113 protein-coding genes (1 of these 113 cut by a window edge) are annotated in these 114,175 nt (G+C 66.2%); 81 read left to right on the top strand and 32 right to left on the bottom strand.

The window, feature by feature from the left end:
* The coding region (gene sdhA / locus VGR67_10680) for a succinate dehydrogenase flavoprotein subunit (GenBank protein HEV8336872.1) at positions 1-1,776 on the top strand (1,776 nt) is incomplete at its 5' end.
* Positions 1,777-1,787: 11 nt separating this feature from the next.
* On the top strand, positions 1,788-2,531 hold the full coding sequence (gene sdhB / locus VGR67_10685; protein ID HEV8336873.1) for a succinate dehydrogenase iron-sulfur subunit: 744 nt from the start codon (positions 1,788-1,790) through the stop codon (positions 2,529-2,531).
* A gap of 156 nt (positions 2,532-2,687) precedes the next feature.
* On the opposite strand, the gene VGR67_10690 is transcribed toward sdhB, so the two are convergent.
* Positions 2,688-3,470, bottom strand: coding sequence for a DUF6503 family protein (locus tag VGR67_10690; GenBank protein ID HEV8336874.1), 783 nt, complete (start codon positions 3,468-3,470; stop codon positions 2,688-2,690).
* 147 nt (positions 3,471-3,617) lie between these two features.
* On the opposite strand from VGR67_10690, the gene VGR67_10695 reads away from it, so the two are divergent.
* The 4 genes from VGR67_10695 to VGR67_10710 all read left to right on the top strand — a co-directional run bounded on the left by VGR67_10695 (position 3,618) and on the right by VGR67_10710 (position 5,409).
* On the top strand, positions 3,618-4,214 hold the full coding sequence (locus VGR67_10695; protein ID HEV8336875.1) for a YigZ family protein: 597 nt from the start codon (positions 3,618-3,620) through the stop codon (positions 4,212-4,214).
* Between the two features lie 47 nt (positions 4,215-4,261).
* The gene (locus VGR67_10700; GenBank protein HEV8336876.1) at positions 4,262-4,678 is read left to right on the top strand and encodes a YciI family protein; all 417 of its coding nucleotides are present in this window, start codon (positions 4,262-4,264) and stop codon (positions 4,676-4,678) included.
* A 70-nt stretch (positions 4,679-4,748) separates the two neighbouring features.
* The gene (locus tag VGR67_10705; GenBank protein HEV8336877.1) at positions 4,749-5,174 is read left to right on the top strand and encodes a polymer-forming cytoskeletal protein; all 426 of its coding nucleotides are present in this window, start codon (positions 4,749-4,751) and stop codon (positions 5,172-5,174) included.
* 7 nt (positions 5,175-5,181) lie between these two features.
* Positions 5,182-5,409 carry a hypothetical protein gene (locus tag VGR67_10710; GenBank protein HEV8336878.1) on the top strand — a complete coding sequence of 76 codons (228 nt, stop codon included), beginning with the start codon at positions 5,182-5,184 and terminating at the stop codon, positions 5,407-5,409.
* Here the strand turns inward: VGR67_10710 and VGR67_10715 are convergent.
* On the bottom strand, positions 5,369-6,598 hold the full coding sequence (locus VGR67_10715) for an NAD(P)/FAD-dependent oxidoreductase (protein ID HEV8336879.1): 1,230 nt from the start codon (positions 6,596-6,598) through the stop codon (positions 5,369-5,371). The genes VGR67_10710 and VGR67_10715 overlap by 41 nt on opposite strands.
* Before the next feature lie 118 nt (positions 6,599-6,716).
* On the opposite strand from VGR67_10715, the gene VGR67_10720 reads away from it, so the two are divergent.
* A complete protein-coding gene (locus tag VGR67_10720; GenBank protein HEV8336880.1) occupies positions 6,717-6,893 on the top strand; it encodes a hypothetical protein in 177 nt (58 codons plus the stop codon).
* A 16-nt stretch (positions 6,894-6,909) separates the two neighbouring features.
* On the opposite strand, the gene VGR67_10725 is transcribed toward VGR67_10720, so the two are convergent.
* Positions 6,910-9,090: a tetratricopeptide repeat protein gene (locus tag VGR67_10725; protein HEV8336881.1), complete on the bottom strand. Its 2,181-nt coding sequence runs from the start codon at positions 9,088-9,090 to the stop codon at positions 6,910-6,912.
* 160 nt (positions 9,091-9,250) lie between these two features.
* On the opposite strand from VGR67_10725, the gene VGR67_10730 reads away from it, so the two are divergent.
* The 5 genes from VGR67_10730 to VGR67_10750 all read left to right on the top strand — a co-directional run bounded on the left by VGR67_10730 (position 9,251) and on the right by VGR67_10750 (position 12,851).
* Positions 9,251-9,526, top strand: a complete 276-nt coding sequence (locus VGR67_10730) for a DUF2007 domain-containing protein (GenBank protein ID HEV8336882.1) — start codon at positions 9,251-9,253, stop codon at positions 9,524-9,526.
* Positions 9,519-10,532 (top strand): hypothetical protein, encoded by a 1,014-nt coding sequence (locus tag VGR67_10735; GenBank protein HEV8336883.1) that lies wholly within the window; start codon positions 9,519-9,521, stop codon positions 10,530-10,532. Before VGR67_10730 ends, VGR67_10735 begins: the two co-directional genes overlap by 8 nt.
* Before the next feature lie 81 nt (positions 10,533-10,613).
* Entirely contained in the window at positions 10,614-11,639 is a 1,026-nt protein-coding gene (locus VGR67_10740; protein ID HEV8336884.1) for a hypothetical protein, read from the top strand.
* Between the two features lie 34 nt (positions 11,640-11,673).
* Positions 11,674-12,252, top strand: coding sequence for a hypothetical protein (locus VGR67_10745; protein ID HEV8336885.1), 579 nt, complete (start codon positions 11,674-11,676; stop codon positions 12,250-12,252).
* A gap of 44 nt (positions 12,253-12,296) precedes the next feature.
* A complete protein-coding gene (locus tag VGR67_10750; protein ID HEV8336886.1) occupies positions 12,297-12,851 on the top strand; it encodes an AAA family ATPase in 555 nt (184 codons plus the stop codon).
* A gap of 6 nt (positions 12,852-12,857) precedes the next feature.
* Here the strand turns inward: VGR67_10750 and VGR67_10755 are convergent, their stop codons facing one another.
* Positions 12,858-13,532, bottom strand: a complete 675-nt coding sequence (locus VGR67_10755; protein HEV8336887.1) for a rhomboid family intramembrane serine protease — start codon at positions 13,530-13,532, stop codon at positions 12,858-12,860.
* Between the two features lie 127 nt (positions 13,533-13,659).
* Between VGR67_10755 and dxs the strand changes: the two genes are divergently transcribed.
* The 9 genes from dxs to VGR67_10800 all read left to right on the top strand — a co-directional run bounded on the left by dxs (position 13,660) and on the right by VGR67_10800 (position 22,273).
* Positions 13,660-15,627 (top strand): 1-deoxy-D-xylulose-5-phosphate synthase, encoded by a 1,968-nt coding sequence (gene dxs, locus VGR67_10760; protein ID HEV8336888.1) that lies wholly within the window; start codon positions 13,660-13,662, stop codon positions 15,625-15,627.
* A complete protein-coding gene (locus tag VGR67_10765; GenBank protein HEV8336889.1) occupies positions 15,624-17,129 on the top strand; it encodes a leucyl aminopeptidase in 1,506 nt (501 codons plus the stop codon). The genes dxs and VGR67_10765 overlap by 4 nt, the downstream gene beginning before the upstream one ends.
* A 4-nt stretch (positions 17,130-17,133) precedes the next feature.
* Positions 17,134-17,664: a MogA/MoaB family molybdenum cofactor biosynthesis protein gene (locus tag VGR67_10770; GenBank protein HEV8336890.1), complete on the top strand. Its 531-nt coding sequence runs from the start codon at positions 17,134-17,136 to the stop codon at positions 17,662-17,664.
* A 115-nt stretch (positions 17,665-17,779) separates the two neighbouring features.
* A complete protein-coding gene (locus tag VGR67_10775) occupies positions 17,780-19,408 on the top strand; it encodes an FAD-binding oxidoreductase (GenBank protein HEV8336891.1) in 1,629 nt (542 codons plus the stop codon).
* On the top strand, positions 19,408-19,947 hold the full coding sequence (locus VGR67_10780) for a gamma carbonic anhydrase family protein (GenBank protein ID HEV8336892.1): 540 nt from the start codon (positions 19,408-19,410) through the stop codon (positions 19,945-19,947). Before VGR67_10775 ends, VGR67_10780 begins: the two co-directional genes overlap by 1 nt.
* Positions 19,944-20,930 (top strand): bifunctional oligoribonuclease/PAP phosphatase NrnA, encoded by a 987-nt coding sequence (locus tag VGR67_10785; protein HEV8336893.1) that lies wholly within the window; start codon positions 19,944-19,946, stop codon positions 20,928-20,930. Before VGR67_10780 ends, VGR67_10785 begins: the two co-directional genes overlap by 4 nt.
* Positions 20,908-21,552, top strand: a complete 645-nt coding sequence (locus VGR67_10790) for an isoprenoid biosynthesis protein ElbB (protein ID HEV8336894.1) — start codon at positions 20,908-20,910, stop codon at positions 21,550-21,552. The genes VGR67_10785 and VGR67_10790 overlap by 23 nt, the downstream gene beginning before the upstream one ends.
* Positions 21,549-21,794, top strand: coding sequence for a MoaD/ThiS family protein (locus tag VGR67_10795; protein ID HEV8336895.1), 246 nt, complete (start codon positions 21,549-21,551; stop codon positions 21,792-21,794). Before VGR67_10790 ends, VGR67_10795 begins: the two co-directional genes overlap by 4 nt.
* A complete protein-coding gene (locus VGR67_10800; protein ID HEV8336896.1) occupies positions 21,791-22,273 on the top strand; it encodes a molybdenum cofactor biosynthesis protein MoaE in 483 nt (160 codons plus the stop codon). The genes VGR67_10795 and VGR67_10800 overlap by 4 nt, the downstream gene beginning before the upstream one ends.
* Before the next feature lie 17 nt (positions 22,274-22,290).
* Here VGR67_10800 and VGR67_10805 read toward each other — a convergent pair whose 3' ends face one another.
* From VGR67_10805 to VGR67_10815, 3 genes are all read right to left on the bottom strand, one after another.
* Positions 22,291-22,650 (bottom strand): hypothetical protein, encoded by a 360-nt coding sequence (locus VGR67_10805; GenBank protein ID HEV8336897.1) that lies wholly within the window; start codon positions 22,648-22,650, stop codon positions 22,291-22,293.
* Between the two features lie 1,028 nt (positions 22,651-23,678).
* Entirely contained in the window at positions 23,679-24,221 is a 543-nt protein-coding gene (locus tag VGR67_10810) for a hypothetical protein (protein HEV8336898.1), read from the bottom strand.
* A 13-nt stretch (positions 24,222-24,234) separates the two neighbouring features.
* Positions 24,235-25,344, bottom strand: coding sequence for a HigA family addiction module antitoxin (locus VGR67_10815; GenBank protein HEV8336899.1), 1,110 nt, complete (start codon positions 25,342-25,344; stop codon positions 24,235-24,237).
* Between the two features lie 149 nt (positions 25,345-25,493).
* Here VGR67_10815 and VGR67_10820 point away from each other — a divergent pair, with 149 nt between their 5' ends.
* The 10 genes from VGR67_10820 to VGR67_10865 all read left to right on the top strand — a co-directional run bounded on the left by VGR67_10820 (position 25,494) and on the right by VGR67_10865 (position 35,140).
* Complete coding sequence (locus tag VGR67_10820; protein ID HEV8336900.1) at positions 25,494-26,387, top strand: IS1 family transposase; 894 nt, start codon at positions 25,494-25,496, stop codon at positions 26,385-26,387.
* Between the two features lie 445 nt (positions 26,388-26,832).
* Positions 26,833-28,401: a ribonuclease Y gene (gene rny / locus VGR67_10825; protein ID HEV8336901.1), complete on the top strand. Its 1,569-nt coding sequence runs from the start codon at positions 26,833-26,835 to the stop codon at positions 28,399-28,401.
* 113 nt (positions 28,402-28,514) lie between these two features.
* Positions 28,515-29,648, top strand: a complete 1,134-nt coding sequence (mqnE, locus tag VGR67_10830; GenBank protein HEV8336902.1) for an aminofutalosine synthase MqnE — start codon at positions 28,515-28,517, stop codon at positions 29,646-29,648.
* A 77-nt stretch (positions 29,649-29,725) separates the two neighbouring features.
* Entirely contained in the window at positions 29,726-30,619 is an 894-nt protein-coding gene (locus tag VGR67_10835) for an aminotransferase class IV (protein ID HEV8336903.1), read from the top strand.
* A complete protein-coding gene (gene pabB, locus VGR67_10840) occupies positions 30,616-32,022 on the top strand; it encodes an aminodeoxychorismate synthase component I (GenBank protein HEV8336904.1) in 1,407 nt (468 codons plus the stop codon). Before VGR67_10835 ends, pabB begins: the two co-directional genes overlap by 4 nt.
* 17 nt (positions 32,023-32,039) lie before the next feature.
* Positions 32,040-32,810, top strand: a complete 771-nt coding sequence (locus VGR67_10845; GenBank protein ID HEV8336905.1) for a TIGR01458 family HAD-type hydrolase — start codon at positions 32,040-32,042, stop codon at positions 32,808-32,810.
* Positions 32,810-33,283, top strand: coding sequence for a hypothetical protein (locus tag VGR67_10850; protein ID HEV8336906.1), 474 nt, complete (start codon positions 32,810-32,812; stop codon positions 33,281-33,283). The genes VGR67_10845 and VGR67_10850 overlap by 1 nt, the downstream gene beginning before the upstream one ends.
* The gene (locus VGR67_10855) at positions 33,280-33,552 is read left to right on the top strand and encodes a hypothetical protein (GenBank protein HEV8336907.1); all 273 of its coding nucleotides are present in this window, start codon (positions 33,280-33,282) and stop codon (positions 33,550-33,552) included. The genes VGR67_10850 and VGR67_10855 overlap by 4 nt, the downstream gene beginning before the upstream one ends.
* Before the next feature lie 8 nt (positions 33,553-33,560).
* Positions 33,561-34,265 carry a hypothetical protein gene (locus VGR67_10860; protein ID HEV8336908.1) on the top strand — a complete coding sequence of 235 codons (705 nt, stop codon included), beginning with the start codon at positions 33,561-33,563 and terminating at the stop codon, positions 34,263-34,265.
* Complete coding sequence (locus VGR67_10865; GenBank protein HEV8336909.1) at positions 34,262-35,140, top strand: hypothetical protein; 879 nt, start codon at positions 34,262-34,264, stop codon at positions 35,138-35,140. The genes VGR67_10860 and VGR67_10865 overlap by 4 nt, the downstream gene beginning before the upstream one ends.
* 20 nt (positions 35,141-35,160) lie before the next feature.
* Here VGR67_10865 and VGR67_10870 read toward each other — a convergent pair whose 3' ends face one another.
* Positions 35,161-35,655, bottom strand: a complete 495-nt coding sequence (locus VGR67_10870) for a TlpA disulfide reductase family protein (protein ID HEV8336910.1) — start codon at positions 35,653-35,655, stop codon at positions 35,161-35,163.
* A gap of 58 nt (positions 35,656-35,713) precedes the next feature.
* Between VGR67_10870 and VGR67_10875 the strand changes: the two genes are divergently transcribed.
* Both VGR67_10875 and VGR67_10880 read left to right on the top strand, forming a co-directional pair.
* Complete coding sequence (locus VGR67_10875) at positions 35,714-36,637, top strand: DMT family transporter (GenBank protein ID HEV8336911.1); 924 nt, start codon at positions 35,714-35,716, stop codon at positions 36,635-36,637.
* A 4-nt stretch (positions 36,638-36,641) separates the two neighbouring features.
* Positions 36,642-37,682 carry a cytochrome c gene (locus VGR67_10880; protein ID HEV8336912.1) on the top strand — a complete coding sequence of 347 codons (1,041 nt, stop codon included), beginning with the start codon at positions 36,642-36,644 and terminating at the stop codon, positions 37,680-37,682.
* Here the strand turns inward: VGR67_10880 and VGR67_10885 are convergent.
* Positions 37,664-39,883, bottom strand: coding sequence for a DUF5916 domain-containing protein (locus tag VGR67_10885; protein HEV8336913.1), 2,220 nt, complete (start codon positions 39,881-39,883; stop codon positions 37,664-37,666). The two genes, VGR67_10880 and VGR67_10885, sit on opposite strands and share 19 nt — an antisense overlap.
* Before the next feature lie 96 nt (positions 39,884-39,979).
* Here VGR67_10885 and VGR67_10890 point away from each other — a divergent pair, with 96 nt between their 5' ends.
* Positions 39,980-40,219, top strand: coding sequence for a hypothetical protein (locus VGR67_10890; GenBank protein ID HEV8336914.1), 240 nt, complete (start codon positions 39,980-39,982; stop codon positions 40,217-40,219).
* Positions 40,209-41,201, top strand: a complete 993-nt coding sequence (nadA, locus tag VGR67_10895) for a quinolinate synthase NadA (protein HEV8336915.1) — start codon at positions 40,209-40,211, stop codon at positions 41,199-41,201. Before VGR67_10890 ends, nadA begins: the two co-directional genes overlap by 11 nt.
* Before the next feature lie 84 nt (positions 41,202-41,285).
* On the opposite strand, the gene VGR67_10900 is transcribed toward nadA, so the two are convergent.
* The 9 genes from VGR67_10900 to VGR67_10940 all read right to left on the bottom strand — a co-directional run bounded on the left by VGR67_10900 (position 41,286) and on the right by VGR67_10940 (position 49,703).
* Complete coding sequence (locus tag VGR67_10900) at positions 41,286-41,750, bottom strand: peroxiredoxin (GenBank protein HEV8336916.1); 465 nt, start codon at positions 41,748-41,750, stop codon at positions 41,286-41,288.
* 39 nt (positions 41,751-41,789) lie between these two features.
* On the bottom strand, positions 41,790-42,677 hold the full coding sequence (locus VGR67_10905; protein HEV8336917.1) for a hypothetical protein: 888 nt from the start codon (positions 42,675-42,677) through the stop codon (positions 41,790-41,792).
* Entirely contained in the window at positions 42,674-43,726 is a 1,053-nt protein-coding gene (gene queG, locus VGR67_10910) for a tRNA epoxyqueuosine(34) reductase QueG (GenBank protein HEV8336918.1), read from the bottom strand. Before queG ends, VGR67_10905 begins: the two co-directional genes overlap by 4 nt.
* Before the next feature lie 50 nt (positions 43,727-43,776).
* On the bottom strand, positions 43,777-44,346 hold the full coding sequence (locus VGR67_10915) for a 2'-5' RNA ligase family protein (protein ID HEV8336919.1): 570 nt from the start codon (positions 44,344-44,346) through the stop codon (positions 43,777-43,779).
* Positions 44,347-44,415: 69 nt separating this feature from the next.
* Complete coding sequence (locus VGR67_10920) at positions 44,416-44,997, bottom strand: nucleotidyltransferase family protein (GenBank protein HEV8336920.1); 582 nt, start codon at positions 44,995-44,997, stop codon at positions 44,416-44,418.
* The gene (locus VGR67_10925) at positions 44,994-46,034 is read right to left on the bottom strand and encodes an FAD binding domain-containing protein (protein HEV8336921.1); all 1,041 of its coding nucleotides are present in this window, start codon (positions 46,032-46,034) and stop codon (positions 44,994-44,996) included. The genes VGR67_10920 and VGR67_10925 overlap by 4 nt, the downstream gene beginning before the upstream one ends.
* On the bottom strand, positions 46,031-48,577 hold the full coding sequence (locus VGR67_10930; protein ID HEV8336922.1) for a molybdopterin cofactor-binding domain-containing protein: 2,547 nt from the start codon (positions 48,575-48,577) through the stop codon (positions 46,031-46,033). The genes VGR67_10925 and VGR67_10930 overlap by 4 nt, the downstream gene beginning before the upstream one ends.
* A complete protein-coding gene (locus tag VGR67_10935; protein HEV8336923.1) occupies positions 48,574-49,125 on the bottom strand; it encodes a (2Fe-2S)-binding protein in 552 nt (183 codons plus the stop codon). The genes VGR67_10930 and VGR67_10935 overlap by 4 nt, the downstream gene beginning before the upstream one ends.
* Entirely contained in the window at positions 49,122-49,703 is a 582-nt protein-coding gene (locus VGR67_10940) for a TetR/AcrR family transcriptional regulator (protein HEV8336924.1), read from the bottom strand. Before VGR67_10940 ends, VGR67_10935 begins: the two co-directional genes overlap by 4 nt.
* Before the next feature lie 191 nt (positions 49,704-49,894).
* On the opposite strand from VGR67_10940, the gene VGR67_10945 reads away from it, so the two are divergent.
* Genes VGR67_10945 through VGR67_10955 form a run of 3 tightly spaced genes read left to right on the top strand, consistent with a single transcriptional unit; the run spans position 49,895 to position 53,069 of the window.
* A complete protein-coding gene (locus tag VGR67_10945) occupies positions 49,895-50,854 on the top strand; it encodes a DUF6687 family protein (protein HEV8336925.1) in 960 nt (319 codons plus the stop codon).
* Positions 50,855-50,860: 6 nt separating this feature from the next.
* A complete protein-coding gene (locus VGR67_10950; protein HEV8336926.1) occupies positions 50,861-51,370 on the top strand; it encodes a hypothetical protein in 510 nt (169 codons plus the stop codon).
* 55 nt (positions 51,371-51,425) lie between these two features.
* Complete coding sequence (locus VGR67_10955; GenBank protein ID HEV8336927.1) at positions 51,426-53,069, top strand: S8 family serine peptidase; 1,644 nt, start codon at positions 51,426-51,428, stop codon at positions 53,067-53,069.
* On the opposite strand, the gene VGR67_10960 is transcribed toward VGR67_10955, so the two are convergent.
* From VGR67_10960 to VGR67_10970, 3 genes are read right to left on the bottom strand one after another with little or no spacing between them, the layout of a single operon-like run.
* The gene (locus VGR67_10960) at positions 53,043-54,248 is read right to left on the bottom strand and encodes an NAD(P)/FAD-dependent oxidoreductase (GenBank protein ID HEV8336928.1); all 1,206 of its coding nucleotides are present in this window, start codon (positions 54,246-54,248) and stop codon (positions 53,043-53,045) included. The genes VGR67_10955 and VGR67_10960 overlap by 27 nt on opposite strands.
* Positions 54,245-54,955, bottom strand: coding sequence for a methyltransferase domain-containing protein (locus tag VGR67_10965; GenBank protein ID HEV8336929.1), 711 nt, complete (start codon positions 54,953-54,955; stop codon positions 54,245-54,247). Before VGR67_10965 ends, VGR67_10960 begins: the two co-directional genes overlap by 4 nt.
* 8 nt (positions 54,956-54,963) lie before the next feature.
* Entirely contained in the window at positions 54,964-56,253 is a 1,290-nt protein-coding gene (locus VGR67_10970) for a beta-ketoacyl-[acyl-carrier-protein] synthase family protein (protein HEV8336930.1), read from the bottom strand.
* Between the two features lie 129 nt (positions 56,254-56,382).
* On the opposite strand from VGR67_10970, the gene VGR67_10975 reads away from it, so the two are divergent.
* Both VGR67_10975 and VGR67_10980 read left to right on the top strand, forming a co-directional pair.
* Positions 56,383-56,853 (top strand): CBS domain-containing protein, encoded by a 471-nt coding sequence (locus tag VGR67_10975; protein HEV8336931.1) that lies wholly within the window; start codon positions 56,383-56,385, stop codon positions 56,851-56,853.
* 174 nt (positions 56,854-57,027) lie between these two features.
* Entirely contained in the window at positions 57,028-57,747 is a 720-nt protein-coding gene (locus VGR67_10980) for a helix-turn-helix domain-containing protein (protein HEV8336932.1), read from the top strand.
* A gap of 33 nt (positions 57,748-57,780) precedes the next feature.
* On the opposite strand, the gene VGR67_10985 is transcribed toward VGR67_10980, so the two are convergent.
* A complete protein-coding gene (locus VGR67_10985; protein ID HEV8336933.1) occupies positions 57,781-58,041 on the bottom strand; it encodes a hypothetical protein in 261 nt (86 codons plus the stop codon).
* Positions 58,042-58,203: 162 nt separating this feature from the next.
* On the opposite strand from VGR67_10985, the gene VGR67_10990 reads away from it, so the two are divergent.
* The 4 genes from VGR67_10990 to VGR67_11005 all read left to right on the top strand — a co-directional run bounded on the left by VGR67_10990 (position 58,204) and on the right by VGR67_11005 (position 60,750).
* The gene (locus tag VGR67_10990; GenBank protein HEV8336934.1) at positions 58,204-59,007 is read left to right on the top strand and encodes a hypothetical protein; all 804 of its coding nucleotides are present in this window, start codon (positions 58,204-58,206) and stop codon (positions 59,005-59,007) included.
* A gap of 103 nt (positions 59,008-59,110) precedes the next feature.
* A complete protein-coding gene (locus VGR67_10995) occupies positions 59,111-59,920 on the top strand; it encodes a hypothetical protein (GenBank protein HEV8336935.1) in 810 nt (269 codons plus the stop codon).
* A 99-nt stretch (positions 59,921-60,019) separates the two neighbouring features.
* Entirely contained in the window at positions 60,020-60,457 is a 438-nt protein-coding gene (locus VGR67_11000) for a hypothetical protein (protein ID HEV8336936.1), read from the top strand.
* A complete protein-coding gene (locus tag VGR67_11005) occupies positions 60,454-60,750 on the top strand; it encodes a hypothetical protein (GenBank protein ID HEV8336937.1) in 297 nt (98 codons plus the stop codon). The genes VGR67_11000 and VGR67_11005 overlap by 4 nt, the downstream gene beginning before the upstream one ends.
* Here the strand turns inward: VGR67_11005 and VGR67_11010 are convergent.
* On the bottom strand, positions 60,747-63,101 hold the full coding sequence (locus VGR67_11010; protein HEV8336938.1) for a Smr/MutS family protein: 2,355 nt from the start codon (positions 63,099-63,101) through the stop codon (positions 60,747-60,749). The two genes, VGR67_11005 and VGR67_11010, sit on opposite strands and share 4 nt — an antisense overlap.
* A gap of 481 nt (positions 63,102-63,582) precedes the next feature.
* Here VGR67_11010 and VGR67_11015 point away from each other — a divergent pair, with 481 nt between their 5' ends.
* Positions 63,583-64,311: a hypothetical protein gene (locus tag VGR67_11015; GenBank protein ID HEV8336939.1), complete on the top strand. Its 729-nt coding sequence runs from the start codon at positions 63,583-63,585 to the stop codon at positions 64,309-64,311.
* 37 nt (positions 64,312-64,348) lie between these two features.
* Positions 64,349-66,514, top strand: coding sequence for a tetratricopeptide repeat protein (locus VGR67_11020; protein ID HEV8336940.1), 2,166 nt, complete (start codon positions 64,349-64,351; stop codon positions 66,512-66,514).
* A gap of 3 nt (positions 66,515-66,517) precedes the next feature.
* Here VGR67_11020 and VGR67_11025 read toward each other — a convergent pair whose 3' ends face one another.
* A complete protein-coding gene (locus VGR67_11025; GenBank protein ID HEV8336941.1) occupies positions 66,518-67,240 on the bottom strand; it encodes a thioredoxin domain-containing protein in 723 nt (240 codons plus the stop codon).
* 415 nt (positions 67,241-67,655) lie between these two features.
* Between VGR67_11025 and VGR67_11030 the strand changes: the two genes are divergently transcribed.
* Both VGR67_11030 and VGR67_11035 read left to right on the top strand, forming a co-directional pair.
* Entirely contained in the window at positions 67,656-68,228 is a 573-nt protein-coding gene (locus tag VGR67_11030) for a hypothetical protein (GenBank protein ID HEV8336942.1), read from the top strand.
* A 6-nt stretch (positions 68,229-68,234) separates the two neighbouring features.
* A complete protein-coding gene (locus tag VGR67_11035; GenBank protein ID HEV8336943.1) occupies positions 68,235-69,503 on the top strand; it encodes a DUF1015 domain-containing protein in 1,269 nt (422 codons plus the stop codon).
* On the opposite strand, the gene VGR67_11040 is transcribed toward VGR67_11035, so the two are convergent.
* A complete protein-coding gene (locus tag VGR67_11040; protein HEV8336944.1) occupies positions 69,498-70,679 on the bottom strand; it encodes a cysteine desulfurase family protein in 1,182 nt (393 codons plus the stop codon). The genes VGR67_11035 and VGR67_11040 overlap by 6 nt on opposite strands.
* A gap of 342 nt (positions 70,680-71,021) precedes the next feature.
* Here VGR67_11040 and VGR67_11045 point away from each other — a divergent pair, with 342 nt between their 5' ends.
* Both VGR67_11045 and VGR67_11050 read left to right on the top strand, forming a co-directional pair.
* Positions 71,022-71,555, top strand: a complete 534-nt coding sequence (locus tag VGR67_11045) for a hypothetical protein (protein HEV8336945.1) — start codon at positions 71,022-71,024, stop codon at positions 71,553-71,555.
* 3 nt (positions 71,556-71,558) lie between these two features.
* Positions 71,559-73,871: a MopE-related protein gene (locus VGR67_11050; protein HEV8336946.1), complete on the top strand. Its 2,313-nt coding sequence runs from the start codon at positions 71,559-71,561 to the stop codon at positions 73,869-73,871.
* A gap of 78 nt (positions 73,872-73,949) precedes the next feature.
* Here the strand turns inward: VGR67_11050 and VGR67_11055 are convergent, their stop codons facing one another.
* Together VGR67_11055 and VGR67_11060 are read right to left on the bottom strand one after the other, a co-directional pair.
* On the bottom strand, positions 73,950-74,426 hold the full coding sequence (locus VGR67_11055; protein ID HEV8336947.1) for a hypothetical protein: 477 nt from the start codon (positions 74,424-74,426) through the stop codon (positions 73,950-73,952).
* Between the two features lie 116 nt (positions 74,427-74,542).
* On the bottom strand, positions 74,543-76,462 hold the full coding sequence (locus VGR67_11060; protein ID HEV8336948.1) for a peptidyl-prolyl cis-trans isomerase: 1,920 nt from the start codon (positions 76,460-76,462) through the stop codon (positions 74,543-74,545).
* 260 nt (positions 76,463-76,722) lie between these two features.
* On the opposite strand from VGR67_11060, the gene VGR67_11065 reads away from it, so the two are divergent.
* The 9 genes from VGR67_11065 (at position 76,723) to VGR67_11105 (ending at position 89,230) form a co-directional block, all read left to right on the top strand.
* Positions 76,723-78,183: a FecR domain-containing protein gene (locus VGR67_11065; protein ID HEV8336949.1), complete on the top strand. Its 1,461-nt coding sequence runs from the start codon at positions 76,723-76,725 to the stop codon at positions 78,181-78,183.
* Complete coding sequence (locus VGR67_11070) at positions 78,183-79,601, top strand: sensor domain-containing diguanylate cyclase (protein ID HEV8336950.1); 1,419 nt, start codon at positions 78,183-78,185, stop codon at positions 79,599-79,601. Before VGR67_11065 ends, VGR67_11070 begins: the two co-directional genes overlap by 1 nt.
* Before the next feature lie 95 nt (positions 79,602-79,696).
* The gene (locus VGR67_11075; GenBank protein HEV8336951.1) at positions 79,697-80,743 is read left to right on the top strand and encodes a rod shape-determining protein; all 1,047 of its coding nucleotides are present in this window, start codon (positions 79,697-79,699) and stop codon (positions 80,741-80,743) included.
* A 51-nt stretch (positions 80,744-80,794) separates the two neighbouring features.
* Positions 80,795-81,640, top strand: a complete 846-nt coding sequence (gene mreC, locus VGR67_11080; protein ID HEV8336952.1) for a rod shape-determining protein MreC — start codon at positions 80,795-80,797, stop codon at positions 81,638-81,640.
* A complete protein-coding gene (mreD, locus tag VGR67_11085; protein HEV8336953.1) occupies positions 81,637-82,107 on the top strand; it encodes a rod shape-determining protein MreD in 471 nt (156 codons plus the stop codon). Before mreC ends, mreD begins: the two co-directional genes overlap by 4 nt.
* Before the next feature lie 3 nt (positions 82,108-82,110).
* Positions 82,111-83,994 (top strand): penicillin-binding protein 2, encoded by a 1,884-nt coding sequence (gene mrdA / locus VGR67_11090; GenBank protein HEV8336954.1) that lies wholly within the window; start codon positions 82,111-82,113, stop codon positions 83,992-83,994.
* A complete protein-coding gene (rodA, locus tag VGR67_11095) occupies positions 83,969-85,060 on the top strand; it encodes a rod shape-determining protein RodA (GenBank protein HEV8336955.1) in 1,092 nt (363 codons plus the stop codon). Before mrdA ends, rodA begins: the two co-directional genes overlap by 26 nt.
* 25 nt (positions 85,061-85,085) lie before the next feature.
* A complete protein-coding gene (locus VGR67_11100) occupies positions 85,086-87,701 on the top strand; it encodes a TIGR03960 family B12-binding radical SAM protein (protein ID HEV8336956.1) in 2,616 nt (871 codons plus the stop codon).
* Between the two features lie 32 nt (positions 87,702-87,733).
* On the top strand, positions 87,734-89,230 hold the full coding sequence (locus VGR67_11105) for an Rne/Rng family ribonuclease (GenBank protein ID HEV8336957.1): 1,497 nt from the start codon (positions 87,734-87,736) through the stop codon (positions 89,228-89,230).
* 182 nt (positions 89,231-89,412) lie between these two features.
* Here VGR67_11105 and VGR67_11110 read toward each other — a convergent pair whose 3' ends face one another.
* Positions 89,413-89,895 carry an acyl-CoA thioesterase gene (locus VGR67_11110; GenBank protein ID HEV8336958.1) on the bottom strand — a complete coding sequence of 161 codons (483 nt, stop codon included), beginning with the start codon at positions 89,893-89,895 and terminating at the stop codon, positions 89,413-89,415.
* A gap of 580 nt (positions 89,896-90,475) precedes the next feature.
* On the opposite strand from VGR67_11110, the gene VGR67_11115 reads away from it, so the two are divergent.
* From VGR67_11115 to VGR67_11135, 5 genes are all read left to right on the top strand, one after another.
* Positions 90,476-91,531: an FAD:protein FMN transferase gene (locus VGR67_11115; protein ID HEV8336959.1), complete on the top strand. Its 1,056-nt coding sequence runs from the start codon at positions 90,476-90,478 to the stop codon at positions 91,529-91,531.
* A complete protein-coding gene (locus VGR67_11120) occupies positions 91,515-92,933 on the top strand; it encodes a hypothetical protein (protein ID HEV8336960.1) in 1,419 nt (472 codons plus the stop codon). Before VGR67_11115 ends, VGR67_11120 begins: the two co-directional genes overlap by 17 nt.
* A 1-nt stretch (position 92,934) precedes the next feature.
* A complete protein-coding gene (locus VGR67_11125) occupies positions 92,935-93,486 on the top strand; it encodes an FMN-binding protein (protein HEV8336961.1) in 552 nt (183 codons plus the stop codon).
* Positions 93,483-93,992: a hypothetical protein gene (locus tag VGR67_11130; GenBank protein HEV8336962.1), complete on the top strand. Its 510-nt coding sequence runs from the start codon at positions 93,483-93,485 to the stop codon at positions 93,990-93,992. Before VGR67_11125 ends, VGR67_11130 begins: the two co-directional genes overlap by 4 nt.
* A 68-nt stretch (positions 93,993-94,060) precedes the next feature.
* A complete protein-coding gene (locus VGR67_11135) occupies positions 94,061-95,431 on the top strand; it encodes a tetratricopeptide repeat protein (GenBank protein HEV8336963.1) in 1,371 nt (456 codons plus the stop codon).
* A 72-nt stretch (positions 95,432-95,503) separates the two neighbouring features.
* Here VGR67_11135 and VGR67_11140 read toward each other — a convergent pair whose 3' ends face one another.
* Entirely contained in the window at positions 95,504-96,103 is a 600-nt protein-coding gene (locus tag VGR67_11140; protein HEV8336964.1) for an SIS domain-containing protein, read from the bottom strand.
* A 62-nt stretch (positions 96,104-96,165) separates the two neighbouring features.
* The gene (pgeF, locus tag VGR67_11145) at positions 96,166-96,903 is read right to left on the bottom strand and encodes a peptidoglycan editing factor PgeF (protein ID HEV8336965.1); all 738 of its coding nucleotides are present in this window, start codon (positions 96,901-96,903) and stop codon (positions 96,166-96,168) included.
* A 251-nt stretch (positions 96,904-97,154) separates the two neighbouring features.
* Between pgeF and yajC the strand changes: the two genes are divergently transcribed.
* The 5 genes from yajC (at position 97,155) to VGR67_11170 (ending at position 102,958) form a co-directional block, all read left to right on the top strand.
* Positions 97,155-97,469, top strand: coding sequence for a preprotein translocase subunit YajC (gene yajC, locus VGR67_11150; GenBank protein ID HEV8336966.1), 315 nt, complete (start codon positions 97,155-97,157; stop codon positions 97,467-97,469).
* Between the two features lie 4 nt (positions 97,470-97,473).
* Complete coding sequence (secD, locus tag VGR67_11155) at positions 97,474-99,063, top strand: protein translocase subunit SecD (protein HEV8336967.1); 1,590 nt, start codon at positions 97,474-97,476, stop codon at positions 99,061-99,063.
* A 25-nt stretch (positions 99,064-99,088) separates the two neighbouring features.
* Complete coding sequence (gene secF / locus VGR67_11160; protein HEV8336968.1) at positions 99,089-100,297, top strand: protein translocase subunit SecF; 1,209 nt, start codon at positions 99,089-99,091, stop codon at positions 100,295-100,297.
* A 112-nt stretch (positions 100,298-100,409) separates the two neighbouring features.
* Positions 100,410-102,554, top strand: coding sequence for a bifunctional (p)ppGpp synthetase/guanosine-3',5'-bis(diphosphate) 3'-pyrophosphohydrolase (locus VGR67_11165; protein ID HEV8336969.1), 2,145 nt, complete (start codon positions 100,410-100,412; stop codon positions 102,552-102,554).
* 17 nt (positions 102,555-102,571) lie between these two features.
* Positions 102,572-102,958, top strand: a complete 387-nt coding sequence (locus tag VGR67_11170) for a RidA family protein (protein ID HEV8336970.1) — start codon at positions 102,572-102,574, stop codon at positions 102,956-102,958.
* A 20-nt stretch (positions 102,959-102,978) separates the two neighbouring features.
* On the opposite strand, the gene rpmB is transcribed toward VGR67_11170, so the two are convergent.
* The gene (gene rpmB / locus VGR67_11175; GenBank protein ID HEV8336971.1) at positions 102,979-103,173 is read right to left on the bottom strand and encodes a 50S ribosomal protein L28; all 195 of its coding nucleotides are present in this window, start codon (positions 103,171-103,173) and stop codon (positions 102,979-102,981) included.
* A 333-nt stretch (positions 103,174-103,506) separates the two neighbouring features.
* Between rpmB and pilM the strand changes: the two genes are divergently transcribed.
* From pilM to VGR67_11235, 12 genes are all read left to right on the top strand, one after another.
* Positions 103,507-104,571: a type IV pilus assembly protein PilM gene (gene pilM / locus VGR67_11180; GenBank protein ID HEV8336972.1), complete on the top strand. Its 1,065-nt coding sequence runs from the start codon at positions 103,507-103,509 to the stop codon at positions 104,569-104,571.
* Entirely contained in the window at positions 104,568-105,164 is a 597-nt protein-coding gene (locus VGR67_11185; protein HEV8336973.1) for a PilN domain-containing protein, read from the top strand. The genes pilM and VGR67_11185 overlap by 4 nt, the downstream gene beginning before the upstream one ends.
* A gap of 22 nt (positions 105,165-105,186) precedes the next feature.
* Positions 105,187-105,768, top strand: a complete 582-nt coding sequence (gene pilO, locus VGR67_11190; GenBank protein HEV8336974.1) for a type 4a pilus biogenesis protein PilO — start codon at positions 105,187-105,189, stop codon at positions 105,766-105,768.
* Entirely contained in the window at positions 105,765-106,328 is a 564-nt protein-coding gene (locus tag VGR67_11195) for a hypothetical protein (GenBank protein ID HEV8336975.1), read from the top strand. The genes pilO and VGR67_11195 overlap by 4 nt, the downstream gene beginning before the upstream one ends.
* Positions 106,325-108,829, top strand: a complete 2,505-nt coding sequence (pilQ, locus tag VGR67_11200; GenBank protein HEV8336976.1) for a type IV pilus secretin PilQ — start codon at positions 106,325-106,327, stop codon at positions 108,827-108,829. The genes VGR67_11195 and pilQ overlap by 4 nt, the downstream gene beginning before the upstream one ends.
* Before the next feature lie 21 nt (positions 108,830-108,850).
* Positions 108,851-109,477 (top strand): thrombospondin type 3 repeat-containing protein, encoded by a 627-nt coding sequence (locus VGR67_11205; GenBank protein HEV8336977.1) that lies wholly within the window; start codon positions 108,851-108,853, stop codon positions 109,475-109,477.
* A 198-nt stretch (positions 109,478-109,675) separates the two neighbouring features.
* Complete coding sequence (locus tag VGR67_11210; GenBank protein ID HEV8336978.1) at positions 109,676-110,407, top strand: tetratricopeptide repeat protein; 732 nt, start codon at positions 109,676-109,678, stop codon at positions 110,405-110,407.
* Between the two features lies 1 nt (position 110,408).
* Entirely contained in the window at positions 110,409-110,762 is a 354-nt protein-coding gene (locus VGR67_11215; GenBank protein HEV8336979.1) for a roadblock/LC7 domain-containing protein, read from the top strand.
* Between the two features lie 103 nt (positions 110,763-110,865).
* Complete coding sequence (gene accB, locus VGR67_11220; protein ID HEV8336980.1) at positions 110,866-111,336, top strand: acetyl-CoA carboxylase biotin carboxyl carrier protein; 471 nt, start codon at positions 110,866-110,868, stop codon at positions 111,334-111,336.
* 3 nt (positions 111,337-111,339) lie between these two features.
* Positions 111,340-112,704, top strand: a complete 1,365-nt coding sequence (gene accC / locus VGR67_11225) for an acetyl-CoA carboxylase biotin carboxylase subunit (GenBank protein HEV8336981.1) — start codon at positions 111,340-111,342, stop codon at positions 112,702-112,704.
* An 11-nt stretch (positions 112,705-112,715) separates the two neighbouring features.
* A complete protein-coding gene (locus VGR67_11230; GenBank protein HEV8336982.1) occupies positions 112,716-113,243 on the top strand; it encodes a shikimate kinase in 528 nt (175 codons plus the stop codon).
* A gap of 10 nt (positions 113,244-113,253) precedes the next feature.
* Positions 113,254-113,994 carry a metallophosphoesterase family protein gene (locus VGR67_11235; GenBank protein ID HEV8336983.1) on the top strand — a complete coding sequence of 247 codons (741 nt, stop codon included), beginning with the start codon at positions 113,254-113,256 and terminating at the stop codon, positions 113,992-113,994.
* A 1-nt stretch (position 113,995) separates the two neighbouring features.
* Here the strand turns inward: VGR67_11235 and VGR67_11240 are convergent, their stop codons facing one another.
* Positions 113,996-114,175, bottom strand: the final stretch of a protein-coding gene (locus tag VGR67_11240; GenBank protein ID HEV8336984.1) for a hypothetical protein. The gene runs 954 nt beyond the window's last position; only the last 180 of its 1,134 coding nucleotides appear in the window; its start codon lies beyond the right edge, outside the window — the gene reads right to left on this strand; the stop codon is at positions 113,996-113,998.

Consider the following 114,175-nt stretch of genomic DNA (forward strand, 5'->3'; position numbering starts at 1 on the left):
GCCGGGCTGGCGGCCGCCATGAAGCTGGCCGAGCAGGGCGTGGACGTGGACCTGATGAGCCTGACGCCCGTCAAGCGATCGCACAGCGTCTGCGCCCAGGGGGGGATCAACAGCGTCAACGACCAGACCCGCCAGGCGGGCGACAGCGAGTGGCTGCATTTCGACGACACGGTCTACGGCGGCGACTTTCTCCAGCACCAGCCGCCGGTCAAGGAGATGTGCTCCTGGGGGCCGCGGATCATCGACCTGATGGACCGCCTGGGCGTGCCCTTCAACCGCACGGCCGAAGGTTTCCGCGACCAGCGCCGCTTCGGCGGCACGCTGTTCAAACGCACCGCCTTCGCCGGCGCCACCACCGGCCAGCAGCTCCTCTACGCGCTCGACGAGCAGGTCCGGCGCCACGAAGCCGAAGGGAAGGTCCGGAAGCACGAGCATTGGGAATATCTGGGGATGGTGAAGGATTCCGCCGGGGCCTGCCGCGGCATCGTCGCGGTGGACATGCGGTCGATGCAGGTGCGGGCCTTCCCGGGGGACGCTGTGATGCTCGCCACGGGGGGGCCGGGCCTGCTCTTCGGAAGAACCACCAACTCCATGATCAACACCGGTTCGGCGGCCGCCTCGGCCTACCTCGAGGGAGCCCGGTACGCCAACGGCGAGATGATCCAGGTCCATCCCACCGCGATTCCCGGCGAGGACAAGCTGCGGCTGATGTCGGAGTCGGCCCGCGGCGAGGGGGGGCGCATCTGGGTTCCGCGCGCCAAAGGGGACGCGCGCGAGCCGCGGCGGATCCCGGAGCCCGAGCGCTGGTATTTCCTCGAGGAGAAGTATCCCCGCTACGGGAACCTCGTGCCGCGCGACGTCGCCAGCCGCGAGATCTACGAGGTCTGCGTCGTCCAGGGGATGGGCCTCGAGGGCAAGACGATGGTCTACCTCGACCTCACGCACATCGATCGGGCCACGCTGAACCGGAAGCTGGGAGGGATCCTGGAGATCTACGAGAAGTTCACCGGCGTGGATCCTCGCGAGGAGCCGATGAAGATCTTCCCCGCCGTGCACTATTCCATGGGCGGGCTGTGGATCGACTACGAGTCGACGTCGAACGGATTCATCAACGAAGCCAGCCCGCGCAACCACCAGACGAACATCTCCGGCCTGTTCGCCAGCGGCGAGGTCGATTTCCAGTATCACGGCGCGAACCGGCTCGGGGCCAATTCTCTGCTCTCCTGTCTTTACGGCGGGAAGATCGGCGCCAAAGCCATGGTGGCGTACGCCTGCGGGCAGGCACGGCGCGATCCGCTGCCCTCGCCGGAGGCCCGCGCCGCCGTGCGCCGATGGGAGGAGCAGTTCCGGCGGCTCGCCTCGTCGGCGGGACCGGAGAATCCCCACGCCCTTCACAAGGAGCTGGGGGAGATGATGAACGAGCACGTCACGCTTGTCCGGTTCAACCCGGCGCTGCGCGCCGTCGAGGAGCGTCTCGCCGAGATGACGGAGCGTTACGGGCGTCTCGGGAATCTGGACGGATCGTCGTGGGCCAACGCGTCGCTGCTGTTCGCCAATCAGCTCGGGAACATGCTGGAGCTGGGAAAGGTCGTCACCCGCGGCGCCCTCCTGCGGGATGAAAGCCGCGGGGCCCACTTCAAGCCCGACTTTCCCCGGCGCAACGACGAAGCGTGGCTGAAGACGACGCTCGCCGAGCACAGCGCGGAAGGGCCGGTGATGAGCTTCGCCGACGTCGATGTCTCGCTCGTCAAACCGATCGCCCGCAAGTACGACTGACGGAGACCGGGATGCCATCCACGATCGAGCTGAAGATCAAGAGACAGGATTCTCCGCAGGGCCCCGCACGCTGGGAGGAGTTCTCCCTGCCTTACCGCGCCAACATGAACGTCATCAGCTGCCTGATGGAGATCCAGCGCCGGCCGGTGAACAAGGCGGGGAAAAAGACCGCCCCCGTGGTCTGGGAATGCAGCTGCCTCGAGGAGGTCTGCGGCGCCTGCACGATGCTGGTGAACGGCCGGGTCCGCCAGTCCTGCACGGCGCTGGTGGATCAGCTCGAGCAGCCGATCCGCCTGGCCCCGATGACGAAGTACCCGATCGTCCGTGACCTCGTGGTCAGCCGCCAGAAGATGTTCGACAGCCTGATCCGGGTGAAGGCCTGGGTGAGCCTCGACGGGACGCATTCGATGGGCCCCGGGCCGAAGATCCCGCCGGCGGTCCAGCAGGCCTCGTACCCGTTCGCCCAGTGCATGACGTGCGGTTGCTGCACCGAGGCCTGCCCGCAGTTCAACGAGCGCTCCGATTTCATCGGTCCCGCCGTCATCGGCCAGGTGCGCCTGTTCAATGCCCACACCGCGGGCAAGCTGAACGCCGAAGAGCGCCTGCACGCGCTGATGGGGCGCGGCGGGATCGCCGAGTGCGGCAACGCGCAGAATTGCGTCGAAGTCTGCCCGAAGAATATTCCGCTCACCGAGGCGATTGGGCGGGTGGGGCGCCAGGTGACGATGCAGATGCTTCGGGACCTGCTGGGCTAACCCGAATTATTCACAAAGCTCCTCCTGCGACCGCGGACCTGGCCGCCCTGACGGGCGGCCTCGGGCCGCGGACCTTGCGGGCTCCCGTGAGGGCAGCCATCTCCACGTTCTCGCTGCGGACCTTCATGAATAACTCGGGCTGGACGCGACACGCGGCTAGGCGGGCTCCTTGAACGCCGCCTCGTCGATCGTCTCCGAGACCGCCAGGTTGTCGATGCGAATCGCGAGATCCTCCCCGACCTTCCTCTTGAGCGGCGAAAGGGTGAGAGGCCCGAACTGCTTCCAACCCTCCCAGCTCCAGGCCTCCGCCGGGGGCTTCTCGTTCTCCAGGACGTATTCCCAGCGGCCCATCAGGTGCGTTCCGGGATCGATCCAGGCCCAGTATTGATCCCCCGGCGTCAGCCCGACGCCCGTATCGAACGTCACGTGGAGGATCTGCCATTTCTTCCCGGCGGGATCCGTCCTGTCCGCCTCCCGCTGCAGGTGAACTCCCGGATCGGTCATCTTCATCGGCATCAGGAACCAATAGGTGTCGTTGATGAAGCGCCCGTAGGCGTAGTCGACGAGCTTGGCCTCCTCGTCCGTCGCGGCCCGCTTCCCGTCCAGCCAGGCCTTTCCCTTCCGATCCTGAACGTTGAGGAGAATGATGAACGCCTTGCCTTCCTTGTTGCTCCCCTCCAGCCGGTACCGCCCCTGATCGCGATCCCACCAGTGACGATAGCGCGACAGGATCTTCCCCTCCTTCTCCACGGCGAAATCGAACCGCAGGAAATGGGCCGCCTCCCATCCCCGGCGCCCCCCCATGGCCTGAAACACCCGCTCGGCGAGCTCCGCGGCGGTTCCGCCCGCCGGCTCCGCGCCGGGGAGACCGGAGCTTCCGAGCGCGAGGAGGAGGATGGTTCCGGACAGTGCCTTTGTTGCGCCCTTCCACGCCTGCATGATCATGCGCCACCTCGGATGAAGGATCGGCTCGATAGATCGTGAACGTTAGCCGAAGGCGGAGGCGGGGTCAACGCCTTCGCCGGCCCCCGAGTCGACGTCCGGTTCCGCTTGTGGCGCCGATTCGGGGAAGTCTATACTGACGCCATGATCCGCACGCTTGGCGGGCGCGCCGCGGCTACCCTGAAGATCCGCGACTCCCGCTTCATCGCGTGCGCCATGCCGGTGGAAACGGAATCGGCGGCGCGCGCCAAGATCGCCGCGGTGACGCAGGAGCATCCCGGCGCGACCCATTGCTGCTACGCCTATCGCCTCCTCGACCGGGACGCTCTTATCGAGCGGTGCCACGACGCGGGGGAGCCGGCGGGGACCGCCGGCGCGCCCATCCTGACGGCGATCCAGGGGGCGGATCTCGCCAACGTGGCGGTGACGGTGGTGCGCTATTTCGGCGGCACCAAGCTCGGACTCGGCAATCTCTCCCGCGCCTATCGGAAGGCGGCCCGGGCGGCGCTGGAGGCGGGAAGCCCCGGGGTCCGGTCGATCCGCCGGCGTCTTGAAGTGAGCCTCCCCTTGACGGTCCTCGGAGAGGCGCGCTCGCTGCTGGCGCAGCTGGGAGGCGACGTCCTCTCGGAGAGCTACGCCGAGTCGGCGGAGCTGGTCCTGGCGATCGATGGAGCGCGCGAGGCGGAGCTGCGGCGCCGGCTCGACGATCTGAGCCGGGGGCGCGCGCTCTGGCGACCGTGAAGAAAGATCCTCCGGACGATCCAAATCTTCAGGAAGGAGTCCCCGGCGTGAAGACCCACCCCAAAACCTGGCGGCGCGCCGTCGTCGCGCTGCTCTTCGTCGCTCTTTTCTCTCCCGCTTCTTCGTTCTCCGGCGACGCCAAGCCTCCCGGCGCGAGCTCCTCCGAGGAGGACGGCGGAGTGTTCATCATTCGTCTGCGGCCCGCGGTCACCGGCCGGGAGGCCACGGAGCTCGAGAAGCTCAAGATCATCCAGCACTTCGAATACCTCAAAGGGCTCCTGGCCCAGGGAAAGCTGATTCTGGCCGGTCTGGCGACCGACGACTACGCCGGGGTGGTGATCCTCCGGGCGCGGGACCGGCTCGAGGCGGAGAAGATCATGGCCGGCGATCCGGCGATCGGAGCGAACGTCTTTCTCGCCGAGCTGCACCCGTTTCGCGTGGCGCTCCTGGCGGCGCCCCGGTGAGCGATGGCCGGAGGGCGCGCCAGCCGTCCATGACCCGCGTGCTATACTGCGCGCCGCGGAGGAGGCCACGATGCTGAAGCTCGAGCCGGGAAAGGAGAACGACGGCGGAACCGTCCGGAGAGCGGAAGGGGAGGAGGCGACGATCATCGGCCCCGAGATGGTGTTCGCGGGCGAGCTCGTTTCCGAGGAGAACATCCACCTGCGCGGCCGGGTCGAAGGGAACATCTCCACGTCGGGCTCCCTGTTCATCGAACCGACCGGGCACGTGAAGGGTGACATCACGGCGGAGAACGTGGTGGTGGAGGGAAGCGTCGAAGGCACCGTGATCGCCGCGCAGAAGTTCGAGCTTCGTCCTTCCGGACGCATCCAGGGCGACATCCGGGCCTCGGTCGTGGCGATCGCCGAGAACTCCTTCCTGCGCGGCCGGGTCCTCGCCACCGAGCGGGTTTCCACGCAGGCCACCCCGATGGCACGGCGGCGTCTCGAGCGCAAGTGAGTTACGGTTGAACCGCCGGGTCTGGGTCGTGCTCGGCCTGACGATCGGGCTCGGCGTCCTCTTCGTGGTCTTCACCGTCCGTCACCAGCCTCCCGCGGTCCCCAAAGACTTCGATCACCGGGCCGAGGACATCGAGCAATGTCTCAGCTGCCACGGCCGCGGCCGTCCCCACGCCCGTCCGAAGACCCATCCCCTCAACGACCGATGCTGGGAGTGCCACCGGCGGGCCCCGTGAGCGCGGAGCTGCCCGGAAGGATCCGGAGGTTGGGCGCCGGCGGCTCCACCCGGAGGCGTTGGAACGGCCGGGCGAGGAGGGCGGCGAGGGCGGAGGGGCCCCGCCGGGCCAGCCGGCGGGAGAGCAGGCGGTACGACTGACGGCCCGCGATCAGATCGGCGACGACCCCCTGGACCGCGCGGCTCGCGGAGCTCAGGAGGGTGAACGCCTCGAGGAAGCGCGCGGAGAAGAAAAGGTCCCGGTGCCGGGAGGCCCAGCTCAGCTCCTCCCCCCAGCTCTCCGCGCATCGCCGGGCGTAGAGCTCCGGACGGCCGAGACGGAGCGCGCCGGCCAGATGCTCCGCGGAAGCCAGGGCGTAGTGGATCCCTTCGCGGGTGATCGGATCGACGAAGCCGGCGGCGTCCCCCAGCAGGGCCCAGCCGCTTCCCTGGCAGGATGAAGCGAGGGAGACCCGGGGCGGGATCGAGGGGATTCTCGCGCCGTAGTTTTGCAGGCGTCGCAGCACGCCGGCGCCGTAGAGATCGCAGAGGAACCGGACCAGCGATTCCCGCAGCGCGCCGGGATCCTTCCCGGCGGGGCCGCAGATTCCCACGGCGAGATGATCGGTGCGCGGAAAGATCCAGAGATAACCGAGGAGACCGGGAAAGAACTTGAGGACGATCTCGTCGGAGCTGTAACCGTCCAGGAAGAAGCCGAGCCCGATCGTCTGATCCAGCGGAACGGTCTTGCCGAGAACCCTTCCCCGGACCACTCCGGACGCGCCGTCCGCTCCGACCAGGAAATCGAACGATTGCTTGCGGCCGGACGAGTCCCCCACCTGCCAGATCGAGCCGGAGCGCGACAGCGACGTGACGCGCGCGGCAACGAGCTCGACTCCCGACAAACAGGCCCGGTCCATGAAGCAGCCGTTCAGCTCCCGCCGGCTGTAGATGCGCAGCGGCTCGGCCAGAGGAACGCTCGCTTCCCGCCCCGAGGCCGAGAATATCCGGGCGCGCGGGCAGACACGCTGGGGAAGGGAAGGCGCGCGGAGGAAGGGGCAGGAATCGATCGCCCGCTCGGGGACGCCTCCCCCGCACGGCTTCTCCCAGACGGTCCGGGGCTCGTAGAGGACGACCCGGGCGCCGCCGCCGGCGAGGAGCTCCGCCGCCCGCGATCCCGCCGGCCCGCCTCCGACCACCGCCACTCTCACAAGCGCCTCCGCAGCTCGACGAAAAATCTACCCCACGGGCGCCGCCGAAGGCAAGGCGACCCCGTTGATCGCGGCGCGGCTTCCCGATAGAGTGGACCGCCTCCGCGGAGACCTCGGGATGCTCTACTATCTGGGAAAATTCCTCGAGCTGAACGGCATCCTGCTGCTGGGGGCCGGGCTGGCCTGGGGCTTGTTCCGCGACGACATGAAGGCTGAGATGTCGCTGCTGGGGGCGGGGGCGGCGATCTTCCTTGCCGGTTATCTCCTGGAGCAAAGGAAGGCGCGCGGCCGGTGATTGTCTCGGAGCGGAATCAGCGGCCTGGAGGTCCGCTTGGGCACTTCGAGGAGACTTCGGCCAGGGCCTTCTCGAGGGCGTCGCGGCGGCGGGGGTCCCTCTCCAAATCGCGCGCTCTCTCGAGCTTCGCCAGGGCGTCGCACGGACGTTGCATGCCGACGTAGGTGCGGGCCAGGTTGGTGAGCGCCGAGACGTCGTCCGGCAGAAAACTCAGCATGCCCTGATAGACCTGGACCGCGGCGTCATAGTCGCCCTGTTTCAGGTAGGCCCCTCCCAGCCGGGAGAGCGCTTCCGGCAGGTACGGATCGAGGTCGGCGGCGGCGGAGAAGGCGCTCACGGCTCCCGCCACCTTGCCGTGCGCTTCCATCAAGCTCCCGAGCTTCAGATAGCCCTGGACCGAATGGGGGTTCGTCGCCAAGGCCGTCCGGTAGGCCTGGGTCGCGCCCGCCACGTCGCCGAGCGAGCCGCGAGCGTCCCCCAAGGCGAGGTTCACCTCCTCGTCCGTCGGCCAGACGTTCCTCGCCCTCTCCACCGCCCCCAGGGCGTCGGTCAGCTTGCCCTGCGAGCGGTAGGCGGACCCCAGGGCCAGCAGGGCCGCGGCATCGTGGGGATTGAGATCGAGCGCGGCCCGCAGCTCCGGCTCGGCCAGGTCACCCCTCCCCGAAGCGAGCGCGCAGACTCCGTTCAGATACCGGGCGAGGTTCGAGGCGGGATCCATCCGGGAGGCGCGGCGCAACGCCGGGATGGCGCGCGCATAGTCGCGCTGAACGCAGGCCGCCTGCCCCGATTGGAGCGCGGCGCTGGAGGCCGCCAGCCGGTAGGTGTCCCATCCCGACAGGACGACGAGCGCGGTGCCGAGAAGGGCGGCGACGAAGCCCAGCGCCCGCCGCCTTCGGGGTTCCATTTGGAGGGCGAAGATCGGTCGCGCCGGATCGGAGGAGCTGCCGCGGGGCGCGGTCGCCAGCGCGGCGAGGAGCGTGGCGCTCCAGAGAAGCGGCGGCTCACGAAGCGGCGACGACAGCAGAGCGCACCCGGCCAGCGCGGCGAGGGAAGCGAGAGCCCCGGCGCGGGTCGCCCCCTCCTCCCGGTTCCTCCAGCCGGAGCCGAGCAGGCGGAGGGCCAGCCATATTAAAAGGAAGAGGCCGGGAGCCCCCAGCTCGGAACCGACCTCGAGGAATTCGTTTCCGGCCGATTGGGGCCAGCGGGAGGAGGTGAACGGAGAACGGGGCGTCAGGGCTCCGGCCTCCTGCGGAAAAACCCGGCGCCAGCTGCCCGCGCCGATCCCCAGAGGATGTCGAAGCATCATCTGCAGGGTGGCGCGCCACGTCTCGATCCGGAGGACCGGCCCCTGCAGCTCGGCGATTTTCAGGGACGGGGGAGACGACCAAAGCGAGAAGCCCCGCGTCCAGCTGACCGACAGGACGAGCAGGGCGGTGATTCCGGCGGCCGCGAGCCAGGACCGTCCTGGAACCCGAAAAGGCCGAGCCGATCCAGGGCTCCGCCGGAAAGTGGCCGCGGCGAGGACTCCCAGTCCGACGAGCGACCCCAGCCACGCCGCGGGCGTTCGCGCCAGAGCGACGAAAGCGGTCGCGACGGCCGCGCCGGCGATCCACCCCCGCGCGCCCCGGTCGGGCGCCGCCGCGAGACCGAGCAGCAGCGGCAGCATCGATCCGACGAAGATCGAGGCGACGGTGACGTCGCCCACCAGCGCTCCTCCCTGAGTCGGCGGCAGAAGCGTCATTCCCGGGCCCACCAGCAATTGCAGCGTTCCCATGGCCGCCGTGGCCACCGCCGCCAGTCCCAGGCACGAGCCGACGAGGCGGTCCTTCTTTTCCAGGACGGGAAGGGAAAGGAGCAGGACCAGACAAGCGAGAAAGGCGTCCCGGACCGCCGAGGAGGCTTCCGTCGCATTGGGGGCCTGGAACACGGAGAGCATGCCGATGAAGACGAGGAAGAAAACCGGGGCGGCGACGGCGCTCCTTCGCAGGACGATCCGGCTGGCGGACCAAGTGCCGGCGAGCCAGAAGCCCAGCACCGCAATCGCCGCCCAACGGAAGACGAGCTGCTTCGGAAGCTGAAAGGGATCGCCGAGCGAGCCGAGGAAGACGAAAGGAATCGCCAGCGACGTCGCCGCGAGGATCCAACGGAGAGCGTCGTGGAAACGTGGCTCGGAGGATAGGGCCAAGCGGGACGCCATCACCGGAAAGAGTCCTTGAACAGGAGGGAAGCGCGAAAAGGCGGAATCCTAGCACAGCCTCGGGAGGAGCATCAACACTGCGCGGTTTGACCCTCCGCCGGGCCGAGTCTAGAATCGGCCAGCCGGCGGGGAGCCGATTTCCCGCTTCGACGGGGGCGGCGTGGCGACCAAGATCATCTTCAGGACCTGGGACGATAGCGAAGCGGAGCTGATCCGCGGCCTCCTGGAGAGCTACGGAATCCCGTGCAGCGTGATCTCGGACATCACTCACGCGGTGGTGCCACTCACTGTGGACGGCTTGGGGGAGATCCGACTTTCGGTCCCCGAGGAGGCGGCCGAAGAGGCCGAAGGGATCCTCCGGGAGCACCAGAACGCCGGGCCGGTCTCCGTCCCCCGGGCGGAGAAGGCCTCTTGCGGCGGCGACGAGGATGAATGAGATCCTGGCCCGGGCGCCCACCCGGGTCGACCTGGCCGGCGGGACCCTCGATCTCTGGCCCATCTCCCTTCTGGAAGAAGGAGCCCGGACGGTCAACGCCGCCATCGATCTGGAGGCGTCCGCGCGCCTTGTGCCGCGCCGCGACTCCGCCATCCACCTCCAATCCCTCGATCAGGCGATCGCTGAGACTTATCCGAGCGTGACCGCGATGCGCCTCGACGGACGCCTCGGTTTCATGGCGCGCCTGGTGCGGGAGATTCCGCCGGGCGGCGGAATCGATCTGATCACCGACTGCGCGGCGCCGGCAGGCTCCGGCCTGGGAGGATCGTCGGCGCTGGGGATCGCCGCAGGCGCCGCCCTGGCGCGCTTCCGCGGGGAGGAAATCTCCGCGGGCGCGCTCCTCGATCTCGTCCAAGGGGTGGAGACTCAGGTCCTTCGCGTCCCCACGGGGGTCCAGGATTATCATCCCGCGCTGCGCGGCGGAGCTCTGGCGATTCATTACGGCGTTCGGGGGACCCGGGTCGAGGAGATCCCGGTCGACATCGATTGGCTCGGAGAGCGGATGGTCCTCTGTTTTTCCGGCGTGGCGCGATCCTCGGGCGTCAGCAACTGGGACATGCTGAAGCGCTACCTGGACGGCGAGCGAGCGGCGGTGGAGGGGATTCGGCGCGTCGCCGGCGCGACCCGGCGGATGGAGAAGGCGCTGGCGGCCGCCGACCTCGAGGAGGCGGCCGCGGCGCTGGCCGAGGAGTGGGAATCGAGAAAAACGCTTTCGGAGAAGGTGAGCAATCGCGAAATCGAGTCGCAGATGGCCGCGGCGAAGCGGGCCGGGGCGCTCTCGGGCAAGGTCTGCGGCGCGGGGGGCGGCGGGTGCATCGTTTTCTTGGCTCACCCTGAAAACCGTCGGCGGGTGGAGCAGGCCTTGGAGGAGCAGGGGGCGCGAGTCCTCGCGGCCCGTCCCCGGCGCGAGGGCCTCCGAATCGAGGTCATCCCGATTCCCCATTGAATCCACGGCGTTCTCGGCGTAAATTCAAGGTACGCATTGGAAACCGAGCATGATGAACGCCGAGCGGACGGCCGGGAACCGATGACGGGACCCTGGCGGCCCCTTGGCGCTCTGGTGCTTCTCGGCGGCCTGGCCATCGCCTTCGCCGAGAGGCCCGCGTCCTTCGCCTCCGGTGCGGGGGCGTTTCAGAAGGGGATGGTCCTCGGGATCTTCTCGAAGAGCGAGCCCGACTATTTCCGGCGGAGCCTCGACGAGCTGAGTTCCCTGGGTGTGGATTCGGTCTCTCTGATCGTGCCGAAAGTCCAAGAAGACGTGCGGTCGACCGGCTTCCATGACGACCCCTGGATTACTCCCGCCGATGAGAGCCTTCGACGAGCCGCCCGGGAAGCCCATCGCCGGGGGATGCGCGTCTTGCTGTTTCCGATCGTTTACGTCCGGGATCTCGAAGAGGGGGAGTGGCGGGGAACCCTGGCCCCGGCGAGCTGGGACGATTGGTTCGGCGCCTATGAGGAGATGATCCTCCACTACGCCCGCCTCGCGGCGGAAGAGCGGGTAGAGTATTTCAGCGTCGGCTCGGAGCTCTGCTCGACCGAGCACCTGACCGACCGGTGGCGGCGGGTCATCCGCAAAGTGCGGTCCGGCTATGCAGGGAAGATCACCTACTCGGCCAATTGGGATCACCTGGACGAGATCCGGTTTGGCGACCAGCTCGATTACCTCGGGATGAACGCCTATTTCGAGGTGGGAAAGGGGGGCCGGTCCGACGTGGGCTCGATGGTCTCCCGGTGGCAGGAGATTCAGAAGGGCATCCGGCACTGGCGGGCGCGCAACGGCAACAAGCCCCTGGTGATCACCGAGATTGGATATCCGAGCCGAGCCGGTGCCTCCGTCGATCCCTGGAACTATTTCGGCGACGGGGAGCCCGATCAGGAAATCCAGCGAAGATGTTACGAGGCCTTTGCCCGCGCCTGGAAAGGTGAGAGAATGCTCGACGGAGTCTATTTCTACATGTGGTGGGGGGAGGGGGGACCCCAGGATACCGATTACACCCCGCGCGGCAAGAGCGCGCAATCCGTCCTCAGAGGATGGTACCGAGGGGAAGAGTGAGCGGCCCTTCCGAGCGGCCGGGAGAGGATAGCTTATGAAGAAGCCATTGCGAACCGGACGGATCGGCGGAGGAATCTCGATTCTCGCGGCGCTGATCGCCGTCGCGGGTGCCGCCGGGGCGGCGCAGCTCGTGACCTTTACCCGGGGCCAGGCGATCGTGGTTCAAGGGGTCGAGAGGCGCGGCGCTTGGTACTATTTCACCCTTGATCACGGCGGAGAGATGGGAGTCCCGGTCAACCGCGTGGCACGTATCGAAGAATACGAAGCGCCTCCGGGGGCTCCGGCCGTCCCCGAGCCCGCGGCGGTCGCCTCGGCGCCTCCCGCGGCGAGCCCGGGAGTCGTTCCGGCGACGCCGCAGGGTGCCGCCGTCGCGGCCGAAGCGCTGTCCGCCGATGCGGCGAGCCGCCCCGATCCCGCCGCCGCGGCCGGCACGAACGTGGCGGCTCCCGGAACGGAGGACTGGCGGTATAAGGTCCGGATGAGCGGCGGCCCGATGAAGAAAGAATTGGGAATGGCGCCGAACGGTCCGGGCGGTCCCGGGGGACGGGGTCCCATGGGCGGACGAATGGGCCAGCGGCGCTTTCCTCCCCAGCCGCCCAATCCTCAAAACTGAGCCGCGCGCACCCTTCCGGAGCTCCGACGGAGATCGGAATACCGATGAGAATCTGCGTCGGTCTCACCGGCCCGAACGCTTCGGGAAAGGGCGAAGTCTCCTCCTATCTTGAAGGCCTGGGCTTCTCCGCCCATTCTCTGTCCGACGTCGTCCGCGAAGAGGCCACCCGCCAAGGTCTGGACCATTCCAGGGATTCGCTGATTCGGACCGGAAACTATCTCCGGGAGAGCTTCGGGCCCGGGATTCTAGCGCTTCGAATCATCCCGCTCCTCGAGGAGCGGAGTGTCGTCGATTCCATCCGGAATCCGGGAGAGATTGAAACGTTCCGGAAGGTCCCGGGATTCTTTCTCCTGGGCGTGGAGGCCCCGGTGGCGATGCGCTTCGAGAGGAGCCGGAGGCGGGCGCGCTCCGGGGACGGCCTCACGTTGGAGGAGTTTCGCCGCAAGGAGGCCCTGGAACAAGCCGAGTCCGGTCCCGGCCAGCAGCTCCGGACCTGCCTTTCCCTCGCCGACGAGATCCTCCAGAACGACGGGACGCTCGACGACCTCAGGCTCCTGGTGCAAGAAGTCCTCCGCAGGAGAGGCGCCCTTCCGGACTGACCGATCTCAGCCTGCCCGCCGCCTGTCTTGGCGCACGAAGAAGCCGATCAGGAGCATGCCGCAGAGGAAACCGCCGATGTGCGCGAAGAAGGCCACGCCACTCGATCCGGAGGCCGGAACCGACAGGATCTGCACGACGAACCACATTCCCAGGATGATCAGGGCGGGGATCGGGACGATTCGAACGAAGAAGAAAAGAATCACCAGCGTGCGGACGCGGGCCGTCGGGTAGAGCAGGGCATAGGCTCCCAGAATTCCGGCGATTGCGCCGGAGGCTCCGACGAGGGGAACTCGGGAGAGAGGCATGGCGGCAATCTGGAAGAAGGCGGCGGCGAGACCGCAGGCGAGATAAAAGACCACAAAGCGCAGAGGACCCATCGCGTCCTCGACGTTGTCCCCGAAGATCCATAGATAGAGCATGTTCCCGCCGACGTGCAGAAAGCCGCCATGGAGGAACATCGAGGTGATCAGGGTGATCCACGGAACGTCGGCGAGCGAGGCGGGAGCGACATGCCGAACGTCGAGTTCCGCCGGGATCGCCCCGAACTGGAAGACGAGCGCTTTCAGGGCGGGATGGGGAAGCGTCCACTCGTAACCGAAGACCACCAGGTTGATGGCGATGATCAGGACGGTCGCGAACGGGAAGGAGCGGATTGGGTTTTCGTCCTTCAGCGGAATCATCGCGCTCCCCGGCGGGAAAGACCGCGAATTCTAGCATAGCGGTGCGGCTCGCTATTTGACAGCCTCCGGAGCGGTGTCTATAGTAAGCCCCTATTTTTTGTTGGAATTCCGGAGAATCGGAGGAGCGATGGGGGATACGCTGACCGGCGGGCTGGACCTTCCCCTTCCCCGCCGCGCCGGCGAAAGAGCTGAAGCCGCCGAGGAGAGGATTTCCGCCGAACCGCTCCTTCCCCGCATCGAATCGCCCGCCGACCTCAAGGCGCTCAGTCTGGAGGATCTCCGGCGCCTGGCGCAGGAAATCCGCGAGTACGTCATCGCGATCGTCTCCAAGGTGGGCGGGCACCTGGGCCCCAGCCTGGGAGTGGTCGAGCTGACCCTCGCCCTCCACAAGATCTTCGACTCTCCCACCGACAAGATCGTCTGGGACGTGGGCCATCAGGCCTACCCGCACAAAATCCTGACGGGCCGACGGGAGCGCTTCCCGACCCTCCGCCAGTACCGGGGCTTGAGCGGCTTCGTCACCCCCGCCGAGTCGCCTCACGACGCCTTCGGGGTCGCCCACGCGAGCACCTCGATCGCGGCGGCCCTCGGAATGGCGGCGGCGCGCGATCTCAAAGGCGAGAAGCATCACGTGGTGACGGTCACGGGCGACGGGGCGATGACGGGGGGGTTGGCCTACGAGGCCCTGAACAACGCCGGCCATTCGGGCCGCGATCTGCTCGTGATCCTCAACGACAACGAGATGTCGATCTCCCCTAACGTCGGCGCCATCTCCCATTACCTGACGAGCATCACGGCGAACCCCTTCTACGGCCGGGTGAAGGAAGAGGTCAAGGGCCTGCTGGAGCGGCTGCCGCTCGGCGAGCCGGTGGGGGAGCTGGCCAGGCGGGTGGAGCAGAATCTCAAGAATCTGCTGGTGCCGGGCGCCCTGTTTCAGTCGCTGGGTTTCTCCTACTTCGGCCCGATCGACGGCCACGACCTCGAGGAGCTGCTCGCCGTCCTCGGACGGCTGAAAAGCTCGAAGGGGCCCGTCCTGCTACACGTGCTCACCAAGAAGGGGAAAGGGTACGCTCCGGCGGAAGGCGACGCCTGCACCTTCCACGGCATCAGCCCTTTCGACGCCACCACCGGCAAGGCCGACGCGGGGAGCGGCGGGCTTCCCAGCTACAACGAGGTTCTGGCCTCCGCGCTGGCCGACCTTTCGGAAGGTGACGCGAGGATCGTGGCGGTCACGGCGGCGATGGCCGACGGCACCGGACTGGTGAAGTACCGCCGCCGGTTCCCGAACCGGTTCTTCGACGTCGGGATTGCCGAAGCCCACGGGGTCTGCTTCGCCGCCGGGCTGGCGATCCAGGGAATGCGGCCCGTGGCGGCCATCTACTCCACGTTCCTGCAGCGCGCCTACGATCAGATCATTCACGACGTGGGAATCCAGAGCCTTCCGGTCGTCTTCTGTCTCGATCGGGCGGGCCTGGTCGGACCCGACGGGCCGACGCATCACGGAGTCTTCGATCTGACTTATCTGCGGGCGGTCCCGAACTTCGTCATCGCCGCCCCGAAAGACGGCAACGAGATGAAGGATCTCCTGGCGACCGCGTTGAGTCAGCAAACCGCTCCCTTCGCCCTCCGCTATCCCAAAACCGCTTGCGTCCGATTCGACCCCGATCGGCCGGCCCGCCCGATCCCGATCGGATCCTGGGAAGGGATCCATCGAGGCGCCGGAATCTGCCTGCTCGCCGTGGGGGCGATGGTGGAAGCCTGCGAGAAAGCCCTGCCTCTCTTGAGGGAAAAAGGAGTCGACGCCGGCCTGGTCAACTGCCGCTTCGTGAAGCCGCTGGATCGGGAGCTCCTGCGGAAGCTCCGGGCCGACTACCGATTGCTGGTGACGGTGGAGGAGAACGTCGTCAACGGCGGTTTCGGGGCGGGCGTGCATGAAGCCCTGGCGGAGATGAGGCTGGAGGGTCCGGTGGCTCACTTCGCGGTTCCGGACCGCTTCGTCACCCACGGCTCGCGGGGCGAGCTGCTGGAGGAGGTTGGCTTGAGTCCCGCGCGGATCGCGGAGCGCGTACGGGACCTGGCGGGAGAACCACGATGACGCGGCTCCGGGCGCGGCGCGGCGATCTCTCGGACGAAAAAGCCGATCTCGTCGTCCATTTCCAGTTCGAGGGCGACTCGACCCCGGCGACCTTGTCGGACTCCGGCCTGCGGAAGGCCCTCGCGCCGGTCCTGCGGGGTGACGCTTTCGAAGGGAAGCTCGATCACTCGCTTCTATGGCATGGCGACGGACGCCGCCCGGCCGCCCGATACCTGGTTCAGGGTCTCGGAAGGAAAGAATCGTTCGGTCCCGAGGTCCTGCATCGTGTCGCGGAATTGACCGGGGGCCGGGCGCTCGGGCTGAAAGCGGAACGGGTCGGCATGGCGCTGGGGGCCCCTGCCGCGTGGGGGATGGAGATCGAAGACGCCGCCAGAACGGCGTCGGCGGGCTTCCTCTACGGCTGCTATCGTTTCGACAAGTACCTCTCCACGAAGCGACAGGAGCCGGCTCCCCGCGATCTTCTGATCGGCATTCCGAAGGGAGATCCCGACCGCGTCGGCCCCGCCCTGGAGGAAGCGCAGCATGTCGATGCCGTCCTTCACCTGGCCCGGGACCTGGTCTCGGAGCATCCGGGCTACCTGCACCCGCGCCGGATGGCGGAAATCGCCGCCCGGGAGGCCCGCAAAGCGCGCATCGAATGCCGGGTGATCGACGAAGCCGAGATGAGGAAGCTGGGCATGGGGGGGATGCTCGGCGTCTCACGAGGCTCCGAGCATCCCGCGGTGCTGATCCACCTGCATTATCGGCCGCGATCCTCCAAGAGGAAGAAACGGCCCGTGCGGGTCGTGTTCGTCGGCAAGGGCGTGACGTTCGACACCGGCGGAATCTCGATCAAGCAGGCCGACGGGATGGAGGCGATGAAGGCGGACATGGCGGGGTCGGCGACGGTCCTGGCGACGCTGCTGGCCCTTCCCGCCCTCGGGATCGACGCGGAAGTCCACGGCCTGATGATGATGGTGGAGAACATGCCCGACGGCCGCGCCATCCGGCCGGGGGACATCCTGCGCATCTACAACGGGAAAACGGTGGAGATCAAGAGCACCGACGCGGAGGGCCGGCTGATTCTGGCGGACGGCCTGTCCTGGGCCTGCCGGCAGCTGAAGCCCGACTATCTGCTGGATCTCGCGACGCTAACGGGCGCGGTCATGGTGGGACTGGGGCCGGCCTGCACCGGCGTCATGGGAAACGACCAGCGCTTCATCAACCTGCTGCTGCGCTCCGCCGCCGAAGCGGGCGAGAAGATGTGGCAGTTGCCGCTCTATCCCGAGTATCGGGAGCACATCCGCTCCGACGTGGCGACCGTGAAGAACTCCGGAATACGCTATGGAGGGGCGATCACCGCGGGGTTGTTCCTCCAGGAATTCGTCGAGCCGCAAGTCCCTTGGATTCACCTCGACATCGCCGGCCCCGCGTTCTTCGAGAACGGCTACTCCTACGCCTCGCGGGGCGCCACCGGCCACGGGGTCAAAACCCTCCTCCAGCTCCTCCGCCATCTGTCCTGAGCGCATGGGACACCGCGAGCATCGACACGCCGCCCCGCGCCGCGTGGCGACGGCCGTCCTGACGATTTCCGACACGCGGACTCCAGAGACCGACGCCGCGGGACCGCTGATCCGCCGGCTTCTCTCCAAGGCGGGCCACCCGGTCGTGGACGCCCGGATCCTCCCCGACGAGCCGCGCTCGATCGTCGCCTTGTTGCGGCGATGGGGACGGGATCGACGGGTTCGGGCGATGATCCTCACGGGGGGGACCGGCGTCTCGCCGCGCGACGGCACGTTCGAGGCGGTCGACTCCTTGCTGGAGAAGCGGCTCGAGGGTTTCGGCGAGATCTTCCGAATGCTCTCCTACGACCAGGTGGGGGCCGCCGCCTTCCTGAGCCGGGCGCTCGCCGGGATCTACCGCGGCCGCGCGGTCTTCTCGCTTCCGGGAGCCGTGTCCGCGGTGACGCTGGGCATGGAGAAGCTGATCCTCCCGGAGCTGGCTCATCTGGCCTACGAGATCTCGAAGCCCCCGCTCCGCCGCCTCAAGACCCGTTGAGGGAGCCGCCCCTTTCCGAGAAGTCCGCGGAGCGCTTCGTTGACACTCTTTCCGAGCGCGTGCTACCTTGCATTTCGGCGCCCGCTGGGCGTTTGAAAGCGGCGGAACCTCCGACGTGAAGGCGGTGATGCGGGCAAAGTGCGGGAATCGGGCGGATCTGGCGGGGCTGCGCCGGAAGATCGAGGGCGAGGTCTTGATCGCGCCCGCCGATCTCGAGCGCTACAGCCTGGCCGAATGCGTCTACCGGATTCCCCCGCTCGGGGCGGTGCTGCCGAAAAGCCGGGAAGACGTTCAGGAGGTCCTGGAGTTCGCCCGGGAAGCCGGGATCCCGGTGACGGCCCGCGGGGCGGGGACGGCCGTGGCCGGACAATCGGTCGGCAGCGGCATCATCCTCGATTTTTCGCGCCACCTGAACCGGGTGTTGGAGTTGCGTCCCGGGGAAAAACGCGCCCGGGTGGAGCCGGGAGCGATCCTAGCCGATTTGAACCGCGCCGCCGCCCGGCATCGCCTCCGTTTCGCGCCCGATCCGGCGAGCGGAGATTTCTGCACGCTCGGCGGGATGATTGCGAACAATGCGGGCGGACCGCGAAGCGTGCGCTACGGTCCGACCCGCCAGGGGGTCGATTCCCTCACGGTGGCGCTGGCAGACGGGCAAATCCTCGAGACCCAGAGCGTCGCGCGCGCCTCGCCGACCGGGACCGATCTCCACGCCGGGATCGCGTCGAAGCTGGCGCGCATCGTCGATCGACGCCGGGAGGCGCTCGACGCGGCGGCTCCCCGGGTGAGACGATCCGCGTCGGGTTACGATCTCCTCGGGGCGGTCGGGGAGGAGACGATCGACTTGGCCCGCCTCCTCGTGGGGTCCGAAGGGACGCTGGCGCTGACTTTGGAGGCGCGGCTGATCCTGACGCCGCTTCCCGGAGCGATCGCCACCGCGCTGGCGCACTTCCGGGACCTCGAAGCGATGGGGAAGGGGGTGCTCGCGGCCCTAGGCCATGCCCCGTCGGCGGTGGAAGCCCTGGATCGATCGTTCGTCGATCTGATCCGCCGCGCCGGGCGCGACGAGGTCCGCTCGCTTCCCGCCGACACCGAAGCGATCCTGATCGTCGAAGTGGAGGCCGAGACGCGCTCCGAGGCCGCGGCGAAGCTGGATCGGCTCGATCGGGATCTGGCGGGGCTAGCCGACGGCTTCCTGCGGGGTCTCGACGAATCGTCCAGGCTGCGGATCTGGGAAATCCGCAAGGCCGCGTCGCCCCTTCTGCTCGCGCGGGGAGGCGCGACGCGGAGCACGCGCTTCATCGAGGACGCCTGCGTTCCCCCCTCCAAGCTGCCGCTCTTCCTCCGCGAGATCCGGAGCTTCCTCAAGAGCCGTCGACTCGACGCCGCCGTGTTCGGTCACGCGGGGGACGCCATCGTGCACGTGAACCCGTTCCTCGATCCGGCCGACGCGCGGCTGGCGGAAAGGATGGAAGAAATTTCCCGGGAGTACACGGAGCTGGTGCTGTCGCTGGGAGGAGCCCTGTCGGGGGAGCATGGAGACGGCCGCTTGCGGACGCCTTTCCTGGCGCTCGCCTTCGGAGAGGCGTGCGGCGCCTTCCGCGAGGTGAAGGAGCTTTTCGATCCGCGCGGCGTGCTCAATCCCGGAATCAAGGTGCACGATGGGTCGGCGCGGATGAGCGATCACGTCGATTTGGGGCCGAGGCCGCCGCGCTTCGCGGCCCTCTCGGCGGGGGGGCCTCCTTGATGACGCCGGAGCGATTCCTGCCCACCCGCCTGCGGATTCATCCGACGGCGTTCGTGGCCGAGACCTGCGTCCTGCGCGGCGACGTCACCGTGGGCGCCCAGGCGAGCCTCTGGTTTCAATGTGTCGCGCGCGGGGACTCGGAGCCGATCCGGATCGGCGACCGAACCAACGTCCAGGACGGCTGCCTGCTCCACGTCGACGTCGACTGCCCCCTGGAAATCGGCAGCGACGTGACGCTGGGGCACGGCGCCATCGTCCACGGCGCGCGGGTGTACGACGAAGTCCTCATCGCCATGCGGGCCACGGTCCTCAGCGGGGCGATCGTCGAGCGGCGCTGCATCATCGGAGCCGGGGCGGTCGTCCCGGAGAACGCTCGCATTCCGGAGGGCTCGCTGGTCCTGGGCGTCCCCGGAAGGGTGATCCGCAGCCTCCGCCCGGAGGAGATCGGGCGCATCCTCGACAACGCCCGCGCCTACGTGGCCTACGCGGAGGCCTATCGAAGCGGCCGGGTCGGCGCCGGCCTGGAGGAACGCCGTTGAACGCGGCCGGGGTCGTCCGCATCAAGCAGGAGATCGTCCGGGCGCGCACCATTCTCCTGAGCACCCATCAGAATCCGGACGGGGACGGGCTCGGGTCGGAGATCGCGCTGCAGGCGTACCTGCGCTCGGTGGGGAAGAGCGCCGTCATCCTGAATCCCGATCCCGTTCCGGAGCGCTATCGCTTCCTTGATCCCGGCGGGGAAATCGGCGTCTTCGACGGCGCCGCGGGGGCCGAGCTGGTCCGTTCCTGCGATCTCCTTTTCATGCTCGACAACAGCAGCCTGAACCGGCTCGGGAAGATGGAAGGAGCCATTCGGGCCACCGAGGCGGTGCGCATCTGCATCGACCATCACGACACGACGGACCGATTCTGGACGGTGAACCTGGTGGACGAGACCGCCTGCGCCACGGGAGAGATGATTTTCGACTTGATCGCGGCCCTGGGAGGCTCCCTGGATCCTTCCAGCGCCGTCGCTCTGTACACGGCGCTCGTGACGGACACCGGTCACTTCCGCTTCTCCAAGACGAGCCCCCGCTCCCACCGGATCGCGGCGGAGCTGCTCCGCATGGGGGTCGATCCGTCGCACGTGTATCAGGAAGTCTACGAACGGCATTCCGAAGGGTTCGTGAGATTGATGGGCCAGGCTCTCGCGGCATGCCGGATCGAGCCGGGCGGGGCCCTCGCCTGGATCGCCCTGCGCCGGGCGCAAATCGAGGCCTGCGGCGCCGAGGACGCCGACACCTCGGAAATGGTGAACCAGCTCTTCGGCATCCAGGGAGTGCGAATCTGCCTGCTCTTCAAGGAGCTGCCCGACGGCAGGATCAAGGTCAGCCTTCGATCGAAAGGGGCCCTCGACGTGAACCGGATTGCGAGCCGCTACGGAGGCGGGGGTCATCAGAACGCCTCCGGGGCGATCGTGGAGGGGCCGTTCGAAGCGGCCGTTCAGCGGGTGGTGACGGATGCGCGGGCGCTACTCCCCTGAGCCGCTGCGCCTCCACGCGGGGCTGCTGCTGTCGGGATGCGGTCACTTCGACGGATCCGACGTTCAGGAGGCCGTTCTGAGCGGCCTGGCGCTGGACCGGGTGGGGGCGAAGGTCGTCGCCCTGGCGCCGCGGCGCCCGCAGCTTCACACGGCGGACCACACCGTCGGCGACGAGATGGAGGCTCCCGGCCGCGACGCGCTGCTGGAGTCGTCCCGGATTCTGCACGACAAGATCTACCCGCTGTCGGAGTTTCCTCTGGAGACGCTGCAGGCGCTGGTCGTACCCGGCGGGTTCGGCGTGGCGAAAAACCTGATGACCTCCTTCGCGGAGCTGGGCCAGGTCCGCCGGGCCCATCCCGACGCCGGGGAGGCAATCCGCCACTTCTTCAGGAATCGCAAGCCGGTGGGGGTCATCGGTCTGGGGGACATCCTGGTCCGGCACCTTACCGGGGAACCCTTGGAGGATCCCCGGCCCGGCCTGGACCCGGCCGGAATCGTCGTCGACCGCGAAAGAAGAATCGTCGCCACCCCGGGATTCAAGTCCTTCACGCGGGTCTCGGAAGTGGCGTTCGGAATCGATGCGATGGTCGCCGAGCTGATTCGGCTGGTGCGGGAGGGATGAAGGTCCGCGTGCTTCTCTTCGCTCGACTCAAGGAGCTCGCCGGCACGGGCTCCCTGGAGGTGGAGCTTCCGGAGAAGGCCACCCTGGCGGACGTCTGGCGCGCCGTTCAATCGATGGCCGCGGGCCTCGGGGCGGTGCGCCCTCCGCCGCTGATGGTGCGCGACCTGGAATACGCTCCGCCCGACACGCCCCTGTCGGGCGGGGAGGAAGTGGCCTTCCTGCCGCCGGTGAGCGGCGGATGAGCGGCGCAGAGGCCGGCATGTACCGCCTGGTCGAAACGCCGATCGATCTCGACGAGCTCATCGAGTCGGTCTCGGGGCAGGGAATCGGAGGGATCGCGACGTTTCTGGGCTCGGTGCGGATCGAAAACGAGGGGAAGAGAGTGCTGGCGATCGAGTATCACGCCTACACCCCCATGGCCGAGAAGCTCCTCCGGGAGATCGGGGAGGAAGCTCGCCTCCGCCACGCCGATCTGAGGATTTCACTGGTGCACCGGGTCGGCCGGCTGGAGATCGGCGAGATCAGCGTTGGCATCGCCGCCGGCTCGCCGCACCGCCGCGAGGCCCTCTCCGCCGTGGCCTACGCCATCGAACGGGTCAAGGAGAGCCTCCCCATCTGGAAGCGGGAGCATTATGCCGACGGCTCCGCGTGGCTGGGCCTGGCCTCTGGGTCTCCGGGAAGCGCGCAAAAAAAAGGGAAGCCCGGCGGGCTTCCCCCGTAATAGCTCCGACGCCGGAACTATCCGTTCTTCTTCTCCGCCTTGGCGATGCTGCCGACTTTCAGGGTTCCGGTCGCCTCGTCCACGACCCCCTTGACGGTCACCATCTCGCCGGCGAATTCTCCAGCCTTCTTCTGATCGTCGAGGGCATAGAACTTGCTGGTCGCCGGATCCCAAACACCCAGCTTGGCGCCCTTTTCATTGGCGCACTTGACGGCGCAATCTTTGTGGCCGGCCTTGGCGCCCTCGCCCTTGCAGTGGCTGTCGGTGATGTAGCCTGTCACCGAAGTCTCGGTTTTCTTCGCCTCATCGGCAAAAGCGGCCGCACCGAGCAGTCCCACCACCAGAACGGCCGCCGTCAGCGCGACGAACTTTCGCATAATTCCACCTCCCCTGATTGGATTCGAACCGGAAGCCTGATGAGTCTACTTCAGCGCCTCGTCCGGGTCAAGCTTCGTCCTGGCCTGGCCATGGTGCAGTCTGACATGAAATAGTTTAACGCCGTCCGATGGACTCATTAGATTTTAAGGTGTTAGGATGAGAGAACATAGGTGACAACATGTTTACGAAAATAAGGCGAACAATCAAGATCCTTCGTTCCCCGGCCGACGTGGAGATGACTGAGGTTCCGCGGACCGATGAGATTGAAAGAGCCCGGCTGAAAGCGGATGGACAAATGCGCCATTCGAACCCAGTGCTAAAGGTCATCGAGGGCGTTTTTGTTATCGTGGTTTCGGTGTTTATGATTAGCCCATTTCTGCATAGGTTGTTTTCGCTTGGCGATAACGCGAACATTATTACCACAAGCGCAATCAGCGTTGTTTTGTTTTCCCTATGGGACAGGCTCCAGGAAACAGCCAGTAGGGAGCTCGCGTCTATGTTCAGGCTCGATTTCCTAGACCCCTATGTCGGGCGTCGCGTTAAAAGAACAATCGCGATCTTCAAGGCCAAATAAGAATGGCCTCGAAAAACGATAAGGTTAACGCGACCATGCAGATAATTGTAAGTTTGTCTATCTTGTTTATTGGCTTGTTGATTTTGACGGCTCCTAACTTCGCCTTTTCGGCCGCACTGTCTGATTCCATGCAGAAGGTAGCCGCCGGCTGGGTTGGGGCAGTCATTGGATACTGGCTAAATTAGTTGAATCTATCTCCGATGCGTGGCATATTCATGCCATGCTAAAGCGCTCACGGATGCCGCGTGACCCCTCCAAGCTGGCGAAGCGGATTATAGACCTTGCCACGGGCCAGGCCGAGCCGGAACCGGAAAGCAAGAAGGATCCGGCGGCGGTAGCCTTGGGACGGAGGGGTGGCCTGAAAGGCGGAAAAGCGAGGGCCGCCAAAATGACCAAAAAAGAACGGTCCGAAGCGGCCCGCAAGGCGGCGCGAGCAAGGTGGAGGGGTCCTAGCTAGATATCCTCGTCGAAGTCGTCCTCTTGTGATTCCACCGGATAGTGGGTCGGACGACTCAATTCGTCCAGATCCTTGTTGAAGTCGAAATCCATTGGCGGGAGCTTTTCCCGGTGAATATTGTTTTCATTCCATGAATCCAAATCCAGGCTTAATTGGTGAACATCTGCCAGTGCGGCTCTTCGCCGAAGCTGCGAAGAGGCCTGCATATGGGTATCATGGGCATCGAAAATCCTGTACCAACGCGATCTTTTCTTGCCTCTACCATCAAGGTAGATGATTGCATGGTTAAGCCTGACAAGCCGCCCCTGCGGATCTCTGACCGTCTCGCTTCTTAGAAATCGCGCGAGATCCCTTCGAAGCAATTCCACAGAATCGGTGGGTGGTCGCTTCCATAGTCCACGCCTAATAGCCCACTCAGCTACCAAATGCGGTTCAATTCTGGAGCTCTCATCATCATCAGGGTGCTCTTTCTTGTATAGCTCCAATAGATATTCCAATTCCCTGCTACGCTTCCCGTATAGCTTTACGACCTCGCCCATTCTACGATCCTCCTCAAAAAAGGGTTGGGCTTATCGTGAGTCCCCACCCGTCCGTTAGGGCCGTTTCGATGACGATTGAGCGAATCTTGACCAAGAAAGTCCGCAGCGCGCCGTAGCCGATCTCTCCGCGATATTGAAGTTGGCCAACTATTATTCCAGGATGAATTTTCATTCTGTGCGCGAATTGAACGATACGATCCGAAGAATAAAACGGGGCAAGCCTACGAATGAATGACTCAATTTCATCTCGCGGGATTAGGGCATCGCTCGCGCTTTCATTGGCGCGTTTTTCTTGCTGATCATCCGCGAGAAGTATTGTTATTCCGCCCTCATTGTTTTGCTGGAAAGTCGTATCGACGGAATAGCTATCACCGTGCTTGATGTGCGCGAACTCATGAAACAGCGTATGCCAAAAGGCATCTATACGGTCGTATCGAAGGGACACGGCTATCACTGGATTAGTGTCATCCAAAAAGAACGAGGCCCCGTCAATCTTTGCTCCAGATAGTGGTTCCACCACCACAAAACGAATCCCGAAATCGGACAGAATGGTTGAGACCTTGTTCGCCTCTTTCGGAAAGGCCGCAGCCTGACGGAGCCGCTTTTCTGCTGCCGGTAGCCGATCCCTTTTGAATTCGTTTACGAGAATTGGCTCGGAAATCTGGCGAGCCCGAAAACACCATGCCCGCTCGGCAGGGTTCAAATCGTCAAGCATTGCGGTTCTTCGTGCAGCAACCGGAAAGGAAATATCGGAATAAGGAGAAGCCCCAAAGAAACTAGTTAGATCCGATTCAAGGTCGGCGTCCTTGTCTGACGAACGTATCCAGCCGCGCTTCTGCATCTCTCGAATCGGGGCAAGACTGAAAAGGCGGGCACGTTTTTCCACTATGGCGCCATCTGCCTCGGATACTGACAATTCGTATTCTGCCGTCCAGCGAAGCCAATCGGCAGGGTCGTTTCCGAACGCAGCGCCGAGAGCAATCGCCATTTCCGGGCTTACCCCCGTCCTCCCAGAAACGATGTTGCTAACCGTTTGCCGGTTCTTCCCAGTGATTTGGGCCAATTCGTCCTGGCTCCAGCCTTTTTCCTCAAGCAATTGCTTAAGGCGCCTGCCTGGATGCATCCCTGGACTCCATGGAAGTTCTTGTTTTGTATGGCGTTGAAACATTAACCCTCGACACGAAGCCAGCTTAAAAGATATGATGACTATATGTCAATATAATATTATCAAACTGATTGACAAACCGTGACCGCTTGCGTATATTAATCAGTATGAAAAGGCTGACGATCGAGAAACGGGCGATGATTCTCCGGTGCTTCACCGAGGGCCTTGGGGTCAACGCTACCGCCCGCATGGCCGACGTTTCCAAGAACACGGTCCTGAAACTCCTAGCCGACCTCGGTCCGGTTTGCCGGGACTTCCAGGCCGCGATGCTCGTGAACCTCCATTGCCGTCGGATCCAGGTGGACGAAATCTGGGCCTTCACCGGGATGAAGCAGAAGAATGTCCCGGAGGAATTGAAGGGAACGTGGGGCCTCGGGGATTGCTGGACGTGGGTTGCCGTTGATGCGGATACGCGCCTCGTCCCGGCTTGGTTTGTCGGACCTCGGGACGGCGACTCCGCCGAGATATTCATTCGGATGCTGGCTCGGCGCCTTGCTCACAGGATCCAGCTAACCAGCGACGGTCATCAGCCCTACGTTGAGGCCGTGGAGTCCGCCTTCGGCTCTGAAATCGACTACGCGCAGCTAATCAAGGTGTTCAATCTGCCGGAGGGAGAAACCCACACCGAGAGGAAGTACAGCCCCGGGGAGTGCTGCGGGACGCGCGTCCAGGTCCGAACTGGCAACCCCGACCCGAGCCATATCGCCACGAGCTACAGCGAGAGGCTAAACCTTGAGATTCGGTGCAAGAACCGGAGGCTGACGCGACTCACCAATGGATTCAGCCGGAAGGTTGAGAATCTGGAGCATTCGATGGATGTGGGATTCATGGTCTACAACTTCGTGAAGATTCACGGTAGCCTGAAGGTCAGCCCCGCGATGGCTGCCGGAGTCACGGACCACCTTTGGAGCTACGAGGAAGTGATCGGGTTGCTGGAAGCGACGGAGCCGGATGCCGTGCAAATCGCGGACCGCCGTCACGACCGGAGGAAGTCAGACTGAACCATCACCCCTGGCCTTGCGGGAACGGCTCGGAATGCTATACTGTGGATTGTGCCGCACGGGGAAGGGGCACGAGCGCTGCGGTTTAGCGCCGGATCTTGCGACATCCAATGGACAGTCAGCATGCGAACAAGCACTTCGAAATCGGTGCTTTCCAAATCTCTGGATGTATTCCTTGAAGGCTCGCTTTTCGAACGTGCGCACGACTGCCCGCCATCACCTGAAACGTCGAGGGGAATCGACTCCGGTCAGGGAGACTTCTCTGCGGAGTGATCGCCTCGGCTGTCCCTTCCCGTCGGCCAGGGAGACCCTGGCATGGCTGCGATCCCAGGTCGTGGCTTTCTAAGCTCCCTTCTCGGATCGAGTGAAACTGAAGCGGTATCCCGAAAGACCCGGAATAGGTCTGCAGGGACATATCCGTCCCCAAAACCGTCAGGTGAATTCCATGGGAACTAGCTCGGTCTTCCTTTTCCTGGGAGGCCTGGCCCTTGTCGGTGCCGGAATCGTCCTCGGATGGATCGGCAATATGCGCTTGGGGAGAAAGCACCTTAGCGCCGCGAAAGCCGAGGCCCAGGAAATCCTTCGTGAGAGCCGCCGCGAGGCGGACAAGCAGAAGAAACAGGCAATTCTCCAGGCGCGCGAGGAATGGCAGCAGACCCGGACGCGCCTGGAAGGCGACCTCAAGAACCGCGTACGAACCGTCCAAAAACAGCAACAAAGTCTTGAAGATCGGGATCGTAGCCTGCGGGAGAAGCAGGAGGAGCTCCGGCACCAGGGCGAGCGGCTCCGGGAGAGCGAGCAGCGGCTCCAGTCTCTCCAGGCCGAAACGGCCGAAAGCAAGGAGCGCTACCGGCGGCTGCGGGAGGAGACCAATCGCCGGCTCGAGCAAATCTCGGGGATGGGCACGGAAGAGGCGAAGAAGATGCTCCTCAGCAGCCTGAGGGCGGAGACGCGATTCGAAGCGGCGAGGGTCATCCGCGAAGTCAAGGACGAGGCCCAGAGAACGGCCGACGCCGAGGCGGGCAAGATCATCGCCCTGGCGATCGAGCGCCTCGCCTCCGAGGTCACCGCCTCCAAGAGCATTTCGAACATCCCGATTCCCAGCGCCAAGGTCAAGGGCCGGATCATCGGCTACGAGGGCAAGAACATCCGGGCCTTCGAGAAGGCGACGGGGGTTCAGCTCCTGATGGACGAGTCGCCCGAATCAATTGTCCTGTCCTGCTTCAACCCGATCAAGCGCGAGATCGCCCGGGTGGCCCTGGAAAGGCTCCTGAAGGACGGGAACATCCACCCGCGCCGGATCGAGGAGGTCGCCGAGAAATCGCGCAGGAAGGTCGAGGAGTCGATCGGCCGCGCCGGCGAGGAGACGATCAAGGAGCTGGGGATCAAGGGCATGCACCCCGAGATGGTGAGGATTCTGGGCCGCCTCAAATACCGCACCTCTTACGGGCAGAACGTGCTCGAGCACTCGATCGAGGTCGCCAAGCTCACGGCGATGATGGCCACCGAGCTGGGCATGGACTCCACCCTCGCCCTGAGGGCCGGCTTGCTCCATGACATCGGCAAGGCGATCGACTTCGAGCGGGAAGGGACCCATCCCGAGATCGGCGTGGATTTGGGGACCCGCTACAGCGAGCCCGAAGTGGTGATCAACGCGATCGCCTCGCATCACGACGACGTCGAAGTGACGTCTCCCATCTCGGTTCTGGTCGGCGCGGCCGACGCCATCTCGGGATCGCGCCCGGGCGCCCGCAGGAAGAGCCTGGTGGATTACGTGAAGCGGATCGAGAAGCTGGAGGGCATCGCCAACAGCTTCGAAGGGGTGGAGCAATGCTACGCGATCCAGGCGGGGCGCGAGATCCGCGTGATCGCCAAGGCGGAGAAGATCGACGACGCCCAGGTCTCGCTCCTGGCCAACGATCTGGCCCAACGGATCCAGAAGGAAATGGAGTATCCCGGACGCATCAAGGTCACGGTGATCCGCGAATGGCGGGCGAGCGAGGTGGCGCGCTAAAGGGCGCGCCCCCTCCTCGGTTCTGGTAACATTCGAGATTGGCCCCGCCGGCCAGCCGGCGCCGGGGTGAGGGTTGGGGCTCGCGGCGTCCGGCCGCGTGGGGGGAAGAGGGAATGTTCTCGTCGCGGTATCTGGAAAAAGCGGGCCTGGGGGAGATCGCGCGGAAAGTGGAGCGCGGCGAGAGGCTCAGCCGTGAGGACGGCATCGCGCTCTATGAGCATGCCGATCTGAACGCGGTCGGAATGCTGGCCAACCGGGTTCGCGAGCGGCTCAACGGGAACGTGGCCTACTACAACGTCAATCAACACATCAATCCGACGAACATCTGCGACAAGTTTTGCAAGTTCTGCGCCTTCTACCGCACCCCGAAGGACCACGACGCCTATGCTCTCAGCCTGGATCAGATCCGCGCCCGCGTGCGGGAGAAGGCGCACGAGCCGATCACCGAGATCCACATGGTGGGGGGGGTGAACCCCGACCTTCCCTTCGACTTCTACCTGGACATGATCCGCGCGGTTCACGACGAGCGGCCCGAAGTGCACGTCAAGGCGCTGACCATGGTCGAGGTGGCGGCCTTCAGCCGCCAGACCGGACGGAGCGTGGAGGCGATCATTCGCGATCTCAAAGACGCCGGCCTGGGGTCCTTCCCCGGCGGCGGCGCGGAGGTCATGAGCGCCCGCCTCCACCGGCTCCTGTTCCCCAAGAAGATCGATTTCCGCGGATGGCTCGACTGCGCCAAGACGGCCCACCGCCTGGGTCTGCGCAGCAACGCCACCATGCTCTACGGGCACGTCGAGACGATCGAGGAGAAGGTCGATCACCTCAGGCTCCTGCGTGACGCTCAGGACGAGACGGGAGGGTTCATGACCTTCATCCCGCTCGCGTTCCACCCGGAGAACACCAAGCTCTCCCACCTGAAGAAAGCCACGGCGGTCGAGGATCTCCGCAACGTCGCGCTGGCCCGCCTGATGCTGGACAATTTTCCGCACGTCAAGGCGTTCTGGATCATGATCACGCCCCGCGTGGCGCAGATCGCCCTCTCCTACGGCGCCGACGACATCGACGGCACCGTGACCACGGAGGAGATCGTGCACGCGGCCGGCGCGGAGACCTCGCAGAGTCTCAGCCGCGGCGATTTGGTCACGCTGATTCGCGAGGCGGGACGCGATCCCGTGGAGCGGGACACGCTCTACCGTCCCGTACCCATGCCGGGGTCCGCGGGCGCGGCGGCCGCTTCGCCTTCCTGAAGATGTCCTGCCGGGCCGGAAGAGCGCCGTCCTCTCCGGATGCGGACGCGGCCGTCCGGCCGGAACGAGAGGGCCATTTGCCGGCGCGGGAGATCGGATTCGGGGGCTGGGCCCCTTTCGTGTCGCTCAACGGGGAGATCGTCCCGGCGCTGGAAGCGAAGGTGTCGGTCTTCGACCGCGGCATTCTTCTCGGAGACGGGGTTTACGAGACGGTTCGAGCCCGAAACGGCAAGCTCTTCCGCTGGCCGGCGCATCGAGAGCGGCTGGTCCGGTCGCTTCGATCCGCCCGGATTCCTCTGGGCCCTCCGCCGGAGATCGACGCCGCGATCACCGGCTGCCTGCGCGCCAATCGCTTGAGCGACGCCCGCCTCCGCATCACCATCACGCGCGGGGTGGGAGGGCCGGGCTTCGATCTCGCGGAAGGCTCGGCCCCGAACGTGATCGTCGCCGCCAGCCCCTGGAGGCCTCTGCCGGAGGAGAAGTATCGAAACGGAGTCAAGGCGATCGTCTCGAGGATCCGGCAGACCGCCATCGAAAGTCTCGATCCCGCCCTGAAATCGATCAGCCGGATTCATTTGGCGCTCGCCCGGATGGAGGCGGTCGATCAGGGAGCCCACGAGGCGCTGCTCCTGGGAAGCGGGGGAGAGATCCGGGAGGGGACGTCGAGCAATGTCTTCCTGTGGCAGGCGGGACGGCTTCGAACCCCCGCCGTCGCCTGCGGCGTCCTTGAAGGGATCACGCGCGAGCTGGTGCTCGAGATCGCGCGGGCCGAGGGGATCGCCTGCGAGGAGACCCGACTGGAGCGGCCGGATCTGGCGTCGGCGGAGGAAATCTTCTTCACGAACACGTCCTGGGGAGCGCTGCCGGTCACGCGTCTCGACGGGGAAGCGGTGGGTTCCGGGGTACCCGGGCCGCTGGCGCGACAGGTGATGGAGAGAATCTCGCTACGCGTGGAAGAGGAGTGCCGGTGAGGTTCCCGGACGGCGCTTTTCCGGCGATTCGCACCGTCGACCGGGAGATCGATCCTCTGGAGCTTCTCGGGAGGGTGATCCGCGACCCTTACCCGGCGCTCCTGCTCAGCGGCCGGAGGGAGGAGGATGCGGGCCGCTTCTCGCTGGTCGCGAGCGATCCCTTCCAGATCCTCCGCTTCCGCGGCTCTCGCGGGATTCTCCAATCGAAGCGGCATGAGACGCCGCTCGCGGGAGACCCCTTCGAGGCGCTCCGGCGCAGCCTCGAGGCCTGCCGCCTCCGCGGGATTCCGGGGATTCCTTTCTCGGGCGGGGCCATCGGCTATCTGGGCTATTCCCTGGGGCGGGCGGGCTCGCACGGCCCCGGGCGCCGGCGGCTCTCTCCCTGGCCCGATCTGCACCTGGCCTTTTACGATCGCGCTTTCGTCGTGGATCACGAGCGCCGATGCACCCACTTGGTGGCCACCGGCCTGCCGGAGCGCGCCGCGGAGCGCCGCAGGGAAAAACGGTCCCTCGATCTGATCCGCCTGCAGGAGACTCTGGCCGCCCGGCCAGATCAGGAGATCCCCTGCCGCAACTCCGAATGCTCCGAGCCTCTCTTCCACACCACCCGCTCCGAATACCTGCGCGCCATCCGCCGGGCCCAGGATTACCTGGACGCCGGGGAGATCTACCAGGTGAATCTCTCCCATCGCATCACCGTGAACGGGGCATGGTCCTCCCGGTCCCTCTTCCGACGATTGACCCAGCGGCACCCCGCCTGCTTCAGCGCCTACCTTCCCCTGCGCGATCACGAAGTGCTCTGCGCCTCCCCCGAGCGGCTCGTCAGCCTGCGCGGGGAGCGGGCCGAAACGCGTCCCATCAAAGGGACGCGGGCGCGCCACGCCGATCCTCTCGAGGATCGGCGCGCGGCGGCGGAGCTCGAGGCCGGGGCCAAGGAGCGCTCGGAGAACCTCATGATCGTGGATCTGGCGCGCAACGATCTCGGGAAGGTCTGCGTGCCCGGAAGCGTGGGCGTCGATCGGCTCTGCCGCGTCGAGACGCTTCCTTCGGTGCACCATCTCGTTTCGACGGTCTCCGGGCGGCTGAGACCGGATTGCGACGGCATCGATCTGGTCCAGGCGCTCTTCCCCGGAGGCTCGATGACGGGCGCTCCGAAGATTCGGGCCATGGAGATCATCGACGATCTGGAGGGGGGCGACCGGGGAATCTACTCCGGGTCGCTCGGCTACTTTTCATTCGACGGCGATCTCGATTTGAACATCGTCATTAGGAGTCTCGTGCTCTCCCCGGGATCGGCGCAGCTTCACGTGGGAGGTGCCATTCTCAGTGAGTCGAACCCGGATCAGGAGTATCAGGAGACCCTGGACAAAGCCCGCCCGATCCTCGAGGCGCTGCGGCCGTGAGGGAGGACAGAAAGACGTTGCCTGAAAGAGAGATCAAGGGACTGCTGATCGACGTCGACGGCGTCATCTACGACGACGGGCGGGTGATTCCCGACTCGGTGTACGCGATTCAATGGCTGCAAAAGCGCGAGATTCCGTTCCGCTTCGCCACCAACGCCACGGCGCGGAGCCGGCGGACCCTGGTGAAGCGGCTCGCGGGTCTTGGAATCGAGGTGGGGGAGGAGCAGGTCGTCAACACGCCCTACGTCGCGGCGATGGAGCTGCGCAAGCGCCCCGGCGTCAAATGCCTGTTTCTGGTCCAGGACGACGCCCGCAGGGAGTTCGAAGGGATCCTGTCGGTGGACCGGAATCCCGACGTCGTCGTGGTGGGCGATCTGGCCGCGGGATTCGACTACGCCACCCTGAACCGCGCCTTCCAGGCCCTCCTGGGGGGGGCGGATCTCCTCGCGCTCCAGAAGAACCGGTACTGGAAGGTCGAGGACGAGCTGGTCTTGGACGCCGGGGCCTACGTCGCCGCGCTCGAGTACGCCACGGGCAAGCAGGCCTCCCTGGTCGGGAAGCCCTCCGCGGCTTTCTTCCGGATTGCGCTCGACGGTCTCGGGGTTCCCCCCGGCCAGGTGGCCATGGTCGGTGACGACGTGGAGAACGACGTCCAGGGTGCCCAGGAGGCGGGCCTGGCGGGAATCCTGGTCCAGACGGGGAAGTACCGCAAGGATCTCGTCGAGCGATCCGGGGTGAAGCCCGATCTCGTGGTGCGCGATCTGGGCGATCTGGCGTCGCGTTTCTGATGGTCGCCCCTCCGCTTCCTTCGCGCCCCGAACCTTCGCCCCTCCCCTGCGCCGCCTCCGTCCATTTCGGCGCGGGCTTCCTCCTGCGGCGGATTCTCGTGGCGGGAGGCTGGATCCTGCTGCCGGCGCTGCTGGTCCTCGGAGCGCGGCACCGGAGCGTGCTGGATTTCGTCTCGGCCGCGTTCCTGGCCGCGGCCCTCTGGCCGATGACGACGCGCTCGGGGGAAATCCTCTGGAGCCGGCCGGGGATCTCTGTGCGCCGCTATTTCCGTTACGTGCCACTCGCCCCGGACCGGATCGATGCCGCCGTCGTCACTCCTCCCGTCTTTCGACGGCAATCGCTCGTGCTCCGCCTGCGCCGTCCCCTGCACCTTTCCCGCTACGTCTATTGCCGGCTCTCTCCCGCTTCGATCTGCGACGCTTGGGCGCTGGTTCACCAAAAGGAGTGGGAGCGGCCGGGAGGACGATCGTGAGCGGTCCGACAGCCGCGGCGATCCCGGAGGAGGCGCTGCGGGCCCGGCGGGCGCAGCTGGCGGTCGATCTCACCTGCTCTTTGATCGCCCAGAGCCGCGATCTGAGCCTCGCCGAGGCGCTCGGCATGATGGCGGACGCCCGGCGGATCGTGCTCGGATTGTTCCCCGACAAGGAATCGACCTTCAATCTGATCTACCGGCCGCGCTTCCATCGGCTCCTCAGGGAGCGACTCGGCCTTTCCGAGGAAGAAATCGGCGCGCTTGGCTGAGAGGAATCGTGGACACGCCCGCCATCGTTTTCCTCGCCACCGCCGGGACCGCCGCGGCGATTCACTCCCTAGTCCCCGACCACTGGCTGCCGTTTGTCCTGATGGGGAGGAGCCGGGCCTGGCCGATCTCGAAAACGCTCACGCTGGCGGCGGTCGCGGGGCTGCTACACGTCTGTCTGGCCGTGCTGCTGGGAATCCTGTCCTATTTTCTCGCGAGACAAGGGGCGAGAACGGCGGCCCAGAATCTTCGCGAGACGCTGGAAGTCCTGTCCCCCTTGTTGCTGTCGTGCTTCGGAATCTTGTACGGCGTCTATTCATGGCGCCGGGAGAACCGGCACCATCCTGCGGCCGGCTCGGCCCGTGAAGGGGCCGGCCCCGACGATTCTCACCATCACCACGGCCACCTCCTGGAGCGCTGGTTCGGCGGCGGAAGCGGCTGGTCGCTGGTGGTCGTCATCGGGGTGAGTCCCTGCGCCCTCGCGCTGCCCGTGCTCCTGGCGGGCGCGGCGAAACTGGGCCTGACCGGCGTGGTCCTCGTCGCCGGCGGATTCGGAGCCGTGACCATGATCACGACGCTGGGAGTCACCCTCCTGGGATCGATCAGCGCGCGCAAGGTCGATTTCCCCTTCCTGACGCGCTACGGCGATCTGATCACCGGGATCTTGATCGGCGCCACGGGCGCCTTCCTCTTCCTATGGGAATTGACCCGGTGAAGGACGCGGGAGCGTTCTTGGCGCTCGCGGCGGCGACGGGGCTGGCGGTCGCGGGGTGCGGCCGGACGCACCACGTCGAAATGCTCAAGAGCGGTCCTCCCCGCACCGGTCCCGCTCCGCTCACGGTCCGGGCCGATCTTCCCGCCGGCAATCTCCGCCTGTCGGCCGGCAGCCCGAATCGGCTCTACGACCTGGCCTTCAGCTATTGCTCGAGCCATTTCCGCGCGGCGGAGCGGTTCTGGGAGCCGGGGAAAGCGCCGGGCCTCGCGGGATCAGGTCTTCTGGAAATCGCCGCCGTCCCGATCGGCCGCCAAGTGGCGGAGGGCGAGCCCAACCTGATGGTACTCCGGCTGCGCACCGGGATTCCTCTCGACCTGCGCGTGTCGGCGGGCCGCGGGGCCATGGATCTCGATCTGACCTCGCTGGGCGTCCGGCGGCTGTCGGTCCACGGCGGAACCGGCGAGGCGCGGGTTCGATTCGAAGCGGGGAATTCCGCCGATTTGGAGCTCCTCCGGGTCGTCGGCGGGGAGGGACCGGTGAGCCTGACGGGCCTGGGATGGGGGCGCGTCACCAGCCTCGAGTACCATGGAGGCTCCGGCAGCGCCGCCATCGACTGGGGCGGACCGGGACCGCGCGAAGCCGCCGCGTTCCTGGATCCGGGAACGGGCGGCCTGGCGCTCTCCTTTCCGGTCGATCTGAGCGTCACCCTCTCGGGAGCGGGAATACGCGAGGAAAGCTTGAGGCGTTTCTTTCATCGCGCCGGCGGAGCGTGGGTGAGCGCCAACACCTCCACGGCGTCCCGCCGGCTGACGATCGTGCTGGACCCGGGGATGGGCGATGTCGGTTTTCGCTGGGGGAGCGGCGGCCTGAACTAGGCCGAGTTGTTTCGGGAGCCTCACCCCGGCTTCATCTCGGGCGCGTCGTCCGCAGCGACGAACAGGGGAGTAACGCCAGGAATCCGGAACCTGCGATGGAGCTCGGAGGCCAGCCCTTCCAAGTCGGCCTTCGAGAATCCGACCGAGGTCCACGAAATCCCGCCTCCGGCTTCCACCAAGAAGAGAGTCGGAACGTTCGTGAGGCCGAAGGCGCTGGAGACAGGGTAGTCCTTGCCGTCCGGCAGGAGCGGAAAGGTCGTTCCGTATTGCTCCCCGAAGAGGCGCGTCTCGGCCACGCCGTCCTGGGAAATCCCCAGGAAGCGTAGCGGGGCGGTCTCGACGCGCTCGAAGAGGCGCTGGAGATACGGGAACGCCAGCATGCACGTGGGACAACTGTTCTTGAAAAAAATCAGCAGGGCAGGAAGCCCGTCGCGATGACGAAACTCGACCCGTCGGCCATCGATGTCCGCCAGACTGAACTCGGGGGCCTGGCTCCCCGGTCGAAGCGCCGTCATGATCCTCATGATAGCCTAGCTGCGACCGGCGGCGCCACATGCCTCGGGCGGAGATGAGATGAAGGCGAAAGGACTCAGCGAGACCTGCCCGGCGGACTCGGTCGGCGAGCCGGCGGTTCCGGAGGGAGTGACCTCCTCCGGCGGGGGTGACGGGTGGATTCTCCTCTCGGCGGGATGCTTCGCGACGATTCCCATCTTCGCCACCTATGGATATGCGGCCGGGGTCGCGACCCTGCCGATGCTGGCCTGGCGGTTTCTCCTGACGATCGCGACTCTCTGGGGCTTTCTAGGAGCCACCCGCCGGCTCGCGGCGCTTCCGGCTCCGCGCGTTTTGGGGCTCCTGGGGATGGGAGTGGCGTACGTCGCCATGACCCTCCTCTACTTCGAAGCGCTGCGTCATTCCTCCATCTCCACCCTCACCCTGCTGTTCTACAGTTATCCCATCTTCGTGACGCTCCTCGCGGTCCTGTTCCTGCGGGAGCCGATGACGCGGATCAAGTCGGCGGCTCTCCTCCTGGCGCTGGCGGGGTGCGTCATCGTGCTCCGGCCGAGCGGCAAGGCCGATTGGCGCGGGGCGCTCCTGGCTCTTGCCGCCTCGCTTCTCTATTCGGCCTACATGATCGTCGGAACCCGGCTGACGAGAGGCGTGGATCCCTTCCTGTCGACCGCCTGGATCATGACGGCCACGGCTGCCGTCTTCATCGCCGCTGCGGCCGCCCGGGGCGAGATGGGGGCGGTGCGCGGAGCGGCGGCCTGGGGATCGGTCCTCGGACTGGCGGTGGTGGCGACGGTGATGGCCGACGGTTCCTTTTTCGCCGGGCTTTCCAGGACGGGCGCGAGTCGCGCCGCCATCCTCAGCACGGTGGAGCCGCTGTTTACGATACTCCTCTCGGCGTGGCTTCTCGGCGAGGTCATCCCTCCGGCGCGCTTCCTCGGCGGCGCTCTGATCCTCGGGAGCGTCCTGCTGATTCATCGGGAGTAGCCGGGTGATCAAGACACGGCACCTTCTCGCGTCCTTCCTTCTCCTGGCACCCCAGGCATCCGCCGCAGCCTGGGGCCAGGAGAAGGGCGTGCCCCGGCTCAAGCCGATCTCCATGAGCGGAATTCCGGCCGCGGGCGAAAGAGCGTATTTGACGAGCTGCTGGGCCTGCCACGGCCTGGCGGGGGACGGCAAAGGACCCGCCGCCGCCGGGATGGCCCCTCCGCCCACCGACTTCACGCCGCCCGGGACTCTCGACAAGCGGACCGCGGCCGACCTCCTGGACATCATCCTGAAAGGGAAGCCCGGGACGGCCATGTACCCGGCGGGAGTGGAGCCCCAGACGGCGGTCGACCTCGTCGCCTTTCTGAGGACGCTCTCGCGGAACCCCGGCCAGGAAAAAAACTTTCTCGAGTCCCTGGCGAGGGCCGATCGGGAGGCCGGCAGAGCTCTTTACGAGCGCCGCTGCTGGCCCTGTCACGGCGCCACCGGGGCGGGCAACGGTCCGGCCGCGCCGGCGCTGCGGCCCCCTCCAGCCGACTTCACCGATCCGGACAAGGTGGCCGAGCGCAGCGCCGCCCGGCTCTATTCGGTGTTGTCCCGCGGCATTCCGGGTACCGCCATGGCGGCGCAGCCGCTCTCGGAAAAGGAGAAGCTCGACGTCATCGGCTACCTGCGATCGTTGGTGCGGTTCCCCGAGGAGTCCAAAGCGCCGGGGGAAGCCTTGCCTTCCGGAGATCCCCGCAGAGGGAAGGAGACGTACGACCGGCGATGCTGGGCGTGCCACGGAGCGAGCGGCGACGGGAACGGGCCCGCCGCCGCCGACATGGCGCCGCCTCCGACGAGCTTCTCCGATTACGACGCGATGAAGAGCCGGACGGATCAAGGCTGGTTCAACGCGATCCGGTCGGGGGTTCCGGGAACGGCGATGTACCCGCAGCGGCTCTCGGCGGCCGAAATCACCGATCTGGTCGCCTATCTGCGGGGCCTCGGCCGCCGGAAGTCGGAGGCCTCCCCCCAGGACGACCCTCAGAAGAAAAAGAGATAAGTCAGCTTGAACGTGGCGTCCCGGGCGTTCACCGCCGGTTCGCCGCCGCGCCGCCTCAAATTGGCCGACTCGTTGTAGACGAAGAAAAGGTCCGCGCCGGGGTGGTGAATCCAGTCGAGACGCAGGTTGACGTCCCGATCGTCGGTGATGTCGTTCGACTGCACCAGGACGGCTCCGAACAGCTTGGGGCTGAGTGCGAAGTTGAATCGGGTGAACCAGAGATTGGTGTCGAAGCTCCCTTCCGGGAGCAGGACGTGATTGAAGTCGTAGTGCGCGGTCACCGAGAGATGGGGGCTGAAGTTGACGGTGAGGTCCTGGAGAAGGTTGAGCCGGCGCCCGTCGAAGAAGGTCCCGGCCTCCGCCTGCGAGGACGAGAAGACGCGCCGCCCCGCGTAGCTGTTGAAGTAGAGCGCGACGCGGTGAAAGGAATAGGGCCCGGACGCGAGGGTCACCCCCTCGAACAGGTCGAAGGGCGCCGCCAGGCGCTCGAACTCGGAGGAGTAGTAGCCGCCCACCACGTCCCCCGACTCGAAGATGCTTTCCAGGAGAAAGAAGTTCGCACGGGACTCCAGGCGGCCGGACCGGTCGGTCACGTACAGAGGGTTGTAGGTGAAATTGAACTGCCGGACCGTGTCGCTTTCGGGTCGCGGCTTCCATGCGAAGACGCCTTCCCAGAGATCGACCCCGGGCCGTCGCACGAACCCGATTCCGGGATCGAATCCCGGATCCACCTGCGCGTACCGGGCCGCCACCTGCCAGATGTCTCCGTCCTTCCCGAATCTCACGCGCGCGGCCGACCCTTCGGAGAGGCCGGGCGAGGAGCGTGACGCCGCGTAATAGGCATCGAGACTCCAGTCCTCGCGGAAGACGAGCCGCGCGTCCCCCCCGAGCACCCGGTTGCCTCCTCCCGGACCATCGTCCTCCCGGTCCGTCAGGATCATCCCGATCGTGGAGCGGGAAAAGAGATCGCGCCGCACGCGCAGCACCCCGAAGCGGGATCCCGCCTCCTCCCCGGCGTTTTCGGTCGCGACACTGAGGATTCCCAGCGAGGTCTTGCCGACGCGGCCGGTGAGACGGGCTCCCCCCAGGATGGGCACCGGCTCGCCTTCGGTTAGGCCGATCCGACGGCTGAAAAAGACGTCGGTCTCGCCGTGCGCCCCGAACTGGAAGAGCCCCGCGTTCTCGAGGAAAAAATCCCGCTTCTCGGGAAAGAAGAGCTTGAAACGGGTCAGGTTCACCTGCTGAATGTCGGCCTCGACCTGGGCGAAATCGGTGCGATAGGTGAGATCGGCGGTGAAATTGCTGGAGACGCCCCACTTCACGTCCAAGCCCGATTTCCCTTCGAGATCGGTGTCCGGGGGGGCGTAGTCGCGGCCGTAGCGACCGAGGAGATAGGGCTTCGTCCGAAAGCGGACGCCGCGGCGAATCCCCGTGAAGCGGAACTTCCTCGCCCGGGACAGGGTCATCGTCCCACGGAAGTTGCGCGGGATGTAAGGAGCGTACAGCTCCTCGTTCTTGCGCCGAATGGCGCGGAAGAAATTGATCCCCATGAGGTTCTCGCCCGCGGGCGAGAAACTGACGTTGAAGAACGGGATCTTGATCTCGGCGGTCCACCCCTGGTCGTCGATGCGGGAGGCGACTTCCCAGACGGCGTCCCACTTGTCGTCGAAGACCAGCCCTTCGTTGAAGATCTGAGCGTCGACGCGGACGCCCGACGGATTCGTGGAGAACCAGAATCCGTCGCGGCCGTTGTTCGAGGAGTCGATGCAGAACGCGATCTGATCGTCTCCCGTGATCGCGGTGCTGTCGCGCGCCAGCGTCCAGGCCAGGATGCGCGAAGGGTCGCGGTCGAAAGCGCGGATTCCGAAGTAGAGATTGTCGTCATCGTACAGGACGCGGACTTCCGTCCCTTCCGTGGGAGGCACGCGGTCTTCGGGAAGCTGCTGGACGAAATCGTCGATCAGGAGCGCTTCCCGCCACGAGGGTTCGTCCAGCACGCCGTCCAGGGTCGGAGCGTGCGGCGCGCGAACCGGAACGAGAGGCGCGGTCGGCGGCGCCTCTTCGGACGGCGCGGCGGCGGTTTGGAGAAGGAAAGGAAGAGAGAAGGCCAGAATCCGGCACCGGATGTGGCGGGCGCGGCGCTGCGCGGCCGGCCCGTGGCGGATGCAATCGATGGCGGACCCCTCCGAAAGGTCGGGCATTCTATCACGGGGAATCTTGACGGACGGCGGGAGGGATGCTAGGATGACTCATTAGAATATATATACGTTTGATATAGCCCACGGGAAGGAGGCGCCGTGACGAAGGGGGAGCGAGAGGGAAGGGGAGCCGACGGCAAGAAGCTCCTGCGGAGCTTCACCGCGACGCGGCGGGAAGTGGAGATGCTCGAGGCGATCGCCTCCTACCACGGCTTTTCGAAGAGCGCCACGTTGACCAGCCTGGTTCGCAAGGAATTCTGGAGAATCTTTCCCCGGGGGACGAAAGGGATCCGGCCCGATCCCGGGGCGCGGGTCGTCGGGAGGAACGATGCCCCTTGAGGCCTCCGCGACGATCCTCCCGAACGCCTGGGATCCTCCGGACGAAGGGAAGACTGTCGATCTGCAGAGCGAGGTCCGGGCCCTGGCGGCGGAGAAAGGGGCGGTCCTCCTCGCCCACAACTATCAACTCCCGGAAGTCCAGGACGTGGCCGATTTCGTCGGCGACTCCCTGGGCCTGGCGCTCGAGGCCCAAAAAGATCCGCGCCGGCTGATCGTCTTTTGCGGCGTCCGCTTCATGGCGGAGTCTGCGGCCATCCTCAATCCGGCCAAGAGGGTCCTGCTGCCGAGTCTGGCGGCGGGATGCTCCCTCGCCGATTCGATCACCCCGGAATCGCTCGAGGACTGGATGCGAAGATATCCGGGTCACGCGGTCGTCACCTACATCAACTCCTCCGCCGAAGTGAAGGCGATGTCGGACATCTGCTGCACCTCCGCCAACGCCGTCTCGGTGATCCGGAGCCTGCCGGCGAAGAAGATCCTGTTCACGCCCGATCGCAACCTGGGCCGCTGGGTCGCCCGCCGCGTCCCGGAGAAGGAGATCGTGGTGTACGACGGATGCTGCCCCACCCACGACGTCCTGCGGGGCATCTCGGTGGAGGCGGGGCGAAGGGAACGGCCCGCCGCCGTCGTCATTGCGCACCCCGAATGCCGCGAGGATGTCCTGGAGCGGGCCGATGAAATCTGCTCGACGACCGGGATGGCGGACGCCGTGGCGCGGCATCCGGAGGCGAAGACCTTTCTCATCGCCACCGAATGGGGGCTCCTCCACCAGCTGAAGAAGCGCTTTCCGGACCGGGAGTTCATCCCGGCGGACGGCTGCATCGGCTGCCGCCTGCACTGTCCCTATATGAAGATGGTCGACCTGGAGTCGATCCTCCGAGCGCTGCGGGAAGACGTCCACGAGATTCGCGTCGATCCCGAAACCGCCGCCGGCGCCCGCCGTGCCCTGCAACGCATGCTGGCCGTGCCGCGCGATCGCTGACCCCCCCTTCGTCTCGCTGGATGGAGCGTCCCGGGGCCTTCCCCGGCCTCCCGAGACGCCGTCCTTGGGCCGCCGCGCGGCGCCTCACGCGAGCTTGCGGATCTCCTCCAGGATGACGTCGTTGTCGGGCCGCTTCCGGAGCTCGTGGATCAGCGAGTAGCGGATGATCCCTTGCCGATCGATGAGAAACAGAGAGCGCTCGGGGAACCCCTCTTCTCGAAGAACTCCGTATTTCCTTGCGACCTCCCCGTGCGGATAAAAATCGCTGAGGACCGGAATGTTGACTCCTCCCAGCGTCTCCACCCAGGCCTTGTGGGCCGGAACCGCCGAGATGCCGATGGCGATCGGCTGGCAGTCGAGGGATTCGAACTTGGACAAGTCGTCCCGATAGGAAGGGATCTGGCTCGAGCAGACAGGCGTGAAGGCCAGCGGAAAGAAGACCAGGAGAACGTTCTTCGTGCCACGAAACTGGGATAGGGTCACTTCCGTTCCGTCGAAGCTCTTCAGTCGGAAATCGGGTGCGGGAGTACCCGGCGGCAAGGCGGACATGAGTCTCCTCCGTGTCGGATCTTTAGAAGAGGATCCCGGTCAAGGCCGGGAATTATAACCCGCGTCCGCCGCGCCGGCGCCCGGAACGGGAAGCTCCTCTTGCAGGATGAACGCGAAGCGCAAGGCCTCGAGCGCTCCCCCGTCCTGGAAAAGATCCTCGAGGAACGGCCCCAGTCCATCGACGCCGCCGCGGGCCAGCTGCAGCCTGAGAGAGAACTCGGCTCCGCGTCCGAGTCCGAGCTTCCGCTGATGCAGCGAGGCGTACGGAAAGCTGCCCCGCTCGAGGTGATCGTCGAGGAGAGTCCGGAGGGCCGCCCGAAAGATGCCGTAGGAGATCGATCCGGGCGAGCCCGGCTTCTCGAAGTACAGCACGGCCCACCGGTTTTCTTCCGGCAGCCGCCCGCCCACCTCGAAGACGCGGTTCCTCAGGATGAAACAGACCGAGGAGAGCGCGCGAATCTGCGCTCCGTGCGCGGCGCGATCGATGCCGACGAGATCGCGGACGACAATCTCCAGGAAATCGATCACCGGACTCCCCGACAGCAGAAACTCGCTTTCGTGCAGCGCTCCCGGGCCGGAGGGCTCGAAGCCGAGCCTTTCGAGATAGGCCGCCCCTTCCCGGAAGTGCCGGCTCAGGGAGAGCCCGTTCCCGGGGGGAAGGAGCCGGTACTCCCGCGCGTCGAGCGGAGGGAAGCGCCGAGGATCAGCTTGGGGGCGCAGGGCGGCCGGCGCCGCGCCGCGCTCCTCCTCGGAGCGCAGCAGGGCGTCGCGGAAGCGCAGGGCGGCCTCGCGGATCGCGCCGTGCAGCGCCAGAATGGTCCGCCGGTACGCCGGCTCCGGGACGTCCGGCCAGCCCTGATGGAGGACGCTGTAGATGATAGGGACGGGATGGCGAAGCCGATCCGCGGCTGCGAGCAGCTCGCTCATCGCGCCTTTGCCGCAGAGGAGGCGGGTCCGGCGGCGAGACTCTTCCGCAGGTGCGCGAGAGCCCAGGTCACGTGTTCCTGGACGAGGGGATCCGGGATCTGGAGCGCCTTCTCGAGGACCGGGACGGCATCCTCCGAACGGGAGTTGCCCAGGGCGACGGCGGCGTTGCGGAGGAGGCGGCTCCAGCCGGTCCGCCGCAGGGCCGTGCCGGCGAAGCGACGGTTAAACTGCTCGCGGCTCATCTCCATGAGATCGCGGAGAGGGGGTGGCTCGGAACCTGCCGCCCAGGAGGGGTCGCCCTCTTCCGCCTCCCGGTTCCAGGGGCAGACCTCCTGGCAGACGTCGCACCCGAACACCCAGCTCCCGAGACCCGGCCGGAGATCGAGCGGAATCGAGCCCTTGTGCTCAATCGTCAGGTAGGAGATGCACCGTCGGCTGTCGAGGACGTAGGGCTCCGGAAAGGCGCCGGTGGGGCACGCCTCCAGGCACCGGGTGCAGGTGCCGCAACGGTCGGTGACCGCCGGTTCGTCCGATTCCAGCTCGGCGTCGGTGAGGATCTCGCCCAGGAACATCCAGGAGCCGGAATCGGGGTCGATGAGGTTGGTGTGCTTCCCCTGCCATCCCAGCCCGGCTTCGGCGGCCCAAGGCTTCTCGAGCACCGCTGCGGTGTCCACGACGGGCCGCACCCGGGCGCCCGGGAAGGCGTCCGTCACGACTCCGCCGAGAGCCACCAGACGGTCGCGCACGACGCGGTGATAATCGCCGCCGCGCGCGTAGCGGGAGATGCGCGCCGCCCCGGGCGGGGCCGCCGGCGGGGAGCCGGAATAGGGAAGGCTGGCCAGGACGAGGCCGCGGACCCACGGGGCGAGCACCGTCGGGTCGCAACGCTCCCGCCGGCGTCGATCGAGCCAACTCATCTCCCCCGCATAGCCCCGCCGGAGCCATTCCGCGAGCCTGGCTGACTCGGGCCGCTCCCGGGCGGCGGCAAAGCCGATCCGCGAGAATCCGAGACGGAGTCCTTCGGTCCGAATGCGTTCCTGTCGGTGCATGGGGCACTCCGCCGTCATGATATCACCCGATCCTCGCGAGGCTGCGGGAATCAGCCGCGGCGCGAGCGCCTCGGGCGGGCCGAAACGGCGGGGAGAGCCACCGGATCGAGGGTCATCCAGCGGCGCTCGGTCCGGCGCTCCACCACCAGAAGGAACTCGGCGGGCCAGGAGGGCAGGGCGTGCCGGGAGGGAAAGAGCTTCCGCGAAAAGCTCACGGCCTTCTCGAGGTGGCCGTCCTCCAGGCGCTGTCCAAGCGTGAGATGAGGAACGTAGGGAAAGGTTTCCGCACCCGCGAGCCGAGTGCGCGCCAGCCGGCGGTGGAGACGTCTCAGCTCGCCGGCGCCGCGGCGAAATCCCACGAACACGACGGGCATCACCGGGCGGAAAGTCCTGACGGCTCCCAGGCGGATCCGGAAGGGGTTCGTCTTCGCCGCCACGCTGCGGACCGCTTCGACGACCGCCTCCCGCGAAAGAGCCAGCCGGCGGGGCGGCAGAACGGTGACGTGGGGACCGATGAAGCGGAAGTTGGGATCGTAGAGGCGCCGCGCCCGATTCGCGCGGCGCGCGAGAGCTTCGGGCACGGGCAGCACCACCCCGTAGATCTTTTCCCGGGAATCCATTCCTTCCTTCCGAGGCGAAGCAGCGAGAGAGTATAAGGAAAGACGCCAGCCGGATCGAGCGGCAGGCGCTCAGAGCGCTTCAAGATCCTGCGGCGTGTCGAAATCTTCCACGACGCCGGGGTCGTCGGTCTCCATCTCCAGCCGTTCGGAGATTTCGTGCACCACGGCCCGGGCCCCCCGATCCATCGGGGCCGCGCGGAGCGCCGGGAACAAGGCGGCCGCGAAGAGGGGGGGATGCCCGCGCTGTCCACGGAACGTCGGAACGACCAGACGATGCTCCCCGAGCGACTCGACCATCCGGGTGAGGGTGCCGGCTCCGATTCGCGGCACGTCGACCGGGGCGATGAAGAGAGCGTCCACTTCATCCGGTCGAAGCGCGTCGAGGCCGCAGTGGATGGAAGAAAGCTGGCCCCGCCGCGGATCCGGATTGATCGCCACTCGCGCCAGGCTGAGCTTGATCGCGCTGCGGATCTCCGGCGCCGTGGAGCCCAGGACGGCGACCATCGGCGCCACTCCCGCGAGGCCGAAGCGCTCGACCAGGACTTCCAGGAAAGTGCTTCCCTCGAGGGGCAGGAGGGCCTTGACGCGGCCCATCCTCCGGCCCTCTCCTGCGGCGAGGATCAAGGCCCCGACCCGGAAGCGTCCGATCATCCGGCCGGAACCAGGCCGGCGGCACGGCGGGCGATGGGACCGAGCGTCCGGGGATCGTCTCCCTTCAGTTCCTTCAAGGCCCCCATGACGAGATGCCTGGCGGCCTTCTTGCGCCACCCGAGCGTGAAATCGGTGTTGTCCAGGGGCTTCGCCAGACGCGCTGCCTCTTCGGCCGCTTCCTCGATGGTTTTTTCGTCCAGCATCCGCCCAACCAGGCGGCGGGAAGCCGAGCTCTCGATCGGGGTGGAGGCCACGGAGCCAAGGACGATGCGGGCGGCTTGCACGAAGCCGTCCGCATCGAGATGGACCCAGGCGGCGACCGACAGCACCGGAAAATCGAAGGAATCCCTCCGCCGGAGCTTCCAGTACGTGCTCCGGGCGCCCGCCGCCGCGACCGGCAGCAGAACCTCCGAGAGGATCTCGCCGGGCTGCCGGGAAAGGTAGGCGATGCCGTCGTCCCGGTAGAGCTGCCCGAGCGGCAGGGTCCTCTCGCCGCCGGTCGATTCGAGTTTGACTTCCGCGCCCAAGGCGAGCAGCGCCGGAGCGACGTCGGTGGAAGAGACCGCCCAGCAGCGGGAGCTGCCCGGAGCGACCCAGCAGATCGAGCCGTCCTTCTTCATGCAGAAGTCGATCGCCTTTCTCCATTCGTAGCTCTGATCGTAGTAGTTGCAGCGGGTGTCCAGGCAGAGATTTCCCCCCAGCGTGGCCATGTTGCGGATGTGCGGAGTGGCCACCTGGGAAGCGGCCCGAGACAGCGCCGCATAATCGCGGCACAGTCGGGCGTCGGAGGCCAGCTCGGCGAGCGTTCTCGTCGCCCCGAGGCGCCACTCCGACTTTCCCGCGGCCAGGGCGCGCAGCGATTCGATCCGCCGGAGCGAGACGAGCGTCTTGGGCGTCTGCTGCCGGCGCTTCATGTTCGGAACGAGGTCCGTCCCTCCGGCCAGCACGGAGGCCTCGGGGCCATGATCCCGGAGCATCGCGCAGGCATCGCGCAGGGTGCGCGGCGAAAAGTACCGGAAGCGCGGACAGCGCATCATCGCAGCACCTCGGGAAACGGTCCCTTCGGCGCGGCGCTCGAGGCGTTGTCCGTGGCGCGGGCCTCGGGGGTGGCGGGGTGCGGTGTGTTGGAGAACCGCGAGACTTCCGGAGCGATGACCGATTCGGAGCGCCGGCGCGGCTTCTCGTTGGAAGCGGTGCCGTCTCCCCCTTCCCAAGGCGGCGCCACGCGGACCGGCTCGGGCCATTCGATCGCCGGAAAAACCTTCGGACCGTAGCGTCGTCCGCCGGCCGCGTCCCCCAAGGCGCGGAGCACCTTGTCGGGGGTGATTGGGATCTCGTCGACCCGGACGCCCACCGCGTCGTACACGGCATTCGCGACCGCCGGCATCACGGGAAGGAGTGGCCCCTGTCCCGCTTCCTTCGCGCCGAAGGGGCCGGCCCCGTCGGGATCCTCCACGAGATAGGTGACGACTTCCGGCATCTCCAGCGTGGTGGGACTCTTGTATTCCAGCATGGAGGGGAATTTGTGCACCAAGGCGCCGCTGAGATGGCGCGGCAGGCGCCGGTAGATCATCTCTTCCATGAGCGCCTCGCCCAGGGCCATGTACACCGAGCCCTCGACCTGGCCCCGGGCCAGGACCGGATTCAGGGCACGGCCGATGTCATGCGCTATCCAGACCTTCTCGACCTCGACCCAGCCGGTTTCGGGCTGCACGACGACTTGCACGACGGCGGCGGAGTAGGAATAGGCGGGAGAGGGGCCGACGCCTCCCCCTTTGAACTTCGCCGCCGATTCCGGCGGCCGGTAGGAGCCGACCGTGCCGAGAGTACCGTGCTTCGCCTCGCCCCATTGGACGCCCTCCGCGAAGCTGACGCCACGCTCCGGATCTTCGGCGTCGAGGATTCTCCCGCCGGCGAAAACGAGCCGGGAGGCCGGCACTCCGAGCTTCTCCGCGACGGCCGAGGTGATCAGATCCCGGGCGCGCTCCGCCGCCTGCACCGCCGCGTTGCCCATCATGAGCGTGACGCGGCTCGAATACGAGCCGAGATCCACCGGGCCGAGATCGGTGTCGCCCGTCACCAGGCGGATATCGATCGGGTCGATGCCCAGGACCTCGGCGACCAGAAGGGCCAGGACGTCGTCCGATCCCTGGCCGATCTCGGTCGCGCCGCAGAAGGCGGTGACCCGGCCGGAGCGGTCCAGCTGGAGCTGGACGCCGGAGTGGGGCAGCGAGTTCCAGTAGATCGGCAGCCCGGCGCCGCACAGGTAAGAGGAACACGCGAGCCCCACGCCCCGGCCGAAGGGAAGACGCCGATGTTTCGACTTCCATCCCGAGCCTTCCACCACCCGATCGAGGCACTCTCCCAGCGAGATGGTGCCGACCCGCAAGTAGTTCGCGGTCAGGGAGCCGGGACGGACCAGGATCGATTTCCGCAACTCGGCCGGATCCCGGCCGAGGCGCTCCGCGATCTTGTCCATCTGGACTTCCTGGGCGAAGCGCGGCTGCGGCGTGCCGTGTCCCCGCTTGGGGCCGCAGGGCGGCTTGTTGGTGAAGACCCGGCATCCCCGGAAGCGGTATCGGGGAACTTGATAGGTGACGGTCTGGAGCGCGCCCGTGTAGAACGTGGAAGCCACGCCGTACGACCCGTAGGCGCCGCCGTCCAGCAGCGTCTGCAGGTCCATGCCCGCGATGCTTCCGTCTTGGCGCACGCCGGTTCGCAGCTTCATCAGGACCGGATGCCGGCCCCGGTGGGCGTAGAACACCTCCTCCCGGGTGAGACAGAACTTGACGGGCCGGCCGAGATCGAGTGCGGCCTTCGCCGCGATGATCTCGTGATGGAACGGGTCGCTCTTGCCGCCGAATCCCCCCCCGTTGGGCGTCGCGACGACCCGAATCCGGGAGGCCGGGACGCCGAGAACCCGGGCCAGCGCCCGGTGGACGTAATGCGGAGTCTGGGTGGACGAGTAGAGCGCCAGCCTGCCGTCGGCGTCGAGCAGGGCCACGCAGGCGTGCTGCTCGATCGCCAGATGGGTGTTTCCCTCGTAGAAGAAGAGATCCTCGAAAAGGTAATCGGCCGAGGCCAAGGCCGCTTCGACGTCCCCGAACTCCAGCGCCACTTTCTTGTGGACGTTCCCCTCGGCGTAGGCCTGAATCTTCGGCTCCGGGATCGACAGCGACTCCTCCGGCGTGGCGATCGTGGCCAGGGGCTCGTACTCGACCCGGATCTGATCGATCCCTTCGGAGGCGGTGATCTCGTCGGTGGCGACCACGGCGACGACCGGATCGCCCACGAAGCGGACGCGATCGAGGCAAAGGGCGTGCTCGTCCTGGCTGACGGGAAGGATGCCGTAGGAAACCGGGAGGTCGGCGCCCGTCAGGATCAGCTTCACGCCCGGCAGCGCCGCAGCGCCCCGCGCGTCGATCCGCACGATCCGGGCATGGGGGAGCGGGGAGCGCAGGATCTTGCCGAAGAGCATGCGGGGAAAGGCGAGATCGTCGGCGAAGCGCGTTTGACCGGTGACCTTGGCCCGGGCGTCCACGCGGCGCCGGTGCCGTCCCACTACGCGCGTCGCGCTCAACGGGGCTCCTCCCCGGCGGGCGCAGGGCCGGCCGCCGCGGAGCGCTCCCGGCGGAGCCGGCGGGCGGCCTGCTCCACCGCCTCGAAGATCTGAAGGTAGCCGGTGCACCGGCAGAGCACTCCCGAAAGAGCCTCCCGGATCTCTTCGCGCGTGGGATCGGGGCGCGCCTCCAGCAGCGCCTTCGCCGTGAGCAGCATGGCGGGCGTGCAATAACCGCATTGGGCGGCGCCGAGATCCGCGAACGCCTCCTGCAGGGGATCGAGCGCGGCGCCGCGTGCCAGGCCTTCCACCGTCTCGACCGAGGCGCCGTCGCATTCCGCCGCCAGGATCAGGCAGGAGAGAATGGGCCTGCCGTCGACCAGGACCCCGCAGGCGCCGCACTCCCCGAGCTCGCAGCCGTGCTTCGTCCCCGGGAGGCCCAAGTCCTCCCGCAGAACCTCCAGCAGCGTCTTGTAGGTTTCAAAGCGCGCGTCGAACGGCTCGCCGTTGACCTTCAGGCGGATCACGCTCCAGGCGTCCCGGGAGCGCTCCGGTCCGGAATCGCTCATCGGATCTCCTGCCGGCGCCGCGGAAGAAGACCGCGCACCAGGTATCCCGCGAAGCAGTCGGCGACCTCCGCCGGTGTGCGCTCGCGCCGCGAGTCGTACCAGCGCGCCGACCAGTTCACCGCTCCCAGGATCGCCCGGGCGGCGAGCGCGGGGTCCGCCGTCTCGAGCGTGTTCTCCCGGACTCCCTCCTCGATGATCCGCCGCAGCGCCCGCTCGTAACGGTCCCGTTTCAGGATGATCCGCGCGCGCTTCCTCGGCGGGACGGCGTCGATCTCGAGGTGGGCGACGGCGCCGGCCAAATCGTCGAGCATGCAGAGGACCTGCGAGCGGATGACGCGCTCAAGCCGGTCGGGCGCCCGGGTCCCCTGGCGCCGGGCGCGGGCGACCTCCGCCAGCATCCGATCCAGCGAATGGTCCTGGCAGAAGGCGAGGAGATCGTCCTTGCCGTGGAAATAGTAATAGAGGTTCGCCGGACTCAGCCCCGCCTCGCGGGCGATCTCCCGCATCCCGGTCCGGGCGAAGCCGTGGCTCCGGAAGGCCCGTCCCGCGGCGCGGAGAATCGCGAGCCGGCGCTCCATGAGGCGCCGGGGCGGACGGCCCGCCATCCGACGCGACGGGAGCCGTCCGGAGGACGGCGCGGAAACCAGTTTTGAACGAGTGTTCGAAATTGGAACCATGGTTCCATTTTGGCGTCCGCTCCGGAATCTGTCAAGCGTTCCGCCGGACAGGGTTGCCGAGGCCCCGGCGCCCTCCTTATAATCACGGGCCCATGGAACGGACATTCTGCTTCTATCACGCGGGCCTCGACCCGGAGACGACTCTTCTCGTGGACGGACTAGCGCCCCGCTGCCCGACGCTGAGCCACTGGCCCGGAAACCGGACCCCGGCGAAATATCGGGCCGACACCAGCACCGAGATGGCGCTGCTCCTGGCCGGAGATCCCCAGCGCGAGGAATTCCTGACGCCGGTGCGGACGGTCTCGAACAACCACCTCGACACCGACGGCCTGCTCTCCGCCTGGGCCGTCCTGCATCCCGCGGAGGCGATGCGCCACAAGCGGTTTCTCGTCGACGCGGCGCGCGCGGGGGACTTCGGGACCTTCACCTCCTCCGACGCGGTGAAGTTCGATCTTCTGGTGACCGCGTGGGGGGATCCGGAGCGCTCCCCCCTGGGCCGGCAGTTGAAGGAGGTGGACGAGGAGGAGCGCCAGAAGATCGCCTACGAGGATCTCCTCCCCCGGCTGCCCGATCTCTTCTACAAGGTCGATACGCACCGCCGGCTTTGGGAGGACGAATTCGAGGCCATCGTGCATTCCTTTCAGCGCGTGCGGGACGGGGCTGCGGTGATCCGCGAGTATCCCGCCTCACGCCTCTCGGTCCTGGAGACGGAGGAGGACCTGGCGCCGATGGCGCGGTTCGACTCGTGCCGCTTTCATCGGGTCCTGACCGCGCACCGGGACGGGAGAGGCTACTGCTACCAGCTCGAGCATCACATCTTCTCCTGGTTCGATACGGTCACGCCCCCCAAGGGGGATCGATTGGACCTTACGTTTCTTGCCCTGCAGCTCGGAGAGATCGAGCCGGTCCGGGACGGCGTCTGGACGTACACGGGGAACCACGACCTTTCGGCCCGCCTGTTTCTCGCCGACGCCGAGGGGGACGCGATGGCCAGCGGGCTTCCTCTGGCGCGCGTCGAGGGGCTGCTCGTCGAATCGCTTCGAGGACGATAGGCTTCGATGCTGGACCGGATTCCGTTCGGACCGATCCTGGTGATTCTGTCGCTAGTCTCCATGCTTCTGTTTCCGGTGCTCGTGGGGATGGGAGCGGCGGTGTCGCTGAAGGCTCTCGACGTCCCCGCGCACGTCAACTGGGCGATTCCGGTGACGCTGCTGGCCATCTTCAGCCATGCCATCATCATGTTCTACTTCATCGGAACAGGATCCCGGATCAAGGAGGTGGTCCGGGAGTTCAAGCTGGAGGAGGGTCTCTACCGGCGGACCCTGGCTTTCAAGGCGCGGGTCTTCCCTCTTTCCACCCTCACCATGGCGCTGATCATGACGGCTTACGTACTCGGCGGGGGAGCGCACACGCACTTCCCCTGGACGCCGCCCCTGCTTCACGGCCTGACAGCACTCGCCGCCGCGGTCCTGAACACCGTCCTCTCCCTTCGCGAAGTGGTCTGCATCAGCGAAAACCTGACGCTCGTGGATGACGTGGACAGGGCGGTCCTGGCGGCGACCCGCTGACCGATTCCCCCCGGAAGGACTTGCCGCAGCGCCGCGCTCGTCGTACTTTTCCTACATGAAGCCCCGCTCCTGGATCGTCTCCGCGGCAGTCCTGGCGTCCCTGCTGGCCCCGGGGGCGGCTTTGCCCGAAAACGGGCCACGCCGCGTCGTCGGCGATGAGGTCCTTCGGGACCTGGCTTCGACGGGAGAAGCCCGGGTCCTGATTTCCCTCCGCCCGGAGGCGGGGCGGCCCGCGGCTCCCGCGGCGGCGGAGCCTCGGCGCCGCGTCGAGGAGCTGATGGCGTCGCTTCCGCCAGGATCCTTTCGGGAGGCCCGGACTCTCGGTTTGGTGCCGGTGGCCGCCGCGCGGATCACCGAGCAGGCCCTGAGCCGACTGCGGGAGGATCCTCGCGTGTCCCGCATCGACGCGGACGGAAGAATCTTCGGCGCGCAGAGCGCCCCGCTTGCCCAGGTGGGGGCCGATCGCGTGCAGGCCCTCGGATTCGCCGGCCAGGGGATCGTCGTGGCGGTGCTCGATTCCGGAACGGATCCGCTGGGGAACGTGGATCTGAGAGCGAGCCTGGACGCCGAAGAGTGCTTTTGCTCCAACGGAGGGGGATGCTGCCCCGATGGCTCTTCGAGGCAATCGGGCGCCGGATCGGCGGCGAGCGTCACCTCGCACGGTCCCGGAGTGCTCGGGATCATCACCTCCGACGGCGTCGCGGCGCCTCTCGGGGTGGCACCGGCCACCCACGTCGTCGCCGTCCGGGTCCTGGATGACGGTCTGGTCGGCACGTTTGCAGACGTCCTCGAAGCCCTCGACTGGGTCCTGGAGAACCGCCCCGACGTCCGTCTCGTCAACCTCAGTCTCGCCGCCGGCCCGTTCGACGCCGACTGCGATCACGTTGGCGCTTTCAATGAAGGCGTGGCCGGCCTCTCGCAGATCCTCCGGGCGCGGGGCGGGCTCATGATCGCCGCCTCGGGAAATCATTTCAGCGCGACCCGGATGGGCTCGCCCGCCTGCGTCTCGTCGGTGGTCAGCGTGGGCGCCGTGAGCGCGTCGGACCTCGTCATGAGCTTCAGCGATGCCTCGGCATCGCTGGACCTCCTGGCTCCCGGGGATCGGATCGCGACAACCGGCTCCTTTGGTGGAATCGCTACCCTGACGGGGACCTCGGCGGCGGCCCCTTTTGTCACCGGAGCCGCCGCGCTGTTGCTCTCGGCGACGCCCGACCTTTCGGCGTCGGAGCTCGAGTCACGCCTCGAAAGCCGCGGAGCTCCCGTCTTCGATCCGCGCAATGGACGGATCTACCCTCGGCTCGACGCTTACCGAGCTCTCCAGGTCGCCGCGGAGGTTTCCGTCCACCCCTCGATCCTCTCGGCGAGGAGCCGGGGTAGGGGAATTGCGCTGGTCGCCGAGCCCCACCCGCCTTTTCTCGCCTCCGATCTCGATCCTGACTCCTTCACGGTGTCGATAGACGGGGGGCCGCGCCTGCCGGTGAGCGCCAGCGCGGAGCTGGGCGATGCCGATGCGGATGGAGTCCCCGACCTGACGCTGCACGCCGACCGCCGCCTGCTGCTCTCGCAGATCCCGGCCGGGGGAGCGGCCGCGCTCGTACTGGAAGGGGAGTTCTCCGGCGGGCCCGGGTGCCGGGGCAGGACGACGATCCGCATTCGGCCGGCCGGCCGGGGCTCAACCGCCTTCGAACCGAAGCCCTGAGGATTCGGGGAGCGCGGCCGCCGGCAGCCCCCGGGTCAGACGGACCACTGCCCGGGCGGCCCGCGGATGCGCGCCGAGCAGACCGACGAAGCGGCGGAAGAAGGGGGGCCGCGCGACCAGCCATCGCAAAGGGGCGCAAAACGCCAGGCGCGAGCCGGCCAGCCGCCTGATCCGCCTCTCGTAACGTCGCCTCGCCACCGCCGCCCTTTCCGGCGCGAGCATCGCCTGCGCCGCCCGAGCCGCCGCCTCGCCGCCGAGAAGCGCCAAGGCGAGCCCCTGGCCCGAAAAGGGATCGACCATGCAGGCGGCGTCTCCCGCCAGCAGAATCCCGGGGGCCGAGGCCCTTCTCATGCCGATCCGGACGGGGAAGGCGGCACACCGCTCCAGAATCGGGCGCCGGCGGCTCAGGAGCTCGCCGATGATCGGATGAGGCGCGCAGCGGCTCAGGAGCAGGCTCACCGGATCGGCGCCGCGCAGGGCGGCGGGATCGAGCAACGCGCCGAGGCACCATCGATCTCCCTCGACGGGCGCCAGGCCCGCGTAACCGGCCTCCAGCAGCAGGAGATCGACGCGATCGGGGGCCGCCTCGCCACGGCCGAAATGAACCTGGATCCCGAGCCGTGGAGCAGACCGCAGCGATTTCATTCGCGCGGCGGCAGCCACCGTCGAATTCCTTCCGTCGGCCCCCACGATGAGCGAAGCGCGCACGGTGCGGGAAAACCCCGGTCCCTCGACGACCGCCGTCCGACCGCCGGAGGCGAGCTCCGAGAGGCCCCTGAGACGGACCCCCCGGACGAGCCGCGCGCCGGCCGATTCGGCGGCCGACGCCAGAACGGCATCCAGCCGGCGGCGGCTCAAGGAGAAGCCGGTCGCGCCTCCCGGAGCCGGAAGGGTCGCCTCGAAAGAGCGCTCTCCGGGGACCGCGACGCGGGCTCGCCGGATCGGCAGCGCCCCGGCCTCCCGCAGCCGCCCTGCGAGGCCGAGCCTCTCCAGTACGGGAACTCCTTCGGCGCTCAGGAACTCGCCGCAGACTTTTCCCTCGTCTTCCGCCCGGGGCTCGACCAGCAACACGTTCCGTCCCCCGCGAGCAAGCATCGCCGCGACGACCGAGCCGGCCGGCCCGCCGCCCGCCACCAGCACCTCCGTCGAAGCCGGAATCCGGGAGGGGTCCGGCTTCAAGGCGCACCCCGGTCCAGCAACAGGATCCTCAGAGGGAAGACCTTCTGCACGCGGCCTCGGGTCCAGCCGGCTTCGCGGATCAGCTCCAGCGCCTCCGCCGGGGTCAGAGCCCGGAGGACCGAAAGGGGAGCGTCGTGGAAGGACATCTTGCCGCGCAGGAAGGTCCTCGAGAAGACGCGCGTGCACCAATACTCCCAGCGTCCGCGGCGGAGATCGCTGACGATCACCTCGACGCGGGCGAGAGGCGAGAGGGAAGCCAGGAAGCGGGCCGCGTCGGGCGGGGTGATGTGATGCAGGAGGAGGGTGCAAAACACGAAATCAAAGCTGCCGGGAAGGAACGGGAGCGCCAGCGCGTCTCCCCGGACGAGAGCGGTGGAATCCTCTTCGATCTGGTCCCGGGCGTAATTCAAGACGTCGGGGCTGCGGTCGAGCGCCACGATGCGGGCCGGAATGCCGAGGTGCCGGCACAGGGAAGCGAGCGCCCGCGGCAAGTCGGCGCCTCCCGTGCCGACGTCGAGCGCCCGGAGGATGCGCCCGCGTGGCCAGTCCCGCAGCCGGCGGCGCAAGCGCGAGAGCACCGGCCGCAGCCCGCCCCACCGCCGGTTGACGCTCTGCAGGTCGCGCAGGCTCTCCCGGAGATCCTCGGGGGGAGGATGCGGCAGGTCCAGGAGCTCGCGGCGGCTGGATCGCTTGGGCGGCCCGAGCATGGCGCGCCTCACTCCCGGTGCGGACAAAGGACCAGCGCGGCGTTCTTCGATCCGAAGCCGATGCAGTTGCACAGGGCCAGATCGACGCGCAGCGCGCGGGCCCGGTGGGGAATGTAGTCGAGGTCGCATTCCGGGTCCGGAGCGTCCAGGTTGAGGGTGGGATGAAAGACTCCGTCCCGCATCCCCAGGAGGGTCGCGGCCACGGCCGCCGCGCCGCACGCGCCCTGGGGATGGCCGATGATCGATTTCAAGGCGCTCATCGGAATGCGGTCCGCGGCGTCTCCGAAGCACTTCCGGATGGCGCGCGTCTCCACGACGTCGTTGAGCCGCGTCGAGGTTCCGTGCAGCGACACGTATTGCACTTCGGCCGGCAACCTTCCCGCGTGCTCCAGGGCGAGGGTCATGGCGCGCGCCGGCTCGACGCCATCGTCCTCCAGTCGGACGCGATGGTAGGCGTCGCACGTCGCTCCGTAGCCCAGGATCTCGCCGTAGATCTTCGCCCCGCGGCGCCTCGCCCCTTCCCGCTCCTCCATCACGAGCATCCAGGCGCCCTCTCCCAGAACGAAGCCGTCCCGATCCCGGTCGAAGGGACGGGAGGCCCGGGCAGGGTGCCGGTTCTGCGCGGAAAGCACCTTCATCATGCAGAAGCCGGTCATGATGCCGCGGGAGATGGTCGAGTCGACCCCGCCGCTCAGGAGGCGATCGATGCCTCCCCAGCGAATCGTCTCGAGAGCGTACCCCAAGGCGTCGCTGGAGCTGGTGCAGCCGTCGGACACGACGTGGCTCCGTCCGCGAATCCCGAAGGCGATCGAGATCTCGCTTCCGACGGTGCCCGTCGTGGAGCTCGGGATGGAGTAGACGCTCGCCTTGCGGATCTCGTCTTTGAAGTAATGCTCGTACTGCCGTTCCGCGAATTCGAGCGCCCCGCCGCCGCAGCCGATGAGGACCCCCAGCGAGCGGGGCTCGGCGATCTTTCCCCGCTCGTCGAGCAGCTTGGCGTCATCGAGCGCCTCGCGCGCGGCGGCGAGGGCCAGCGGGACAATCCGCGGAGTGTGCCGGCGCTCCTTGGGCGGGACGAAATCCTCTTCGGCGAATCCCGTCACCTCGCCGGCGATCTGGGAATCGAGCCCCGCGGGATCGAAGGAAGCGATTCGCCGGATTCCGCTCTCACCGGAGAGGGTCGATCTCCAGAAAGACTCACGGCCGATCCCGTTCGGAGAGATCGCGCCGATGCCGGTCACGACGACCCGGCGTGGAAGCCTTGCGGCGGAGTAAAGTCGCGCGTCTTCCGTCAGCACCTCGACCCCCACGCGAGCGCCCCGGCGACGGAGCCATTATAGGGGACACCCGGGCGCCGGACACCTCCCCGCCCAACCTTTACATCGTCGCGCCGGAAGTGGATAATGTGGCCGCCGCCAGGGGGATCCATGGCCATTCTCGCCCGGGACATCATGACGCGGAGCATCGACACGGCGACCGCCTCGATGCCCATCGACGATCTTTGCGAGATCTTCCAGACCAAGAACATCAAAGGCGTCCCGGTAGTGGACTCCGGAGGGCGCCTAAAGGGAATCGTGACGGAAAGCGACGTCGTCTTCGGGGGTCTGGGCCGCGGCGGAAGCGGCGCATCCTCCCCGGCGGAAGGGCGGCTTCCCGGACCGGGACCGACCACGGTCGGAGAGATCATGACGGAGCCGGCGATCAGCGCCGAGGAAGAGACACCCGTGGAGAAGATCGCCGAGATCATGTGGAGAATGCGCATCCATCGGATTCCGATCTGCCGGAAAGGCCGGCTCACCGGCATCATCAGCACCCTCGACATCTGCCAGGCCGTGGCGGAGGGCCGCCTCTCCCCGTCCGCCGCCGCCCCCAAGGCCCGAAAGCGCACCCGCCGCTGATGCACCGCCCAGCGCCGCGTCCAGCGGGATCGGCGGCCGGCTCATGCGGCGAAAACGGTCTCGCCGTCGGCGCGGTTCTCGGTCATTTTCAATTTACATTGAGGATCGCTTCTGGTATAACCACGCACCGACGCGGGAAGAATCTCCGCCGATTCCCGACGCATGGGAGACTCCATGAAAACGCTGAGCATCCGGCAAGCCTCCGAGACGATCGGTCGCGCGCCCGCCACCGTCCGGCGATATATCAAGTCGGGACGTCTGCCTGCGCAGAAAGAGCAGGGGAAATTCGGCGTCGAATTCCGGATTCGCGAGGAGGATCTGGAGGGCCTGGGGCTGGCGCGCGGCGAAGCTCTCGTGCGCAGCGAACCGGCCGGGTCGATCGCTTTGGCCCCCCGGGAGCCGGCCGGCTTGGATGCGGGGCGCTGGGTGCCCCGCGAGCTCTACAGCGAGCTCGTCATGAAGCACGAGAGACTGCTGGTCCAGTACGGCATGATCCGGGCCGGAAGCCACAAGACGCTCGAATACCGCGCCGCGGCGGAGATGAAGGACGCCCTGCTCGCGGAGCGCGAAAAGGAAATCCGCGAAAGCCGCGAGCGCGCCGACAAGGAGATCGACTTCCTGCAGCACCACCTGCGGCAGGCCGAGGTCGAAATCGAGGATCGCAACATCGAGATCTCCCTCCTCCAGGAGAAAGTCCGCCGCCTGGAGACGGCGGCCGCGGGGGCCGCCGCGGTCCGCAGCTTCGAGGAGGAGGTCCGCGCCATCCGGGAGCAGGAGTCGCGCGCGGCGGAGGCCTCTCCCCGCGGGCCCGAGCACGCCGACTCGCGGAAGATCAACGTCCTCCAGGATTGGCTCAGGGCTTGTGAATCGGAGAGTCCGGGGGAAGAGCGGTAGGCGGGGCCGCCAGGCCGGTCCCGCGGGCGGGCCTCAGCTCTTGGGGCGCAAGACGCGGGCAGGAGTGAGCCGGGCGCGACGGGTGTGGACCCGCGGGCGGGCGCGGGCGGGTTTTGCGCCGCGCTTCGCGGACCAGGCCGCCAGCAGGGAAGCGAGTCCGGCGGGGCGGGACCGTTCTCCCCGGCCGCCGCGCGACCCGAGAGAGCGGGCGATCGAGCGCAGCGTGCGCGACGCTTGGCCGCGCGTCAGGCCGCAGTCGCGGCCGATGCGATGGATGATCTCCTTCTTGGTCACCGTCCCGGCTCCCGCCCAGCGACGTTCCTTTGGACGCCGATCCGCTCGAACGCCGCGGCTCAGGACATCCTTCGGCGCAATATAGTTGCGCCGACCGCCCGGTCAAGATTCCCTTGCACCGATTACGGAATCGACACCAACCCTCAACCGAAAGGCGAAGCCGTGAACAAGAGACTCTTCCTCTCAGCGATGGCGATGGTGTGGATGGCCGGAATTCCCGGCCGGGTCGAGGCGCAAGAGATCACCGGGAATCACCGTCTCATGGAGAGTTTCATCCAGGACGGTGCCATCCTCCGGCAGGGATGGCTCGAAGCGGCGGCGGCCTATTCCCATTGGGGAGACGGCCATGATACCGAGCTCGGCGCCCGGGTCGCCTTTTCCTTCAAGGAGAGAGTGGAGGTGGGCGGTCAGTTCTTCTACCTCGACCGGACCCGCCCGGAGAACAGCGTGCTGTTCGGGGAGCGGCTTGCGTCGGACCTCAATGAAAACGGTCCCGGGGACCTGGACCTGTACGGCAAGTTCCGGTTCAGGACCGAGCCGCGCGATTGGAGCGCCGGGCTCCTCGTCAAGCTGCCCGGAGGGGATGATCGGGAGCGGCTCGGATCGGGCCGGACGGACTACGAGGCTTTTCTCGCCACGCGTCAGACCTTCAAGAAGTTCGCCTGGATCGGCAACGCCTCGCTGCGGCTGAACGGGGATTCCCGGACGCCGGGAGGGGGGAACGGCAAGCTTTCGGCCGCCCTCGGGGGGGGAGCCATCCTGAAGCTGTCGTACGCCTGGGCCCTCCTCGCCGAGATGCGCTACGAAACGAGGCGCTACGACGGCGGAGATGTCGACTTCCGGATCGTCCCGGCGATCGATTTCCGCCCCAACGAAAACCTGGCGCTCCGGCTGGGAGTGGGTTTCGGTCTCGCCGACGGCGCCCCCGACGAGGAAGGGACGTTCTCGATCGTCTTCCACTATTGAGGCGCCGCCGCGGCGCGGCCGACATTCGCCGCCGCCGGCCGCCGACGCTATGATCCTGCCGTCCGGCGCGATCCGCCCGCGAACCCCATCTCAGGAGATTGCGATGAAACCCCTGCCGGCCCTCGTCCTGCTCTCTTGCCTCGCCTCCATGGAAGCCTGGGGCAGGCCGTCCTCACCCGCCGAGGAGGAGGTCTTGGATGCACCGGGCGGCAAGCCGATCGCTATCCTGCTGCCGGGGGCCGAAACGATCCGAGGGGAGTCGAAGGAAGGCTACGTCCGCATCCGGCTGGAAGGCTGGGTGCGCGCGGCATCCGCCAAGGTCCCGGAGTCCGCGGTCAGCCCTCCGGCCAGCATCGACCTTCCGGCTCCCGCCGCGGCTTTGTCGGGAACGGTGGCGGTGCGCCTGGAATCGGGCGAGATTCGCTACGGCGCGGGAGCGCACGTGGCCGTGCTGGGCCCCGCGACGGAATTGGATCGGGCCTGGGCCGAGCTGAAGGAAGGCTACGAGAAGGATCAGGAGGAACTGACGAATCGGATCCTCGAGCTCGATCGCCAGGAGAAGCGGGCGCTGGCCAGCTCCGACAACTTCACTCAAGCCACCCAGAACCTCGATCGCATCCGGGCGGAGCGCCGCAGCGCGGGGAAGCAACGGGAGGCTTTGCGGGGACGATACGCGGGGCGCGCCGAAGAATTGTTCCGCCGTTTCCAAAGGGCGGAGGCGGCCGCAGATGCGGCGGGGCGCTATTCCATCGCGTTGCTGCCGGCGGGCGCCTACCGTATCCTGGGGACGATGACCACCGATCAGGGGGTCCGCCGGTGGTACGTTCCGGTGGAAGTGACGCCGAACGGGGGGGCGAGCCTCGACCTCCAGTCGGCGAACGCGGGGCCCGACCCATTCTTCGGCACGAAGTGAGGCCGTCGGAGCTGGCGCGCTGCCGGCAAAACATTATATTGACGCCGGACCCTCCCGGGAGGTCCCGGGCGACGCCTTTTCCGGCGGGAAAGGGAATCCATGAGGATCCGTCCTAAAGGCATTCTGGCCCTCGCCGCCGCGGCGGCTCTGCCAATCCTGTCCTTCGCGGCGACCCTAAGCGCGGAGACCCGGCCTTCCGAAACCACGGTGGAAGGCGTCTGGCGTCTGGAGAAGATCGTGCAGCCCACGGGATCGATCGAGACGCACGGCGGGTTCATCTTTCGCGAAGGCTATTACAGCACGACGGTGAACTTCAGCCAGAACGGCACGGAGACGAACATCTCGCAGTTCGGGACGTACGCTTTCGAGGGCGGGCGTCTTTCGCTTCTCCCGACGGTGCAGGTCTCGACCCGGGGCCAGACGGTCATCTACGACCCCGAGCCTCCTTTCAGCATGGAAATCTCGATTGTCGGGGATGAAATGAAAGGCGTGGCCCAGAAAGACGGGACCACGTTCGTTTTCAAGAGAATCCATTGAGATCCCTGCCGTTCGAGGAGTTCGAGGATCAGTTGCGCCGGCTGAGTCTGCGCACCCAAATCCCGTTCCAATCCCTGCCGGTCCTGCTGGGGGACATCGCGGGCGTGCTGATGCAGGAGGCGCGCACGACGCTTTTCGAAGAGCGGGACGAAGTGAGCGTGGATCCCCGTCTCGTCCGCGAGGAGCTCATCCGGATGGGCCATGCCGAAGAAGGGCTGGATCTCTACCAGGTCCGACTGCTCGTTGATTTCTTCATGGAAAGGATCGTCGATCCGGAGGCGTCGCGGAACTAGATTCGGATCCGGACGACCGTCGCCCCGCGCCCCCCCTCCCTTTCCTCAGCTTCCGAGAACCCCTCCACTTGAGGATGCGTCTTCAGGAAGCTGCGGAGCGCCGCCCGTAGCCTCCCGCTGCCCACCCCGTGGACAATCCGCGCGGGACTCAATCCGGCGAGCGCCAGCTCGTCCAGGTATTTGTCCAGAAGCTGCAGAGCCTCTTCGACCCGCTTGCCGACGAGATTGATCTCCGGCGAGGGCGCGGAAGGAGCGGGACGAGAGAGGCTCACGCCCCTGGGCAAGGGACGGTCGGGCGGCGAAGGGGCTTGCGGCGGCTCGAGATCCGCGACGGCGACCGACAGCCGTTTTCCGCCGGACCGGACGATCGCGCGGTCGCCTTCGAGGCGATCGAGGATTCCTTCAATGCGAAGGGAGGCGATCCGGACCGCGTCTCCGGCCTTCGGGGTCGCCGGCAGCGGCCTTTCCCGGGCCGGCGGGGGGAGGAGGTCGGGCGGCAGAGCGCGGCGGGCCTCCTCCAGCATCAGGCGTTCCTGGCGCTCGATTTCCCGCCTCAAACGCCGCTCCTCCTCCAGGTCGGAAAGGGCTTGGAGGTAGGCTTCCCACCGCTTGCGCAGCTGGGTGGAGACCTCCTCGAGGAGCTGGGCGAAGCGGGCTTCCCGATCGAGGGAGAGCCGGCGCGCCGCCTCCTGTCGGTCCTCTTCGCGCCGCGCCGCCGCCAGCGCCTCATCCCGAGCCTCGTGGATCCGCGTGTCGAGGTCCTTTTGGAGGGCCTGCAGGCGGGCGAGGTATTCCTCGAGCATCTCGCGATGCCGGGGAAGGAGCGAGCGCGCCTCCCGCACGATCTCCACGGGCACTCCGAGGCGCTCGGCGATGTCCAGCCCCCCGCTCCGGCCCGGCACCCCGGGGCGTAGCCGGAACAGGGGACTGAGCGACGATTCGTCGAACTCCATCGACGCGTTCGCGGTCCCCGGGGTCGCGGCCGCGAAGGCCTTGAGGGTCTGATGATGCGTCGTGGCCAGGACGACCGCGCCGTGTCTCCGGAAATAGTCGATGACCGCGGCTCCGAGGCAGGCTCCCTCCTCCGGATCGGTGCCGGTGCCCACTTCGTCGAGGAGGACGAGGGACGGGTCCTCGATCTGCCTCGCCATCTCGGAAATGTGCCCCATGCGGGCCGAGAAGGTGCTCAGGCTGTCCGGGATCGACTGATGATCTCCGATGTCGATCAGGATTCGCCGGAATACCGGAAGCCGGGCGGCCGAGGCGGGGACCTTCAGGCCGCTTTGCGACATCAAGGCGAGCAACCCGACCGTCTTGAGGGCGACGGTCTTTCCCCCCGTGTTCGGGCCGCTGATGACCAGCACGCGATGGGTGGCGGGCAGCGTGAGATCCAACGGAACGAGCCGGCGCCCCGAGCCTTCCAAGCTGCGCTCGAGGACGGGATGCCTCGCCTGCACGAGCGCCATACGCGAGGCATCGGCTCCCGGCGCCCCCTCCGTCAGGTCGGGATCGACGGCCTGCATCTCTTCGGCGAGGGCGGCTTTGGCCGCGAGGAGATCGGCTTCTCCGAGAAGCGCCGTGAGCAGCCGGAGATCGCCGGCGCGCGTTCTCAAGAGTCCGGTGAAGTCGAGCAAGATGCGTCGCTGCTCGACCTCCTCTTCTTCCTTCATGCGAACCAGGTCGTTGTTCAGCGGAACCGTGGAGAGGGGTTCCATGTAGACCGTGGCTCCGCTGGAGGACAGGGCGTGCACGATTCCCTCGACGAGGCTCTGACTGTCGATGCGCACGGGAAGAACCCGCCGGTTGTTGCGGAGAGCGACGAAGTCGTCCTGCAGGGCCCGCGCCATCTCGGGTTTCGAGGCGATCGAACGCAGCGCCTCCTCGAGGCGGGCCGAAATCGCCGTGATCCGCCGGCGCACTTGCGTCAATTCGGGGCTGCATCGATCCTCCAGATCTCCCGTGGCGGAGATTTTCCCGTCGAGATAGCGCAGGAGGTTACCGAGATCGGGGAAGCTCCGGCCGGACTCCCGGAGGCGCGGATGCTCTGAGCGTGCCAGGAGAGCGCGGACTTCCTGTCCCGTCCGCATGGCCTCGACGACGAGGAGAATCTCCGGGGCCGCGAGAAGCGATCCCTCGACCTCGAGACGCGCCAGCAGAGGACGGATGTCGGTGGGGAGGGATAGGGGGAGGAAGCCCGAGGTCTGCCGGAAGAGGACCATCTCGCGCGTCTCGTCCTGCAGAGACTGGACGTCGGCGCGTGAGGAGGAGGGCCTCAGGAGGGTAGCGGCCTCCCGTCCGTACACGCTCCGGCAGTGGAGAGCGAGCCGGTCCAGAATCGCCGGGAATTCCAAGGAGGACAGGGAGTTTTCGGTGGCGCCGGGGTTATCCACAAAATATTGTGTTTTTGCTTGACAAGACACCAAAGGTTGTATAAATTCCGGCCCGGATCGACCGGATCACCCCGTACCTCGCCGATCGGACGCGCGCCACGCGGGAGGGTGAGTGACACACCGCCGGTTCGGGCTCGGAATTATTCCCCGCCGCCATTATCTTGCCTGGTTGGACCGCTTCTCATTCCCGGAACTGCCCGTCCCCTCTAGAGTCCCCGAACCGCCGGCTGTCCAGTCGTGGCTCCCCTCTCCTGCGGGAAGCGGAAAGGCCACCTTCCGCCTCCCGGATCGACCCCGCTTCTGAAGCCTTTCACCGGGCAGTTCCGGGAAGTATCGTGCGCTGCGGCCTTGGCCGCCGGGATCGACCGCCGTATAATGATGAAGCCGTCCGCACTATAACACAGGGCTTCGAAGGGCAACGGGTTCCAGGAAGGGGGAGGGAGTGCGCGAATTCCAAGCAGTGCGCCCGGTGGCGCTTTTCGTCTTGCTGGCCCTTCTCGGGCCGATGCACGCCTTCACTCAGGAGAAGCCTCCGGTCAAGGCGGCCCCTCCCCCGCCGGCCGCCGAGGCGGGCACGGCGACGGGCGATATGGGGACGCTGGTGGTCCATCTCGCCGGGAACCGCAAGTTCTGCGTGGATCGCAACGAAGTCGGGGCGAAGCCGGGAACCGTCAAACCGCGTCAGGAGCGTAGCTCCCCGCTGGTGACGACGTTCGGATACAAGTACCAGATTTCGGCGAGCCGCCGCGGCACGAGCTCCATCATCAAGCTCATGGAATCGCCGACCACCCGCACCGCCTACATGCAGAAGCAGGCTCCCCGAAAATCCCTTCCCCAGCCGCGGCTCGCGACCCCCAAGGACCTCAAGGCGATCAATCGGCCTTTCGGGGGACAGGCCCAAATCGCGCGCTGGATCCCCGAATCCACCTGCACGACGCTGGCGGCCGACTACTCGTTCCCGCTGGCACCGGGACATTACGACATCTATCTGGGGTTCGACGTGCTCGTCAGCAGCGGGCAATGGCTGCCGCTGCAGAGCGACTACGTGACGGACGTGACGATCGACAAGGACCTGAGCACGCGCGTCGACGGCCGGGTGGATTACACGGACGGGGTCCGGACCGTCAAAATGGAATCGTCCCGCAAGCCCTCACCGCCCGCGAAGCGATGATCCCTTCACGGAGCGCCCGGGAGGAGCACCGACTCGTTTGAGTCGCCGACCGTCATCCCAGACCTCCGCGCCCCCGGATCCTCGCACCCTCCTTCGCTGCCTCCTGGTTTTCGCGCTCGCCGTGGTCGCGTACTCCAACACGCTGCGCAACGGATTCGTCTTCGACGATCGAATCCTCATCCAGCGGAATCCGCAGCTCCGCTCCGCGGAAGGGATGGGGCAGCTCTTCGTCTCGCCCTATTGGACGGGAGAAGGGCGAACGAACCGGCTCTATCGCCCGCTGACGGCTTTCTCCTTCGCACTGAACTACCGGCTGGGAGATTCCCCTTTCGGATTCCACCTGATCAACGCGCTGCTCCACGGGTGCGTCTCGGTCCTCGGGCTCCTGCTCGTGCTTCGGCTTTTCGGGCATCCCGGAATGGCGAGTCTCGCCGCGGCGCTGTTCGCGGTGCATCCGGTCCAGAGCGAGTCGGTGGCGGGGCTGGTCGGAAGGGCGGAAATCCTGTCGGCGCTTTTCGTGGTCGGCGCGCTGCTCCTGGATCGACGAGTCTCGCTTCACCGAAGCGTCACGCGCGCGGCCTCGATGCTCTTGTTCTTCCTGGCTCTTCTGTCCAAGGAAAACGCCCTAGCCTACCCGGCCCTCCTGATCGGCACGGATCTCTTGCTCGGCCGCCCCCAGGATCTTTCAGCCCGCTCGCGCCGGGGCGAATACCTGGCGGTGGCGGGAGTCGCCGCGATCTACCTGGCGCTCCGGTTGAAGGTCCTTGGGGCCCTGATGGAACCGTCGCGAATTCCCGGAGTGGACAATCTTCTGGCGCATTCGCCGGCGGGAACCCGCGTCATGACGGCGTTTTCCCTGTGCGCCCGCTATCTGGGTCTCTTCCTCTTCCCGCGACAGCTCTCCGCCGACTACTCGGCGCGCCAGATCGAGCCGGTCTCCGGTATGGGCGACCCGGCGGTCTGGCTCGGGATGCTCGTGGTGATGGGATTTGTCCTGGTCGTCGCCGGCCTCCGGCGCCGGCTGGCCCCCCTCTCGTGGGGACTCGGATTCGCGGGCGCCTCCTTCGTGCTGGTGTCGAACCTGCTCTTCCCCATCGGGACGATCTTTGCGGAGCGGCTCCTCTATCTTCCTCTCCTGGGTCTTTGCACCGCCGCCGCCTTCCTCGCCTCGATCGCTGCCGACAAGCGGCCGCGGACGACGGCCGCGGCCGCCGCCGCGCTGCTGGTTCTCCTCGGTTCGCGAACCTGGCTGAGGAACCGGGACTGGCGCGATGACTTTTCTCTCTTCAGCGCGGCGGCGCGGGTCAGTCCGCGCAGCGCGCGGGTCCGATACAATCTCGGGAACGCCTTCCGCCGCCGGGGAAACCTGGCGGAGGCCGAGGACAACTACCGAGCCAGCCTGGCGCAGTATCCGGGATTCGAGGCGGCGCAGAAGAATCTGGGCGTCGTCCTGATCGATCGGGGAAGGGGAGAGGAGGCCGTCGACCTTTTCCGGCAGGCGCTGGCGCGCTCCCCCGCCGATGGGTCGCTGCACAACAATCTGGGGAACGCCTATAGGAGTCTGGGGCGGAACGCCGAGGCGGAGGCGGAGTATCTCCGGGCTCTCGAGCTGAACCCCGATTTCGCCGATTCCCACAACAACCTCGGGACGATCTTCCACGAGCGGGGGGATTGGTCGCGGGCCGAATCGGAGTATCGCAACGCGACGCGTCTCGACCCGGCCCGGGACTCCTTCCGGATCAACCTCGGGAACCTCCTCCTCCAGCGGGGAGAAGCTTCACGAGCCGAATCGGCGTTCCGCGAGACGGCGGTGAGGAACCCCTCCCTGGCGCCGGCGCGGCGGGGCCTCGGCGAGGCGCTGCTTGCGGAGGGAAGGACGGAGGAGGCCGAGCGGGAGCTTTCCCTTTCCCTGAAGCTGGATCCCGGCCAATGGGAGGCTCCGGCTCTGCTCGGGTATCTGCACCAACGCCGGGGCGATCCGGACCGCGCCATCGATTTTTATAGGAGATCTCTGGCCCGGAAACCGGATCAGGTCGAATTGCACCAGAACCTGGGGATGCTGTATGCGACACGGCCCGGATCGCGCCGGCAGGCCCTCGAACACCTGCGCCAATGCCTGGCGCTCTCCCCGCCGCCGGCCGTGGAGGCGCAGGTCAAGAAGCTCGTCGAGGAGCTGGAGAAACGGGAAGAATCGGCGCCTTGATTCCTACTTACCCCCGCTGGAGGCCGTCTTGGCTCCCGTCAGCTCCGCGTCGATCATCCTCTTGAAGCCCTCCAGGCTGCGATCGTTGACCTTGCGCCCGTTCAGATAAAGCGAAGGCGTGCCCGTGACGGCGGCATCCGCGCCGTCCCGGAGGTCTTTGGCGATAATCTGCTCGAGGGCCGGATCCTTCATGGTCTTCTCGAACAACGGGACGTTCAGACCAATCTGCTTGGCGAACTCGCTGAACCGGAGCTTTCCCTGCGCGTCGGCCATCGAGGCCTGGTTCTCGAAGATCTTGTCGTGCATCTCCCAGAACTTTCCTTGCTTCATTGCGGCGAGAGAGGCCAGGGCAGCCGGACGGGCGTTCTGGTGGAACGAAAGGGGATACTGCTTGAACACCAGCTTGACCTGCTTGGGATAGGCGTCGAGCACCTGCTTGAGAAGAGGCTCGACCCTCGCACAGTAGGGGCACTGGTAATCGGAGAACAGGACGATGGTGACCTTGGCGCTCTTGGGGCCGCGCACGGGCGAGCCGAGGGTATCGATCTTGTAAACTTTGTTGGGATCCTCCTGGGCGCCGGGCGCCGGGGACGGGGGCGCGGCAGCCAGCTTCGCCAGCGACGCGGCAAGGTTGCTCTGCACCGTCGAGCGATCCTTGCCCGCCTTGACGTCCTGGACGACTTGCTGGGCAAGCGGCAGGCTCTTGCCACAGTGGGGATCCTTCACTCGACACTCCGCCAACGTCATCCCGCAGCCACAGTTGCATCGATTGCCGTTGAGGATTTCGGTGGCCATAGTGACTTGTTGGGGTGTCATCCCGGTGAAGTCCACGCCGTTCATGGGCGTGCCGCCGGGGGCGGGAGCTGGATTCTCCGCAGCGGGGCTGGAAGCGGCGAAGCCAAAGAGGGCAAGAACGACCGCGCCGAGGGCCAAGAATATCGTCGATCGCTTTGGTGCCATGGAGACAATCTCCGATTGGGTTGGTATTCAGATCAATGGGTGGCCTTCATTATAGGTTTCCCCACCCAAAAGTCAAAGGGAAAGAGCCGGGGAACCCGCTGAAATCGGCGCTTTGGGGCGCTCCGGCTTCCCTCCATGTTCGTGCTATACTGCAGACATCCTGGTCGAGCGAGGAGCGCCCTTGAACCGAACCGGCCGTCCGTCGCCCTGCATGGCTCTTCTTCTGATGATAATGCTCGCGACCGCTCTCGTGGCCGAAGAAGAGAAGGCTGCCCCCGGTGCTCTCCCCGAGGTGTCGTCGCCCTGGCGCACGCAGGATTTCGTGGCGCCGCTCGAAAAGGTCCGGAGCGAGCTTCTGGCGATGGCGACCGAGGACGGTTTGACCGTCCAGGAGGGGGACAAGGAGGAAAAAAAGGAGGGTCGCTTCAAAACCGACCTGGTCGAATTCGACAGCAATCGCTTTGGCGTCGACGTCTCAATCCCTCCTCCCAAAGCCAGCCCGAAGTACCCGTTCTTCCAGCTGAACCAGATGACTGCGGGCCGCTACGGGCTCGAGGGCCGGGTATGGAGCCTTTCCCCGACGCAGGTCCGCGTCGATCTCCGGGCGCTGCTGGAGATCCGGGGAATGGACCAGAAGGTGCGCACTCTGCGCTGGGTTCCCCGGCTCTCCAACGGCGAAATCGAATCGAACTATTTCACGCGCCTCTCCCAACGCCTGCTGAAGGCGGCGAACGAAGGCTCCTCGCCGAGGTGATCGCCCTTGGCGCCCGTTCTTCCTTTCCGCGCGCTCCTTTATCACCCGCGATTCGGTCCCGAAATGGGGAGAATCGTCGCCCCTCCCTACGACGTCATCGGCGAGAATCAGCGTAGCGAGCTCGAAAGCTCCCATCCGAAGAACGTCGTCCGCCTGATCCTTCCCGGGGAGGCGGGCCGTGAGGGCGATGGCACGTTCTATGCGGGCGCGGCCGGGCTGTTGAAGAAGTGGCGGGAGGAAGGGACCTTGCAGCAGGATCCCGGAGCCTGCCTGTATCCCTATCGCCAGACGTTCCGGGGTCCCGACGGCTCGGAGTCCTCCCGCCTCGGGTTTTTCGGAGCGCTGGAGATGGAGGAAGCTCGCCAGGGGGCTCCGCTGCCGCACGAGAAGACGCTCGAAGGGCCCCGGCGGGATAGGACCCGGCTCATCGCCGCATGCCGCGCCAACTTGAGCCCGATATTCCTCATCCATCCCGATGAAAGCGGACGGGTCGGCTCGAGTCTGGAGGGCGCCGCCACCCGACCGGCGTTGTTTCGTTTCTCGGATCCGCAGGGCGTCACGCACGAGCTCTGGCGCCTGGACGATCGGGCGTCGATCGATGAAATTCGCAGCGCTATGGGGGGCGACTGGACGCTGATCGCCGACGGCCATCACCGTTACGAGTCGGCGCAGGCGGTGATGCGGGATTTCCCTGAAGAGGCGGGGGCCCGGCGGGTTCTCGCCTTTTTCTGCAGCCTCAAGGATCGGGGTTTCCGAATCTTTCCGATCCATCGGCTCGTCCGCTCGCTCGACGCGGCAAGGGCGGCCGACCTGCGCCGGAGCTTGACGGAGAGGATGACGGCGACGGCGCTTCCGGCCGGGGCCGATCCGGAGGATCTGCTCTTAATGCTCCGTAAGGGCGGCGAAGGAACCTTCGGAGCCGTGTTGCCGGCCGGCCCGCCTCTGATCTTGAAGAGCAGGCCTTCTCCCGCGCCCGGCGCCGGCCCCGCCTTGGAGGACCTGGACACGGTCGTGCTCCAGCGCGAGGTTCTTTCCGGGATTCTCGGAATCTCGCCGGCGGACGCGGAGAGGGGGGCTGTCGGCTTCACGCCCGACGCCCGGGAAGCGTTCCGGCAGGTCCGCCAGGGCGAAGCGGCGGCCGCTTTCCTGTTGAACCCTCTCCGGATCGACTCGGTGATTCGGGCGGCTCGATCGGGCCTCCGCCTGCCGCAGAAAAGCACCTACTTCTTCCCGAAGGTATTCACCGGGCTCGTCATCCGTCCCTTCGAGTCATGACCTCGCTCGATCGGGTGGAGTCAAGGGAGAGATGCGCCTCAGATCTTCCACGATGGGAGGAAGAATTCGCGCCGCTTCGTCCGCGTCCTCCTCGCGGTTGAACGCGCCGAAGCTGAAGTGCACGGAGCCGCGGCCCAGGACGGCGTCGATCCGCATCGCCTTGAGCACGTGGGACTCCTTGTAAGCCTCCCGCGTGCAGGCCGATCCGCTTCCGGCCAGAACCCCCTCATCGCTGAGACGTCCCACGACCGCCTCTCCCTCCACGTAGCGAACGCAAAGACTGAGGTGCCCCGGAATCCGCCGTCGAGGATCTCCGGTGGGCACCCACTCCAGGAGGGAGGTCTGCAGCAGACCGCGCAATCGATCCGCGCAGGCTCGGAGCCGGCGCTCCCGCGCCGGAGCTTCCTGCCGCGCCAGGCGCGCGGCCGCCCCGAAGCCCGCCGCCAGGGACGCTGAGGAAGTGCCGGCGCGCCAGCCCCCCTCCTGCGTCCCTCCCTCCTCCTGCGGGCGCAGCCGAACGCCTTTTCGCACGATCAACGCAGCGATCCCCTTGGGGCCGTGGAACAGGTGGGGCGCCAGGGTGAGGAGGTGAATCGGGGCCCGCGCCCAGATTCCCGGAAGGATTCCCGCCGTGGCGGTCGCATCGGTGTGGAACAAGGCCCCGGCGGCTTCGGCGAGCGCCGCCGCCTCCTCCACGGGCTGAAGAGTTCCCACTTCGGGATTTCCATGCATCACGGAAACCAGGGTCGGGGGCTCCTTCAAGGCGGCCGCCAGAGCTTCGAGGTCGAGGCGACCCTGGGAGTCGACTGGCAGCTCGACGCTCTGGATTCCTTCGGAGGCGAGACTCCTGGCCGGATGAATGACCGACGGGTGCTCGACGGCCGAGAGAAGGAGCTTGCTTCCCCTGCGGTTGCGGGCCCGGCAGATCCCCTTCAACGCGAGGTTGTTCGCCTCGGTCGCGGAGGAGGTGAAGACCACTTCGTCGTCGCGGCATCCCACCAGAGCGGCCACGCCGGCGCGGGACTCCTCGAGGATGGCGAGGGCCGCTTTTCCTGCCCGATGAGGTGCGGCCGGGTTGGCGTACATCTCCGCCAGGTGAGGCAGCATAACCGCCGTGACTCGCGGATCGAGACGCGTGGTGCTGACATTGTCCAGGTAGAGCGATCGGGAAAGCATTCAACCTCGCGTCGCGGGACGGGCGAGAAATTATAGCAGCACAGGAGTTTTGGAGCAGCGGCGGGGCGCTTTTCCGCGAACAGGATAGCCCTCTTGACCGGCCGCCCACCGGAACTGGAAATCAAGCGCGAGAGGGGATTTAGCTGTTGACAACGGCGTTTTTGGAGGTATTAACGTGTCCAGATTCGAGCGCGTCTGCAAAGACAGTTGACGGAAGCAGGGATTCTCGTGGGGGAAGAGGAGACTTGCGGAGTCGGCGTCGGCCCGCGGTTCGGGCACTTCCAGGTCATGGGCGGCCCATGGGGGGTTCACGACGAGAGGATCGGGGCGAGGGAGGAAACGATGATGAGCATTTTCCGGAAGCTGCTGGCGGCCTGGACCATGGTCGTATTCGGCTTGGCGGCGGGGCAAGTCCTCGCGGGCGGGCCAGAGCAGCACAGGACCGCCCGGCGGGTGGCCCAGGGAAGCACGACGGAGCCGGCGCCGCCGCTGTCGCTGGACGTGAAATTGACGAATCTGCAGAAGAACAGCTCGGGAGGTGTCGCCACGATCTCGCTCGACGCCAGCTCGACCGTCGTGCTGGAGGGGGTGAGCGTTTCCATGAACCTCCCCGACGGGGTGATATTCAGCGACGGCTCGCGCTCCAAGAGCTGGACCTTCGACCTGGCGGCCGGCGGGACGCTCAAGATCCCGGCGGACCTCCTGGTATCCGCCGACGGGAAATACGTCGTCTCGGCGGAGGCCATCAGCAGCTACAAGGCCAAGCCGGTCCATCGTGGCTCGTCGCTCAAACTCCTCGTGGGAGTGCAGGAAAAGACGCCGCCCTCCAAGGACGGAGCCATTGAATTCCAGGGCGTCCCCGGCGGAGGGATGTGAACCATGTCCCTCCGAAAGACATTCGCCTGGGTAATCCTGGCGTGGTTCGGTTCTCTGGGCCTGTCCTATGCGAACTGGACCGCTTCGGGGACGTTCCGGTACACCGATCGGGAATTCGACCAGAATGGCTTCACCGGAGTCGAGCCGCCCGTGCCCATCCGTCTTGCCACCGTGGAGGTCCGCGACGCGAACCAATCCGGAAACAAAGGACTCCTGGCGACGACCGCCACCGACGCGAACGGCAACTTCAGCGTCCTGGTCAGCGACACCAAGACGCGGACGGTCTACGTCCGGGTGCTTTCCGTCTCCACCGCCGTTTCCGGGCTCTTTCTCAGGGTGGAGAACGTCATCATCCCCAAGAACGTCTATGCCGTGGCCTCCTCGAACGTGCCGAACCACTCTCCGAGCACGAACGTCAACTTCGGGACGATTACGGCCGCCATCGGGACGGGCGGCAGCGCCTTCAACATCTACGACACGGGCCTGAGAAGCGTCGACTACTTCGCCGCCCTGAACGGAGCGCGGCCGAGCTCGCAGAACCTGCTCACGCTCGAATGGGAGCCCGCGTCGGGAAACGTCGTCTCGAGCTACAACTATTCCGCGAAGCGGGTGCACGTGGGCGATCCGTCGAGCTATAACGACACCGTCATCGCGCACGAGACGGGACACTACGCCTATCACCTCGTTTCGGGACAGGACAATCCCGGCGGCGTGCATCACCTCACGGACTGCAATCAGGACGTCCGGCTCGCCTATGACGAGGGCCGGGCGACCTGGTACGGCCAGTCGGTGCGACGCTATTTCAACCTTCCGCGCCCCGACCTTTATGTGAAGACGACCGGGGCTCCTGGACCGGGCAATCTCGATTTCTACTTCGACGTGGAAACCGAAACCCCTTACTTCTGCAGCGGCAGCGCGAGCGAGGTCGCGGTCTACGCCGCGCTGTGGGACGTCAACGATTCCGCGTCGACGGCCGATGGGTCGGCGGGGGTGGACGACGAGACGCTGTCGCGGCCGGACGCCGACAATTGGGACGTCGACAAGAACTACATCACGACGGCGACCGATCGGAGCCTCGAAGACTTCTGGGACGGCTGGTTCACTCGGGGCAAGGGATTCAAGACCGACATGATTTCCGCGTTTCAGCGCACCAACGTGGAGTTCTACCCCGACTTGCTCGAGCCGAACGGAACGGTCGCGACCGCCTCCTTCAACGCGGCGAACGGGGCGCTGGTCCATCAGACCTATTTCGCGGACGTGAACGGCGATGGGGTGGGCGAAGCGGACACCGATTACTTCTTCTTCAGCGGTGCGGCGGGGACGTCGTACACGATCGAGACCCTGAATCCCTGGGGCGCGCCGAATACTTCTCTGGAGCTGCTGGCAAGCAACGGCTCGACCGTCCTGGCTACCGGCTCCTCGCTCATCGCCTATACCCCGTCCACCAGCGGAACGCTGTACGTTCGCTCCTTCCACGCCGCCAGCTTCGGAGTCTACGGCAGCTATGACTTCCGGATCTCCGGGAACCTCCCGGTCGACGCCGACGGGGACACCTACTTCAGCGACGTCGATTGCAACGATTCGAACCCGGCCATCCATCCCGGCGCGACGGAGATCTGCAACGGGGTGGACGACAACTGCGCGTCGGGGATCGACGAGGGCTTCGACGCCGATTCCGACACTTACACGACGTGCGGCGGCGACTGCAACGATGCAAACGCGGCCATCCACCCCGGCGCGACCGAGATCTGCAACGGCGTGGACGACAACTGCGCGTCGGGGATCGACGAGGGCTTCGACGCCGATTCCGACACCTACCGGACGTGCGACGGCGATTGCAACGACGCGAATCCGGCCGTCCATCCGGGCGCGACGGAGGTCTGCAACGGGGTGGACGACAACTGCGCGTCGGGGATCGACGAGGGCTTCGACGCCGATTCCGACACCTACACGACCTGCGGCGGCGACTGCAACGACACGAATCCGGCCGTCCATCCGGGCGTTTCCGAGGTTTGCTCGAACGGCATCGACGACAACTGCAACTCCCTGACGGACGGGGCGGATCCCGCCTGCCAGGTCGACACGGTCCTCATCACGAAAGCGGAATTCAAGAACGCCGGGCACCGGCTCACCGTATGGGCGACGAGCACCGCGGCCCCCGGGGCCGTTCTCACGCTGGTGGGATACGGGACGATGACCTACGACAGCGCCAACAACCGCTACACGTTCACGCAGAACAACACGTCCAATCCCGGGACGGTCACCGTCACGTCGAGCCAGGGCGGCTCCGACACCGAAGTCGTGACCGTGCTGTAAGACGCGCGCCGTGGCAGGCCGAACGCAAAAAACCCCGCTCCGAGCTACGGAGCGGGGTTTTTTGTCACGGCTAGCAGCTCAGGCGCGCGCGCCGTCCACGGCGTCCCTGAAGATCATTCCGAAGAACTTGTTCACGGGATTGCCCCGCGAGAGAAACGGAAGAACGGGGCGGCGCCGCCTCCCCATGGCGCGGATGTCTCCCAGGATTCCGCGATGGCTCGGATGCAGCTGGAGGCCGCGGAGCAGCACGGGGTAGGCGCGATCCCGTCGGCCCATCCTCAAATGAACCCGGGCGAGATTGTGAAAAAGATCGGGATTGTAGAACTCGACGGTCACGGCGCTCTCGCAAAGCTCCAGAGCCGTCTGGGTCTTCGTGGAGACCATGGCCAGGCAGAGCCCGTAAAAGGAAAGGTACTTCGGCGGCGGAGTGATCTTCTCCACCTTCTTCGCCAGTTCCATGGCCGCCTCGAAATAAGCTAAGCCCGACAGGAAGTCGCCCCGGGAAACCGAATCGACCCCCTTGGCGAAGCTTTTCTCGGCAACGACGTTGCTCATCGGCTGGCACCCCCAGTAGAGAATCGACTGTAGGGGAATATAGGCCGCCGCCAAGCGACGTCAACCGCCCGAAGGTACGGAACTGTAAGAGGATAGAGGGAAAAACACCCGGCCAATCAGGCGCGATCGACTTGCTCCACGAGGGCGGTATTGATCTCCACACGATGGGCCGACCGCAGCCTCTGGAGGTAAGCGCGGAACAGCCGGTCCTTCTTGGCCGCCAAGAGGTTGCTCCGCACCGTTTCCTTCTGCGCTTCGAAACCGTCGAGCGGGTCGGGACGGGCAACTATCCGCACCATGGCGACTCCGTCGGATACGGCCACCGGGCCCAGGGTCTCCCCGGGCTTGAGGGCGAAGATCCGACTCATCGCCTCCGGATCGCCCTCGAGGCCCGGCAGGGCGCCCCCGCGCGCCAGCGCCGGCTCGCTCTTCAGCTCGACCTTGAGCCTCTTAGCGGTGGACGCGAGATCGGAGGCGCCGCCCGCGGCGGCAATCATCCGCGCGGCGCCGCCGACGCGGCCCTGTTTGACCAAATCGGTCCGAACGCGCTCCTTCACCTTCGCGAGCGGCAGGGGAGCGCCGGGAGTCGCCGAAAGGAACTGGACCACCGCCACTCCCATGGAGAGAGGCACGGCCTCCCCGGCGGCGCCTGGTTTCAGCGAAAAGAGCTGCGCTTCCAGCGCCGGCTGGCGGCCCAGGGACGGGAATTCGTCGCCCCGGTGGAAGTCCCGGAAATCACGGACGGGCAAGCCCGCGGCCGCGGCGGCTTTGGCGAAATCGCCTCCCGCCGCCCTGAGCCTCGCGGCAAATTCCTGCGCGCCACGCTGCGCTTCGGGGGCGGCTCGTTCCCGCCTCAGCGAGGCGAGGATCTGGGGGCGGGCCTCCGCCAAGGACATTTCGTGGCCCGGCTGCATGTCGGTCAAGCGGATGACATGAAAGCCGAAGGGGGACCGAACCACGTCCGAGATTTGGCCGACCTTCAGCGACCAGGCGGCATCCGAGAATTCACGCACCATCTGTTCGCGAGCGAAATAGTTGAGGTCGCCGCCCGCGGAGGCGCTGGAGTCCTCCGAAACCTCGCGGGCGACCTTGGCGAAGTCCTCTCCGGAGCGAACCCGGGCGAGCGCTTTTCTCGCCTTGTCTTCGGCGCTCTTCACTTGATCGGGCGTGGCGTCGCTCTTGAGCTTGATCAGGATGTGGCTGGCCCGGCGCCGCTCCGGCAGCGTGTACTGGGTTTTCTGCCCCTGAGCGTACTGCGACCGGATCTCCGCTTCCGGAACATCGATCTTCGAGGCGAGGTCGTTGAGGTCGAAGAGCACGAACCGCCCGGACCGTCCTTCCCCTGACGGATAGTCCGCGGCGTGCTGGCGGTAGTACTGCTCGATCGCGGCCTCGGTCGGCGGCCCGGCCGGAAGCCGCGCGCTGCTCAGGACGAAATACTGAACGGACGCCTTCTCGTTTTGCCGGGTGTAAGCCTCCCGCAGCTCGGCCTCGCTCACCATCGCGGAATCCTCGACGACCGATCGGAGCTTGTCGAGCAGCAGGTCCTGGCGTATCTGGCGCTCGAAGTCCTCGAACCTCGCCTCGTTGCCCCGGAAGAGCTGCTCGTAACGCTCCCTGCCGATGAAGACGCCGTTCTGCTGAAACGACGGGTTCTTCATGATGGCCTCCGCCACTTCCTGCTCCGAGACTTTCAATCCCGCGTCGGCGGCCTCCCGGGTGAGGATCTCGCGGTCGACGAGGCGGTTGACCGCCGCCTGTCCGAGCCGGAGAAACGGCCGCTGCTGCTCGAACTGCGATCCGAGAATCTGCCGGTAGGTGTACTCCATGTTGCGGGCTTCCTGCTGGAAAGCCTGAACGCCGATGATCTGATCGCCGATGCGGGCCGCCCAGGACTCGCGATCGCGATCGGCAGCGCTCCGCCCCCCCCCAATCCCTCCGCCCCAGACGGCGAAGATCGTCAGGATGAAGGAGAGGACGACGGCGACGAGGATCCATTTGAGATGCCTCAGGTTCTCCCGGAAGACGTTCAACATGGATGGTTCTCCAATCAGAAACGGAAGTCCGGCCCGGAACCGACGGCGGGGGCTGGAGGAAAGGCCAGGGAATCAATTCATTCTATCCAAAGGCCCCGGGCCGGATCAAGGAGGAACCGGCCGCCGGGACGACCTTCTTCTTTTGTTTCAAACGGGTTGCGCCCCGGGTGATTCTTCCTATATTTGCCTGCGTGGCGGGATCGGCCCCCCGTGAGGCCCGGTCCCTGTTTCTGTTTGCCGCCGCCGCGGGAGGGCTGAGCGTGTCAACCCGGCAATCCGCCTCGGGGAACATCCTCCTCGACTGGTTCACCGTCTCCTACCGCACCATCGTTCTGAGCATCGTCTTCCTGGTCGGGGCCGCCGGCGCCGTCTTTCTCTTCTATTATCTGCGCGCCGCGGCGGGGGACACTCCGGAGGGTCTCGCACTGCAAGAGCTGACCCGGGCCGAGCGCTTGTTCAGCGAAGCGGAGTCGTCGGCGCGCGACGACCAGTTCGGACAGTCGATCACCCAGGCGGGAAGGCTGCTCGAATCGGCGAGACGATGCTATCGAGACCGCGACTTTTCGCCATCCCGGGAGCTGTCGCTCCAATCGCAGTCGATCTCGCGGAAGATCCTGGAAGCGAACAGCACCGAGAACAGCTTCACCGCCAAGGTCTACCGCTTCGAGGGCGACGTGAAGCTCAAGCGGGTGCGCCAGTTCGTCTGGAAAAGCGTCACGGGAAACGTCGCCTTGAAGGTCGGGGATCAGATCAAGACATCCTCCAACGGCAGCGCCCAGATCGTCTACTTCGACGGCGCCATCACGACCATCAAGCCCGGATCGCTCTTGGAAATCCGCGAGCTCTTCGAGGACCCCGCGACGAAGGTCCGGAAAGTCCGGGAGCGCCTGAATTTTGGCGGCGTCCTTTCCACGACGCAGGGGGGCAACGCCACCGGTTCCTTCCATGAGGTATCGACCGAAACCTCGGTGGCCCGGGCCGAGGATCGGGCGCAGATGGCGATCGAGTACGACCAGCAGCAGAAAGTCACCCGCGCCGCCGTCGAAAGCGGCGAAGCCGAGGTCAGTTCGGGAGGCAGCACGGTCAAGCTCGGCCGGCTGGAGCAGGTGAGGATCAGCGGGTCGCAGCAATTCGCCCCCAAGGAGGCGATTCTGGGCTCGCCCTCGCTCGTGGAACCCATCGATCAGCGGGTCTTCGTGTACGAGCCCGGCCAGAAGGCGACGACCGCGCTGAAGTGGGGCAAAGTGGCCGGCGCCGATTCCTACCGACTGCAAATCTCCCAGCAGCCTCTTTTCGGCCTGCTGCTCCTGGACAAGCCCGATGTGACCTCCACGTCGGTGGTGCTTCCCGATCTGGCTTCCGGCGGCTACTACTGGAGGGTCAGCGCCCGCGACACCCGGGGCACCGAGGGGGCGTTCTCGGAGACGCGCAAGTTCCGGATCGGGTCGGAGCGGGAAAGGGGCCCGGGCGACAAGGTCCCTCCCCCCCTGCAAATCATCGACTTCCTGCCCAGCGGGGCGCTGGTGATCGTCAAGGGGAGGACCGAGCCGGCGGCGGCCATCGCGATCGACGGACAGCCGGTGGATGTGTATGACGACGGAACGTTCACCGCGGTCGTCAAGATGAAGCACGACGGCCCCAATACTCTGGAGATCGTCTCCCAGGACACTTCGGGAAACGAGACGAGAATCCGCAAGAGCGTCTACGTGGAAACCTACTGATGGCTTCCCCGCGGGAGATCCTCGTCCTGATCGAGGACGAGACGAAGCCGGGCAGCCTCGTCCGGCCGGCTTCCGGCACCGGCGCGCGCCTCCGGGTGAAGCGGTGGGGGCGTCTCGCGGGGGAGGACCTCTCCCGGCGCGGCCTGGAAGCCGTCGTCTTCAAATCGGCGGACGACGACGGGGAGCGGCGCCTCCGGCGAAAGCTCTCCAGCATGCTGCCCCGGGGCGTCGCCCGCATCGCTCTGACGCCCCGCGGATCGGCGCGGGCCCTGAACGGCCGCGGGCCGGGCGCCGACCTTCATCTCTCGGCGCCCGTGGATCTCAGGATTCTGACCGCCCTTCTGGCCAAGTCACGCCGGTGCCGCGAGCTGGAGGAGATTTCGAGGAGGTCGCGCCGCGTGGCGGGTGAGCTCTCCCGCTACTTGAAGGTCCTCGGGGAGATCATGCGAAACAGCAACGCCGAATTCGAGCCGAAGCGGATCATGGACATGGCGATGCTGAAGGTCCGGAATCTCTGTCCCGTCGATTCCTGGTCGATCTTCCTGGTGGACGAGGAGAAGAGCTGCCTGGTCCTCGAGTCGGCCGGGGGTGCCGAGATGGGGGGCCGGCGGGGATCGCGCCTCGGGATGGGGGAAGGGCTGGCCGGGCGCGTCTTGCGCGCCCGGGCGCCGATCCTCATCTCCCGTCAGGGGGAATCCCGGTCCACCCTGCCGATGCCGGAGATCCCGGAGCGGTTCGAATGGTCGGGAGTCCTGGGACTTCCGCTCCTGAGCCGGGGCAAGGCGATCGGCGCGGTGGAATTGATCCAGGGGCCTCATCGTCCAGCGTTCCGCCGGCGGGGTGTTCGCGCCCTCGCGCTGCTTCTCGAGCCGGTGGCGATCGCCATCGAAAACGCGCTGCTGCTCAAGCGCTCGGAGGAGCTTTCCATCACGGACGATCTGACCAAGCTGTTCAATTCGAGATATCTGAACAGCTATCTGCTGCGCGAGGTGCAGCGGTCGCGCCGTTACGGGGCCAGCGTCTCCTTGATCTTCCTCGATCTCGACGGCTTCAAGAACGTGAACGACGGCCACGGCCACCTGGCCGGGAGCCGCGCGCTCGTGGAAGTGGGAGCCGTGATCCGGAACATGGTGCGGGAGATCGACGTCGTGTCGCGTTTCGGAGGCGACGAGTTCACCATCATCCTCCCCCAGACCGGCCCCGAAGGGGCCATGGTCATCGCCGAGCGCATGCGAGTCCGAATCGAGGAAACCGTTTTCCTGGAGACGTTTGGCCTGAAAGTCAGGCTCACCGCGAGCTTCGGGATCGCCTGCTTTCCGGATCACGGCCAGACGAAGGACGCCCTCATCCAAAAGGCGGATCAGGCCATGTACCGGGTGAAAGGCAGGGGCAAAAACGGTGTGGAGCTGGCCGACTGACGGAAGATTGACAAGGGGGAAGGCAAAACCTATATTGAGTTTTCTAGGGCGGGAAGCGGTTTTGTTTCGAACCGGTTAGGGGAATGGGAATCTGAATGGCCAACAACGGCATGAGCTGGAGCCCGCGATCGCTCCTGAGTCTTTTCTCCAACGATCTGGCGATCGATCTCGGCACCGCCAACACGCTGGTCTATGCGCGGGGGAAGGGGATCGTGGTCTGCGAGCCCTCGATCATCGCCGTGAACCAGAAGACGGGCCGCGTCGAAGCGGTGGGCAAGGAAGCGAAGGAGATGCTCGGGAGGACGCCGGGAAACATCATTGCGATCCGTCCGATGAAGGACGGCGTCATCGCCGATTTCGAGCACACCGAGAAGATGCTGGACCACTTCATCAAGAAGGCCCATAACCGGTCCCTCGGGGTCCGCCCGCGGATCGTCATCGGGGTTCCCTCCGAGATCACCCAGGTGGAGAAGCGCGCCGTGAAGGACTCCGCCTACCGCGCCAAGGCCTCCGAGGTCTATCTGGTGGAGCAGGCGATGGTGGCGGCCGTCGGAGCCGGTCTTCCGGTCACCGAGCCGACCGGCAACATGGTGGTGGACATCGGCGGGGGAACGACGGACGTGGCGGTGATATCGATGGCCGGAATCGTATACAGCCGATCGGTGCGCATCGCCGGCAACAAGATGGACGAGGACATCGTCCAGTACATCAAGAGAAAATACAATCTCCTGGTGGGGGAGAGGACGGCGGAGGAGATCAAGATCAACATCGGCTCCGCGTTTCCGCTCGAAGAGGAACTCACGATGGAGATCAAAGGGCGGGACTTGGTGGAGGGAATACCCAAGACGCTGGTGATCTCCGACGAAGAGATCCGCGAAGCCCTGTCGGAGACGGTTTCCAACATCATCGAGGCGGTGCGGGTGGCTTTGGAGCAGACGCCGCCGGAGCTCTCGGCCGACATCGTCGACAAGGGGATCGTCCTCACGGGAGGAGGGTCCCTCCTCAAGAACCTCGACAAGCGGCTCCGGGAGGAGACCGGTCTCCCCGTCTCGATGGCGGACGATCCCCTGGCGTCGGTGGTGCTGGGCACCGGGAAGATGCTGAACGACTTCAATCTTCTCCGGAAGATTTCCATCGACTAACCGCCGGCGGGCCGCGGGGACCGGCGGGCCGGTACCCCTCTCCGAAAAAAGATGAACAAGTCCCTTCCGGAGCGAAGACCCTTTCTCCTCCTGGTCCTGCTCCTCTCCTCCCTGCTGGTCCTGATGTCCTCGCAGGTGCGGACCGGCCGCGGGACGAGCCTCCTCGAGGACAGTCTCCTGAACGTCACCGGACCGCTTGTCCGCGGGGTCTCGGGAGGCGCGGGTTCGGTGGCGGGCCTTTGGGCCTCGTACGTCGATCTGCGCGGCGTCCGCGCCCAAAACCTGGAGCTCCGGTCCCGGCTGGGGCGGCTCGAGGAACAGGGGCGCGAAGGCGAGGAATTCCGGCGCGAAAACCTGCGCCTGAGGGAGCTGCTCGATCTGAAGCGGGCCCAGGAATTCCCCTCCCTCGCGGCCGAAGTGCTCGCTCTGGGAGCCGTGGGACAGTCACGCACCGCCCTGATCGGGCGCGGGACGCGGGACGGGGTCCGGCGCGACATGCCGGTGGTGAACCGTCATGGGGTCGTGGGCCGCGTCATCGCCGTGGGGGAGCGCGTGGCCAAGGTGCAGCTGCTGATCGACCCGAACAGCGGCGTGGCGGGAATCTTCCAGCGAACCCGCGGGCAGGGGATGGTGGTGGGCATGGGCGATCGAGGCTGCCGGATGGAGTACGTCTCCGAGCTGGAGAACGTCGAGGTCGGAGATGTCGTGGTCACGTCGGGGCTGGATCAGATTTACCCCAAGGGACTGACGATCGGCGTGGTGCTCTCTGTCGAGGAGGGCGACCAGCTGACGAAGAACATCGTAATCCGGCCCGAAGTCGATTTCCGGCGCCTGGAGGAGATCCTCGTCCTGCTGAATCCGGAGACGGAGAGGCCCCCGCGCGAGGTCTCGCCATGAAGTCCCTGTGGCGCGGCGCGGCCGGGCTCCTGGCGGCGGCGGGGGGGCAGTTTCTGCTCGTCCGCTACCTGCCGGCTCTGGGCCGCTCGGTGGATCTCTTTACGGTGCTGGTCATCTTCTACGCGGTGACGCGCCGGCGCGTCGGTGTCATGATGATGGGAACCGCCGCGGGCCTGACGGAGGATCTGCTGACCCACACCTTCCTCGGGATGAACGCTTTCAAGAAGACGCTGGTCGGTTACCTGATGGGGACCCTGGGCTCCTTCTTCATGCTCAGCCAGCCGATTCCCCGCTTCGGCGTGCTGATCGTCGCGACCTTCCTGGAGGCGGTCACGGAAGCGGTGCTCGTCCTGGTTCTGGGGCAGCACCTGGTCCTCCCGAACGGCTCCGATCTCTTGTGGCTGGGCCTCGGCAACGGGATCGCGGGGATTCTGGGATACTGGTTGATCGCGAAGATGGTGGATTGAGCCGTGCCCTGGGACTACCGCAGCAGCAAGGACTTCAAGGATTTCTACGAAGAGCGGCGCCTGCATCGGCGGATCACCTTCATCTTCGTCCTGCTCGCGGGCCTTTTTCTCTCCTACCTTTCCAACCTCTGGTACCTGCAGGTGGTCAACGGGGAGAACTACCGCAGGCTGGCCGACAACAACCGGCTGCGCCAGGTCGTGCTCAATCCTCTCCGGGGGACGATCCTGGATCGGGCCGGCCGGCCCATCGTCCGCAACCGGCTCTCCTTCAACGTCCTGCTCGATCGGGAGAAGGTGATCGACCGGGAGGGCATCATCCGCACGCTCTCTCGGGTGCTGAACCTTCCCGAGGAGACGATCCGGGACCGGATCGCGCGCTACAAGAACCGCCCCGTCTTCGAGCCCGTCATCGTCAAGGAGGACGTTGATCTCTCGGAGGCGGCGTACCTGGAATCCCGCCGTCTGGAGCTCCCGGAGATCTCCGTGGCCGTCGAGCCGAAGCGGAGCTACGAGCAAGGGGAGCTGGCCGCCCACGCGCTGGGTTACGTAGGGGAGATTTCGGAAACCCAGCTCTCGAAGCCGCGCTACGCTGGGTTCCAGCTCGGGGACGTGGTGGGAAAGGCCGGCCTCGAAAGCTTCTACGACGGCGATCTCACGGGCCAGAAAGGCTGGAAGCAGATGATTGTGAACAGCCTGGGCCGGGAAATCCGCGAGCTCCCGGTGGGACGAAGACCGGTCTCCGGAAACTCCCTGCGCCTCACGATCGACCTCGACCTTCAACGGGAGCTGGAGGAGGCTTTCGCCGACAAGGGCGGATCCGCCGTATTCCTGGATCCCGACTCGGGGGAGATTCTGGCGCTGGTAAGCCGGCCGGCGTTCGATCCGAATATTTTCGCCCGGCGCTTCTCGGCCGCGGAGTGGGGGAGCCTGATCAACTCCCCGGCGCATCCCTTGCAGAACCGGGCCATCCAGAGCAAGTTCGCCCCGGGATCGGTCTTCAAGATCGTGCTGGCGGTCGCGGCGCTGGAGTCGGGCAAGGCCGGTCCAGGCCGCACCGATTCGTGCCCCGGTTACGCCTACATCTACGGCCGGAAATTTCTCTGCCACCAGGAGGGCGGCCATGGCACCATCGCCATGGTGGAGGCGATCAAGAAGTCCTGCAACGTCTATTTCTATCACCTCGGCCGGGATCTCGGGATCGGGTTGATCTCGCAGTGGGCCCACAACCTGGGCTTCGGATCGCGGACGGGCATCGACCTGCTCCACGAGGAGGCCGGCACCGTTCCGGACGAGGAATGGAAGCGCCGCACCCGGAAGGAGCCCTGGTATCCCGGGGAAACGATTTCCGTGTCGATTGGCCAGGGAGCGCTTGAAGTCACTCCGATTCAGATGGCGAGCTTTGCGGCCGCCATCGGCAACGGCGGGGTGTTCTACCGGCCCTTCCTGCTGAAGAGCCGGGAAGTGCGCGACGGAGTGGAGGAGGCGGAGCGCGCGGGAGAAGTCGTGCGCCGCATCCATCTCAAGCCCTCGACGTTGCAGGTGGTCAAGCAGGCGATGTGGGAAGTGGTGAATCAAGGGGGGACGGGGACCCGGGCCATGATTCCGGGCAAGGATGTCTGCGGCAAGACCGGCACTGCGCAGGTCGTGAAGGCCTCCGCCGGGGTAAAGAGCGAGAAGCTGGCGGAGTCGATCCGCGACAACGCCTGGTTCGTGGGCTTCGCTCCGCGAGACCGGCCCCGCATCGCGTTCGCGGTGTTTGTGGAGCGGGGAGGCCACGGCGGGGAGGCCGCGGCCCCGATCGCCCAACGCGTCATGCTGAAGTTCTTCGAAAAACAGGAACATCACGAGGAGCCCGCCCAGATTGCTCGAACGGCGCAGCATCCATAACATCGACTGGCTTCTGGCATTCTCCGTGCTGGCGATCGCGGCCATCGGAGCGGGAATGGTCTACTCCGCCACCGTCGGTGGGCCTCTCTCCGGCCTCGCGGGCAAGCAGGCGGTGTATCTGCTGATCGGACTCCTGGCGCTCGTTCTGGCGGTTTCGATCGACTACCATACGCTCTCCGAGCTAAGTCCCATTCTTTACGGGACCAGCGTGGTCCTGCTGATCTACCTGCTCTTCTTCGGGCGGGCGATCGCCAACACCCGGGGATGGCTCGAGCTCGGGCCCGTAAACTTTCAGCCGGCCGAGATGGCGAAGGTGACGACGCTGCTGGCGCTGTCCAGCTTCATGAGCCGCCGGAGGACCGCGGAGCTCGGTTTCTCCAACATGACCTCGATCCTGGCCATCGTCGGCCTTCCGGTCCTCCTCATCGCGCGCCAGCCCGATCTGGGAACGGCGCTGACGTTTCTTCCCCTGATTGCCGTGGCGGCGTTTCTGGGGGGAATCCGGGTCCGCACCATTGCCATTCTCGTCCTGATCCCGATCCTGGCGCTCCCCCTGCTGTGGAATCACTACCTCCAGGCCTACCAGAAGGTCCGCGTGCTGACCTTTCTCGATCCGGCGCGCGATCCCAAGGGGGCCGGATACCAGGTGCTCCAGTCGAAGATCGCCGTCGGTTCCGGAGGCCTGGTGGGCAAAGGCTTCCTGGAGGGGACCCAGGGACAGCTCAACTTCCTTCCGGCGCAGCACACCGACTTTATCTTCGCCCTGCTGGCCGAGGAGCGCGGGTTCCTCGGCTCGATGATTGTCTTGTCTCTCTACTTCGTAGTAATCTACCGCTGCATCGCCATCGCCCGCTCCGCCCGGGATCGCCTGGGGGTCTTCCTCGCGATGGGAATGGTGGCGCTCTTTGCCTGCCAGGTTCTCATCAACATCGGGGTCGTCGTGGGTCTCATGCCGACGACGGGAGTGCCGCTTCCGCTGATGAGCTACGGCGGATCCTCCCTGATCAGCAGCCTCGCCGGGATGGGGCTCGTGCTGAACGTCTGGATGAGGCGCCTGGTCAACTGAGCCGGACGGCGTGGCTGGAGGAAAGGTGAGCCGCTACACCGAGGCCATCGAAGCGATCCTTCCAAAGGTCCAACGGCCCACGCGCTACATCGGCGGCGAGTGGAACGCCGTCCTCAAAGATCCCTCCGGCGTCGACGTCCGCCTGGCGCTCGCCTTCCCCGACAGCTACGAAATCGGCATGTCGCACCTCGGGCTCCGGATACTCTATGCGCTGCTGAATTCCCGGCCCGGGATTTGGGCCGAGCGCGTCTTCTGCCCGTGGATCGACATGGAGGCCGAGCTTCGCGCCGGCCGAATTCCCCTGACGACGCTGGAAAGCGAGACCCCTCTGTCGGAATTCGACATCGTCGGGTTCTCCCTTCAATACGAGCTCAACTACTCGAACATCCTGACGATGATGGACCTCGGGGGCATCCCGTTCTTCTCGGCGGACCGGCGCGAAGGCGATCCCTTGATCATCGGGGGCGGCTCCATGGCGTTCAACCCGGAGCCGCTCGCCGATTTCTTCGACTGCATTCTCATCGGCGACGGCGAGGACCTGATTCTCGACTTCGTCGAGAAGTTCAGGCGTCTGCGCCGGGACGGCGCCTCACGTCGCGAGATGCTGCGGGGGCTGGCGGCGGTGGAGGGAGTCTACGTGCCCTCGCTGTACGACACGCGGCCCGATCCGAAGACGGGCTTCCTGCTGCCGCAGCCGACCGCGCCGGCTCCGTTCCCCGTGAAACGCCGAATCCTCTTCGACATCGATCGTTACCCCTTTCCCGACGACGTCGTGGTGCCTTTCAGCGAAATCGTGCACGATCGTGTTTCAGTGGAAATCATGCGCGGCTGCACGGTCGGCTGCCGCTTCTGCCAGGCCGGCATCATCTACCGCCCGGTGCGCGAGCGCTCGCCGGAGTCGATCAAGGCGGTCTTGGAGAAGAGCTTGCGGAGGACCGGTTTCGACGAGGCTTCCCTGACCTCCTTGAACTCGGGCGAATACGGGGGGGTGGCGGATCTGATCTCGGATCTCATGGACGGCTTCCAGGAAGATCGGACTTCGCTCTCCCTCTCCTCCCTGCGTCCCTCCAGCCTCAACGAGCGAATCGCCGAGCAGATACGGCGCGTGCGCAAGACCGGGTTCACCATGGCCCCGGAGGCGGGCACCCAGCGGCTGCGGGACGTCATCAACAAGGGAACGAGCGAGCGCGACATCCTGTTCGGCGCGGAGAACGCTTTCCGCCAGGGATGGGAGGTTCTGAAGCTCTACTTCATGATTGGGCTGCCGACGGAGACCGACGCCGACATCCAGGGAATTCTCGAGCTGACCCATCGGATTCTCCGCCTCGGCCGGCAGTACGCGAAGCGGGCTGCACGCATCACCCTGTCGGCCTCCTCGTTCATTCCGAAGCCGCACACCCCGTTCCAGTGGCTCCCGATGGAGCGCATGGAAGCGCTGCGCGAGAAACAGTCCCGGATCCGGAGCGGCGTGCGCGGATCGGCGATTCAATTCAAATGGCACGACGTGGAGATTTCGTGGCTGGAGGGGATCTTCGCGAAAGGGGACCGGACGCTGGGACGGACGCTCCTCCGGGCCTGGGAGCGCGGGTGCCGCTACGACGGGTGGACCGAGCACTTTCGCTACCGCGATTGGGTCGAGGCGTTGTCGGAGACGGGCGTGGATCCGGAGCGCTTCTTGTATCAGAGACTGGAGGTCGGCTCGCGGCACACCTGGGATCACATCGACTCGGGAGTCTCCGAGCGCTACCTGGCCAAGGAACTCACGATGAGCCTGACGTCCGTGCCGACCGACACCTGCGGGATCGACAAGTGCTACGGGTGCGGCTCTTTCGCGCGGCAGTGCGTTTCCGGAGAGCTCGTTCCCGGGACGATGGGGGAGCTGTGCCAGATCGAGCGACCGGCGTCGCTGCCTCCGCCCCCGCCGAGCCCGCGCCATCGCTACCGGGCGCGATACCACAAACTGGGACGGATGAGGTTCCTCTCCCACCTGGAGCTGTCCCGGACCATGATGCGGGCCTTCCGTCGTGCCGGCATCTCCCTGGCTCACACCGAAGGATTCCATCCCATGCCGCGGCTCGCTTACGCGTCGGCGCTGGCGGTCGGGGTCGAATCCACCGGGGAGTATCTCGATTTCGAGACGGTGGAGCCCGTCGACCCCGCCGCGGTCGCCCCGCGGATCAACGGCTGCCTGCCCGCGGGGCTGGGGCTGGATCAAGTGGAAGAGGTCGAGGCCGGATCGCGCTCCTTGGGAGACCTGGTGAACGCGGCGCGGTACGCGGTGCGCCTCCGGCAGCCGCCGCCGGGACGCTCCCTTCGCGAGGATCTGGCGGAAAGGATTCAAGCCTCGCCCAGAAGGTTGATCACCCGGGACCGCAAAGGCCGGACGGAAGAGCTGGACATCCTGCCCTCGATCGTCCGGATCGACGCCGACGAGCAGGGGGAGATCGAGATGATCCTGCGCCTGGGCGAGACCGGCTCGGCGCGTCCCGACGACGTGATCCGCGGGCTGTACGGACCGGAGGCCTCGGCGGAGAGAATATTCCGCAGGGATCTCCTCGTTCTCCGGGAGTCCGGCCTGGTGACGCCCATGGAGTGCCGGCGGCAGGAGGTTCCCGAACCGCTCCCCCCTTCGGCCGCCTAGTCGCCGCGCCGAAGCGGCCCCCGAAAACAGCCGTGAAACACGAATTGATCATCAACGCCGGCCCCCAGGAGACGCGCATCGCGCTTCTCGAGGACGGCCTGCCCGTCGAGGTTTTCCTCGAGCGCTCGAGCGCTCCCTCCATCCTCGGGAACGTCTACAAGGGACGCGTCAGCAACGTCCTGCCCGGGATGCAATCGGCGTTCGTGGATCTGGGTCTGGACCGGGACGCTTTCCTCTACGTCACCGATCTGCTCCCCTCGGAGCAAGCGCCGGGAGATCCAGAGCCGGGTTCGGCGGAGGGGGAGCGCCCGGGCGGACGCGCCTCGCGGCGGGGGCCCGCGATCGAGAGTCTCCTGCAGGCCGGGCAGGAAATCCTGGTCCAGGTCACCAAAGAGGCGCTCGGCAGCAAGGGTCCCCGGGTGAGCACCCAGATCGCCCTTCCCGGCCGGCTCCTCGTGTTCCTTCCCGCGGGCACCTGCCGCTCCGTCTCGCGGCGGATCACCTCAGACGAAGAGGGCGGGCGCCTGGTGGAGCTCGTCAAAAACCTCCCAGGGACGGGCGGCTTCATCGCCAGGACGGCGGCCGCGGGGATCGATTCGGCCGCCCTGGAGCGCGAAGCACGGCAGCTCCGTCTCTACTGGGAGGATCTGCGCCGGAGCGCGGAGGCGGCGCCCGTTCCCTCCTGCCTCCACCGGCAGGCCGGCCTGGTTCTCAAGATTCTGCGCGATCTCGCTTCGTCCGACCTGGAGCGCATCGTCGTGGACGACGACGCCACCCTCCGGCGCTGCCGGGAGTGGGTGGAGGAGCTTCTTCCGGTCACGGGCCCCGCGGTCCAGAGCCATGGGGGAACGGAGGAGATCTTCGAAGCGTTCGGGATCGAGCGGGAGCTGGAGAAGGCCTTGAGACGCCGCGTCTGGCTTCCCTCGGGAGGCTTCCTGTTCATCCAGCCCACCGAAGCCCTTGTGGCGATCGACGTGAACACCGGCAAGTTCGTGGGGGAGCGTCGGTTCGAGGAGACCGCCTTGAAGACCAACCTCGAAGCGGCTCGGGAAGCGGTCCGGCAGATTCGGCTGCGCGATCTCGGGGGAATCCTGGTCATCGACTTCATCGATCTCGAGGAGGAGGAAAGCCGGCGAGCGCTCGCCGGTGCTCTCGAGGAAGCGCTCAAGTCGGATCGGGCGCGGAGCAGGATGTTGCAGATGAGCGACTTCGGACTCGTGCAGATCACCCGCCAGCGGCTCAGAAAGGGTCTCGAGGGCCTCTTGTGCCGCTCCTGTCCCACCTGCCGCGGGACGGGGCGGGTGAAGAACGCGGAGACCGTGCGATTTCAGATCCAGCGCGAGTTGAAAAAGATGGTTCCGCTGTTGGAGCGGGGCATCGTGATTCGCGCCCATCCGGAGGTCGCCGGCTTGATGGACGCGGACCGGGCTCTCCTGAGCCGCGCGACCGGGCTTAGCCCGGCCCATGAGGTGCGCATCGAGGCGGTGGCGGGGTTTCACCCGGAGGAGTTCGAAATCCGCGGCGCCTAATTCGGGGCAGGTTTGGACCCGGCGGCTGAAACCCGCCGCGGGTCAACCCGCCTCGACGGCCTTGCCGCCGCCGGCGTCCGATCGCTGCCGAGCTCCGCGCCGCGCCCGCATCCAGGGGGATTCGGCTTCCAAGTCGTTGGATGCGTGCCGCCGCCCGAAGGTTTTTCCGGAGAGGGGGGAGTCTACATTGAAGGGCGGTTCCGGAGCCGATAGGCGCGGCGCTCGGATGCCTCCTGCGCCAGACGGAGGTCCTCGTCGGTCTCAAGAAGGAGAGGGGGAGCGGGGATCGGGACTCCCCGAGGATCGATGGCCACGACGGTGACGAAGGCCGTGGTCGTGTGTCGCCGCTTCCCGGTGAAAGGATCCTCGGATTCCACTCGGACTCCGATTTCCATCGAGGATCGGAAGACGTTGTGGATCCTGCCTTCGAGGATGACGATGCTCCCGAGGCGCACGGGGGAGTGGAAGGTCAGGCCGTCGACCGACGCGGTGGCAATCTGGGTCTTGCAGTGCCGCATTCCGACGATGGCTGCCGCCTTGTCAATCAGGGCCATCACACGGCCGCCGAAGATGTTCCCCTGAGGATTCGTGTCCTCGGGGATGACCAGCTCGGTCATGGTCACCCGCGAAGCCGAAGCCGGTTTGCCCTCCAGCGTGTCGGTCATCCTCGGAATGCGCCTCCCGAAAAGCCTCTATAGCACGGATCTCCCCTCCCTCCAAGCTCCTCCGGACGTCGGCAAAGGTTCGGCGGAGGGCGCCATGGATCGGCGGACCTCGGTCGGGTTCGAGGCCTCCGCCGGGGCGGTGCTGCAATCGGATTGACAAGGCTCCAGGAGGCCGGTAGACTTCGCCCCCATATTGAGACTGAGTCGCAATTTCTGATCGCCGGAGCCGGCGTCCCATGGATGGAAGAAACGAAGCGCATCGGCCGTCGCTCGAAGGCGCGAAAGCTCCGTTCGGCCACGGCACGCCGGGCGATCCTCGAAGCGCACCATGGCGTTCGGCGCCGCCTGATCCGGCGCCTGAGCCGGGGGGCGGGTGGCCGTCTTCGAAGGGGTTGCGGGAGCCCGCCGGCACGGCCCCGATCGGCAGCGCCGGCGGTGTCCTCGATTTACGTACGGGACGGATCCGGCACCTCCCCGGGGAGCCCTGGCGCCGAAGACGATTCCGGCCGGCGCGCCACGTTCCGCGAGGACTTCGCCAGGGATGCGCCCCGGATTCGATCCGGGATCTTGGGCCTGTCCGTTGAGGGGGACCGCTGCCGCGGCGCTGGTCGCGCTCCTGACTTCGTGGGCGATCGCCGGAGCGTCACCTCCGAAAAAACCTCCCTCTTCCCTAGTGCGGGCACGGTTCCTGATGGGAACCGTTTTCCGGTTCGAAGCGTCTGAGGGAATCCCGGCCGCAGCGCGCGCGGCAGCGCTCGAGTCGGCGCTGGACGAAGTGGATCGCCTCGAGCGGATTCTGAGCAATTGGCGGAGCGAGAGCGAGCTCTCGCGCCTGAATCGAAGCGCGCGGCGAAGGGCGACGCGCGTCTCGGCCGATCTCTTCGAAGCGGTCGAGCGCGCCTTGTACTGGGCGCGCGAAACCGAGGGGGCCTTCGATCCCACGGTCGAGCCTCTGACGCGCCGATTCAGACACACGCCTTCCCAGGGGAGCCCGGCCTCTTCGGCCGACTGGCGCGCGGGGCACGGGAATTGGCGAGACGTCTCGCTGAACCGGCGCTCCCGCACGATTCGCTTTCGCCGCGGCGTCCAGGGATTGGACCTGGGAGGGATCGCCAAGGGATTCGCTCTGGATCGGGCGGCGGCGGTTCTTCGCCGGCAGGGGATGAATGCCTTCTTGCTGGACGCCGGAGGTCAGGTCCTGGCGGCGGGCGCGCCGGCGGGGATGCGGGGATGGCCCGTGGCGGTGGCCGATCCCGCGCGCCGGGACAGGCCATTCCTGCCGCTGCTGGTGACCGATGTCTCCGCCGCCACTTCCGGCAATGCGGAGAGGCCGGGGGAGATCGTCGATCCGGTCACGGGCGCGACGCTTCGCTGGAAGGGAAGCGCGACCGCGGTGGCGCCCGACGCGACTTCCGCCGACGCTCTATCCACCGCCCTCTTCGTCCTGGGATCGGAGCGAGGAACGCGGTGGGCCCGGCGACGCCACGACGTGGCGGCGGTTTTCTTGGATCCGGGAGATCGCGGACCAACGAGGATTTCCGGGACCGTGTCGGAGACGGAGGCCCGGAACCGGCCGATCGAGTTCTTCTCAACGACCGATCACCAGGGGAGGATCCGGCATGTTTCGTTCCGGTAGGTTTCTTGGCATCGCCTTCGCGCTGCTTGGACTCATCCTGAATCCGGGGGGAGCCTTGTGGGCCGAATCGCCCGCTCCGCCGGTCTCCTCTTCCGGCGATCTGGAGACTAGGATTCGCGACTTGGAGGCGCAGGTCAAGAAACTGGCGGCGGCGGTGGAGGCTTTGCGGAGCGAAGCGCCGCCCGGAAAGCCGGACGGCATCGCGGAGCTGGAACGGCAGATCGATGTGTTGACCCGCGAGATCGAGCGCTTGCGGCTCGGCGAGGCGGCGGGGACCGAGGCCGGGGAATCGAGACACGGATTCGGGCCCGCCGCCTCGAAGATCTATCAGGTCCGTCACGGCGTCTCGGTCGGAGGCTATGGAGAGCTGGCGTATCGGAACTTCCGGAATGAGACGGACGATGGGTCGCCCGCGGGGGTAAACGATACCCTGGACCTCTCTCGAGTGGTGCTCTATTTCGGCTACAAATGGACCGATCGGTTTCTCTTCAATTCCGAGATCGAATTCGAGCACGCGACCACCGGAGAAGGGGACGAGGAGAAGGGAGAAGTCTCCGTGGAATTCGCCTACCTCGACTTTCTGCTCCGCAAGGGATTGAACGCACGGGCCGGGCTCCTCCTGGTGCCCGTCGGATTCATCAACGAGCTTCACGAGCCGACCGCTTTCCACGGCGTCCTTCGCCCCGAGGTGGAACGGGTCGTAATTCCCTCCACCTGGAGGGAGGCGGGGGCCGGAGTATTCGGGGAGGCCGGAAAGTTCACCTACCGTGCCTACCTCATGACGGGATTGAACGGACTCGGCTTCTCGGGCGACGAGGGGCTGCGCGAAGGAAGACAGGGAGGATCCTCTGCCGCGGCCGAGGATTTCGCCCTGGCGGGCCGCCTCGATTTCACCGGCTTTGCCTCGTTTCTCGCCGGCGTCTCCGGCTACGCCGGAGACTCGTCGCAAGGCGCGGTTTCGGCGGGAGCGCGCGTGACCCTGGCCGACGCTCACGTCCAGTATCAGTGGAGGGGGCTCGAGCTCCGCGCCCTCTGGACGCAGGTCGCCATCCACGATGCCGACGACCTGAACGCCGCCTTGGGAATCCTTCCGGGCTCGAACGAAACGATCGGGGAGAAGCTCCGCGGGTGGTACGCTCAGGCCGCCTGGGATATTCTCTCCCTACGAGCTGCGTCGTCCGTTTCGCTGATCCCGTTCGTCCGCTACGAGTCCTTGGATACCCAGGCGCGCGTGCCCGCCGGATTCTCGGCGGATCCGGGGAACGACCGGAGGATTCTGACCATGGGCCTTTCCTGGAAGCCGATCGCGCAGATCGTGGTGAAGGCCGACTATCAGAACGCCTCGAACGACGCCGGCACGGGTCTCGATGAATTCAATCTCGGCTTGGGGTGGATATTCTGAAATGTCCCGATCGACGCGCTTGCTTGCCGCGCTGGCGACCCTGCTTCACCTCCTGGCGGCGGATTCCGCCGCGGGCAAGGTCTATCTCACCCAGACGGAGGCGCTCGCGACGGCGTTTCCCGCTCCTGCCAAGAGCGAGCGGCGGAGCCTGTTCCTGGATGACGCCCAGGCGGCCCGCGTGGAGCGGGAATCGGGGCAGAAACTCGCTTCCCGGCTGGTCATCTATTATGTCGGGACGGCGGCAGGCGGAGCCGCCGGCTACGCTTATTTCGACACGCACCTGGTGCGGACGCTTCCGGAGACGATCATGGTCCTGGTGAAGCCCGACGGGGCCGTCGGGAAGATCCTGGTGCTCTCGTTCGCGGAGCCGGAGGACTATCTGCCCCGCGGCGCCTGGCTCGGGCAGTTTCCGGGGCGGAGCCTCGACCCCGACCTGGCGCTCCGGCGAGGCCTACGCAACCTGACCGGAGCCTCCCTCACCGCCGAGGCGATCACCGCGGCGTGCCGCCGAATTCTCGCGATTCACCGGATCGTCCGGGCCGGGCCTCCATGATCCGTCGGGGCGAGAAGATCCTTCTGTGGCTTTCGACGGTTCTGACGGCCGGATCGGGTGCGCTGTATGCCTGGATGAAGTACCTGATGAAGCCGGAGGACCCGCTGTCCGTCGTGAACCATCCATGGCAGCCCGGTCTGCTGGCCGCTCACGTCCTCGCGGCGCCTCTGCTGCTCTTCGGGATCGGGCTGATTACCCGCGAGCATATCCTCGGCCGATTTCATGATCCGCGCGCCAGAAAGAGGCGCTTGAGCGGAACGATGGTCGCCCTGGCGGCGGCGCCCATGGTCGCTTCGGGCTATCTCCTCCAAGTTCTCACTGCGGCGCCGGCACGCCGGACGGCCGGCCTGATCCACCTGGCGCTGGGGGCCGCATTCGTGACGGCCTATTCCCTGCACGCGGCGCTCGGCCGGCGCGCCGAGAAGGTCTCAACCCCGAAACCTGCCGGGTCGCTGCCGGGCCCCTCCCGGACCCGGCGCCGGCGGGTCTCGGCGGGTCCGAATTGAACCCCCACCGGCTTGTCCCTATAATTGAGTGCAATCGCGGGAATTCCAGAGGGCCAGGGAGGAAAGCCATGAATCATCGCATCAAGCGGATCACGCGCGTGTTGGCGGCTGCGGCCTGCCTGTCCGGAGCCGTATCTTGGTGGGCGGCCCCGGCGAGGGCGGAAAGCACCACGAAGGTCAGCGGCACGATTGTGGACGACAAGGGAGAACCCTTGGAAAAAGTCGACGTGTGGTTCGAGAACGTCACCATCAAGGAGAAAAAGGTCGGCCCGGTCAAGACGAACAAGAAGGGAAGATACATCCATCCTCACCTGGACGTGGGGATCGAGCCGAATTGGAGGGTGGTTCCGAAGCTCCCGGGCTACATGGTCTTGAAAGTCTCGTACAAGCTCGTCGACTCGCAGCGCAACGATCGCGGCAGCAGCGAATCGATTCTCAACTCGAAGCAGGAGTTCCCGTCGATCCACCCCGTCCTGGTGGGAGACTCCGGCTTCAACACCGTCGACTTCGTGATGGTGAAGGAAGCGGATTTTCAGAATGCGATGCGCGCGGCGGTGGCCAAGAAGCAAGGGGGCAGCTCGAGCGGCGCGGCCGCCCCTCCGGCGGGCGCGGCGTCGCCGGCGCCGGCCGCCGGAGCCGCCGCTCCCGGCGAAGCCGCCGCTCCCCCGGCGGCTCCCATCAAGAACGTGAGCGATGCGATCGCCCTGATCACCGCCGGCAAGAACGAGGAGGCCATTCCCATCCTCAAGGACTACCTCGAGAAGAATCCGAACAACGCGCCGGTCCAATTCGCGCTGGGCAAGGCCTACATCTCCACGAAACAGTACGACGAAGCGGTGCCGGCCCTCACGAAGACGTTGGCCATCAAGCCGGACCAGGGGGGCGCTCACTTCTACCTCGGCATCGCGCACGCGCAGATGGGACGGGACGAGGAGGCGATCAAGGAGTTCCAGGCGGAGATCCCGATCAGCCCGGATCAGGATTCGACCTACTCCAACCTGGCCTCGATCTACGAGAAGCAGGGGAAGCTGGACGACGCCCTGGAGAACTACAAGAAGGCGGCGGAGATCAACCCCAAGCGGCCGGAGATTCACGCCAGCATGGCGGCCATCTATGAAAAGAAGGGGAATCAGGCGCTGGCGGAGGCGGAGTACAAGGCGCTGGCCGATGTCGATCCGGCGAACGCCTCGGTCACCTGGTACAACATCGGCGCGATTGCCAAGAACAACGACAAGAATCCCGACGCCGTCCGGGCGTTCAAGAAGGCGGTGGAGCTCGATCCGAAATACGCCCAGGCGCATCGAGAGCTGGGCTACGCGCTGGTCCAGCAGGGAGATTTCAACGGAGCGGTGGAGCACTTCAAGAAATATATCGAGCTGGCGCCGAGCGCTCCGGACGCGGGACAGATCAAGTCCATGGTTCAACAGCTGTCGCGCTGATCCCCGCGGCGCGCGAGAATCCCCGCCGGACTCCGGACCGCTCCGGCGGGGACGATGGTCGGAATGGAATCGTCAGATCGGCTTCCCGCCCGGAATGTTCGGAACGAGCAGCGCTTCCACTTCCTCGCAGATCAGGTGGCCGATCAGGATGTGAACCTCCTGAATCCTGGCCGTCACCCCATGCCTCACGATGACGGGGTGCTCGCACAGCGCCGCGGCCCCGCCGCCGTCGTTTCCCAGAAGGCCGACTGCCGGCAGGCCCAGCGCGCGGGTGCGGCGCAGCCCTTCCAGAATGCTCGGGGACTTTCCCGAGGTCGAGATGGCCACGACGGCGTCTCCGGGCCGGGCCAGCGCCTCGATCTGCCTGGCGAAGATCTGATCGTACGCCGAGTCGTTCGCGACGCTCGTGAGGATCGAGGAATCGGTGGTCAGGGCGAGCGCCGAGAGCGCGCGCCGGTCCCGGGTCATGCGGTTCACGAGCTCGGCCGAAAGATGCTGCGCGTCGGCCGCGCTCCCCCCGTTTCCGAACAGGAGAATCTTGCCGCCGCCCGCCAGGGCGCGCGCCAGGAGCTCCGCGGCCCGCTGAACATCGGCCGCGTGCGCGTCGAAAAACTCACTCACCACGTCGAGGTGCGCCTGGACGTCGCGACGGCAGCGATCGGCGAAGCTCAAGACAGCCTCCTTGTCCCGGGCCGGGATGGATGGAGCATGTTAGGGAGGGTCTTCCGCGTCTGTCAAGGCAGGGAGGAGCCGACGAACCCCAGAAGGCGGCCGGCCCCGGGGCCCTCGCGGCGAAACGAGGGGAAGAGGTCGTCCCGGCAGAAGGTGCACAGACCGCCGAGGAGCACTCTCTCGGGAAGAAGGCCCGACTGCAGGAGCAGCCAGCGGTTGGCGGCGGGCAGGTCCAGGCGCGAGGAGCCCTCCCGGCGCGCGACGACGACCTCTTCCGGAATCCCCGCGCTGCGAAACGCCTGCAGCACGTCGTTCCCCACTTCGTAACAGCAACCTCCGATCGACGGGCCGACCAGCGCCATCAGATCCCGGCCGCCGGAGCCCCATCGATCGCGGAACGTCCCGACGGCCTCCCGGACGATCCCCGCGACGGTTCCCCGCCATCCCGCGTGCAACACGGCGCCGGCCTCCCGCACCGGGTCGAACAGGACGATGGGAACGCAGTCCGCCGCCGCGACCGCCATCACGATCCCGCGCGCCCGCGTGGCGAGCCCGTCTCCTTCCCGGCGGGAACCGGCGTCGTCGAGGGCCGGGTCGACCGCCACGATCCGGTGGCCGTGGACCTGCGCCAGCCGATAGGTCGGAAGAGCGCTCCATCCGAGGATCGGCAGAACCGCGTCGAGACTTCCGGCGGCGCGCCGAGTCGTGAAACCGCAATTCCAGCCCCCGGCGGACGGAAAAGCGGGGCAGTGCAGGTAGAGTCCGGAAGGATGAAGACGTAAGGGTGACGCAGAGTGCAAGAGAAGCGGCGCCTCCAGGGAGGCCCGGAGCGGGCCCGTCGAGGAGTTTAGTGACGAAGATCCGCAGGGTCAAGAGAGGCCGGTGCCGGACGCCGCCGCGCCGATCTTCGCCGGCCTGGAGCGACCTTGACATTTTTTTATGATTCGGGCACTCTTACGCGTCCCACGGCGACAGAGACCGTTCCCGCCGGATCCTCCCGGCCGGAACGGTTCTGTTTTGATTCCACCGGAACGAGCGATAAGGAGGTTTCTTGGTTCCTCCGGCAGTGGTGGCAATCGGCGCGCCGCCCGCGCCTGGACAGCCCTCTCCGAACCTTTTCGTGCAGATGCTGCCCTTGCTGGCCATCTGCGCGATTTTTTACATCTTCGTGATCCACCCGACCAAGAAGAAGCAGCGGGCGCTGCAGAGCATGATCGAAAGCCTGAAGCCCGGGGATCGCGTGATCACGAGCTCCGGGATGCACGGAACGGTCGTGGCGCTTTCGGACGACATCGTGCAGCTCCGCATCGCCGAGAACGTGAAGGTCGACTTCTCCAAGAGCGCCATCGTCGGGAAGAAGGAGTGACATCATGCCGCTGAAATGGCGCTGGGTCCTGATCGCCTTCGTCACCCTCCTGAGCGTTTACCTCTGCTATCCCCTGCAACAAAAGATCAAGCTGGGATTGGATCTCAAGGGCGGAATCCATCTGGTCATGCAGGTCAAGACCGACGACGCCATCAAGGCGTCCCTCGACCTGGACATGGAGACGCTGCGCGCCGAGCTGGCCAAGCGCGGAGTGACTCCGGAGCGGATCGAGCATTCCGGCGTGGACCGGATGATCGTGAGCGGCGTCGATCCGGCGAAAGGGTCGGAGCTTCGCGAACTGGTCTCCGCGCAATTCTCGGCCTACGATCTTTCCGCCAAGGGCGGGGGCGCGTTCGAGCTTCGTCTCAAACCCGCCCAGGCGCGCGCCATTCGTGAGACCTCGGTTCGCCAGGCGCTGGAGACGATCCGCAATCGCATCGATAAGTTCGGAGTCTCCGAGCCCGTCGTGCAGCAGATCGGTTTCGCCGGCGGGGGCGGGGAGCAGATCCTGGTCCAGCTTCCCGGAATCCAGAACACGGAACGGGTGAAGGAGTTGATCGGCTCGCCCGCCTACCTGGAGTGGAAGCTGGTCAGCATCCCGCCCGGATACCGTCCCGAGGACTTCCAACGAGTCTGTCCGGCACCCCAGGAACGCATCCTGTCCCTGTTCAACGGGTCGCTTCCGGGAGACACGGAACTCTATCCTTCCGAGCACCAGCAAGCGGGCGAAACGCTGTACTGGCCTTGTAAGAAGGCCTCCCCGATCACCGGGAAGGACCTGAAGGACGCGCGCCGTGGATCGGGGCGCATCGGGGAGGCCGTCGTGGACTTCCGGCTGACGCCGGATGCTGGACAGCGTTTCGAGGACCTGACGCGCGCCAACGAAGGGCAGCTGCTGGCGATTCTCCTGGACAAGAAGGTCATCTCGGCGCCTCGGATCAACGCCGTGATCCGCGACAGCGGCGTGATCGAAGGGAGCTTCGACGTCGACTCGGCGGAAGATCTGGCGATCAAACTGCGCTCCGGCGCCCTGCCCGCCGGAATGGAGCTTCTGGAAGAGCGCACCGTCGGCCCTTCCCTCGGCGCGGATTCGATCCGGCAGGGAATCGTGGCGTCCTTGCTGGGGGCGGTTCTGGTCGTCATCTTCATGCTCGTCTATTACCGGTTTTCCGGCGTCAACGCGAACCTGGCGCTCGCCCTGAACATCCTTCTTCTGCTCGGGGCGATGGCCTACTTCCGCGCCACCCTGACGCTCCCGGGAATCGCCGGAATCGCCCTGACGATCGGCATGGCGGTGGACGCGAACGTCTTGATATTCGAGAGGATCCGCGAGGAGCTGCGGCTCGGTCGGACGGTGAAGTCGGCGATTTCGGGCGGATTCGGCAAGGCCTTCAGCAGCATCGTCGACTCGAACCTTACGACCCTCATCGCGGCGCTTTTCCTTTTCGCCTACGGCTCCGGGCCCGTGCGCGGGTTCGCGGTGACCCTGTGCATCGGCATCCTGGCCAACCTCTTCACTGCCATCTTCGTCTCCCGGGCCATTTTCGATTGGTTCCTGGGGACGAAGGGGCGCGTGGAGCAACTGAGCATATGAACTCCGGCTTGCGGGGGAATCGGGCGTGAAGCAGCTGCAGCTCCTGACCGGCGCGAACTTCGACGTGATGGGCAGAAAATTCTTCTTCATCGGCGTGTCGGTCGTCGCCATGGCGATCAGTCTCTTTTTCCTGATGTCGCGCGGCTTAAATTATGGGATCGACTTCCGCGGCGGCACCGAAGTCCGGGTCAAGTTCTTGGGCGAGCCCGCCGTGGAACAGATCCGCAAGACTCTCGAGTCCCTCGGGATCGGCGACGTGAACATCCAGAGGATCGGCAAGGCGGAAGAGCGGGAGCTGTTGATCCGCATCGGACAGAAGAGCGGCGCCAAGACGGAAGGGGGTCTCGTGGGCGCCGGGGACATCTCGGCCCGGATCCTCGCGGCTCTGCGGCCCGCCAAGGACCAGCGGCTCGTTGCCGAGGGCAAGTTCAACCTGAACGAAGCAAGCGCCGGGGCACTCGAGACGTGGCTCGTCTCGCGGGTGGAGGAGGGGCGCAAATCGGGCAAAATTTCCGGCTCGGCCGCTCTCGACCCACGGGCTGCGGCGGAGGCGATCGTGGCCGCCCGGGACTCCCGGGGAGGGATCTTCTCGTCGATGGCGGATCTCCGCGGGCTTCCGGGAGTGACCGCAGACTTGCAGTCGATCATTCAGGAAGGGGCCTTTCTCGGGGAGATGGCCCCGCGCAGCTTCGAATTCGTCGGGCCGAGCGCGGGAAGGGACCTGATCCAGAAGGCGACCTGGGCGGTCGTGGGATCCAACCTCGGAATCCTGATCTACGTCTGGGTCCGGTTCAGGTTCATCTGGGGAGTGGCCGGCGTCCTGGCCCTGGTGCACGACGTGGTGATCGCCATGGGCGCTCTGGCTTTCACGCAGAAGGAGTTCAGCCTCACCGTCGTTGCGGCCCTGCTCACCATCGTCGGTTATTCGATCAACGACACGGTGGTGGTCTTCGACCGGATCCGCGAAAACCTGCGGATCCACCGGACCAAGGACTACGAGCTCGTGGTGAACGCCTCGATCAACCAGACCTTCAGCCGGACCATCCTGACGCAGTTCACGGTCATGCTGTGCACCACCGCCCTCTATCTCTTCGGCGGCGATCGCCTCGACGCCCTTTCCTTCACGCTGCTCGTGGGCTTCCTTTCCGGGGCCTATTCCTCCATCTTCGTCGCCAGCCCCATCCTCGTCCTTCACCAGCGCTGGTGGCAGTCGCGCAAGCGGAAGCGCGCCTGAGCCGCCCGCAGGTTTGCGGACCCCTTTTCGGTAAGCTATCCTAAATCATGCCTTCGAGGTTCCGCGGGGCTCCGCCAGCCAGCGTGGCGAGCTTCGCAGGGGAAACGCGGTCTTGATCCGTTTCGAGGACATCCAGGAGAAAGTCCAGGAGTACATGCCCGGCGCGGACATGGAGTTCCTGCGCCGCGCCTACGTCTTCTCCGCCATGGAGCACCGAGGGCAGGTCCGCTCCTCCGGAGAGCCCTACCTCACCCACCCTCTGGAAGTGGCCCACATTCTCGCCGAGCTCCGTCTCGACCTGACTTGCGTGGTGGCCGGATTGCTGCACGACGTCATCGAGGACACGCTGACGACGCGGGAGGTCCTGGAGGAGTATTTCGGGAAGGACATCGCCCATCTGGTGGAGGGGTTGAGCAAAATCAGCCGGATCTCGTTCACCTCCCGGGAAGAGGCCCAGGCGGAGAACTTCCGGAAGATGATGCTCGCCATGGTGGACGACATCCGGGTCATCCTCGTGAAGCTCGCGGATCGGCTCCACAACATGAGGACGCTCGAGCATCTCTCGCCCCGCCAGCAGGAGCGCATCGCCCTGGAGACGATGGAAATCTACGCGCCGATCGCCAACCGTCTCGGCATGGGAAAAATCAAGACGGAGCTCGAGGATCTGGCGATCCGATACCTGGATCCCCAGGGGTACGCCTCGTTGATGGGGGCTCTCGAGGAGAAGCGCAAAGTCAGCAAGACCTTCATCAACGAGATCCAGAAGACGCTCGAGGCCAAGCTCGCGGAGCAGGGAATCCCGTGCGAGATTACCGGCCGCGTCAAGCACTTCTACAGCATCTACAAGAAGCTGCGGGTCCAGGGGATCGACGTGAGCCAGGTCTACGACTACGTCGCCTTCCGGATCATCACGCCGTCGGTGAAGGACTGCTACGCCGCGCTCGGGACGATTCATTCGATCTGGAGGCCCGTCCCGGGCCGGATCAAGGACTTCATCGCCATGCCCAAGCCGAACATGTACCAGTCGCTCCACACCTCCGTGATCACCGAGAAGGGCCAGCCGTTCGAGGTGCAGATCCGCACCCCCGAGATGCACGCCATCGCCGAGGAGGGGATCGCCGCGCACTGGAAATACAAGGAGGGCAAGGCGCCGCGCGGCGAGGTCGACACGAACATCCAGTGGCTGCGGCAGATCATGGAATGGCAGCAGGAGCTCCGCGATCCGCGCGAGTTTCTCAAGATGGTGAAAGTGGACCTCTACCCGGAAGAGGTCTATGCCTTCACGCCGCAGGGACAGGTCAAGAGCTTCCCGCGCGGGGCCACTCCGGTGGATTTCGCCTACTCCGTCCACACCGAGGTCGGACACCAATGCGTCGGGGCGCGGGTGAACGGCAAGCTGGTTCCCCTGAAGACGCCTCTCCAGAACGGCGACATCGTCGAGATCCTGACGACCCCGACCCACCGCCCGAGCCAGGATTGGCTGAATTTCGTCAAGACCTCCCGCGCCCGCAGCAAGATCCGCCAGTGGCTGAACGTGGATCGCCGGAACAGCAGCATCGAGCTCGGCAGGACGCTTCTGGAGAGGGAGCTGAAGCGCTACCGTCTGTCCATGAAGGGCCTCCTCGGCAACGGCAAGCTCGCCGAGGCGTTGCACTCCCTCGGCTGCGCCACCCTCGACGATTTCCTGGCCGCCGCGGGCTACGGGAAGCTGTCGCCGCGGCAGCTGGTGACCAAGCTCGTGCCCGAGTCGGAGCTCAAGGAGCAGCCGGAGTCCCGGATCGCCCGGGTGATGAAGAAGGCTCTGGGCCTGTCCGGAGCGCCGGTGCGGGTCCACGGGCTGGATAACGTCATGGTCTATCTGGCCAAGTGCTGCGAGCCGATCCGCGGGGAGCCGATCGTCGGGTACATCACGCGGGGCAAGGGGGTCTCGGTGCACGCGGAGCGCTGTCCGAACGTCGAGCGCCTCCTCTACGATCCCGAGCGGAGAATCGAGGTCGCCTGGGCCTCGGAGGAGACGCGCTTCCAGGTGAAGCTCAACATCTTCTCGGAGGATCGACAGGGAGTCCTGGCCCGCGTGACTTCAGCCATCGCCGACGAGAAATCCAACATTATGAACGTCAGCGCCCAGACCTTCGAGGATCGCAAGGGGCAGATCACCCTGATCCTGGACATCGCCGATCTCGGTCATCTGGAGCGGATCCTCCAGCGTCTCCGGGGAATCGCCGGCGTCCATAGCGTGGAACGTCACACCGGATAGCCGGCGAGGAGCGCAGCATGCCCACGAAAAAAGCGGTGAGAACGGAACGGGCCCCGGCCGCCATCGGCCCGTACTCCCAGGGAATGGCCGCCGCAGGGTTCCTCTTCGTTTCGGGCCAGGTGCCCCTGGATCCGAGCCGGGGGGAGATGGTGTCCGGGGAGATCGAAGAGCAAGTCGAGAGAGTGCTGGAGAACCTGAAGGCGATTCTGGAGTCCGGAGGAGCGGCGCTGGGGTCGGTCGTCAAGACGACGGTTTACCTGGCCGATCTCGGCGATTTTGCGCGGATGAACGAGGTCTACGCGCGATTCTTCGGCGCCGACCCTCCGGCGCGCTCGACCGTGGAGGTTTCGGGTCTTCCCCGGGGCGCCCGGGTCGAGATCGACGCCATCGCGCTGCTTGATTGAGTTTCCTGGAGGGGCAGGAGTCAGGAGATCGATTTGGCCACGGCACCGGAGCGGATGCAGCGCGTGCAGACCCGCAGCCGCTTGCGCGCGCCTTTCATGGCGACGCGGACTCTCTGGAGGTTGGGATACCAGATTCGCTGGGAGATGTTGTGGGCGTGACTGACCTGATTCCCGAATCGGGGCGTCTTGCCACAGATTGCACAGGCCCGCGCCATCGCTCCTCCCGAATGAAAGGCACACTGTAGCACATCGCATCGGGTGGATCAACCCCCGGCCGGCTCATGGCGCGTCGGCCGCCGTCAAAATAACCACAAACGGCGCTCTCTAGGTTCACGCGGCCGCCGCCCCGAGACGGCGCCCGGACTCTCCAAGTCTCTCCCTTTGACGAACTAAGATACACATGCAGTATCTGGATTCCGACAATTAAATTCTTGACGCCGAGCCTTGCAAAGATAGGCCACTGACATATATTGGATTTCCGTGACGTGGCTTGGCGGGAAAACGCACGGTATTTCGTCGCGCAACCTGTTGAAATAAGGAGAGATGGGGTGTTCTTCTCAAGGAGCAAGAACCTGGTGGGCCTGGACATCGGCTCGAGCAGCATCAAGCTCATCGAGCTCAAGGATCTGGGAAAGGGCAAGGGCTTCCACCTCCTCAACGCGTCGGTCGAGCCTCTTTCTCCGGAAGCCATCGTGGACGGCGCCATCATGGACTCGGGTCTCGTGGTCGACGCGATCCAGCGCAGCTTCGCCTCGCGGAACATCAAGGCCTCCGATTGCGCCATCGCCCTGTCGGGACACTCGGTCATCATCAAGCGGATCTCGCTGCCCGTGATGTCGGAGGAGGAGCTCGCCGAATCGATCCAGTGGGAGGCCGAGCAGTACATCCCCTTCGACGTCGAGGACGTGAACATCGCTTACCAGATCCTCAAGGGGACGAACCTGGCCGGCGACGGGAACATGGACGTGCTCCTGGTCGCGGCGAAGAAGGACAAGATCAACGACTACACGGCGGTCGTGGGCCAGGCGGGGAAGAACGCCGCCCTGGTGGACGTCGACGTGTTCGCCCTGCAGAACGCCTACGAATTGAACTACGAGGTCGACTCGGGACAGACGTGCGCTCTGGCGAACCTCGGCGCCACCGTGACGAACGTCGCCGTGCTGAAGGGCAGCTCCTCGATCTTCTGGCGCGACATCTCTATCGGCGGAAGTCACTACAACGACGCCATCCGCAAGGAGCTGAACCTCAGCTTCGAGCAATCCGAGAAGCTCAAGCGGGGTGAGGACGTCGAAGGCGTCCCGACCGAGAACGTGACGCCCATCCTCTCCAGCGTCAACGACTACGTCGGCGCGGAGTTGCAGAAGACCCTGGACTTCTTCAAGAACACGACTCCCGGGGAGAGCATCGACAAGATCTACGTGTCGGGCGGCAGCAGCCGCGTCCCGAACCTCCTGGAGTCGCTCGGTGAAAGGTTCGGGATTCCCGTGGAGAGGCTGGACCCCTTCCGCCACGTGACGCTGGGGAAGGACATCCCCTCCGAGGTGGCGGAAGAGCTTTCCTCCAGCGCGGCGGTCGCCGTGGGTCTGGCGAGCAGAAAGGTGGGAGACCGATGATCCGAATCAACCTGCTCTCCGAGGCGAAGCCCGCCAAGAGCCGCTCCTTCAAGCCCAGCATGCAGATGCCGGGAAACATCCCCCAGAATCTGCTGATGATCGCCCTGGTGGCGCTCACCCTAATCTTCGTGAGCTGGAAGTGGTACAGCCTCAAGGCGGAGCACTCCGATCTCTCCGAAAAGATCGTCAAGGCCGAGGCGGAAAAGAAGCGCCTGGACGAGATCATCAAGAAAGGGGACATGTACAAGGCCCAGCGCGACCTCCTCAACAAGAAGATCGGGCTGATCACCCAGCTGAAGAAGAACCAGAGCGGCCCGGTGCACCTGCTGGACGAGATCAGCCGCAAGCTTCCCGATTTTCTGTGGCTCGATCAGATGAGCGGCGTGAACAACGGCATCACCATTGCCGGCAAGGCGACCACGTACAACGCGGTCTCCAACTTCTACAACAACCTGACCGGCTCGAAGTTCTTCGATCAGGTGGTCCTCGGCCCGATCGCCTCCACTCCGGGCGGGATCACCTTCTCCCTGACCTGCAAGTTCGTTCCGGCGAGCGAACCAACCTCCACGGAGCAGGGTTCCACGGGCCTCTGAGGCCCTCGAGGATGCCATGGCGATGGACTTCAAGAATCTACCGTTCTGGGGGCAGGTCGCCCTGGTGGCGATGCTCTGCGTCACGATGGTGTGCGTGGCCTTCTGGGCCTTCCCCAACTTCAGTCAGATGCAGCAGCAGAACCAGGCGGACACCAAGCGACTGGAGGATCTCCAGACCGATATCCGGCGCGGCGCGGCCATCGAAGCCAAGCTGCCGGAGTTCGAAAGGGAGATCGCCAACCTCCAGAAGAAGCTCGAGGACCTTCTCCAGATCCTGCCGACGGAGCCCGAGACCGGAGAGCTGCTGAAGTGGGTGAAGAACCTGACCGACCAGTCGAATCTGGACCTCCAGCGGTTCGATCCCGGCGCGCTGAAGCCGGTGGAGTTCTACCGCGAGTTCCCCATCAACATGGACGTCGTGGGCGACTACCACGATCTGGGAGTGTTCTTCGATCGGATCAGCAAGTACTCGCGCATCATCAACGTGGACAACGTTCAGATCTCGGCTAATTCCTCGGGGAAGGGGAGCATCCACTCCACGTTCACGGCCACCACGTTCGTCTACGACGACAAGGCCGCCAGCAACCAGGGGAGCCCGCAATGAACCGGAAGAGACTCGCCCGACTCCTTTTGGGCCCGGCGGCGACCGGCCTCCTCCTGGCGCTGGGGCTGTCCATCGCCCGGGGCGCCGAACAGGCGCCCGCCGCTCCCGGCGGCGCCGCGGCCACCGAGGGGCAGAAAGCCAAGGACGAGCAGAACAGCAAGGCGATCGAGAAGATCATCGAAGAAAGCGAAAGCGTTCTCGCCGGACGCGGCTTCACCTATGACCCCGCGGGACGACGCGATCCCTTCCGATCCCTGGTGGAGCAGACGAAGGCCGATCGGGGGCCCCGGCCCAAAGGGATCGCGGGCATGCTGATCTCCGAGGTGGACTTGGTGGGGATCGTTCAGAAAGGTAAGGACAATCGGGCCTTTTTCAACGGCAGCGACAACAAAGGCTATTTCCTGAGAGTGGGAGATCAGCTTTACGACGGTCGGATCATCCAGATCAACCGTACCACAGGCCAGGTGGTCTTCCGCCAGGAGATCAACGACCCCCGATCCATCAAGCCCTATCGAGACATCACGAAGAGGCTCTATTCCGCGGAGGAGGAAAAGTTATGAGTTCCTGGAAGATCGCCGCGCTGCTGGCGCTCCTGGCCGTCGCCGCGGGCTGCACGGCCAACCCGCGAGTCAGCGAACCGGCGCAGCAAGTGCAGCCGATGCCGTCGTCCGTGACGATCGGCTCGGTGGAACAGGCGTCGAACGACGGCTCGACCCGCCTCACGCTTCACGGGAACTTCCCGTTCAGCTACACCTCGTACGAGCCCGACTGTTCGACCCTGGTCCTCGAGCTGCTGGACGTAGACGCCGCGGCCATCGAAGGGGTGACGAAGGTGGACAGCCCCGAGGTGGAGAGCGTCGAGACCAGCGTGCACGGCGAGGGGCTTGAGGGAGGCAAGGTCTCGCAGGTCACGGTGCACTTCAAGCGGCCCACCATCCATGAACTCAAGATGCAAGGCAACGATCTGATCGTCGAGCTCCGGGCCGATCCGGCCCATCCGGCCTTCCCCGAGAGCGTCGTCGCGTCCGCGCCCGCTCTGGAGCCTCTCGAGGAAGCCGCCCCGGCCGGCCCGACGCCCGAGGAGCAGGCGGCTCTCGCCAAGGCCAGGCCGGCGACGGCGCTTCTGTCGGTCGTCGCCAAGGGCCCCGACTCCCAGCGGACCGTCCAGCTCAAGACGAACGGCAAGGTGAGCTACAAGGCGTTCGAGCTGAAGAACCCCGAGCGGCTGGTGATCGACATGGAGGGGATCCGGTCGCAGGTGCCGCCGGCGCAGCGCTCGATGCAGCCGAAATCCGATTTCCTCGAGAAGATCCGCGTGGCCCAGTTCGCGACCGCGCCGCAGCCGGTGGCCCGGGTCGTCTTCGACATGAAGTCGAGCCGCGCTTACGACATCCATCCGACGCCGGCGGGCCTGACCGTCGATTTCAGCGATGCCGTCGCTTCCCGTCAGGGCCGTCCCTCGGACAGCGGCGTGACCGTCGCGTCCCAGTCCGCCGACGGGACGCCGGCCGCCTCCGAAGCGACGCGGCTGTCGCCTCAGGGCGAATCCGCCGCGAAGGAATCGTCCGCGTCCGCCTCGCCGAGCCACCCGCCTTCCGACGAAGAGGCCTCCTCGCTGGGAGTGAACCTGGCCGCGCAGACCCCCGAGGGGGCGGCGAGCACCGGCCTCACTCCGGTCCAGATCCCCGCCGAGACCCCGGCGGAGGGAGCGGAGACTTCGGAGGGCTCCGGGACGGCCGCCGATCTGGTGCCGACGACGCCGGCGCCCAAGCCGCGGGCCCAGGTCCCGCGCGAGACGACGATCACCGGACCACAGAACCGGTTCTCGGCGCGCACCATCTCCGACACCGGCCAGAAATACACCGGCAAGAAAATCTCCCTCAACTTCAAGGATGCCGATCTCAAGGACGTCTTCCGGATCTTCCATGAGATCAGCGGCTACAACATCGTGCTGGATCCGAGCGTCTCCGGCAACGTGACGATCGTGCTGGAGAGCGTCCCGGAGGATCAGGCGCTCGACATCATCCTGAAGAACAACGGCCTGGACAAGATTTTCGAGAACAACGTCATCCGGATCGCCAGCACGCAGAAGCTGTCCCAGGAGGCGGCGGCGCGGAAGCAGCTGCAGGAGGCGAAGGAGCTCGAGGAGAACCCGGTGACCTTCACCCGCAGCCTGAGCTACGCCAAGGCGAAGGACGTGGTCCCCATCGTGAAGCGGATCATGTCGAAGCGGGGCGACGTCATCATGGACGATCGAACCAACACCCTGGTGATCAGCGACATCGCGGCGAAGCGGGACCCGATCAACCGGCTCATCGACTCGCTCGACGAGCAGACGCCGCAGGTCAGCATCGAGGCGCGGATCGTCGAGACCGACCGCGAGTTCGAGCGGGACCTCGGCATCACCTGGGGCGCGAACGCCCGCTGGGACCCGGCGCTCGGGACCCAGACGGGTCTCCAGTTCCCGCATACCGCCGACGTGAGCTATGACGTCACGCTCCCGGCCAAGGCGACGGCGGGCAGCCTCGGCGTGAGCTTCGGCAACGTCTTGAACAGCTTCACCCTGCAGGCCAAGCTGGACGCCTTTGAGCTGAACGGCGACGTGAAGATCCTCTCCGCGCCCCGGGTGGCGACCCAGAACAACCAGACGGCGATCATCGAGCAGGGCACGCAGATCCCCGTCGTCAACACCACCGCCACCGAGATCAACGTGGAGTTCATCTCCGCCTCCCTGCGCCTGGAAGTCACTCCTCAGATCACCAAAGAGGGCACCGTCATCATGATGGTGAAGGTGGACAACTCGTCGCCCGACTTCGTCAACCGGGTCGGGGACGTGCCGCCCATCATCACCGAGCGCGCCCAGACCCAGATCCTGGTCGAGGACGGCGGGACGGCGGTGATCGGCGGCATCTTTACCATCCGGGACTCGGTGTCGGAGACCGGCGTGCCGGGCCTGAAGCGGATCCCCGGCCTCGGCTGGCTCTTCAAGAACAAGTCGATGAACCGGAAGAACACCGAGCTGCTCATCTTTATCACGCCCCGCATCCTGAAGAAGGCCTAGGCCGCTGGAGGAGATGACATCATGCACGCGTCGAGAAAGAACAGCCTGCTGGCCTCGGTCCTGGCCCTCGTGGCCCTGGTGGCCGTCATCGCCTGCAACAGTGTATCGAACAACCCGGACCGATCGGACGTCCTGATCGAGGTGGTGTCCACGCCCCTGGTCTCCTCGGACCCGACGAACACGGCGGTGAGCGATTCGGCGAATATTACGGTCCAGTCGGTGCCGCGGAACCCCGGCGCGACGACGGTCTTCAACGACGTGACCTTCACCGACTACCGGGTGGAGTATTCGGCGCTGATGGCGCCCCTCAGCGGCGTCATCACGACGGGATTCCTGCCCGCCGGCGGCACCGCCACGCTGACGCTCATCGTCGTCCCCGGGGCCCTGAAGCAGGGCGGATGGGCGGGCAGCACCATCACCGCGCGCATCACCGTCCATGGGAAGGACGTGAGCGACCACGACGTGCAGTTCACGGCCACGACGGCGATCATGTTCACGACGGCGCCCGACACCGACAACGACGGCATTCCGGACGCCTCGGACAACTGCCCGCTCGTGTTCAACCCCAGCCAGCTCGACAACGACATCGACGGCATCGGCGACTGCTGCGACCCGAATACTCCAATTCCTCCGGGTTGCTCACCCTAGCCGTCTCAGGCGCGACGCATTCGGGGGGTTCCCGGGGAAAGAAACCGGGAACCCCCTTTTCTTTGGGAGCTTGCCGTTCGATGACGCCGGCCGCCGAGGTTTGACAGTCCCGGAAGGCTTTCCTAGAATGGCGGCTCTCCACGCTCGTGTCGCGGCGCGTTCCCGCCGAAGATCTGCAGGGTGCGGGAGGAGGCCTTTTTGGCCCGAATCGAAGAACTGAAATCGCGCTGGGAGCGCGAGCCGGCCTCGCGGACTTTCGTGCCGCTGGCCGAGGAATACCGCCGTCTCGGGCGCCTCGGCGATGCCGAAAGGGCCTGCCGGGAAGGCCTCCAGCGGCATCCCAACTATCACTCCGCCCGGGTCCTTCTGGGGCGCACGCTCCTGGAGCTGGATCGCCCGGAAGAAGCGGCGGAAGAGTTCCGCAAAGTGCTCCAATCGGAGCCGCAGAATCTGCTGGCGGGCAAGCTGCTCGCCGGAATCTACCGCAGTCAGGGACGCTGGGGGGACGCCCTGGAGACCTTCCGGCGTTTGCAGCTCTTCTATCCCGAGAACGCCGAGGTGCGCACCCAGGTCTATCAGCTGGAGCGGGGTCCTGAGAACCCCGATCCGGGATCGACGAGCTCTCCCGGAACGAGTCCGGCGACCGGAGACGCGCTGGCGACGAACACCCTCGCCGAAATCTATCTCCGGCAGGGTCTCGTCGACCGCGCCGTGGCGGTTTATGAGAACATGCTCCGGGCGGACCCGGACAACCGGGCGGTGCGGCGGCGGATCACGGAGATCCTCGGAGGGGACCCGGGCCGTCCCCGGCCGTCCCCTGCGTCTCTGCCCCGGACCGAGCCGCCGCTGGCGCCGGCGCCGCTCGCGGATCCCCGCCGCCGGGTGATCGAGGGGCTCCGGCATTGGTTGATTGGCATTCAAAAGGGGTGATATGTTTAAGGAAGTTCTCCAGGGTCTCGTGAGCCGAGTCGACGAGGCCCGAGGAGCGGCGATCGTCGGAGTTGACGGCATTCCGCTGGAGGAGCACGCGCGCGGCAGCTTGGATCTCGAGAAGTTCGCCGCCGAATGCACGACGCTGATCAAGAGCGCCGCCGAGACCGGCAAGGCCTTGGATCAGGGTACGGCGAGAGAAGTGGTCCTCCGGTGCGACGCCGCGCAGACGATCCTCCGATCGCTCTCGGGCGATTACTTCCTTTGTCTGGTCCTGGGGCCCGCTGCGCCGCTGGGCCGGGCCCGGTACGAGCTTCAGAAAGCCTGCAGCCGCCTGGAAGGCGAGCTCGGCTGAGACGATTCGCTCGGCAGCGCCCGCGTTCGCCACGATCCCCGATCTCCCGGTCCGCGCACCGGCACGGTCCGGGGCGCCCCGGGGCCCGCCGGAGGAGCCGTCCTTGGACAAGGAAATCCTGGAACTGATCGAGTTTATCTCCCAGAGCAATTTCATCGAGTTCGAGCTGGAGCGGGAAGGGTTCAAGATCCGCCTGGTCAAATCGGGGGGCCGCGCGGCTGTCCCGCCGGGCGTTCCGGCGCCGATGGCCCTCCCGGCCGCCGACCATCCGGTCGCCGCTCCGGCGATCGAGGCGGCGCCCGCGGCCCAACCCGCGCCGCGCTTCCACGAAATCAAGTCCCCCCTGGTCGGGACGTTCTACCGCTCACCGAGCCCCGAGGCGCCGGCGTTCACCGATCGGGGCAAGCCGGTGAAGGCGGGACAGGTCCTGTGCATCGTCGAAGCGATGAAGCTCATGAACGAGATCGAGTCCGACATGGACGGCGTGATGGAGGAGATCCTCGTCTCCAACGGCCAGCCCGTCGAGTACGGCGAGGTGCTCTTCCGGATTCGTCCGACCTCGCCGGCGGACTGAGCCGTGTTCAAGAAGATCCTCATCGCGAATCGCGGGGAGATCGCCCTCCGGATCCTCTGGGCCTGCCGCGAGCTCGGAATCGCCACGGTGGCGGTCCACTCCGAGGCCGATTCGGAATCGCTCCACGTGAAATTCGCCGATGAGGACGTCTGCATCGGCCCGGCGCGCAACAGCGAGAGCTATCTGAACATCAGCAGCATCATCGCGGCGGCCGAGATTACCGACGCCGACGCGATCCACCCCGGATACGGGTTCCTGGCGGAGAACGCGCACTTCGCCGAGGTCTGCGAGGCCTGCAAGATCAAGTTCATCGGCCCGTCTCCCGCGGTGATCCGGCAGATGGGCGACAAGGCGAAGGCGCGCGAGCTCATGGAGAAGGCGGGTGTTCCCTGCGTCCCGGGGAGCAAGGGGCTCCTCCGGAGCGAGCAGGAAGCGGTCACCCTGGCCCGCAAGATCGGCTACCCGATCATCGTGAAAGCCTCGGCCGGAGGGGGAGGCCGCGGCATGCGGATCGCCCGGAGCGAGGACGAGATCCGGACGGCCGTCCAAACCGCCATGAATGAGGCTAAGAAGGCGTTCGACGTCGCGGACGTCTACCTGGAGAAATACATCGAAGATCCGCGGCACGTGGAATTCCAGATCCTGGGCGACGAGCACGGCAACGTGGTCCACCTGGGGGAGCGGGAATGCTCGATCCAGCGCCGGCACCAGAAGCTGGTCGAGGAATCGCCCTCGACGGCGCTGAACCCGAAGCTCCGCCGGAAGATGGCCGACGCGGCCCTCGCCGGCGCGCGCGCCGTCAATTACCAGAACGCCGGGACGATCGAATTCCTGCTCGGGCCCGACGGCAGGTTCTTCTTCATCGAGATGAACACCAGGATTCAGGTGGAGCATCCGGTGACGGAAATGGTGACCGGCATCGATCTCATCAAGGAGCAGATCCGGATCGCCGCGGGCGCGCCTTTGGGTTACGGACAGGACGACATCCAGTTCACCGGGCACTCCATCGAATGCCGCGTGAACGCCGAGGACTCCGAGAGCTTCGTGCCTTCGCCCGGCCGGATCACGACGTTCCAGATGTCCGGGGGGCCGGGCGTGCGTGTCGACACCGCGGCGCACGCGGACTGCGTCATCTCCCCCTATTACGATTCGCTGGTGGCGAAGGTCATCACCCGGGGGAACAGCCGGCAGGAAGCGGTGTCGCGCATGCGGCGGCTGTTGGACCTGATGGTCATCGAAGGGATCAAGACCACCATCCCGCTGTTGCGCCGGATTATGGTCGATGCGCAGTTCATCGAAGGCAAGATCTCGACCCATTACCTGGAAAGGCTCCTCGCCCAGGGCAAGTCGGCCGCCGCCAACTCCTGAAGGAATCTCCCATGGCCCGCACCGCGGCCGGACAGGTGTATCTCGTCGGATTCATGGGGGCGGGAAAGACCACAGCCGGACGCCATTTGTCATCTCTTCTGGGCTGGGAATTCGCCGATCTGGACGAGATGATCTGCCTGGGCGAGGGAAGGAGCATCCCCGAGATATTCCGCGAGAAAGGCGAGCCTCATTTCCGGCTTAGGGAGCGCGAGGCGCTGATCGCCGTCACGGCGATCCCGCGCCTGGTCGTGGCGACCGGAGGAGGAACCTACGTCGCGGAAGAGAACCGGAACCTGGTGGAAGCCGCCGGATGGAGCGTCTGGCTCCAGGTCTCTCTCGCCGAGGCCCTGCGGCGCGCGGCGGGCGGCGAAGCGCGGCCCCTGATGGCCTCCCGCGCGGAGGTGGAGGGACTCTTCCGCTTTCGCCAGGAGTTCTACCGGTGCGCCCGCCTCCGCATCGACACCGAGCGCCTGCCGCCCGGGAAGGTGGCTCCGGCGATCCTTGAAAGCCTTCTCGAAAGCGGCTTCCAGCCCGCGTAGGTCCGCGCCGATGCGAACCGTGATTTTCAGCGATCTTCATTCCAACCTGGAAGCGACCCGGGCGGTTCTGGCGTCGGCGCGCTCGCACTCGTTCGACGCGGCCGTGGTGCTCGGCGATCTGGTCGGATACGGCGCCAGCCCCGCGGAAGTGATCGAGGCCGTCCGGGAGTTGAATCCGGTCGCGCTCGTCCGCGGAAACCACGACAAGGTCGTGGCGGGAATCGACGACGGGGAGGGTTTCAACCCGGTGGCCCTTGAATCGGCGCGGATCAACCGGGGCCTGCTGCGGCCCGGGCAGCGGGAGTTCCTCACGGCGATGCCTCGGGGCCCCTTCCCGGTCGGAGGCGGGTTCTGGATCGCGCACGGCAGCCCCGCCGATGAGGACGAGTACCTCGTGGAGGAGAGGCAGGCGGCCTGGATTTTCGAGCAGAGCGATTTCCGGATCTGTTTCTTCGGGCACACGCATGTCGCCGGCGCCTTCGTCCTCAAGGAGGGGCGCGTCGAGCGTTTTCTTCCGCGGGGGGCGCAGACCACCTTGCTCTTGAAGCCGGAGGCGCGCTACTTGATCAATCCCGGATCGGTGGGACAGCCGCGCGACGAAGACCCGCGGGCGTCCTACGCGATCTACGACGAGGCGGCGGGAGAGACCGTCTTTCACCGGGTGGATTACCCGATCCCGAGCGCCCAGGAGCGCATGCGGCGGCTGGGGCTCCCTTCGGTGCTGGCCGAGAGGCTGGCGTGGGGAGTCTGAATCAGCCGACCCACCAGCCGCACGCGAACATCGCCATCAGAAGCCCGGAGAGCGGCAGGCAGAGGCCGAGGTAGGCGAGCAGGAAGCCGGGTCGACGCCGGGAGGCCTCTCCCGCCAGGACGTGGAAGGGGAACGCCGCCAGCGACAAGCGGCTGAAGGACCAGAGCGTCGAGCCGAGAGG

The organism is Candidatus Polarisedimenticolia bacterium, from assembly GCA_036004685.1.
Taxonomy (GTDB): Bacteria; Acidobacteriota; Polarisedimenticolia; order Gp22-AA2; family AA152; genus DASYRE01.

Bases quoted from the DNA above. Each gene is read 5' to 3' on its own strand.
- sdhB (HEV8336873.1), top strand. From the start codon at position 1,788: ATGCCATCCACGATCGAGCTGAAGATCAAGAGACAGGATTCTCCGCAG.
- VGR67_10690 (HEV8336874.1), bottom strand. From the start codon at position 3,470: ATGCAGGCGTGGAAGGGCGCAACAAAGGCACTGTCCGGAACCATCCTC.
- VGR67_10695 (HEV8336875.1), top strand. From the start codon at position 3,618: ATGATCCGCACGCTTGGCGGGCGCGCCGCGGCTACCCTGAAGATCCGC.
- VGR67_10705 (HEV8336877.1), top strand. From the start codon at position 4,749: ATGCTGAAGCTCGAGCCGGGAAAGGAGAACGACGGCGGAACCGTCCGG.
- VGR67_10720 (HEV8336880.1), top strand. From the start codon at position 6,717: ATGCTCTACTATCTGGGAAAATTCCTCGAGCTGAACGGCATCCTGCTG.
- VGR67_10725 (HEV8336881.1), bottom strand. From the start codon at position 9,090: ATGGCGTCCCGCTTGGCCCTATCCTCCGAGCCACGTTTCCACGACGCT.
- VGR67_10735 (HEV8336883.1), top strand. From the start codon at position 9,519: ATGAATGAGATCCTGGCCCGGGCGCCCACCCGGGTCGACCTGGCCGGC.
- VGR67_10740 (HEV8336884.1), top strand. From the start codon at position 10,614: ATGACGGGACCCTGGCGGCCCCTTGGCGCTCTGGTGCTTCTCGGCGGC.
- VGR67_10745 (HEV8336885.1), top strand. From the start codon at position 11,674: ATGAAGAAGCCATTGCGAACCGGACGGATCGGCGGAGGAATCTCGATT.
- VGR67_10750 (HEV8336886.1), top strand. From the start codon at position 12,297: ATGAGAATCTGCGTCGGTCTCACCGGCCCGAACGCTTCGGGAAAGGGC.
- VGR67_10755 (HEV8336887.1), bottom strand. From the start codon at position 13,532: ATGATTCCGCTGAAGGACGAAAACCCAATCCGCTCCTTCCCGTTCGCG.
- dxs (HEV8336888.1), top strand. From the start codon at position 13,660: ATGGGGGATACGCTGACCGGCGGGCTGGACCTTCCCCTTCCCCGCCGC.
- VGR67_10765 (HEV8336889.1), top strand. From the start codon at position 15,624: ATGACGCGGCTCCGGGCGCGGCGCGGCGATCTCTCGGACGAAAAAGCC.
- VGR67_10770 (HEV8336890.1), top strand. From the start codon at position 17,134: ATGGGACACCGCGAGCATCGACACGCCGCCCCGCGCCGCGTGGCGACG.
- VGR67_10780 (HEV8336892.1), top strand. From the start codon at position 19,408: ATGACGCCGGAGCGATTCCTGCCCACCCGCCTGCGGATTCATCCGACG.
- VGR67_10790 (HEV8336894.1), top strand. From the start codon at position 20,908: ATGCGCGGGCGCTACTCCCCTGAGCCGCTGCGCCTCCACGCGGGGCTG.
- VGR67_10795 (HEV8336895.1), top strand. From the start codon at position 21,549: ATGAAGGTCCGCGTGCTTCTCTTCGCTCGACTCAAGGAGCTCGCCGGC.
- VGR67_10800 (HEV8336896.1), top strand. From the start codon at position 21,791: ATGAGCGGCGCAGAGGCCGGCATGTACCGCCTGGTCGAAACGCCGATC.
- VGR67_10805 (HEV8336897.1), bottom strand. From the start codon at position 22,650: ATGCGAAAGTTCGTCGCGCTGACGGCGGCCGTTCTGGTGGTGGGACTG.
- VGR67_10810 (HEV8336898.1), bottom strand. From the start codon at position 24,221: ATGGGCGAGGTCGTAAAGCTATACGGGAAGCGTAGCAGGGAATTGGAA.
- VGR67_10815 (HEV8336899.1), bottom strand. From the start codon at position 25,344: ATGCATCCAGGCAGGCGCCTTAAGCAATTGCTTGAGGAAAAAGGCTGG.
- VGR67_10820 (HEV8336900.1), top strand. From the start codon at position 25,494: ATGAAAAGGCTGACGATCGAGAAACGGGCGATGATTCTCCGGTGCTTC.
- rny (HEV8336901.1), top strand. From the start codon at position 26,833: ATGGGAACTAGCTCGGTCTTCCTTTTCCTGGGAGGCCTGGCCCTTGTC.
- mqnE (HEV8336902.1), top strand. From the start codon at position 28,515: ATGTTCTCGTCGCGGTATCTGGAAAAAGCGGGCCTGGGGGAGATCGCG.
- VGR67_10850 (HEV8336906.1), top strand. From the start codon at position 32,810: ATGGTCGCCCCTCCGCTTCCTTCGCGCCCCGAACCTTCGCCCCTCCCC.
- VGR67_10870 (HEV8336910.1), bottom strand. From the start codon at position 35,655: ATGACGGCGCTTCGACCGGGGAGCCAGGCCCCCGAGTTCAGTCTGGCG.
- VGR67_10875 (HEV8336911.1), top strand. From the start codon at position 35,714: ATGAAGGCGAAAGGACTCAGCGAGACCTGCCCGGCGGACTCGGTCGGC.
- VGR67_10885 (HEV8336913.1), bottom strand. From the start codon at position 39,883: ATGCCCGACCTTTCGGAGGGGTCCGCCATCGATTGCATCCGCCACGGG.
- nadA (HEV8336915.1), top strand. From the start codon at position 40,209: ATGCCCCTTGAGGCCTCCGCGACGATCCTCCCGAACGCCTGGGATCCT.
- VGR67_10900 (HEV8336916.1), bottom strand. From the start codon at position 41,750: ATGTCCGCCTTGCCGCCGGGTACTCCCGCACCCGATTTCCGACTGAAG.
- VGR67_10905 (HEV8336917.1), bottom strand. From the start codon at position 42,677: ATGAGCGAGCTGCTCGCAGCCGCGGATCGGCTTCGCCATCCCGTCCCT.
- queG (HEV8336918.1), bottom strand. From the start codon at position 43,726: ATGCACCGACAGGAACGCATTCGGACCGAAGGACTCCGTCTCGGATTC.
- VGR67_10915 (HEV8336919.1), bottom strand. From the start codon at position 44,346: ATGGATTCCCGGGAAAAGATCTACGGGGTGGTGCTGCCCGTGCCCGAA.
- VGR67_10920 (HEV8336920.1), bottom strand. From the start codon at position 44,997: ATGATCGGACGCTTCCGGGTCGGGGCCTTGATCCTCGCCGCAGGAGAG.
- VGR67_10925 (HEV8336921.1), bottom strand. From the start codon at position 46,034: ATGATGCGCTGTCCGCGCTTCCGGTACTTTTCGCCGCGCACCCTGCGC.
- VGR67_10935 (HEV8336923.1), bottom strand. From the start codon at position 49,125: ATGAGCGATTCCGGACCGGAGCGCTCCCGGGACGCCTGGAGCGTGATC.
- VGR67_10940 (HEV8336924.1), bottom strand. From the start codon at position 49,703: ATGGAGCGCCGGCTCGCGATTCTCCGCGCCGCGGGACGGGCCTTCCGG.
- VGR67_10945 (HEV8336925.1), top strand. From the start codon at position 49,895: ATGGAACGGACATTCTGCTTCTATCACGCGGGCCTCGACCCGGAGACG.
- VGR67_10950 (HEV8336926.1), top strand. From the start codon at position 50,861: ATGCTGGACCGGATTCCGTTCGGACCGATCCTGGTGATTCTGTCGCTA.
- VGR67_10955 (HEV8336927.1), top strand. From the start codon at position 51,426: ATGAAGCCCCGCTCCTGGATCGTCTCCGCGGCAGTCCTGGCGTCCCTG.
- VGR67_10965 (HEV8336929.1), bottom strand. From the start codon at position 54,955: ATGCTCGGGCCGCCCAAGCGATCCAGCCGCCGCGAGCTCCTGGACCTG.
- VGR67_10975 (HEV8336931.1), top strand. From the start codon at position 56,383: ATGGCCATTCTCGCCCGGGACATCATGACGCGGAGCATCGACACGGCG.
- VGR67_10980 (HEV8336932.1), top strand. From the start codon at position 57,028: ATGAAAACGCTGAGCATCCGGCAAGCCTCCGAGACGATCGGTCGCGCG.
- VGR67_10995 (HEV8336935.1), top strand. From the start codon at position 59,111: ATGAAACCCCTGCCGGCCCTCGTCCTGCTCTCTTGCCTCGCCTCCATG.
- VGR67_11000 (HEV8336936.1), top strand. From the start codon at position 60,020: ATGAGGATCCGTCCTAAAGGCATTCTGGCCCTCGCCGCCGCGGCGGCT.
- VGR67_11040 (HEV8336944.1), bottom strand. From the start codon at position 70,679: ATGCTTTCCCGATCGCTCTACCTGGACAATGTCAGCACCACGCGTCTC.
- VGR67_11045 (HEV8336945.1), top strand. From the start codon at position 71,022: ATGATGAGCATTTTCCGGAAGCTGCTGGCGGCCTGGACCATGGTCGTA.
- VGR67_11050 (HEV8336946.1), top strand. From the start codon at position 71,559: ATGTCCCTCCGAAAGACATTCGCCTGGGTAATCCTGGCGTGGTTCGGT.
- VGR67_11055 (HEV8336947.1), bottom strand. From the start codon at position 74,426: ATGAGCAACGTCGTTGCCGAGAAAAGCTTCGCCAAGGGGGTCGATTCG.
- VGR67_11060 (HEV8336948.1), bottom strand. From the start codon at position 76,462: ATGTTGAACGTCTTCCGGGAGAACCTGAGGCATCTCAAATGGATCCTC.
- VGR67_11070 (HEV8336950.1), top strand. From the start codon at position 78,183: ATGGCTTCCCCGCGGGAGATCCTCGTCCTGATCGAGGACGAGACGAAG.
- VGR67_11075 (HEV8336951.1), top strand. From the start codon at position 79,697: ATGGCCAACAACGGCATGAGCTGGAGCCCGCGATCGCTCCTGAGTCTT.
- mreC (HEV8336952.1), top strand. From the start codon at position 80,795: ATGAACAAGTCCCTTCCGGAGCGAAGACCCTTTCTCCTCCTGGTCCTG.
- mreD (HEV8336953.1), top strand. From the start codon at position 81,637: ATGAAGTCCCTGTGGCGCGGCGCGGCCGGGCTCCTGGCGGCGGCGGGG.
- VGR67_11110 (HEV8336958.1), bottom strand. From the start codon at position 89,895: ATGACCGACACGCTGGAGGGCAAACCGGCTTCGGCTTCGCGGGTGACC.
- VGR67_11120 (HEV8336960.1), top strand. From the start codon at position 91,515: ATGTTTCGTTCCGGTAGGTTTCTTGGCATCGCCTTCGCGCTGCTTGGA.
- VGR67_11125 (HEV8336961.1), top strand. From the start codon at position 92,935: ATGTCCCGATCGACGCGCTTGCTTGCCGCGCTGGCGACCCTGCTTCAC.
- VGR67_11130 (HEV8336962.1), top strand. From the start codon at position 93,483: ATGATCCGTCGGGGCGAGAAGATCCTTCTGTGGCTTTCGACGGTTCTG.
- VGR67_11135 (HEV8336963.1), top strand. From the start codon at position 94,061: ATGAATCATCGCATCAAGCGGATCACGCGCGTGTTGGCGGCTGCGGCC.
- secD (HEV8336967.1), top strand. From the start codon at position 97,474: ATGCCGCTGAAATGGCGCTGGGTCCTGATCGCCTTCGTCACCCTCCTG.
- VGR67_11170 (HEV8336970.1), top strand. From the start codon at position 102,572: ATGCCCACGAAAAAAGCGGTGAGAACGGAACGGGCCCCGGCCGCCATC.
- rpmB (HEV8336971.1), bottom strand. From the start codon at position 103,173: ATGGCGCGGGCCTGTGCAATCTGTGGCAAGACGCCCCGATTCGGGAAT.
- VGR67_11185 (HEV8336973.1), top strand. From the start codon at position 104,568: ATGATCCGAATCAACCTGCTCTCCGAGGCGAAGCCCGCCAAGAGCCGC.
- pilO (HEV8336974.1), top strand. From the start codon at position 105,187: ATGGACTTCAAGAATCTACCGTTCTGGGGGCAGGTCGCCCTGGTGGCG.
- VGR67_11195 (HEV8336975.1), top strand. From the start codon at position 105,765: ATGAACCGGAAGAGACTCGCCCGACTCCTTTTGGGCCCGGCGGCGACC.
- pilQ (HEV8336976.1), top strand. From the start codon at position 106,325: ATGAGTTCCTGGAAGATCGCCGCGCTGCTGGCGCTCCTGGCCGTCGCC.
- VGR67_11205 (HEV8336977.1), top strand. From the start codon at position 108,851: ATGCACGCGTCGAGAAAGAACAGCCTGCTGGCCTCGGTCCTGGCCCTC.
- VGR67_11215 (HEV8336979.1), top strand. From the start codon at position 110,409: ATGTTTAAGGAAGTTCTCCAGGGTCTCGTGAGCCGAGTCGACGAGGCC.
- VGR67_11230 (HEV8336982.1), top strand. From the start codon at position 112,716: ATGGCCCGCACCGCGGCCGGACAGGTGTATCTCGTCGGATTCATGGGG.
- VGR67_11235 (HEV8336983.1), top strand. From the start codon at position 113,254: ATGCGAACCGTGATTTTCAGCGATCTTCATTCCAACCTGGAAGCGACC.